At 40.7% G+C, this 115,343-nt stretch carries 84 protein-coding genes, 1 pseudogene and 1 riboswitch (1 of these 86 running past the window's edge); of the genes and pseudogenes, 30 read left to right on the top strand and 55 right to left on the bottom strand.

Annotated elements, in window-relative coordinates:
* From R2Q66_RS21545 to R2Q66_RS21515, 7 genes are all read right to left on the bottom strand, one after another.
* Positions 1-881, bottom strand: the start of a protein-coding gene (locus R2Q66_RS21545) for a hypothetical protein (protein ID WP_316753117.1). 1,477 nt of this gene lie to the left of the window's left edge; the window shows 881 of its 2,358 coding nt (coding positions 1-881); its start codon is at positions 879-881; the stop codon falls past the left edge of the window.
* 22 nt (positions 882-903) lie between these two features.
* On the bottom strand, positions 904-3,351 hold the full coding sequence (gene galB / locus R2Q66_RS21540) for a beta-galactosidase GalB (protein ID WP_316753115.1): 2,448 nt from the start codon (positions 3,349-3,351) through the stop codon (positions 904-906).
* A gap of 189 nt (positions 3,352-3,540) precedes the next feature.
* Positions 3,541-5,865: a hypothetical protein gene (locus R2Q66_RS21535; RefSeq protein WP_316753113.1), complete on the bottom strand. Its 2,325-nt coding sequence runs from the start codon at positions 5,863-5,865 to the stop codon at positions 3,541-3,543.
* Between the two features lie 34 nt (positions 5,866-5,899).
* Positions 5,900-8,875 carry a LamG-like jellyroll fold domain-containing protein gene (locus tag R2Q66_RS21530; protein ID WP_316753111.1) on the bottom strand — a complete coding sequence of 992 codons (2,976 nt, stop codon included), beginning with the start codon at positions 8,873-8,875 and terminating at the stop codon, positions 5,900-5,902.
* A 62-nt stretch (positions 8,876-8,937) separates the two neighbouring features.
* A complete protein-coding gene (locus R2Q66_RS21525) occupies positions 8,938-9,666 on the bottom strand; it encodes a ThuA domain-containing protein (protein ID WP_316753109.1) in 729 nt (242 codons plus the stop codon).
* 107 nt (positions 9,667-9,773) lie between these two features.
* Positions 9,774-10,334, bottom strand: coding sequence for a gluconate 2-dehydrogenase subunit 3 family protein (locus tag R2Q66_RS21520; RefSeq protein WP_316753107.1), 561 nt, complete (start codon positions 10,332-10,334; stop codon positions 9,774-9,776).
* A gap of 4 nt (positions 10,335-10,338) precedes the next feature.
* Positions 10,339-12,018, bottom strand: a complete 1,680-nt coding sequence (locus R2Q66_RS21515) for a GMC family oxidoreductase (RefSeq protein WP_316753105.1) — start codon at positions 12,016-12,018, stop codon at positions 10,339-10,341.
* Positions 12,019-12,241: 223 nt separating this feature from the next.
* On the opposite strand from R2Q66_RS21515, the gene R2Q66_RS21510 reads away from it, so the two are divergent.
* Positions 12,242-13,087 carry an AraC family transcriptional regulator gene (locus R2Q66_RS21510; protein WP_316753104.1) on the top strand — a complete coding sequence of 282 codons (846 nt, stop codon included), beginning with the start codon at positions 12,242-12,244 and terminating at the stop codon, positions 13,085-13,087.
* A gap of 33 nt (positions 13,088-13,120) precedes the next feature.
* Here R2Q66_RS21510 and R2Q66_RS21505 read toward each other — a convergent pair whose 3' ends face one another.
* From R2Q66_RS21505 to R2Q66_RS21460, 10 genes are all read right to left on the bottom strand, one after another.
* Positions 13,121-14,698 carry a glycoside hydrolase 43 family protein gene (locus R2Q66_RS21505; RefSeq protein ID WP_316753102.1) on the bottom strand — a complete coding sequence of 526 codons (1,578 nt, stop codon included), beginning with the start codon at positions 14,696-14,698 and terminating at the stop codon, positions 13,121-13,123.
* Positions 14,699-14,818: 120 nt separating this feature from the next.
* On the bottom strand, positions 14,819-16,711 hold the full coding sequence (locus tag R2Q66_RS21500; protein ID WP_316753100.1) for a glycoside hydrolase family 97 protein: 1,893 nt from the start codon (positions 16,709-16,711) through the stop codon (positions 14,819-14,821).
* 27 nt (positions 16,712-16,738) lie between these two features.
* Positions 16,739-18,901, bottom strand: coding sequence for a c-type cytochrome domain-containing protein (locus R2Q66_RS21495; RefSeq protein WP_316753098.1), 2,163 nt, complete (start codon positions 18,899-18,901; stop codon positions 16,739-16,741).
* Positions 18,902-18,909: 8 nt separating this feature from the next.
* Positions 18,910-19,935: a hypothetical protein gene (locus R2Q66_RS21490; protein WP_316753096.1), complete on the bottom strand. Its 1,026-nt coding sequence runs from the start codon at positions 19,933-19,935 to the stop codon at positions 18,910-18,912.
* A 26-nt stretch (positions 19,936-19,961) separates the two neighbouring features.
* The gene (locus R2Q66_RS21485; protein WP_316753094.1) at positions 19,962-21,413 is read right to left on the bottom strand and encodes a DUF1501 domain-containing protein; all 1,452 of its coding nucleotides are present in this window, start codon (positions 21,411-21,413) and stop codon (positions 19,962-19,964) included.
* 4 nt (positions 21,414-21,417) lie between these two features.
* Positions 21,418-23,736: a PSD1 and planctomycete cytochrome C domain-containing protein gene (locus R2Q66_RS21480; protein ID WP_316753093.1), complete on the bottom strand. Its 2,319-nt coding sequence runs from the start codon at positions 23,734-23,736 to the stop codon at positions 21,418-21,420.
* Positions 23,737-23,969: 233 nt separating this feature from the next.
* Entirely contained in the window at positions 23,970-25,349 is a 1,380-nt protein-coding gene (locus R2Q66_RS21475; protein ID WP_316753091.1) for a trehalase family glycosidase, read from the bottom strand.
* Positions 25,350-25,353: 4 nt separating this feature from the next.
* Positions 25,354-27,342 (bottom strand): hypothetical protein, encoded by a 1,989-nt coding sequence (locus tag R2Q66_RS21470; protein ID WP_316753088.1) that lies wholly within the window; start codon positions 27,340-27,342, stop codon positions 25,354-25,356.
* A 79-nt stretch (positions 27,343-27,421) separates the two neighbouring features.
* On the bottom strand, positions 27,422-29,074 hold the full coding sequence (locus tag R2Q66_RS21465) for a RagB/SusD family nutrient uptake outer membrane protein (RefSeq protein ID WP_316753086.1): 1,653 nt from the start codon (positions 29,072-29,074) through the stop codon (positions 27,422-27,424).
* 18 nt (positions 29,075-29,092) lie between these two features.
* Positions 29,093-32,179, bottom strand: coding sequence for a TonB-dependent receptor (locus tag R2Q66_RS21460; protein ID WP_316753084.1), 3,087 nt, complete (start codon positions 32,177-32,179; stop codon positions 29,093-29,095).
* A gap of 326 nt (positions 32,180-32,505) precedes the next feature.
* Between R2Q66_RS21460 and R2Q66_RS21455 the strand changes: the two genes are divergently transcribed.
* The 3 genes from R2Q66_RS21455 to R2Q66_RS21445 all read left to right on the top strand — a co-directional run bounded on the left by R2Q66_RS21455 (position 32,506) and on the right by R2Q66_RS21445 (position 37,398).
* On the top strand, positions 32,506-33,522 hold the full coding sequence (locus R2Q66_RS21455; RefSeq protein ID WP_316753082.1) for a winged helix-turn-helix domain-containing protein: 1,017 nt from the start codon (positions 32,506-32,508) through the stop codon (positions 33,520-33,522).
* A 10-nt stretch (positions 33,523-33,532) separates the two neighbouring features.
* Positions 33,533-35,131, top strand: coding sequence for a solute:sodium symporter family transporter (locus tag R2Q66_RS21450; protein WP_316753079.1), 1,599 nt, complete (start codon positions 33,533-33,535; stop codon positions 35,129-35,131).
* 80 nt (positions 35,132-35,211) lie between these two features.
* Positions 35,212-37,398 carry an alpha-galactosidase gene (locus R2Q66_RS21445; RefSeq protein WP_316753077.1) on the top strand — a complete coding sequence of 729 codons (2,187 nt, stop codon included), beginning with the start codon at positions 35,212-35,214 and terminating at the stop codon, positions 37,396-37,398.
* A 118-nt stretch (positions 37,399-37,516) separates the two neighbouring features.
* Here the strand turns inward: R2Q66_RS21445 and R2Q66_RS21440 are convergent, their stop codons facing one another.
* Positions 37,517-37,951 (bottom strand): immunity 22 family protein, encoded by a 435-nt coding sequence (locus R2Q66_RS21440; RefSeq protein ID WP_316753074.1) that lies wholly within the window; start codon positions 37,949-37,951, stop codon positions 37,517-37,519.
* 155 nt (positions 37,952-38,106) lie between these two features.
* Here R2Q66_RS21440 and R2Q66_RS21435 point away from each other — a divergent pair, with 155 nt between their 5' ends.
* Together R2Q66_RS21435 and R2Q66_RS21430 are read left to right on the top strand one after the other, a co-directional pair.
* On the top strand, positions 38,107-39,324 hold the full coding sequence (locus R2Q66_RS21435) for an FAD-dependent monooxygenase (RefSeq protein WP_316753072.1): 1,218 nt from the start codon (positions 38,107-38,109) through the stop codon (positions 39,322-39,324).
* An 83-nt stretch (positions 39,325-39,407) separates the two neighbouring features.
* On the top strand, positions 39,408-41,765 hold the full coding sequence (locus R2Q66_RS21430; protein ID WP_316753070.1) for a mechanosensitive ion channel family protein: 2,358 nt from the start codon (positions 39,408-39,410) through the stop codon (positions 41,763-41,765).
* Positions 41,766-41,870: 105 nt separating this feature from the next.
* Here the strand turns inward: R2Q66_RS21430 and R2Q66_RS21425 are convergent, their stop codons facing one another.
* Positions 41,871-42,227: a YybH family protein gene (locus tag R2Q66_RS21425; protein ID WP_316753068.1), complete on the bottom strand. Its 357-nt coding sequence runs from the start codon at positions 42,225-42,227 to the stop codon at positions 41,871-41,873.
* Between the two features lie 100 nt (positions 42,228-42,327).
* Between R2Q66_RS21425 and R2Q66_RS21420 the strand changes: the two genes are divergently transcribed.
* Positions 42,328-42,657, top strand: coding sequence for a helix-turn-helix domain-containing protein (locus tag R2Q66_RS21420; RefSeq protein ID WP_316753066.1), 330 nt, complete (start codon positions 42,328-42,330; stop codon positions 42,655-42,657).
* A 421-nt stretch (positions 42,658-43,078) separates the two neighbouring features.
* Positions 43,079-43,564 (top strand): hypothetical protein, encoded by a 486-nt coding sequence (locus R2Q66_RS21415; protein ID WP_316753064.1) that lies wholly within the window; start codon positions 43,079-43,081, stop codon positions 43,562-43,564.
* 37 nt (positions 43,565-43,601) lie between these two features.
* Here R2Q66_RS21415 and R2Q66_RS21410 read toward each other — a convergent pair whose 3' ends face one another.
* The 7 genes from R2Q66_RS21410 to R2Q66_RS21380 all read right to left on the bottom strand — a co-directional run bounded on the left by R2Q66_RS21410 (position 43,602) and on the right by R2Q66_RS21380 (position 57,975).
* Positions 43,602-45,176, bottom strand: coding sequence for an endonuclease/exonuclease/phosphatase family protein (locus R2Q66_RS21410; protein ID WP_316753062.1), 1,575 nt, complete (start codon positions 45,174-45,176; stop codon positions 43,602-43,604).
* Between the two features lie 150 nt (positions 45,177-45,326).
* Entirely contained in the window at positions 45,327-46,835 is a 1,509-nt protein-coding gene (locus R2Q66_RS21405) for a SusD/RagB family nutrient-binding outer membrane lipoprotein (RefSeq protein WP_316753060.1), read from the bottom strand.
* Positions 46,836-46,845: 10 nt separating this feature from the next.
* Positions 46,846-49,983 (bottom strand): SusC/RagA family TonB-linked outer membrane protein, encoded by a 3,138-nt coding sequence (locus R2Q66_RS21400; protein WP_316753058.1) that lies wholly within the window; start codon positions 49,981-49,983, stop codon positions 46,846-46,848.
* Between the two features lie 237 nt (positions 49,984-50,220).
* Positions 50,221-52,731, bottom strand: a complete 2,511-nt coding sequence (locus R2Q66_RS21395) for a beta-galactosidase (RefSeq protein WP_316753056.1) — start codon at positions 52,729-52,731, stop codon at positions 50,221-50,223.
* A gap of 82 nt (positions 52,732-52,813) precedes the next feature.
* Positions 52,814-54,412 carry a ribosomal protection-like ABC-F family protein gene (abc-f, locus tag R2Q66_RS21390; protein WP_316753055.1) on the bottom strand — a complete coding sequence of 533 codons (1,599 nt, stop codon included), beginning with the start codon at positions 54,410-54,412 and terminating at the stop codon, positions 52,814-52,816.
* Between the two features lie 150 nt (positions 54,413-54,562).
* Entirely contained in the window at positions 54,563-57,148 is a 2,586-nt protein-coding gene (ligD, locus tag R2Q66_RS21385; protein WP_316753052.1) for a DNA ligase D, read from the bottom strand.
* 53 nt (positions 57,149-57,201) lie between these two features.
* The gene (locus R2Q66_RS21380; RefSeq protein WP_316753049.1) at positions 57,202-57,975 is read right to left on the bottom strand and encodes a Ku protein; all 774 of its coding nucleotides are present in this window, start codon (positions 57,973-57,975) and stop codon (positions 57,202-57,204) included.
* 119 nt (positions 57,976-58,094) lie between these two features.
* Between R2Q66_RS21380 and R2Q66_RS23930 the strand changes: the two are divergent.
* Positions 58,095-58,178: pseudogene (locus R2Q66_RS23930) on the top strand (DUF4385 family protein); the annotation flags it as partial.
* Positions 58,179-58,253: 75 nt separating this feature from the next.
* Positions 58,254-59,378, top strand: a complete 1,125-nt coding sequence (locus tag R2Q66_RS21375) for an adenylate/guanylate cyclase domain-containing protein (protein WP_316753047.1) — start codon at positions 58,254-58,256, stop codon at positions 59,376-59,378.
* 74 nt (positions 59,379-59,452) lie between these two features.
* Here the strand turns inward: R2Q66_RS21375 and R2Q66_RS21370 are convergent, their stop codons facing one another.
* From R2Q66_RS21370 to R2Q66_RS21335, 8 genes are all read right to left on the bottom strand, one after another.
* On the bottom strand, positions 59,453-60,364 hold the full coding sequence (locus tag R2Q66_RS21370; protein WP_316753046.1) for a carbohydrate kinase: 912 nt from the start codon (positions 60,362-60,364) through the stop codon (positions 59,453-59,455).
* Positions 60,365-60,528: 164 nt separating this feature from the next.
* The gene (locus tag R2Q66_RS21365; RefSeq protein ID WP_316753044.1) at positions 60,529-61,737 is read right to left on the bottom strand and encodes a hypothetical protein; all 1,209 of its coding nucleotides are present in this window, start codon (positions 61,735-61,737) and stop codon (positions 60,529-60,531) included.
* 7 nt (positions 61,738-61,744) lie between these two features.
* Entirely contained in the window at positions 61,745-62,965 is a 1,221-nt protein-coding gene (locus tag R2Q66_RS21360) for a hypothetical protein (protein WP_316753042.1), read from the bottom strand.
* A 31-nt stretch (positions 62,966-62,996) separates the two neighbouring features.
* Positions 62,997-64,280, bottom strand: a complete 1,284-nt coding sequence (locus R2Q66_RS21355; protein ID WP_316753040.1) for a hypothetical protein — start codon at positions 64,278-64,280, stop codon at positions 62,997-62,999.
* Between the two features lie 12 nt (positions 64,281-64,292).
* Positions 64,293-65,438: a DUF5074 domain-containing protein gene (locus R2Q66_RS21350; RefSeq protein ID WP_316753038.1), complete on the bottom strand. Its 1,146-nt coding sequence runs from the start codon at positions 65,436-65,438 to the stop codon at positions 64,293-64,295.
* The gene (locus R2Q66_RS21345; RefSeq protein WP_316753036.1) at positions 65,435-67,501 is read right to left on the bottom strand and encodes a TonB-dependent receptor; all 2,067 of its coding nucleotides are present in this window, start codon (positions 67,499-67,501) and stop codon (positions 65,435-65,437) included. Before R2Q66_RS21345 ends, R2Q66_RS21350 begins: the two co-directional genes overlap by 4 nt.
* A gap of 112 nt (positions 67,502-67,613) precedes the next feature.
* Positions 67,614-67,815, bottom strand: a riboswitch (cobalamin riboswitch).
* Positions 67,816-67,955: 140 nt separating this feature from the next.
* The gene (locus R2Q66_RS21340; RefSeq protein ID WP_316753034.1) at positions 67,956-68,267 is read right to left on the bottom strand and encodes a hypothetical protein; all 312 of its coding nucleotides are present in this window, start codon (positions 68,265-68,267) and stop codon (positions 67,956-67,958) included.
* A 213-nt stretch (positions 68,268-68,480) separates the two neighbouring features.
* Complete coding sequence (locus R2Q66_RS21335) at positions 68,481-68,753, bottom strand: DUF6799 domain-containing protein (RefSeq protein WP_316753032.1); 273 nt, start codon at positions 68,751-68,753, stop codon at positions 68,481-68,483.
* A gap of 209 nt (positions 68,754-68,962) precedes the next feature.
* Here R2Q66_RS21335 and R2Q66_RS21330 point away from each other — a divergent pair, with 209 nt between their 5' ends.
* Positions 68,963-69,517 (top strand): dihydrofolate reductase family protein, encoded by a 555-nt coding sequence (locus R2Q66_RS21330; RefSeq protein WP_316753030.1) that lies wholly within the window; start codon positions 68,963-68,965, stop codon positions 69,515-69,517.
* 9 nt (positions 69,518-69,526) lie between these two features.
* Here the strand turns inward: R2Q66_RS21330 and R2Q66_RS21325 are convergent, their stop codons facing one another.
* Positions 69,527-71,404, bottom strand: a complete 1,878-nt coding sequence (locus R2Q66_RS21325; RefSeq protein ID WP_316753028.1) for a cytochrome-c peroxidase — start codon at positions 71,402-71,404, stop codon at positions 69,527-69,529.
* A 24-nt stretch (positions 71,405-71,428) separates the two neighbouring features.
* Complete coding sequence (acpA, locus tag R2Q66_RS21320) at positions 71,429-72,781, bottom strand: acid phosphatase (RefSeq protein ID WP_316753027.1); 1,353 nt, start codon at positions 72,779-72,781, stop codon at positions 71,429-71,431.
* A 191-nt stretch (positions 72,782-72,972) separates the two neighbouring features.
* Here acpA and R2Q66_RS21315 point away from each other — a divergent pair, with 191 nt between their 5' ends.
* Complete coding sequence (locus tag R2Q66_RS21315) at positions 72,973-75,333, top strand: TonB-dependent receptor (protein WP_316753025.1); 2,361 nt, start codon at positions 72,973-72,975, stop codon at positions 75,331-75,333.
* A gap of 128 nt (positions 75,334-75,461) precedes the next feature.
* On the opposite strand, the gene R2Q66_RS21310 is transcribed toward R2Q66_RS21315, so the two are convergent.
* The gene (locus R2Q66_RS21310; RefSeq protein ID WP_316753023.1) at positions 75,462-77,195 is read right to left on the bottom strand and encodes a DUF4091 domain-containing protein; all 1,734 of its coding nucleotides are present in this window, start codon (positions 77,193-77,195) and stop codon (positions 75,462-75,464) included.
* Positions 77,196-77,508: 313 nt separating this feature from the next.
* Between R2Q66_RS21310 and R2Q66_RS21305 the strand changes: the two genes are divergently transcribed.
* The 4 genes from R2Q66_RS21305 to R2Q66_RS21290 all read left to right on the top strand — a co-directional run bounded on the left by R2Q66_RS21305 (position 77,509) and on the right by R2Q66_RS21290 (position 81,661).
* The gene (locus R2Q66_RS21305; RefSeq protein ID WP_316753021.1) at positions 77,509-78,555 is read left to right on the top strand and encodes a response regulator; all 1,047 of its coding nucleotides are present in this window, start codon (positions 77,509-77,511) and stop codon (positions 78,553-78,555) included.
* Between the two features lie 160 nt (positions 78,556-78,715).
* Positions 78,716-79,351, top strand: coding sequence for a PIG-L deacetylase family protein (locus R2Q66_RS21300; RefSeq protein ID WP_316753019.1), 636 nt, complete (start codon positions 78,716-78,718; stop codon positions 79,349-79,351).
* Positions 79,348-80,490 (top strand): glycosyltransferase family 4 protein, encoded by a 1,143-nt coding sequence (locus tag R2Q66_RS21295; protein ID WP_316753017.1) that lies wholly within the window; start codon positions 79,348-79,350, stop codon positions 80,488-80,490. Before R2Q66_RS21300 ends, R2Q66_RS21295 begins: the two co-directional genes overlap by 4 nt.
* A gap of 10 nt (positions 80,491-80,500) precedes the next feature.
* Positions 80,501-81,661, top strand: coding sequence for a glycoside hydrolase 100 family protein (locus R2Q66_RS21290; RefSeq protein WP_316753015.1), 1,161 nt, complete (start codon positions 80,501-80,503; stop codon positions 81,659-81,661).
* A gap of 27 nt (positions 81,662-81,688) precedes the next feature.
* Here the strand turns inward: R2Q66_RS21290 and R2Q66_RS21285 are convergent, their stop codons facing one another.
* The gene (locus tag R2Q66_RS21285) at positions 81,689-82,132 is read right to left on the bottom strand and encodes a hypothetical protein (protein ID WP_316753013.1); all 444 of its coding nucleotides are present in this window, start codon (positions 82,130-82,132) and stop codon (positions 81,689-81,691) included.
* A gap of 30 nt (positions 82,133-82,162) precedes the next feature.
* Complete coding sequence (locus tag R2Q66_RS21280) at positions 82,163-82,972, bottom strand: universal stress protein (RefSeq protein ID WP_316753011.1); 810 nt, start codon at positions 82,970-82,972, stop codon at positions 82,163-82,165.
* A 288-nt stretch (positions 82,973-83,260) separates the two neighbouring features.
* Between R2Q66_RS21280 and R2Q66_RS21275 the strand changes: the two genes are divergently transcribed.
* The 7 genes from R2Q66_RS21275 to R2Q66_RS21245 all read left to right on the top strand — a co-directional run bounded on the left by R2Q66_RS21275 (position 83,261) and on the right by R2Q66_RS21245 (position 93,984).
* Positions 83,261-83,896, top strand: a complete 636-nt coding sequence (locus R2Q66_RS21275) for a phosphoribosyltransferase (protein WP_316753009.1) — start codon at positions 83,261-83,263, stop codon at positions 83,894-83,896.
* Positions 83,897-84,210: 314 nt separating this feature from the next.
* Complete coding sequence (locus tag R2Q66_RS21270; protein WP_316753007.1) at positions 84,211-84,798, top strand: RNA polymerase sigma-70 factor; 588 nt, start codon at positions 84,211-84,213, stop codon at positions 84,796-84,798.
* Between the two features lie 104 nt (positions 84,799-84,902).
* Positions 84,903-86,051 carry a FecR family protein gene (locus R2Q66_RS21265; RefSeq protein WP_316753005.1) on the top strand — a complete coding sequence of 383 codons (1,149 nt, stop codon included), beginning with the start codon at positions 84,903-84,905 and terminating at the stop codon, positions 86,049-86,051.
* A gap of 219 nt (positions 86,052-86,270) precedes the next feature.
* The gene (locus R2Q66_RS21260; protein WP_316753003.1) at positions 86,271-89,798 is read left to right on the top strand and encodes a SusC/RagA family TonB-linked outer membrane protein; all 3,528 of its coding nucleotides are present in this window, start codon (positions 86,271-86,273) and stop codon (positions 89,796-89,798) included.
* A gap of 12 nt (positions 89,799-89,810) precedes the next feature.
* Complete coding sequence (locus R2Q66_RS21255; protein WP_316753001.1) at positions 89,811-91,286, top strand: RagB/SusD family nutrient uptake outer membrane protein; 1,476 nt, start codon at positions 89,811-89,813, stop codon at positions 91,284-91,286.
* 44 nt (positions 91,287-91,330) lie between these two features.
* Positions 91,331-92,659: a putative zinc-binding metallopeptidase gene (locus tag R2Q66_RS21250; protein ID WP_316752999.1), complete on the top strand. Its 1,329-nt coding sequence runs from the start codon at positions 91,331-91,333 to the stop codon at positions 92,657-92,659.
* Between the two features lie 5 nt (positions 92,660-92,664).
* Positions 92,665-93,984, top strand: coding sequence for a DUF4302 domain-containing protein (locus R2Q66_RS21245; RefSeq protein WP_316752997.1), 1,320 nt, complete (start codon positions 92,665-92,667; stop codon positions 93,982-93,984).
* A 274-nt stretch (positions 93,985-94,258) separates the two neighbouring features.
* Here the strand turns inward: R2Q66_RS21245 and R2Q66_RS21240 are convergent, their stop codons facing one another.
* From R2Q66_RS21240 to R2Q66_RS21225, 4 genes are all read right to left on the bottom strand, one after another.
* On the bottom strand, positions 94,259-94,543 hold the full coding sequence (locus R2Q66_RS21240; protein ID WP_316752995.1) for a hypothetical protein: 285 nt from the start codon (positions 94,541-94,543) through the stop codon (positions 94,259-94,261).
* 47 nt (positions 94,544-94,590) lie between these two features.
* Complete coding sequence (locus R2Q66_RS21235; RefSeq protein WP_316752993.1) at positions 94,591-94,878, bottom strand: hypothetical protein; 288 nt, start codon at positions 94,876-94,878, stop codon at positions 94,591-94,593.
* Positions 94,879-95,177: 299 nt separating this feature from the next.
* Positions 95,178-98,534 carry a tetratricopeptide repeat protein gene (locus R2Q66_RS21230; RefSeq protein ID WP_316752991.1) on the bottom strand — a complete coding sequence of 1,119 codons (3,357 nt, stop codon included), beginning with the start codon at positions 98,532-98,534 and terminating at the stop codon, positions 95,178-95,180.
* 38 nt (positions 98,535-98,572) lie between these two features.
* The gene (locus R2Q66_RS21225) at positions 98,573-99,901 is read right to left on the bottom strand and encodes a sugar porter family MFS transporter (protein WP_316752988.1); all 1,329 of its coding nucleotides are present in this window, start codon (positions 99,899-99,901) and stop codon (positions 98,573-98,575) included.
* 123 nt (positions 99,902-100,024) lie between these two features.
* Between R2Q66_RS21225 and R2Q66_RS21220 the strand changes: the two genes are divergently transcribed.
* Positions 100,025-100,948 carry an AraC family transcriptional regulator gene (locus R2Q66_RS21220; protein ID WP_316752985.1) on the top strand — a complete coding sequence of 308 codons (924 nt, stop codon included), beginning with the start codon at positions 100,025-100,027 and terminating at the stop codon, positions 100,946-100,948.
* A gap of 11 nt (positions 100,949-100,959) precedes the next feature.
* Here the strand turns inward: R2Q66_RS21220 and R2Q66_RS21215 are convergent, their stop codons facing one another.
* From R2Q66_RS21215 to R2Q66_RS21200, 4 genes are all read right to left on the bottom strand, one after another.
* Positions 100,960-101,415, bottom strand: coding sequence for an antibiotic biosynthesis monooxygenase family protein (locus R2Q66_RS21215; RefSeq protein WP_316752982.1), 456 nt, complete (start codon positions 101,413-101,415; stop codon positions 100,960-100,962).
* Between the two features lie 100 nt (positions 101,416-101,515).
* A complete protein-coding gene (locus tag R2Q66_RS21210) occupies positions 101,516-101,965 on the bottom strand; it encodes a cyclophilin-like fold protein (RefSeq protein WP_316752980.1) in 450 nt (149 codons plus the stop codon).
* A 91-nt stretch (positions 101,966-102,056) separates the two neighbouring features.
* Entirely contained in the window at positions 102,057-103,097 is a 1,041-nt protein-coding gene (locus R2Q66_RS21205; protein WP_316752978.1) for an alpha/beta hydrolase, read from the bottom strand.
* Positions 103,098-103,165: 68 nt separating this feature from the next.
* Positions 103,166-103,729 (bottom strand): DapH/DapD/GlmU-related protein, encoded by a 564-nt coding sequence (locus R2Q66_RS21200; RefSeq protein WP_316752976.1) that lies wholly within the window; start codon positions 103,727-103,729, stop codon positions 103,166-103,168.
* 196 nt (positions 103,730-103,925) lie between these two features.
* On the opposite strand from R2Q66_RS21200, the gene R2Q66_RS21195 reads away from it, so the two are divergent.
* A complete protein-coding gene (locus tag R2Q66_RS21195; RefSeq protein WP_316752974.1) occupies positions 103,926-104,822 on the top strand; it encodes a helix-turn-helix transcriptional regulator in 897 nt (298 codons plus the stop codon).
* A 60-nt stretch (positions 104,823-104,882) separates the two neighbouring features.
* Here the strand turns inward: R2Q66_RS21195 and R2Q66_RS21190 are convergent, their stop codons facing one another.
* From R2Q66_RS21190 to R2Q66_RS21165, 6 genes are all read right to left on the bottom strand, one after another.
* Entirely contained in the window at positions 104,883-105,437 is a 555-nt protein-coding gene (locus tag R2Q66_RS21190; RefSeq protein ID WP_316752973.1) for an MCP four helix bundle domain-containing protein, read from the bottom strand.
* Between the two features lie 173 nt (positions 105,438-105,610).
* The gene (locus tag R2Q66_RS21185; protein ID WP_316752971.1) at positions 105,611-105,841 is read right to left on the bottom strand and encodes a hypothetical protein; all 231 of its coding nucleotides are present in this window, start codon (positions 105,839-105,841) and stop codon (positions 105,611-105,613) included.
* 66 nt (positions 105,842-105,907) lie between these two features.
* Positions 105,908-106,471: a DUF2726 domain-containing protein gene (locus tag R2Q66_RS21180; RefSeq protein ID WP_316752969.1), complete on the bottom strand. Its 564-nt coding sequence runs from the start codon at positions 106,469-106,471 to the stop codon at positions 105,908-105,910.
* A 53-nt stretch (positions 106,472-106,524) separates the two neighbouring features.
* Positions 106,525-106,977, bottom strand: coding sequence for a hypothetical protein (locus R2Q66_RS21175; RefSeq protein ID WP_316752967.1), 453 nt, complete (start codon positions 106,975-106,977; stop codon positions 106,525-106,527).
* 512 nt (positions 106,978-107,489) lie between these two features.
* On the bottom strand, positions 107,490-107,993 hold the full coding sequence (locus tag R2Q66_RS21170; RefSeq protein WP_316752965.1) for a DinB family protein: 504 nt from the start codon (positions 107,991-107,993) through the stop codon (positions 107,490-107,492).
* Between the two features lie 119 nt (positions 107,994-108,112).
* Entirely contained in the window at positions 108,113-108,739 is a 627-nt protein-coding gene (locus tag R2Q66_RS21165; protein ID WP_316752963.1) for a class I SAM-dependent methyltransferase, read from the bottom strand.
* A 290-nt stretch (positions 108,740-109,029) separates the two neighbouring features.
* On the opposite strand from R2Q66_RS21165, the gene R2Q66_RS21160 reads away from it, so the two are divergent.
* Complete coding sequence (locus R2Q66_RS21160) at positions 109,030-109,464, top strand: VOC family protein (protein ID WP_316752961.1); 435 nt, start codon at positions 109,030-109,032, stop codon at positions 109,462-109,464.
* A 229-nt stretch (positions 109,465-109,693) separates the two neighbouring features.
* Here R2Q66_RS21160 and R2Q66_RS21155 read toward each other — a convergent pair whose 3' ends face one another.
* Positions 109,694-110,533, bottom strand: a complete 840-nt coding sequence (locus R2Q66_RS21155) for an MBL fold metallo-hydrolase (RefSeq protein ID WP_316752959.1) — start codon at positions 110,531-110,533, stop codon at positions 109,694-109,696.
* Positions 110,534-110,741: 208 nt separating this feature from the next.
* Between R2Q66_RS21155 and R2Q66_RS21150 the strand changes: the two genes are divergently transcribed.
* Positions 110,742-111,638, top strand: coding sequence for an AraC family transcriptional regulator (locus R2Q66_RS21150; protein ID WP_316752957.1), 897 nt, complete (start codon positions 110,742-110,744; stop codon positions 111,636-111,638).
* A gap of 228 nt (positions 111,639-111,866) precedes the next feature.
* On the opposite strand, the gene R2Q66_RS21145 is transcribed toward R2Q66_RS21150, so the two are convergent.
* Positions 111,867-112,196: a protein tyrosine phosphatase gene (locus R2Q66_RS21145; RefSeq protein ID WP_316752954.1), complete on the bottom strand. Its 330-nt coding sequence runs from the start codon at positions 112,194-112,196 to the stop codon at positions 111,867-111,869.
* Between the two features lie 677 nt (positions 112,197-112,873).
* On the opposite strand from R2Q66_RS21145, the gene R2Q66_RS21140 reads away from it, so the two are divergent.
* The 3 genes from R2Q66_RS21140 to R2Q66_RS21130 all read left to right on the top strand — a co-directional run.
* Positions 112,874-113,641, top strand: a complete 768-nt coding sequence (locus tag R2Q66_RS21140; protein WP_316752951.1) for a hypothetical protein — start codon at positions 112,874-112,876, stop codon at positions 113,639-113,641.
* A 14-nt stretch (positions 113,642-113,655) separates the two neighbouring features.
* Complete coding sequence (locus R2Q66_RS21135; protein WP_316752950.1) at positions 113,656-114,462, top strand: toll/interleukin-1 receptor domain-containing protein; 807 nt, start codon at positions 113,656-113,658, stop codon at positions 114,460-114,462.
* A gap of 33 nt (positions 114,463-114,495) precedes the next feature.
* A partial coding sequence (locus R2Q66_RS21130; RefSeq protein WP_316752948.1) for a hypothetical protein occupies positions 114,496-115,343 on the top strand: 848 nt, incomplete at its 3' end.

Here is a 115,343-nt window from a genome sequence, read left to right as displayed (position 1 = left end):
TACACCGACATCAGTCCTGCTTGTTTGGTATAATCCAGCATGGCATCGATATTGGATTCATCAAAATCACCAATCAGGTAGGCTCTTCCGGTTTCAGGTGATTGCTTATGCCAAACGCCATTAATTAAAGGATGAGGAAGACCTTCTTCAACTTCAATGACCCCAATTCGGGAAAGCACTTGATTTTCAGGACAACCAAAAACAGCAATCTTTGAACCAATGGTGGTTTCACCGGGAATAGCGCTAACCGGCATATCCGGGTACTGCGTCCAGACCGTGGTTTTCCTTGCTTTGGAGCGATCAAGACTGAAGGCCTGCAAACTACTCCCATAAGCCTGAGTTAGCGCCACAGAGCCTCTGGAATCGTCTGCTCCTCCGTCATTTAACAAGAGACCTCCAATAGTTTTTACATTTAAGGATTGGAGTCCGATGGCATATTCGCCATCACGAACTACGCCGATTACTTCCCCAATGGTTTGCCCGATAATGGTGGGATAGGAACCCCAGGATATGGCTTTCACTTTATCTTTTGCGCTCAGGCCGGTTAATTCAAAAACCAAATGGCTTTTTTTCTGCGTCACTTTGATGTCGGCCGAGATTTTGGATTGGGCAAAATCCAGCGTCATGATCCCCGATTTTGGATTGAAAACAGCTTTAGCTGGTTCTTCCCAGTCATTAGCGGTACGAATCTTCAATAAAGGAGCTTTTACTCCCGGAGCCAGGTAATTTTTATTGGTTTTAGGGTTCAACATTGCCGTGATTTGCCCGGTTGGGGAAACTGCAAGGTTTAGATCTGGTGACTTTAAGTTGATTTGTTGCGCGCTCAGGTTAGCGCAGAGCAGTAAAAATAGAATTACAGTAGAAATCTGTTTAACGTACATGTTTTCGTTGGTTATATTTGGTTTATTGTGCTTGTATCTTGCTGATTCCAGTGGTCAGGCCATTACTTTCTGCCTTAACGGTAATCATACCTTTAGCCCCCTTTTTTGCTTTCACGATGACTAATGCCATTCCGTTAAATGCTGGTCGGTCCTGACTTTGAAAAGAGACAAAACTGGTGGCATCCCCATTATCTGTAGCGACGATTTCACCAGGTCCTTCAATGGAAAAGTGGATCGTTGGATTAGACCTTGGTACCATCAATCCTGCTTTATCCATCACTTTTACCGTAATAAAGCAGAGGTCCTCTTTTCCGGATTGAATAGCCGGCCGGTCAGTTGAAAGTGCAAGTTTGCTCATTTCGCCAGTAGTTCGCACTACATCGGTTGCCCAAAGTTTTCCATTCTTATAACTCAGCACTTTAAGCTCACCCGGCTTATAGCTTACTTTATCCCAAACCAGTCGGAAATCTTTTCCCGGCTCTTTAACTTTACGTCCTAAGCTTTTACCGTTTAAGAACAGTTCGGCTTCATCACCAGAGGTGTACACATGTACCGGTGTAATTGAATCAATACGCTCCGGCCAGTTCCAGTGTGGCAGAATATGTGCCATCGGGAAATCGGGGCGCCAATGTGCCTGGTAGCTATAAAAGCGGTCTTTAGGGAAACCCGCTAAATCAATAATCCCAAAATAACTGCTTCTTGATGGCGGGTTATTTTTACGGATGGCCTCGAGTTGTTTCTCCAACTCTTCTTTCTTACCCGCATCAGTCCGGAAATTAAGAAGATTGGTTTCATCGGAATTGTAAGGTGTAGGTTCCCCTAAATAGTCAAAACCTGTCCAGACATATTCACCTAATAAATTAGGGTATTTAGCATTGGTTCTGAACTGCTCATCAGGAGAACAACCCCAGCCCGGACTGGCCACATCATAAGAAGTAATCTGCCAGTTTTTGTATTCCGTACCGCCAAAATAGTATTCACCACGGGAGCTGACGCAGGAAGAAGTTTCGCTGCCTAAGGTCGGTTTATTGGCATATCTCGGATCGGCATCCCATTTCCCTTGCTGACTAAAAAAGTAATTTACACCCATTAAATCCAGGCCTACTACCGCACCCGAATTACGGCCACCATCGGGATCGTTATAGCCATTAGAAACCGGGCGTGTAGGGTCTTCCCTGCGCATGATATCAGCCAGATGCTTAGTCAGTTTAACATCCTGTTGCTCCATCACTTCATTACCTATTGACCAGATAAAAACAGAAGGGTGATTGCGGTCACGATGGATTAATGCGGTTAGATCTTTGTCGTGCCATTCCTCAAATATCTTGTTGTAATCGTTTTTACGTTTTCCTTTTTTCCAGGCATCAAAAGCTTCATCCCAAACCAGGAAGCCCATTTTATCGGCCATTTCCAGTAATTCAGGAGCTGGTGGATTATGTGAAGTACGCAAAGAATTACAGCCCATTTCTTTTAACAATTTCAGCTGGCGTGTTAAAGCGCTGAGGTTAAAAGCAGCACCAAGTGCACCTAAATCATGGTGGTTACAGGTTCCTTGAATCTGAACACGTTTCCCATTCAATAAAAATCCCTTGTTAGCCGTAAACTCGATTGTTCTGACACCAAATGGCGTAAAATAAGTATCCACTACTTTTCCATTGATCAGGATACTGGTTTGCGCAACATAACGATGAGGTTTTTCAATACTCCAGCGTTTAGGTTTCAGGATGCTTGCTTTTGAAGCGGTTACTTTATTTTCTCCGGCATTCATTTCTATCTTAATATCCTGAGCTGTGGCTACCTTACGAGCGGGTTTATCCGAAGCATCGAGTTCAAACAAAGTAGTCCGTACGATCGCTTTTGTGCTTTTTTTGGATTGATTATTTACCGTTGCTTCTATGTTGATTACGGCTTTCTGGTCAGATACTTCAGGGGTTGTAATATACGTCCCCCAATGGCCCACATGGACCGGATCTGTCTTTACGAGCCATACGTGGCGATAAATCCCTGCACCAGGATACCAGCGCGAATCCCAGGTTTCTGTGTCTAAACGAACGGCCAGCACATTCTCCTTTCCGAACTCCAGAAAAGGTGTTAAATCCATACGAAATGAAGTATATCCATAAGGCCAGGTGCCAACGTATTTCCCGTTTAACCAGATTTTAGCATTGGCCATAGCACCATCGAAATCTACGAAAATCTGTTTCCCTGCATCGGCTTTGCTTGGGGTAAAATGTTTTCTATACCAGCCAATTCCTTTCCAGGGCAGTTTACCGGTTGAGCCATCCAGTTCAATCCTAAAAGGACCGGTAATGGCCCAGTCGTGTGGTAAGTTCAATTTTTGCCAGCCATCTTCCTCCAGTGCCGGAGCCTCCAGGCCAGTTGGCTCGGCTCTCCTTGTACCATCCGGTTGTAAACCATATCGGGCAAATGACCAACCCTGGTCGAAGGAAACGGTATTCGAGGCCCCCATTCTTTCAATAGCTTTACTTTGCGCGAAGGTTAGTTGAAAACTTATAGTACCGGGTATCAGTAAGAGGAATAGGATTCTAAAAAAAGATCTTTTGCAATTCATTTATCTTAAATATATTTAATAAAACTAGGTTGTTTCTCTGCGAAGAAAAATAGAATATCCACTGGTTTAGATGGATTAAACAACTATTTACAATCGGGTTACCCCCTTCGAATCAACCAATACTTTAACTGACTCCCCTGCTTTAACCGCTACCTTAGTCCAGTTTAAAAATGCAGTATAGCTCAATGGCTTTAAAGCCTGCCTGTCGTTCTCAGCCATGAGTGAGACACTGGCATCATAAGCTGTAGGGTTGCTCAGTTGAAGGATGATTCCGGATGGACTACCCGGCTGAATCTCTGCTTTAACATGATCAAAAACATAAACCTTTTGCTGATCCATATTCAGGTAAATCCCCGGCAATTCCATGGCCATCAGCATGCCGTTGGTTTCTGTCCAGGAGTTTCTGGTATTGATAAAATTACCGATGCTGCTTTTCCCTTCCGCATCGCTGAGTTGAATCCTTTCCATGGAAGAGCCCGTCTGACCATTCGTAGTGGGGTGTCCCGGCATATTCACCGCTTCCGCATGAGCATGTTGGATATCCCTGATTAAATCTGCATACCTGATATTACCTGTCGCCCGGAATAACTTAAAAAGATAATCACCCGAAGCGGTACAAATACCAGGGGCAGCATGTTTGTTTTGGATACTTGCCCAGATCGCACCAGCCATATTGCTTTTTAGTTTCCCAATCGCACTATTTTCAGGAAATACAGGATCGTAAGAGAATGTCCAGGTAGCGCCTAATGCAGCCTGAACTTCTGCTTTATCTAACCATTCCCGCTGACCGGTATAATAATACAAAGCCATCAATGATTCCAGGAAGCCAAATGCAGATTCCGAATCCGCGTCTTGCGAGATATCGCCACAATGGCCACCTGTTAATCCCTGCTTTTCCACATCCCGTTTATAATAAAACCTGGCCGCATCCTGTGCCACTTTCATCCATTCTTTATTTTTGAAATAATTTGATGCCATGGCCAGACCTCCAGGCACAATTGCCCCTGCCGTAGAATTAAACACAGCAATTTCGCCGGTTTCCGGAGCAATATACTGACCAAACTCTCCGTCTTTTTTCCAGTTGCGGACAAATGCAGCAGCAAGTTTGTTAGCTGCATTTTCCCATTCCGGTTTAACGCTTGCTGAATAGCCCTGGGCTTTAAGTAATTCCATATGTTTGATCAGCCATAATAGCACATCTGCATTTTTCCTCACCATCGCCTGAAGGGGCTTAAAATCCGCGTTCATCTTCTCTGGTCTCAACTCTCCATTGGCTTTAATTCCGCCATAGAAATATCCGCTTTTCCCTTGCAGCTTTTTCACTACAAAATCCAGTTCAGCAATGACCCGATCCCGTTCTTTTTTATCATTAAGGGCTAGCATTGGATAAGTATTCATCATCCCGCTCACCCAACCCAGCTGAAAATCCATGTTGTTTTCAGGCTTATAATAAGCACCAGCGGGAACCTCCACAAAGTTCCCTTTACAGATATCGGTAGCAGCCTCGAATAACTTGCTCATTGGCAATATATTTCTTGGGTTATTTGCTCCGGAAAGTTCCTTACGGACTTCCATAAATTTCTTTAACAAATCAGGAATATTGGAGGCTTGGAAAACGTAAACCCGGAATACCAGTTTCAACTTCTCACCGGCCTTCCAGTCCGGCGCCAGATCATTACTCAAATGAAAATCACCAAAACCCGCAGCCATTTTACGAACTGCCGGTGCAGAGACACTGAAAGCACAACTGTCTTTTTTGTTGTTCTCTGCAATAGTTAATCCATTCCCTCCCAATCGGGTCTGCTGGGTAGTCAAAACGATAAACCCTTTCTTTTCCTTTTCCGAAAAGAAGCACATGGCCGGTGTTGCCGCATTGCCAGTTTCCAGTTCAATCAAAGAAGCGGATCCTGGTTGATCAGAGAGTCTGGGATTGTTAGAAATGGTCAATGGCACATCAGGATTATAATACATATCTTTTGGATAGGCAGGCTCATATCCATTTCCAATGGAGCGGTAACGATTGCCGTTATAAACGGATGCGGGAACCAGCACATAGTTTTTTGGATTCCAGTTCGAAAAATCAAAAGAAACGGAAACTGCGGAGGCTTTAGCGACACCTGTATTCAACTGAAAGGAGGCCGAAAGCTCCATCACTTCGGGACGTCCGGAGACCGGGTTTGCTTTTAGCTGCAATCGCCAATCACCTGTTTTTGTCTTCAGGGAATTACCCTGAAACACCTGTTCATTAAGTAATTCCGTTCCATTAAATTCTTTTACAGCGCAGTTTAATGACCCATTTAATTGTTTTAAGAACTGATTAAACGAGCGCTGGTTTTCCTGCGCTAATGCGCGCATTCCATTGGCAAAGCATAGGAAGCCTATACAAATCAGTGTTAATTTTATCTTGCTCATCTTTGAGTTTTTAGGATAGCATAAAGCCCCTGAATTAGTTTTTCTGTTTGATGGTAAACCAGCTAAATCCTCCGGCAGGAATACTTAAATTAATCACAGTCTCTTGATTTTCATTGAGCGCTAAACTACTAATGACACCATTTTGATCTGTTAAAGCCGCTGCTCCCTTGATTCCGGTATAATATAAAGGCAGCTTCATTTGTTTAGAAATGGCCTTATCGGTTGGATTAAACACCACCAACATCCCTTTTTCCTCCAAATCTGCATTAACATGAAGCATGGCATCCAGATCTCTTCCCGTTGGCCGGGAAACATGAATGATGTCAGAAGTCAGGATTGCCCGATGTTTCTTAAACCAGTTGAGCCATTTGGCAACCATAGCCTTAGTTTCAGGCGTATCGTAAAGTCGGTTCCCCCTCACCGTGAACTGGCAGCCGCTGGCCAGGTGCTGGAATAAAGCAAGTTCATAACGGTCAAGATTATCGGCCAATGGTTCTAAACCTACCCTCGAATCATTGGTATAAAAACCAACCAGTTGTAAGGACATCCAGCCCATGGTTGGTGCTTTATGCCAGGTACCATCATAAATATACTGACGTCCTAATAGCAACTGTTGTTGTGGCGTTAAGTTGGCACTGGCTTCACGATAGCCCATTCCTGTTGCCGATTGCCCATTCAGAAAATACCAATCCGGAATTGGCGCATACATATTTCTACGTTGCAGTTCATGAAGTACACGTACCTGTTGTTTCCATTGTTGCCATTGAGAATCGTAAAGGTTATGGTGATATTTATGGTCGGTAGCGGCACATACATCGCCATGATATGGCCCGTCCATATTGAAAGTCATCAGACCGGTTTTGTCGAAAAACTCCCACATTTTGGTATAATATACATCTTGCCAATCACTGGCAATGCACACACTTTGTCCGAATAAACTACCTGGTTTTTGGGTTACCGGATCGATGCAATCGTATTGTGCGCCTCTGCCTCTGGAGGCCACCTGCAATTCGTATCCACCCATTACAATACCTTTAGCCTTAGCATAAGCGGCAATATCCTTCCATAAAGCCACATAGGCAGTATCCAGGTTATCATGAGCGATACCTGGCCAGGCCATCACATCCAGTCTTTCAAATCCCAGTTCTCCCATTTGGTTGATGAAGTTTTTAAGCGTTGGCTTGTCATGAGAGGTAATTCCTCCGGTGATTAAAGATTCGGTAACCTGTGGCGCTAATTTCCGGTAGAATCTACGGTGTGCCAGACTTTGCCGCTCGCGGTCGTCATTGTCCTGCAACAACTCAAAAGTGGTAAAAGAAGTAAATTCGGCATTGCTATTTACAGTTTCCGATGGCCCCATTGGCACCCGGCTAACCAGTAAATTATGGTGTGGGAAACCCAGAAATTTATCTTCTGCCTGATTGTGGGACGCCCAGGTATGGTATTCCCCATCAATCCTCCAGGAAGTGGTACTTTCACCAGTCTGATAAGCTGGTGGCGCTTCTTTGTAATGCATCAGCGCTCCTCCTTCCCGATCTGCATTGGCCAGTGCAAAGGAATAATCACTTTCCACATGAATGCGTTTTACCTGATCCTGATTGATGGCTAAAACCTCACATTCTGTTTCGCGCACTACAAAAGAGGAATCGGTATTATTCTTAATGGTTAGCCATTTGGCGATGACAGGCATGCCTTCATACAATTCGTAATGGACAGTAACCTGCACCTGATCTTTCCAGTTTTGCTTAGTACGGGGTGCCTGATAGTGCATTAACACATGAAGCCCTTTAGGTGGCCAGTCTGCATGAACAGCGTTGTATTTTTGCTGCCATGGATACCGGGCAACCGGCTTGATCACCTCCATACCAGTAAAACGAAAAGCGGAAGGTTCAGCAATTAAATCCGGATACCAGCTCTCCATGAGATAGGATTTCTCTGGTTGCCCGCTCAATCCACCGATATCATACCATGTGCTGTCGATCATTACCCTTGCTTCGGGTTTGATCGCTCTTAAATACTGGGCATCATTATATTCGTTTTTAAAGCCTACACAGGCAAGGTTTTCTGCAACGTAAAACTCCCTGCTCAGTAGACCATTAGTCAGCAATAGCTTTGCGGATAGCTGATCTGATCCTTTTTTCAGGAACAATTGCACAGGAGTATTTACGGGATGAACCAACCAGTCTGCTGGATTTGGATTGGCCATCGGAAAATCCTTCACCTTCACAATGGCTGGATTTTTCTCCAGTGTTTCCATTAATGCCTTTTGCTCCACGGTTGCTTCTCTTTGCTTCTTTGCCAGCTGTTTGCCGTTATATAACAAATGTTTAGCTGCATCAAATTTCAGTTTATTCAAGGTGCTTAGTCTGATTTCATAGATTAATCCATCAAAATAATACTGTTTAGCCAACGCTCCAATAGAGAAATTAGGCGCTATCGATTTAGCCTGAGGCAATTTATCGAGCACCTTTATACCGTTTGCCAATACAGAAACGGCTTTACCATCATTTACCACTGCGATGTGAATCCATGTTCCCGGATTTACTGTTGCAATGGCAACAGGAACCTCTTTTCCATCGATTAGCAGCAGCCATTGCGCTCCTTTTTGCAGCAGGATATAACCTGATTTATCATCCCCATAAGCCATAGCGGCTCCTTTATTTCCGGTACCTTGCTGCCCTCGCTGGCGGTTATTGGCTTGAAACCATCCTTCTAATACAAATGGCCCGGCCGACTGATCAGGCAGTGCAGCCGTACTATAACTACCCTGGTCTTTGAAAGAGATCGCCCCTTCCCCATTTAGTTTTTTATCTGCCGGCGCATCCGCAAAAAACACCGGTTGTCCATTTCTTTTTAAATCGTGTCCTTTACCGCTCAAATCCTTCAATAGATCAGGTGAGCTGGCATAAGATATCGCACCTGAACGCCCCATATTGTAATGGGCGCTGATCAGTTGCTGTGCATTTGCAGTTACGGCCTGTGTAAAAAGTAAAACAAGAGGCAGCAGCATACATTTGCTTATTTTTTTAAAACAAGGCATCAATAAGGATAAATTAAGAATAGTTAAAAATATTATTTACGACCAATAGCATACTGGATACCACCTAGTAAGTGATTCAGATAAAGCGGGTCAGTATAAGATTCTTCGGTATGTCCGAGTTCGGTATACCAGGAACGGCCGCCATCATAAACATGGTACCATGCCATAGGATGCGGTTCTCCATTGATGCCACCGGTGTAAGATTTCTCATCAATCGTGATCAATACTTTCAGGTCTTTATTAATATCCTTGAAATTGTACCATTCGTCTTTACGCGTCCAAACTGCCGGAAGGTGTTTAGTGGAAATATGGGAACGATCGATCACGTTTAACGTAGCCATCTGTTGTTTAGGGTGACTTACAAAATAAGCACCTACTAATTTGCCATACCATGGCCAACCGTATTCGGTATCTGTGGCCGCATGCACGCCAACAAATCCCCCACCTGCCTGGATGTATTTTTCGAAACTTGCCTTTTGTGCCGGATTAAATATGTCGCCTGTAGTTGATAAAAACACCACCGCAGCATATTTTTTCAATCCGTCATTGTTAAAGTAAGCCGCATTTTCTGTGGTATCCACCAAAAAGCCGTTTTCCTTTCCTAATTTCATGATCGCAGCCTTGCCCACTTCTATGGCTGAATGCCTGAATCCCTGCGTTTTGGAGAACACCAAAATACGTGGTTTTGCAGGATTAATATTGGCGGCTCGTAAAACTAAGGACACCGAAATAAAACATAATAATATAATTAACTTTTTCATTGGAGTATATTTTTGTTAATGGTCAGGTAACGGTCCTCAGCTGCTGTAATTTACAAGACGTCAGCTGAGGATCGTTACTTAGGTTGTTTTTTAAAATAGCGATAATTTTAGGCCCAGGATTTATCCCCTTTTTTATAAGGAACACTGCCTTCAAAACGGCCAGGTGCAGAAACATAGCGCATGGCTTGCGTGGCACCTATTTCAGAAGTAAAATATCCGAAGAAGGCCAGTTGCTTCATCATTGTAAAATAGTGTGTTGGTGATTCCTTATTGGCCTGGTAGTCTTTTGCCTCTTTATCCAGCGCATGGATCAGCGCTAATCTTTGCGGATCGGTGGCTTTGATAAACGCGGTACCATGCATTTTTTCGCTGGCAGCATTCAGTTTAGCCATCCCTTCCAGGAAAACTTTCTGATCCTTTTCGGGATAGCAATCGGCTACGATAACGGTCATAAATGAACCTACTTTTGCGGCCTTAGCCCCCGGACTTTTAGCCGTATCAGGCAACATCGTATCTGCAACCAGGTCTAAAAACTCCTGATCCTGCGAGCTAAACAAGCTGTTAATTTTTTCTTTATCAGCACTACAGCCCGTAAGGAGCATATCTCCACCAATCATGGCACCGCCAGTCAGCAATGCGATCATTTTTAAAAGTTCTCTTCTATCCATAAGATCAGCTGTTATTTTTCTTTAATTCAGAGACCGCATAATCCACTGCTCTGGCGGTTAAAGCCATATAAGTAAGCGAAGGATTCTGGCAGGCGGATGAGGTCATACAGGCACCATCGGTCACATACACATTGGTGCAATCCCAGACCTGGTTCCATTTATTTAAAACCGAGGTTTTAGGATCTCTGCCCATTCTTGCGGTTCCCATTTCATGGATTCCATGTCCTAAAGCATGACCGCCATCGTAAGTACTGACATTTTTAACACCTGTAGCTTCCAACATGGCGCGCATCTCTTCCAACATATCGTTACGCATTTTCAGCTCATTATCTTTCAGTTCCGCATCCATGTTCAAGACAGGAAGTCCCCATTTGTCTTTCACATTTTTATCTAAGGAAACTTTATTCTCATGGTAAGGAAGTATTTCGCCGAAGCCGGTTGCACCAACAGTCCATTGACCCGGCTCGGTTAAAGCGTCTTTCAGATCACCGCCAAGGTTTAATTCGGCAATCTCCCTGCCCCAGCCTTGTCGGCCAGCGCCTCCCTGATACCCAAAACCACGCAGGTAATCTCTTTTATCTCCACCTATATTTACAAACCTTGGAATGTAAAATCCATTGGCTCTTCTGCCGTATACATATTGATCTTCGTATCCTTCAACTGTTCCGGAAGCACCAATATTATAGTGGTGATCCATCACATTATGCCCTAATTCGCCACTGCTACTGCCCATACCACCTGGCCATACACCGGTAGCGGAGTTCATCAATATCCAGGCTGTATTTAAGGTAGAAGCGCAAAGGAAAACGATCTTGCTTTTAAACTCGTAAGTTTGATTTGTTTCCGTATCCAGAACCTCTACGCCAGTGGCTTTCTTTGTATTTTTATCATACAAAACTTCCTTTACCAGGGAATAAGGGCGTACAGTAAGGTTTCCGGTTTTCATTGCTGCAGGTAAAGTAGAAGATTGCGTACTAAAATACCCCCCAAAAGGGCATCCTTCCCAGCATCTGTTTCTAAACTGGCATTTTGTTCTGCCAGGAATTGCAGCAGTAAGATTGGCCACCCGCCCGATAATCAGGTGCCTTTTATCATGGTATTCTTTTTTTATTCTTTCAGCGATGTCTTTTTCTACGCAGTTTAACTCCATCGGCGGTAAAAACTGACCATCAGGTAACTGCGGAAGCTGCTCAATAGAGCCGCTGATTCCTGCAAATTTCTCTACATGGTCATACCATGGTGCCAGATCATCATAGCCGATTGGCCAGGGAACCCCAACATTATCTTTCTCATTGGCCTCAAAATCCATCGGACTCCAACGGTAAGATTGCCTGCCCCATAAGATAGAGCGACCACCCATGCGGTAACTCCTCCACCAGGTGAAAGGCTTGGTTTCCGTGTAAGGACAGTCCTTTTCATTTGCCCAGCCGTCCATAACTTCTTCGGCAGCTGCCCAGCCCCGGTGGATCACCGGATAATTCTTTTTCTGCTCCTGAGTAGTGCGACCACGGTGCTCCAGTTCCCAGGGATTTTTCTGAGCAGTCTTATAATCTTTAACATGATCATAAGGTCCTCCTCTTTCTAACATCAGTACTTTCAGCCCCTTTTCGCAGAGTTCTTTAGCGGCCCAACCACCGCTAATTCCAGACCCAACAACAATTGCATCATAGCTGTTATTTTCCATAATCAGCGCTCCTTAAAATTTCATTCATATAAATAAATTTGTGTGTTATTTATTTTAAAATCTTTTCCGCACTTATCCTTAGCTCTAGCTTTAAATCTACATCATTAGCCCCTGTCCATTCAACTGTTATTTAATTAAAAAAATATGCTATCTGATCAATTATTAGGTTAAATAGCCTTATTTTAGGTGAGAATAGCAGTTGACTAACACACAAATCGCTTAAATGAAAACACTAATACAAAAGATCTATGTTGAAGAGCATCATTCCTTTGCTTGCCGTACCTACAAAACACCTCATTTTGAAACGGCCTGGCATAAACATCTGGAATGTGAATTGATCCTGATCACCGCAGGGAATGGCACTGCCCTGATCGGCGATTATATCGGAGAATATAAACAAGGAGATATCTTTCTGCTCCATACCAATGTGCCCCATTGGTTCAGAAAACTGCATAAAAAAACAATTGGCAGTGCCGTCGTGATTCATTTCCTGAGTGATTTCTGGGGTAAAGAGTTCTTATCCTTACCAGAGATGCAGCCTATAGCGCGGTTATTAGCCGACAAAAACACAGGCATTCAATTGCAAAATGGTTTATCAAATGACATCGCTACATTTATCAAAAAACTGGAATATGCCGAAGGCCTGGACAGGATACAACTGTTGTTAAGTTGCCTGCTAAAAATCAGTCATTCCCCGGAACAAAAAGTCATTACCATGGCCAGTAGTACGGTCAGCAGTTCAGCAGAAAACTCCGTGATTGAAAGTGTGATAGATTATTCCTTTAAGCATTTCCTGAGTCCGATTTCCCTGAATGAGATCGCTGCAACTACCAATATGTCTGTTCCCGCATTCTGCCGCTTCTTTAAACGGAACATCAAAAAAAGCTATATTGATTTTATTAAAGAAATCAGAATTGGACATGCCTGTAAGCTGTTAAGAGATACCGACCGGGCAATTTTAGACATCTGTTACAATAGCGGATATAACAGCTGGGCAAACTTCAGTAAACAGTTTAAAGTGGTCTCAAAAATCACCCCTTCTCAGTATAGAAAACAGCATCAAAAATAAGGGCCGTTTTTTCAAACAGCCCTTATTTTTTGTTTAATTCAAACCAGGAACTTCCCGATCATCAAACTGAAACCAGTTAAAGTCCGCATAACCGGAAACACCACGATCTTTTGTACTATAGTTGAACAGCGCAAATCGATTGGCAGTCCAGTCTAAGCCCAGTCCCATATTCAGGGTGTTGCCAATAGCCTGGTATTTTTTTCCATCCGTACTATAGGCAAAAACAGCCTTGTATCCGATGTGTGTGGTACTCGCCTTAACCCAGATTTTATTCCCTTTAAAAGGAATGGTGGTCACTGTGCTATCCGCATTGACCATCACGATAGACCGATTACCCGCTTTTTGCTGAACAGCCACAAAAGCATAAGGAAACTGGAAAATACCAAAACCGGCAACATTTCCATCCTTCAATGCGGTAACGTCAATTTCGACTGTACCAGTTGAGTTAGGCCCCTGCACTCTTTGCGTCAGCGTATTTCTGGCTTCCGATAATTTTGCCGCTTTTCCTGCTTTTAAGCGTAGATAACCTTTACGCTCTTTAAGAGACCATTTTTGATCATCCGGATTATGATTCCATTGCCATTGTAAACCTAATTTCGCAGTATTAAAATCGTCAGATGTTGCAGGAACTACTATTGGATAAGTTTTGCCAACATCAGGTTTTTTATAAGTATCCACTCCTTTTCCATTAACGCCCAGCATTGGCCAGCCATCTACCCAGGTAACCGGCTCCAGGTTAGGTACACGACCTATCGGACCACGATCCTGCATAATGATGAACCACCAGCTGCCATCTTTCAATTGTACCATGCCACCCTGATGTAAACCATTACCAGGATAAGTATGGTCGTCGTTGATGACTTCCTTCGCCTCATAAGGCCCATAAATATTATCCGATCTCAAACAAATCTGTCTACCCGTTGTCCCTCCGGTAGAACCCAGGAGATAATACCGGCCATTTACTTTATATAAATGAGCTCCTTCCAGGTAAGGGAATTTGCGGTTATTATAAATTTCTTTCTGAGGAGTTTTCACGGATAAGGCATCTTCATTTAATTCGGTGATGAACAATTTCTCTTGCCCATGTGCCACATATACCTTACCATCATCGTCAAAAAACAATCCCGGATCGTACATGTACTCTTTAAAAATAGTTCTTGTCCATGGACCTGCCGCATCTTTGGCAGTACAGATAGAGAAATGTCCAGGTTCCGTTCGGGAGATATTTGGTGTACAGAAACCGACGTAAAATGTACCCTTGTTGTGACGAATCGTATTTGCCCAGGAACCTTTCAGGTAGGCATTGCCCCCTTTCATATCATAACGCGGATCTTCCTCGTATTTTGGCACCGCGTAACTGATCATTTCCCAGTTGACCAAATCTTTAGATCTGGCTACCGGACTACCTGGAACATAATGCATACTGGTGGAGATAAAATAAAAATAGTCCTCTACCCTAATGATGTCCGGATCCGGCCAATCTCCCCACATCAAGGGGTTAGTAAAAGTCCCATTGCCATTGTCGGGGGTATAAACTGTTGTTTTTTTTGTCTGGGCAACCAATAGCTGGCCCCCAATCAGGAATAAAAAAAGTAATAAGTGTTTCTTCATTAAAATTTAATTTCGGTGTAATGGTTTTTTTCATCAGGTTACAATTGGACCTGATGAACTAAGGACAAGGCAAAAGGCCTCATGGGGTACTGACTGTTAAAAAAAAGATGGTCAGGGGATTTATTTAGTTACCGGCCTGATGATGATGGCTTGCCCATTCTTTTCCAACAACTGTATATTTAGAACAGTAGACGCATCTACTTTCATCTGCCAGATAGCCAATTTTGTAGCGGTAGCCAACGAAGCATCATCCGCGTAAACCGTGGCTTCGTATTGTTTATTTTTATCTAAGAAGTTAAGTGCCAAACTAAAATTAACAGGTTGATCCGTCAAAGTCCCTACAAACCAGTTATCGCCACTTTTTCTGGCAATGGTTCCATACTCCCCAATCTTTCCATTGATCACTTTGGTATCCTGCCAAACCGTGGGTAAGGCATCATAAAAACCAAGGTCCGGGATCTCCTCAATAACGGAAGCCGTTGATCCGGCACCGCCCTTTTTTATAGGAGAACCTGCTGGCCTGTCGTACCAATACACAAACTGCCATGGACTATAAATACAGATCGCTTTTGCCATTTGAGAAGCATGAGACCCCATTTCGTTTACACGGGGTACAAAATAACAATTGGTAAAATCGCCGGCACCGGCAATCATCCTGGTAAACATGGTGATCAATACCTGTTGGTTATCCGGACTTTCTTCTTCTCCACGGATACCTTCCTGAGTTAATAAATTCGGATAAGTTCTGGAATAACCTGTCGGACGGTATTCATCATGAATATCAATCATCATTTGATGATCAGCAGCTTTTCTAACGGCTTCATGCAACCAGGAAGTGTTTTTTTGAGAACCCACATTCACAAAACCATATTTCAGCCCTTTTACTCCCCAGGATTGAAACAATGGCAATATGCTATCTATCTCTTTTGACAAAGCCCGCTGATTCACATAAAGTAATATCCCTACCCCTTTACTTTTCCCATAAGCGATCACTTCTTGTAAGGCCAAAGGCCCCGGAGATCTGGAAGGATCCACATTTACCGCTAATGCACTGGCGGCATCATCATATTCATGACCATACCAACCGGCATCAAATTCTACATACTGCAAATGATGTCTGGCGGCAAAATCTATACAGGCTTTACCGCCGGTGGTGGTCAAGGTAACCTCACGAATCACCTTACCCGGCTTAATCCAGGAAACATCTTTTATCGCGTTGGCCTGGTTTAAATTGAGTATAAAATGGTTGTTTGCTAATAATTCCCCTGCAGATTTTGCAATCATAACATAGCGCCAGGGCGTAGAAAAGTCCGACGAATAACTTGCTTTCCCATCGAGGACTGTAAGCAATAACAAACTATCTTTTGCTGCGCGGCTAAATTTCATTCGGGCATGATCCACTAAAGCGGCTTCACCCAGGGCCACAAAACGATTCGCATTCAGCTCAATCACATAAGGACGCTCCGTTCCATTGCCTGTTTTACTTATGCTGGCTTTTCTGTATTTCGACTGTGCGCTACCTGCAACCCAGGATGGATAATCCTTAGTAAATTTAAAGCCGGTCAATTCCCGGGAAATGGTAAGCGCTTTGTCGGTAAGGATATTATATTTGAAGGCTACACCCTCATTGTACAATCTGGAAGTGATAGAAAACAATCGGTATGGCGTTTTACGCTCTTTAAACTGAATGGTGACTTCCTTGTAATGATCCAGGTAATTGTCTTTTTCGCCATATACAGGCTTCCATTTTTCTCTGACGTTTTTTTCCTTAACGGACAGTACCTCCAGGTCTTCCGACAAGGGTTTATCATTTTCAAATTCCAGTCCTAGTGGCGAATTTTCAATAATTAGACTACCTTGATAAGAGATGGAATAACTTAAGCCAGTGGAATGGTTTAGGCTGGTTCTAAGCGTTAATTCTGTTTTTTTATCAGGGCTCAGTATTTTGATTTCTTTTGCCTGGAGGATTATTGCATTGCTGATTAAAAACAGCACTAAAAATATCTTGTTCATTTTTTAAAATAAGCTTATTTACAAAGGTTAATTCAGAAGAATCTCATCGATAAACACCCATGCCGGCTGTCCTTTTCCCTCATGCCAATCCGGAAGTTTTTTCAGGTTCCTGACTACAATTTTCAGGTAAGAAACATTCTGTGCTTTAAACTTCCCCTCCACTTTGATCAAGGCCCGTTCTTCGTTTTTAAGGCTTGGCGCGGGCTTTACGGTACTTAACAGGCGGAGTTTGTTTTTATCTGAGCCGCCCCAGATCTCTACCGATTCCGGAGGAAAAACATAAGATGGAATCAACCGCATCACATTTAAAATCACAGATTGTATCATGGCAGGCTGCTTAAAAGATAATAAAGCCTCTAAATTATTCTGTCTGACACCGATCCATTTACCAGAACCATATTCAAAATTTCCAAACTGCTGATCGGCAAGGATTTTTGCCCCACCGGACTTATATTTATCATCTGGTTGCATCAGGAAGAAAATGCTATCTGGTTGATAACTGCTTTTGTAGAGATTAGCCGTAATGGTTTCACTTCCATACCAGCCGGTTTTATATGCTTTTGCCTTGATGGTGCTGCTTTCTTTCAGGAGAATCTGCTGATCAAACAAACTGGATTTCAAGCTATCTGGCTCCGAGCCATCCATAGTATAGCGGATTTGAACGCCATTAATCGGATGCTTTAGTTTTAAAGCTAAGGAGTTTTTAAAAACAGCTACTTCATTCACTATCCGGGGCTGATTTAAGCGGATCGGATGTGTGCCATCGTCTTTAAAACCTGCAATCACCGTAATATGCTGATTTGCTTTCTGCAATTGCTGTAGCTCCTCCCCACTGAGTCCGGTATTCCATAACGTCAGTTTTTTCAGACTCTTCATGGCCATCATAGGCTTTACCGATTGATAAGTCAGCTTAGTGCCTGATAAGGAAAGGCTGTTTAAATTCTTCATCGATTGTAGTTCTTTCAAACCTGCTCCGGTAACCCTGGTGAAATTAAGGTTTAGGGTATTCAGGTTTTCAAATCCGGCAATGGTTTTCAGTTCGCTATCCGCAACTGGCAGGCCTTTCAAATCCAGAGAAACGATTTGTTTTTTAAGTGGCTCCAGTTCTTTCAATGCCTCGGGCTTATACACGCTTTTATTATAAATATTGACGGCCAATGCCGGAGATTCCTTTGCGAGTGTGTATACAATCCGGTAATTATTATTCAGATTTTTAATTGTTTTTTCATCCGCAGCAGCAAAATCATACTTTGGTTCCGTACTTTCAGCAGGAGCCAGAAAGCTAGTCGCCAGAATCCTTAAAGAATCCTGAGCAGGCAAATCAAGCACCTTTTTATTCCTTAAGGCATTGCCTTTAATCCACAACCTGATCACCGCAACCTCCGCCTCATTCAACTGCTCTTTCCCTTTTGGAGGCATGTGTTTTTTATCATCCATTGGCAGGTGGATTCTTTCGAGTAGCAAGCTGATTTCCGGCTTACCCGGTACTAATAACTTCCCGCTTTTACCTCCTTTAAATATCGAGGCGGCATTTTCCATGATCAAACTTCCTTTTGCCTTTTCCAGATTATGACAGCTCAGACATTTCTGAGAAAAAACAGGCAGGATCACATCTTCAAATATTTTAGCTTGCGCCAAAGGCACTTTAGGCAATTCTTTTTTAACCGTTACCGGTTCCATCACAAAGTTATCACCATGTGTTAATGAAGCGCCATAATGACCGGCAAAAATCAGGCAAAACACGGTAACAACTGCCCCTATTCTAGCTGTACTTAGTTTATACCAGGCCGCATTTCTGGACCAATAGATGATAGAAGCCATAAAAACGACACCTACACCGGTCCATTTATGCCAATCCAGCAAGGTTCCGGAGTAGCTGGCTTCTTTAGACAACAGCAAACCCATGATTACCGTTATTGCAGAAAAAAGCGCGCCGGAAAGCAGTAAACCCGTTGTAAAACTCTGGTATAATGGCTCTTTAACATACGCCTCTTTAAAGCGAAAAAACTCCATTAACATGGCCAGCATCAGGAGTACAATTGGGAAATGCAGGATCATCGGATGCATCCTGCCCAAGGGCTGTAGCCATAGCGGAATAGTCAATTGATCGCTGAAAGCGAGTAAAAAGAGAATAAAAACATTAGCTGCAAACAACGCATTCGCTGCAAACCCTTTAAAAGTTATGCTCATAAATCAAACTATATCCTGGTAAATTTATAGGGATAGACTTTCCCGGAAGCCCATTGGGCGACATACAAATTCTCATCATCATCTACACATACATCATGAGGATTCAATAAAATCTTTTCCCCCTGACTCATGGGCTGTAATACGCCATCTTTATACACCGGCGCCTTGCCTCCGATATTGGAAACGACCTGATTGTCTTTGTTTAGAATAGTGGTAAAGCCACTGCCCTCATGATTCAAATCCGGAGATCGCAACACTGCGGCATAGAGGTAATCATTCTTGATCACCGGCCTGCAAACACAAGCCCCTGGAAGCGGGATGATTTCTTTTAGATTACCCTGCATGTCAAAACGTTTAAAACAATTCCGCGTCCGGTCGGTCACCAGCAAAGAAGGTGTACCATAACGATGGTCAATACAAACGCCATGGGCATTATCCAGGTGTTTACTTTCCGGCCCTCTTCCACCAAAATAACTCAGCAGTTTACCATCCGCACTGTAATGAAAAACATACTGTAAACCATAACCATCGGCGATAAAGAAATCACCGTTATCAGCTACTGCCGTTTCGGTAGGCACAAACTCCTCTTTCTTTTTATACAGACCGGTTTCCATCGGACAATCGATCGTCATCAGGATCTTTCCGTCCATGGTTGTTTTATACACCTGGTGTCTGTCGGTATCTGTGATAAAAAGATATTCTTTACCATTTTCTTTGGCCAGGGTAAGTCCGTGTGCCCCCGGAAATTCATGCCCCCAGGAATCCAGTAACTTCCCGGATTTATTATAGACTAAGATGTTGTTTTTAGTTTCATTAGTCAGGAGAATAATCCTTCCTTTTCCATCCTGAACCATTTCATGGCAATCATTTACCGGATTTTTCAAAGGGTTTAATTGTCCCCATTTGGCATCCAGGCGATAACGCATTTCGTTATGTCCATAAACAGCTCCTGTTGGCTTTGCATACAAATCTTTTGCAATGAAGAAGCTCGCTGAAATTATCGTCGTATGTTTTAAGAATGTTCTTCTTTCCATCAATATTATAAATTTCGTATGAATTTTTAGATTAAGATGTCATTGATCACCTTCCCCGCAACATCCGTTAGCCTGTAGCGGCGACCGAGGTGTTTAAAGGTTAATTTTTCATGATTGAGTCCGAGTTGATGGAGCACCGTAGCCTGAAAATCATGGACATGTACCGGGTTCTCAATTACGTTATAGCCAAACTCATCCGATTCTCCATAAACAATTCCAGGTTTTACGCCACCTCCGGCCATCCAGATGCTGAAGCAACGCGGATGATGGTCGCGGCCATAATTGTCTTTCGTCATGGCTCCCTGACTATAATTAGTCCGCCCGAATTCACCGCCCCAGATCACCAGTGTTTCATCCAGTAATCCTCTTTGTTTCAAATCCGTGATCAAAGCCGCAGAAGCCTGATCCACATCCTTCGCTTGTCCGGCCATTTCCGTAGGCAGGTTTCCATGTTGGTCCCAACCCTGATGATACAGTTGCACAAAACGCACCCCATCTTCACTTAATTTTCTGGCCAGCAAACAGTTTGCAGCGAAGGTTCCGGGCACCAGGCAATCCGGGCCATAAAGCTTAATAATATCATCTGGCTCTTTGCTAAGGTCTGTCGTTTCCGGCACCGCAGTTTGCATTCTGTAGGCCATTTCATATTGCTGTACTTTTGCACTGATCTCCGGATCGCCAAATTCCTGATAAGAAATCTCGTTTAGTTCGGCCAGATGATCCAGCATTTTTCTTCTTTCAAATCTGTTCAGTCCTGCCGGATCTTTGAGGTATAACACCGGATCTTCTCCGCTGCTAAATTGTACACCCTGGTGGGTAGAATCCAGGAAGCCATTGGTCCATAATTTAGAATACACACCTTGTCCATTTCCTTTCCCTCTGGAAAGTAAAACGGTAAAAGCAGGAAGGTTTTTATTTTCGCTCCCCAATCCATAACTCAGCCATGCGCCCATACTAGGCCTGTTGCCCTGTTGCGCACCGGTTTGGAAAAAGGTTAATGCCGGATCATGGTTAATCGCCTCGGTATGCATCGATTTAATGATACAAATATCATCTACCACCTTTGCGGTATACGGAAAGAGGTCACTGATCCATGCTCTGGAATCGCCATACTGTTTAAAGTCAAAATAAGAACCCACCAAAGGAAAGGAAGCCTGATTGGCAGTCATCCCCGTTAGGCGTTGCCCTGAGCGAATAGAAGCAGGCAATTCCTGCCCCATCATTTCCCTGAGTTTTGGCTTGTAATCAAAAGATTCCAATTGTGAAGGTGCACCATTCTGGAAAAGGTAAATCACTCTTTTCGCTTTTGGTGCGAAATCAGGAATTCCGGGAGGAAGACCTCCTTCATTCATCTCCCCGGTAAACAGATCAGGGATCAGTAATGAACCTAAAGCGACACTACCAAGTCCTAAACTTAGTCTGGATAAAAAACGGCGCCTGTTGAAATTAAGCCCATGTTCTAAAAAGTTCTTTTCCATATCTCTAGGTTTTTGTAATGGTTTCTTCTAAATTATAAATGGTGGTCATCACCTGCATCATTGCGGCAAGGTTGGTTTTATTGATTTGCGCAGGAATTGGATACTCCCCAACGGCCAGCACCTTTTCTGCATGTGATTTTTGCTGAAATATCTTTTGCTGATCCGCATAATAAGCGGTCAAGACTTTAATTTCCTTTTCATTGGGATTCCGGCAGACAATCAGACGGAAAGCCTTCACCAGTTTAGCGGGCACATCGGTTTTCTCCTGAATTAACTTTGCGGCCAATACCCTTGAGGCTTCTAAAACGGTAGGGTCATTCATCATCACCAATGCCTGTAAAGGCGTATTGGTATTTAAGCGTAATACTTCACATTGATCTCTGTTGCTCGCATCAAAAATGCTCATGGTAGGCGGTGGTACGGTACGTTTGATGAACGTATACATGCCCCTGCGGTATAAACTATTGCCATGATCCTGGATGTATCTGGCCAGAATTCCGCGACCGGAGGTTGCGGCTTCCCAAAGTCCGTCCGGTTGATAAGGTTTTACACTCGGTCCGCCAATGGTTTTCACCAGGAGTCCACTACTGGCCAATACTACATCTCTAACCGATTCCGCAGGAATCCGGTGTCGGGAACTTCTGGAGAGTAAAATATTATCAGGATCAGTCTTTAATTTCTCTGCGGAAAGCACTGCCGACTGCCGGTAGGTAGCCGAGCTGACAATTTGTTGTACCAGGCGTTTGATGTTCCAGCCATGGTTTACGAAATCTACGGCCAGCCAGTCCAGCAATTCAGGATGAGAAGGAAGTTCCCCCTGCATCCCGAAATCCCCTGAAGTTTTAACCAGCCCCCGGCCAAAAAACTCCTGCCATACCTGGTTTACAAAAACCCTCGCGGTTAATGGATTTTGTTTATCAAATAGCCATTTAGAAAGGCCCAACCGGTTTTTAGCATATTGCTTGCCGAATGGCAATATCGATTGAGGCGTTCCTGCGGCTACTTCTGTACCATGTGAATCATAAACTCCCCTGTTCAGGATATAGGTTTTACGAAGCGTGTCCATATCCCCCATCACCGAAACAATCAGTTTATTGGTATCTTGTTTATTGACAAAAGAAAGAATCTTTTTCACATCCGCATTGCTGATTTCCATCAGCGGTTTTTTCGCATAGGTTTCCGGACCGCCAACACTGGATTCCAGGCCAACTTCTTTTACATTATTAAAGAAAGCAAATACCTCATAATATTCTTTTTGCGAAAAGGGATCGTATTTATGGTCATGGCAATGGGCACATTCTAAAGTGACGCCCAACAAAGCTTTGCCAAAGGCATTGGTCCGGTCGGTTACGTATTCTACGCGATATTCTTCATCAATTACCCCGCCTTCTTCGGTGATTTTATGGTTGCGGTTAAAACCAGTTGCCAACAGTTGTTCTTTAGTGGCATTGGGCATCAGGTCTCCTGCCAATTGCCAGGTAATAAACTGATCATAAGGCATATTCTTATTAAAAGCATGAATCACCCAATCTCTCCAAGGCCATTGAGAACGGTAGTTATCATCCTGGTAACCATGAGAATCTGCATAACGCGCAACATCCATCCAGTGTAAGGCCATTTTCTCCCCATATGCAGATGTATTTAACAAGGATGCTACGGCTTTTTCATAGGCATTACTACTACCATCGGCGAGGAATTTATCCATCAGCTCAATGCCAGGTGGCAAGCCCGTCAGATCAAGGCTTAACCTTTTCAAAATTCTTTCTTTATCTGCTGCCGGATTAGGTTTTACGCCGTTCTGTTCCAGCTTTTCCAGCACAAAATAATCCAGCTCATTCTTTGCCCAGTCTTCGGTTTTAACTTTAGGAATTTTTGGTGATTTTGGCGGATTAAAAGCCCAGTGTCGTTCGTACTTTGCCCCTTGTTTAATCCATTTTTCGATCACTGCAATTTCATGAGCAGTTAGTTTTAGATTAGAAGATTTAGGCGGCATGATCAAGGCGGAATCTGTAGTAGAAACCCGGAGAAAAACTTCTGATGCATTCGGTTTAAAAGGGACTAACGCATGTGCGGAAGGGTTGTCTTTTAAGGCCTGATAAGCGGCTTCGGCAATATCTAGTCTTAGGCCCGCTTCCCTTTTATTCGCATCAGGCCCATGACAGGCAAAGCACTTATCTGATAAGATGGGGCGGACATGAAAATTATAGCTGATGGTATCGGGCATCTGCGCTTCAACACCTGGTGTACCCGGCGAATTGCAGGCTTGTATCGCATATACGATACCCACAAACGCGAGCATTACATAAAATAGCCTGCGATACATATAAGGAATATATTTGGTTTCAGTTGTTTGGCTGAAGTTGTGCGCTTCAGCTAACGTAATATTATATTAAAGATTCAATGTATACAATGGATTATCAGCCAAATATGATGGACTATCCAATGAATTTCATGAGCATATTGAATCAAAAAAAATGCCACAGGCAGATTAAAAATCTACTTGTGGCATTTTTGTTCAGGACCTGTACACAGGCCACCAGCATCCTGGAATCCGGATTAAATCCGGTTAACTTCTCTGGAAGCTTTTGGTAGTACCCAAACTGCTTTTTTAACCATCAATTCCCCTTCGTCATTTAAAAACTCAGCTTGCCATAGAATTTTCTTTGCTCCATGATTAGTTAGTGTTGATTTACGATTTCCATCATGTTTGATGGTTACTAATGTATTCAGCACCGGCACATCTTTCAACGTTGCACTACTTCCTTTTTTACCGCGGTACAAAGTACTGATGCGACCGATCCTTGCATCGGCTTCCATCCCCATTAATCCTTCTGTAAAGCCTTTAACTACCCCAAAAGATACCTCAGGATATTCCCTTCTTTTGGTACCCGGATCTGTTAAATGCAACATGTATTCATAAGCCTTCTCTGCTTGTCCGTTTTGATACATAATCAAAGGGAAATAGGAAAGATTTTCAACATTCCATTTGTTGTTTAGTAAATGTTGTATTGTTTTCTCTTTTCTTTCTCCTTCTTTCAAGGCATCGAACCACAATAAAAAGGTTTCTCCTTCATCCAGGCCAAATTTATGGCTATCAGAATAGAAAGTATTGTAACGGGAACCGGCCTCATTCCACCAATAAGTATCAATGTTTTTTTGGTAAGCCGCAGCTTTTTCCCTGTATAATTTTGCTTTTTTAGTCTGTCCTTTTACATCCAGAATATTCGCATAAGAATTCAGTCCGCTATAGAGTGCAGCCACTAAATCCACCCCCATCTTAATATTGGGAACGCCTTCTGAATAAGAAGGTAAACCGCGACACCTATGGAAATTATCTTTCACATTAAATGGTACCGGTGCATTTGGATGAGTTGGTCTGCTTAACAGCGAATCTGCCTGCAATACCCAGCTGTCAATAAATTCATTAACCGATTTCTCCTGGAAATTCACAAAATCAGCACCTTTAATATATTCCTCATCACCAGTCCACAAATACAGTTTCCAACTTGCTGTGATCACATCAAAGTTTGCATTCAGGTTATACCAAAAAGCTTCGTCATTTCTGTAATCTTCTACAGCTGGTTTCCCCAAATGATTCATTTCCCAAAAAGAACACCAATCTTTGGAAGCAGAGATCCCTTTGACAAAAATTCTAAGCATATTTTTGTTCTCTTTATGCAATCCTAAAACCTCGCCTCCGATCGTTTGATGGGCCACATCACGCATACAAAATGCGGAGCGTGGCGGCAATGCAGATTCATACCATGGGCCTACCGGATCACTGGTTTTACCTTTATAGCTTAAAGCCATTTCTTTTGCCCTGACAAAGGCTGTTTCCAATGCCGGATCTGATGATTTGAAAGTTACCCCGGGATCCTGGGCAAAGGCACCAAAACAGGCGCAAATCAATAAGTATAGAAAAAATGTTCTTTTCATGTGTTTAATTTAGGGTTATTTTTATAGCCTTTTGGCCATTCCAGTTAATTTCTTGTTTTTTAGCACCAGCTTGCGTGATGATGATTTTCAGGTTTTTGCCGGCTCTGACTACCATAATATCAAAATCCTGATTAAAAGCACCAATGTGTTGAAGCGACATTTCCTTCCAATCTGCTGGTAAATTTGGTTGTAATAAAAAGGAGTTAAAGCTTTTAGGTTGGATGCCAAACAGACCTTCTGTGATCGCCCTGCAATACAAGCCACTTTCTGCCGATAGATGGCGTTGATTTCCTTCCGGCCAGGCTTCTACCGCATAAGGAACATGCTCACCAAGCAAGCGTTTATCCGTATAATATTTCAGGTATTTTAGGGTCGTATCGGTAATTCCTGCATTAAATAATCCACGAACCGCGTATAAAAGCGAGCGATCCCAGAATACCTTTGAACCAGACTCCGTAAGCATGCCGTCCTTAGTCCACAAATGACCAGACATTAATGCTTTTGCAGTTTGTTCCTTTCTTTCGTACATGCCCATTACTAAAGGCATGCCAATCCATGACCTCAATTTATCATTGCCATCGTAATAGCGATAGGTATCAAAGCCCTGTACCTTAGCTCCGAAATACTTTTCAATGGCTATTCTTAGGTCTGCAGCTTCTGCGGCCAGCTTTTCAGCAGTCGCTTTATCCCCTAATGAAGCGGCAAGATCAGCAGAACTAATCAATGCACCATAGGCAAGCGTATTGGTGGAAAGGTTGATTTTTCCGGCAGGGAATCGTCCTTCCAGCTCATCTGAATCTGAAGCAACGACCCCATCTTTACTTTTCTTTCTTCTGGAAAACTCCAGACACCATTCGATTAAAGGCCATAACTTACGGGCTTCCACGGTATCTCCATAAGCCAATGCAAATCTAGATGCGCCATAAGCAATCATGGCCATATCGCCACGGTCGCCGGCTCCATTCCACATTCCTGCGCCCTCTGCAATGATCGAACTTGGAATGGGCTTATAAGCTGCATTCATATATTTCGCAAACATGCGAAAGCTATTGATTGCACTTTGATTTCCTTCGGGATTGCCTAGAAAAGGGAATAGTGGATTCATATATTCTGCCTGATCATTTGCCCAGATTCCGGCATAATAATCCCCCCCTCCCGGACTATGTAACAAGCCGCCTTTGGTATCAAAAATACTTTCCGAAGCCCTTATTTTTGCAAAGGAGAACATTTGGTTGAGGTTAGCATCCGGAGTTTTTAACACCAGTTTACTGGTAATATCTTCGATGAGGTTTTCACGTTTAATCAGTTCATATTCTGAAGAAAACTCATAAGGCTGATCGGCCAGTTTTCTTGCGCTGTAAACCACAGCATACACCAGGGTTTCACCTGGTTTTAAGCTGAATTTACCTGCGCCATAAACCCTGGTATTTAACACATAAACCCCGTAAACCCCTTTATTTAGTTTGGTACTGTCTGTATGTTCAAATTCAGGAATGGTAATTTCCACGGCCTTCGAATTCGTATTTTTAAAAGTACCCTGTTCAATAAATGCAGGTTTATTTACCGATGGAAAAAGCTCACGAAGGATGCTTACTCCTCCGAAAACCGACCTCACCTGAATTGATCCGTTGAAAGCAAAAGCAGCAGGCTGCTCATTTAAAGCCTGCCCATCAATAGAAATTGCCGGAATGGGCTGGTCAAAATCTCTGATCAGACTTCCCCTTGTATCATTAGGGATGGTCCTTAGCATCGGAAAAACAAGCTTCCTTTTTAAGATTAAACTACCTTTGTCATTTACCCCATAAGTAAGAATTGCAGAGATCTGTTTTCCGCTCATTTCTATCTGATCGGTATGTGCAGCTCCTTTTTTCACGATCCATTCTATACCTCCATTTTTCACTAAATTCCAGCGTAGATCCTGGGCATTTACATCAACAAAACTGTACAGTAGGGGCAGCAAAAACAATAGTCGCTTAATTGGGTTAAATTTCATAAAAATAAGATATTAAAACGGATAATTAATAAAAGGGAAATCAGCCAGCCCTCCTTTTAGCAGGAGGGCTGGCTGGTATTTAATTGTAATTCGGGTTTTGGATCAGGGAAGGATTTTTCTGTATTTCCGTCCTTGGAATTGGGTAATAATAAAACGAAGGAACCCAGGTACGCTCCTGAACGGTCATCAACTCATAAGTAAATGCACCGTTGCTTTGTTTTTTAATGACAACCCCTTTGGCATCTTCAGAACCGATTTCGGCAATGCCCCATCTTCTGATGTCAAAATAACGGTGTCCTTCAAAGCAAAGCTCAATCCTACGCTCATGTCTGATTTTTTCGATCAGTCCGGTTGCATTCACCTCAGCCAAACCTGCTTTTTCAGTTCTGATTTTGTTCAGGTAAATAAGTGCTTCTCCATCCTCACCTAATTCAGCACAAGCTTCGGCATAGTTCAGGTAAATTTCTGACAACCTGAAAACTGCCCATTGGGTAGCATCATATTCCTGAACGTTCCAATCGTGTGCTTCATTCACCATTTTCTTCACGCAGTATCTGGTTTTAGAGGCATTCCATGGCGAAAAAGGGCTTTGTGGAGAATCGTCTCCACCTTCGTAAAAACCAGTTAATCTGTTTTTAAACATTTGATTATTGGCCAATATGCTCGCATAAAATCTAGGCTCTCTGTTTAAGTAAGGATTTTTAGCCTGATCCGGATTACTCCAGCTGAATTTGGTCCCATCAGCCATTTCAAAATCATCCACCATTTGCTGTAGCACATTATAAGAGCTGTAGCCATTATAGCCATTCGGACTTAAATCTCTGCTCACCGTATTGTATTGATCAGCCATTACTAAGCCGCTATACACTCTCGAAAAAATGATTTCTGAATTAAAGAAATCCAGGAAGGTTTTATTGTAAGTACCATTTGCGGCATTACCATACAAAGTATATTTAGTTCCAGTGAAATCAATCAGGGCTTTAGCCGCCAGTTTCGCTTCTTCCCACAATTTCCGGTCGTTGGTTTTATTGAAATAAGGACTTGCAGCATACAGCAACAGTCTTGATTTTAAAGCCATTGCCGCTCCTGTTGTTGCACGACCTTTATCATTATTACTGGTATACACTGCTGGCAATAGTTTTATCGCTGCTGCGATATCGCTCAATATAAAGTCTTTAGTTTCTGTCCAGCTGGCTCTTTTCTCACTGAACGTCCGGTCATTCACATCATAAACTTTGGTGATTAAGGGTACACCGCCAAATCTTTTCAGGAGTTCGAAATAAGCCAGTGCTCTTAAAAAATGTGTCTCGCCTTTCATGGTACTTACCACTTTATCTGCACCGCTAATGTTCTCAATTTTGTCAAAGAAAATATTACTGTAACGGATAGAACCGTACATTTTATTCCAATGGTTTAAGGAACCTGAGGTCTGGTTATCCGGGGTAGCCTCTCCACGAACGTAAATATTTTCATTTTTCCAGTTAAAGTTCCCATACAATTCATCTGTTTGCGCTCCCCAACCAAAACCACCATCAGGATAAGCCAGCACGGTCTGGTCGTAAATACTGTTTACAAAAACCTGAGCCAGTTTAGGATCTGTCCATACATCCTTTTCCGTATAAGCGTTTAGGGGTTGCAGGTCTAATGCCTTTTTACAACCTCCAAATAACAATGCTGTACAAACGAGCAAAGCAGCGCCATTCATTTTAAAATTATTTATGTTCAATTTCATGATATGCTTGATAAATGATTAAAAGGTGATGTTTGCGCCAATATTGATCACGCGTTGTTGCGGATAGTACTGTCCTGAGCCATTGGATATTTCCGGATCGAAAGAAGGGCCGAATTTATCAATTGAAAACAGGTTGGATCCACTCACATAGAACCTTGCATTTTGAATCTTTATTTTCTCTGTTATTGATTTTGAGAGGCTATAGCCAAACTCCACATTTTTCAATCTTACAAAAGAGGCATCTCTCAACCATAAGTCAGATTCCAGGGTATTTACACCGAATGTTCTGCCTGTTGGTCCGTTAAAATTCCTTGGGTATGTATTGTCTCCAGGATTCTGCCATCTTTTTTCAAAAAACTCTGTCACCATATTTAAGCCTGCAGGAGCCAGATAAGATTGTGCTCTTGCCTGTCCCTGAAAGAAAACGGAGCAATCAATGTTTTTCCATGAAGCACCTAAAGCCAATCCGAACATCAGTTCCGGCGTACGTACCAAGGGCATTCTTACCTTATCAAGGTCAGTGATAAAGCCATCCTGATTTACATCCACATACCTGATATCGCCGGGAGCTGTATTTGCCGGATGCGGACTATTGTCGATTTCCTGTTGATTTTGATAAATACCATTTGATTTATACAGGAACCAGGAATCCACAGGGATATTTGTTTTACGCTGATAAGAAGGAATATTTGGTGCCTCATCCATAAAAATCACTTTATTTCTGGCAAAAGTCATATTACCTCTAACATTATAAGAGAAAGAATCACCGATGGTATTGCGGTGGGTAACTTCCATTTCAATCCCCCTGTTTAACACTTTCCCTAAGTTTTCATTTGGCAGCGTCAGACCAGTATACCCCGGAACAGATTCGCTTCTGGTGATCAGAATATTAGAACGCATAGACCTGAAAAGATCAATATTAACACCCAGTTTCCCTTTAAAGAATTGAGATTCCAGTCCAATATCGGTAGTGGTGGCCAATTCCCAGGTGATATTAGGATTAGGAGTTGGACCTAATATTAAGGAAGGTAGTTGCGAGGCATCCGGACCTAAAGAATAGCCATAACCCGTGCCCAATAGATAAGTTTGCAGGTAATTAAATGCGTTGACAATATCATTACCTGTTCTACCCCATGAAGCTCTTAACTTCAATTCATTTACGACCTCTGATTTAAAGAAATCCTCCTGTGAGATACGCCATCCGGCAGAAACGCCTGGAAAGAAACCATAACGTTTTCCTTCAGGAAAGTTTTGTGAACCATCATAACGCATGGTATAATCTACCAGGTATTTACTTTTATAATTGTAAGATAAACGACTGATGTAATTGATACGGGCAGCTTTTGCAGCACTGGAATTATTTTGCTGTCCGACAGGGCTTCCTGCAAACAGCTGATCCAGACTATTGCTCAGAAAATTTGATCTCGAAGCATTGATAATATCAGTGCTTCCATTGAATTTTTCGAAGGCCACGAAAGCATCAAAAGCATGGTCGCCAATCGCTTTTGAGTAGCCCAGTTTTAGGTTGAGTAATCCCTCATTAATTCCTCCTCTTTGTTCAAATAAGGAAGGCGCAATAGCGGAAGTAACCGCCACATAATCTTTGCTAACCGGATCATACCTATAAGCTGGTGGTGGTGTTTTTGTAAAAGACTTAGTTTTAGTATTCGTTTTATCGAACGCATAATAACCGTCAACAAACAATCCTTTGGCCAGTTTATCCAGTTTCCAGCTAAAAGAAGCCTTAGTTTGCAGGTAATCTGTTGTAAAACGCTGATATCCTGCCTCACCTGAAGTGATGTACACCATGCTGTTATCCGGATTACCACCAATCCCTACACCCACCAATCCATTAGGATAAGTTGGGGTCAAAAAAGGATAGGCCAGCCATAGTTCTCTGAAAATACCCGGAGCATCATAACCACGTTTTGCAGCATTACGCAATTCATTACGGTAAGCCACATCCACACCGATCTTAAAATTATCTGTCACGTTCACATCGATATTTGCTCTTGCCTGATCTTGTTGGTAATAAGCGGCATTACCCTTATAAATTCCATCTTGTTTCTGATGTTGACCCGATAGGAAATAACTCACTTTATCGGTCCCACCACTTAGCGACATGATATGATTTTGCTGTAAGGCGCGTTTTTTCATAATTGCATCCCACCAGTTGCTGTTCGGATGACCTAAAGGATCTGATCCATCGCGGAATTTCTCCAGGTCTTCTGCTTTCCAGGTCAGCTGTTGGCCAACCAGAGCATCATATTCATTAGTTGCCTGTGCAAATTGATAAGAGTTTAACATTTTAGGAACACGGGTAGGCTCAGTTGTTGCCCAGTTTGTACCAAAAGACAATACCGGTTGCCCTGTCTTGCCTCTTTTTGTGGTAATTAAAATCACACCATTGGCAGATCTTGCGCCATAAATCGCCGCACTTGCATCTTTAATTACGGTGAAGGATTCAATGTCGGCCGGGTTTAATCTGGCAAAGCCACCTGCACGATCAGGAATCCCATCAATCACGACTAAAGCACCTGAATTACCCAGTGTGCTTTTTCCGCGGACAAATACATCGGCATTGTCATTCCCAGGCTCCCCACTTCTTGTATTTACAATTAGTCCGGGAACCTGACCTGCGATAGAATTGGTCAGGTTGGTTGATGGAGATTTTGCCAGTTCAGTACCACTAATGGTAGAAACCGCACCGGTTAGGTTTGCTTTCTTTTTCGTCCCATAGCCCACTACCACAATCTCATTTAAACCAGATCCAGCATCTTCAACCATTTGCACTTCTATATGCTTCCTGCCATTTACCGGCACTTGCTGATCCGCATATCCGATATAGCTAAAAAGCAATGTGGCATTTTCAGGGACACTAATTTTGAATTTCCCGTCAGGGTCTGTTTTGGCTCCTATCTGTGTTCCTTTTACGCGAACACTTGCATTTGGTAATCCCTGCCCATTTTCCGTTACCCTTCCGGTAACCAGTTGTTGCCGGGCAAATACCGATGAGTAAAAAACAAAACAGAGGAGTAACAGGAGGAGCTTTTTCCCGAAAAAATCGGGATAGCCCAAAGTAGAAATGGTAAGTTTCAAGTTCATATTTGGTTAGGTTAGGTTGATAACAGGACAGCGAAGTAACTAGTCTAGTCTACACTGTTCTATTATCACCTAAATATAAACGAAGTTTATTTGTAATTGCAAAATTAATTTGCCGATCACAGAAAATCCAGGGGATTTTCAGCGGGCACTAATTAAATATTATTGGCCAAATAACCTTTTAAAGGCCAATTAATCAGGCATACCCCATATTAGTTTTATTTGAAATTATTTTTCAATTTCATGATTAGCTGAATTTTATTACCTTGTAAAAAAGCTGTATGGCAGAATCTATGTTTATAGACTAGTGCAGACCAACCCTACCAAGTATGATCACCATTTTTGAAAAGATACAGGAACTAGAATCCATCCCTTCCTACTCCAAACACGAGCAGTTTGTTCAGGGCATCATGAATGCGATCGATGAAAGAATCATCGCTCAGGGCGAAGCTTTACCTTCCATTAATGTGCTAATCAAGGAACTCGGCTTTGCCAGAGAAACGATTATGAAAGGATACAGGGAGCTCATCAGCCGTGGTATTGTGGAATCAAAAAACAGGCAGGGCTATTTTGTAGCAAATGACGATACAGAGCAAACTTTAAAAGTGGCTTTACTGATGTACCTCATCGATTCCTTTCAGGAGCAGTTTTATAGAAACCTGCGCAATGAACTGGGACCAAACGTACACATCGACGTATTTTTCCATCATGGTAATATTACCATGTTTGAAACCATGCTCCACATGATTAAAGGCAAATATGGGGTTTACGTCGTTTCTCCAATCCCACATCCTAAAACAAAACACCTTTTAGAACTCTTACCCATCAATAAATTCATCATGTTTGACCGATACGAACCGATGAAAGGCGACTTTAATTATGTGAGTCAGGAATTTGAGCAATCCACTTACCAGGTACTTTCTGAACTTGCAGAAACCATAAAAACATTTGATGAACTGATCTTTTTCCATGTTCCGGGTTCCCTTGACCCGGTAGAAATCATTAAATCTTTTAAAAGATTCACTAAAGACTTCCAGATTAACACCCGGATATTGAATGAATATGAGCCGGGTAGTGTAGAAAAAGGAAAGGTTTATTTTACCCTGGACAATTCTGAAATCTGGAAAATCATGAAAGATTGTGAGCTCAAAAAATTAGAACCAGGGATCGATATCGGCATACTTTCCCATAACGACGAAATAGTTAAAGAGATTATCGGCGGTGGGATCACTACTTATTCTGCCGATTTCTCCTTAATGGGCAGAAGAGTAGCACAGGCAATCCTGAAAAAGGAAAAAGTGCAGGAGATCATCCCAACGGTACTTATCAGAAGAAAATCGCTTTAATTCTCCAACGATGAATGTGATTGCCTTTTCTACCTTTATCCTTGTCACTTTTTTTGTTGGCTTAATTTCATGGTATAAAACCAGAAGGCAAAAAATTACGACAGCGGCAGGGCTTTTTCTGGCCAACCGTAGCTTAACTTTTACAGCAGTAGGTACCGCGTTATTCTTTACAAATATTAGTGCCGCAGAATTTGTAGGTACTGCGGAATCCGTTTATGTAAATAATATGTCGATCATGGCCTGGGGAATCAGCTCGGTATTTGCCATGGTTATCGTTTCCGAATTCATTATCCCCATCTATTTAAAGGGAGCCATGTCGACCACACCAGACTTTCTGGAAAACAGATATGACCCCCAAACCAAGAAACTGGTCTCCTTTCTGTTTTTGGTGAGCTATGTCGTTAACCTACTCCCAATCGTGCTTTATAGTGGTGCTGTGGCCCTCAATGGCTTGTTTCATTTTTCAGATATATGGAACATCAGCTATGGCAGCAGCATCTGGATACTGGTCTGGTGCATTGGTCTGGTGGGCAGTTTATATTCTATTTTGGGCGGACTAAAAGCCATCGTGATCTCGGATCTGGTATTGGGTATTTTCATGTTTACAGGAGCACTTTTACTGGCATACTTCGGATTAAAACATGTGGGAAATGGCGATTCCCTGCAAGGCATACATACGGTTCTATCCTCAAAAAAGGAACATTTTAACTCCATAGGAAGTGCTAAAGATGCCGTCCCCTTTTCCACCATATTTACCGGTATGATTCTGATGAACCTGTTTTACTGGGGGACCGAGCAGGTGATTGTTCAGCAAGCCCTTGCTTCCTCAAATCTGAAAACCAGTCAGAAGGGAATTGCCCTGGCCTGCCTTGGAAAACTACTAGGCCCCTTACTTTTCATTTTACCGGGGATTATTGCTGTGCATTTATATGGCAATTTGCACAATACAACGGAGGCCTTCTCCAGAGTTGTCAGCGACGTTTCCCCTCCTATACTGAGTGGTTTCATTGCCGCGGTGATCTTTGGCGCAGCTATTACTTCCTTTTCACCTGCACTCAACAGCGCCAGCACCCTGTTTATCTTAAACCTTTACAAACCTTATAAAGAAAGAAAAGGTCAAAGTGTTACGGAGCCTGAGTTATTGAAAAACTCCAGAAGATTTGAATTGTATGCTTCCCTGCTGGCGATGTTTATCGCACCCCTCATCATCTTTTCCAATGGTAATTTTTACACCTTTATGCAAAAGATGAATGCAGCTTTCAGCATTCCTATTTTCAGCATTATGTTTGTGGGTTTTGTGACGAAAAAAGTTCCGCCCATTGCCGCCAAAATAGGATTAGCATTTTGTTTCAGCGGCTATATCCTTACACAAATTGTCTTTGATACCGGAATTCATTTCCTCCATATTCTGGCTATTCTCTTTCTATTGACCACGGCTATTATGCTCCTTATTGGAAAAATAGTCCCAATGAAAAGCCCTTATGTCGCACAAAACAAACAAGTGGTGGATTTAAAACCCTGGAAAAACCGACACTGGGTTAATGGCTTGCTCCTCCTCCTGATGGTCTTGCTGTTCCTGGTATTTTCTAAAATCGGAATTGCCAGCTAATCAAAATCCCTAATATTGCTTAATTTATATGAACACTCCGAACTTAAATTGCGAAACTAATACCGACCAAAAAACCAATTATGATCAAAAAATACCTTTATCCTACCATTTTAATACTCATGACTTACCAAACCAGCATGGCACAAAAGCAAATTTCAATTGAAACGAAGAACAATGCGCTTGTACTCTCTACAGATGCAGGCAATGCTTTAATTTCAAGTTACCTCGGCAAAAAAATTGCCCACAAAGAAGAATACGAGATCATCCCTACGCTGGATAAATATACACCCGGCTCGGATGATTTATACAATAAACGCGAAGCATATATCGCCTCTGGTTCTATAAATTTATTAGAACCAGCCTTAACGGTTACCCATGCAGACGGTAATAAATCGACTGTTCTGGCCTTCCAAAGTATTAAAGAAACACAAATTGACCCCAACCGGAAATTAACGGCTGTTGTTTTAAAAGATCCAAAATATAAATTTGAGGTTACGTTAAACTACCTGGCTTATTTTGAGGAAGATGTAATCGAACAATGGGCCGAAATCCGCCACCAGGAAAAAGGTGATGTGGTATTGAACAAATACGCCTCGGCAAACCTGACTTTAACCGGGAAAAAGTTCTATTTAAAAAATCAATATAGTAGTGCCATGCGGGAAATGAGGTCTGAGGAGCAGCAGTTATTGCATGGCCTGAGAACCTTGGACTCGAAATTAGGCACCCGTACCAACCTGTTACATTCCTCTTCTTTCCTGCTTTCGATTGATGGCCCTTCCGCAGAAGACACCGGAAATATTATAGCAGGATCTTTGGAGTGGACCGGAAATTTCAAGTTAGATTTCGAGACTTTTGATGATTATTACCTGAGAGTTACTGCCGGAATTAACAACTTCTCTTCCGATTATACCCTTAAATCAGGGGAGAATTTTATTACACCACGCTTTGTGTATACTTATTCCAGCAAAGGAACAGGACTGGCGAGTAGAAATCTTCAGAACTGGGCCAGAAAGTATCAGCTAAGTGATGGACAAGGAGAAAGGTCTACCCTGTTGAACAACTGGGAAACCACTTATTTTGACTTTAATGAGGAGAAGCTGAACAGCCTGGTACAAGACACAAAAAATCTTGGCGTAGATGTCTTTTTACTGGATGATGGTTGGTTTGGAAACAAATATCCTAGAAATGGTGCGGCAGCTGGCCTGGGCGATTGGGCCTTTAACAAACAAAAACTAAAGAATGGCATTAGCGCCATAGGTAAAGAGGCCACCAAAAACGGGGTAAAGTTTGGTATCTGGCTGGAGCCTGAAATGGTGAATCCAAAAAGTGAGCTGTATGAGCAACATCCGGATTGGATCATCAGACAGCCGGAAAGAAAGGAATATTACATGCGAAATCAATTGGTATTAGACCTGACAAATAAAAAAGTGCAGGACTTTATCTTTAACGTAGTGGAGGAAACTTTTGCTCAGGTTCCAGATCTTGCCTTTATTAAATGGGATTGCAATTCATTGATTTATAATGCCAACTCCCCTACTCTAAAAAACCAGGATCATTTTTACATTGAATATGTGAGGGGCTTAAACAGCGTTCTGGAAAGGATTAGAAAAAAACATCCAAAAGTTCCCATGATGTTATGTGCTGGCGGTGGCTCCAGAGTAGATTATTCCGCCCTTAAATACTTCACGGAGTTTTGGCCGAGTGACAATACCAATCCCTTCGACAGGATATTTATTCAGTGGGAATATTCCTATTATTTCCCATCTATTGCAGTAGATAATCATGTGACGGATATGGGCACGCAATCCATTAAATTTAAGACGGATGTGGCCATGATGGGTAAATTAGGTTATGATGTAAAAGTTCATGAACTATCCGAAAAAGATCTTTTGTTTAGTCAGAACGCCATAAAAACATACAATAGTTTTAAAGACATTGTTTGGCATGGGCAGCAATACAGATTACAGGACCCCTACTCAAATGATGTAGCCTCCATCTCTTATGTTAACGATGCAAAAGATAGTGCCCTGGTATTCAACTATTATATGGCAACAAGAAATGCAACCAAACAAGCACTTCCCATCCCATTAAAAGGTTTGGATGGTAATAAACGTTATAAAATTGAGGAAATAAATCTTTATCCGGACAGCAAATCACCGATAGATTCTACTCAGGTTTATTCGGGTGATTTCCTGATGAACATCGGCCTGAATCCACAAGTTAGCGACCGGAGAACAAGCGTTGTACTCAGAATCACCGCTATTTAAGGAGCAATACCATTTAATGAATTACCTTTTTCACCAAAATTCCGGTCCTCTTTTAAACATTAAGGTTTAAAAGAGGACCGGAATTTTAATTTCAAACCTTATAGATTTGTGCTGTTATTTAGCCCTGGATGCTAAAACAACCTACATAACTCATGTCGTTGTAATTGTCCAGTGGCTTATCTATCTTAAGGTCGTTATCGGCATAACAAAGGATCACATTTACTGCTGAAATTCCTTTATTCACACAAGCCTGGTAGATTTCAACTTCTGTTTTATCGTTCCATATTGGTAATTCTTCGATCGCAGCCTGAATGCTGATTCTTTTGCGACTGAAAAAGATGGTAATCCATTTAGCATCATAATCGTACTGCTTGTCTATGGCCTTGCTAAACTGAGAGCGCATGTTAAAGTCCGGACTGCTTCTCGGATAGTTTTCATCCGTATTAAACAGGTGGTTATCTTTTAGGAACTTAGTTTGGTCAAAATATTTGTAAAATTGCTCTTCTGTTTTATTTGTTGTTCCTGCCCAGATGTGGACGCGTTGCTCTGCCATTTTATTTTTTATCACGATTAGAAAGGTATAAAGATAGTAACTTATTATTTAGCGGCTAAACAACCTGGAAAGTTGATATAAAATCAGGTATGGGCTGGATTTTTGCTACAACGTGAAACCGCAGGAAAAAAGATATAAAATGACATTTAGGGAATATGAATCGTATTGATAAAAAAGTCTTAATCTCCGGAGCCAGTATCGCTGGCCCGACATTGGCTTACTGGCTGGCTAAATATGGGTTTGAAGTTACTGTGGTAGAACGCTCTGCGTCATTGAGGCTTGGTGGACAAAACCTGGATGTCAGAGGCGCCGGAAGGGCTATTGCCAGGATGATGGATATTGAGAAAGATATTCTCGCTGCAAATACGGGGGAAATTGGTCTTCAGTTTGTTAATAAGGACAATAAGGTGGAAGCTGCTTTCCCCGCAGATGGTGCCGGAGGCTTCACGGCTGAGGCCGAAATCCTGAGGGGCGACCTGGTCAACATACTCTATAACAAGACAAAAGACGACGTTTGCTATGTTTTCGGCAAATACATTACCGGGATAGCTCAGAACGACAGCCATGTTAACGTCACTTACAGCGACGGCTCAGAGGCTGTCTTTAACCTGCTGATCGCGGCTGATGGTGTCCGCTCTACGACAAGGCATCTCCTTTTTGGCGATGAACCAAAGATCAAATTTATTGGGCTTTATAATGCCTGGTATACCATCCCTAAAGCGGAAACTGACACCAAATGGGCGCGCTGGTACACCGCGCCAGAGTCAAGAGTAATGCTGATCCGCCCGGATAATCACGGCACTACAAGGGCATCCTTTAGTTTTCTTTCTGAAGACAAAGGCTATCAAAAACTCCCCGCTAAAGAACAAAAACAGCTCTTAAAAGAAAAGCTTTCCGGGGCAGGCTGGGAAGCCGAACGCTTAATTGAAGAGATAGACAAAAACGATGATGTGTACTTTGACGGGATCAGCCAGGTACAAGCGGCAAGGTGGTTCAATGGCCGGGCTGGAATGATCGGTGATGCCGCCTATTGCCCAACTCCGGTTACCGGCATGGGTACTACGTTGGCTATGGTAGGCGCCTATCTTCTTGCGGGAGAACTTGCACAGCAGGACAACCATCAGGATGCATTTATGGCCTATGAAAAACGTATGCGCCCTTTTGTTGAAGAAGTACAGCAGTTGCCACCAGGTGTACCCTGGCTTGCGCACCCAAAATCTAAATTTGGTGTAGCCCTGCTGAATACAGTAGCCAGCATCCTGGCCAGCGGTTTTGTCAAAAAGATCAGCAAGCTATTTGGCAGCAAAGAAAAGGACCCTACTAAAGATAAAATAGAGTTACCTGATTTCAAGCCCCGAAAATTACCGGCCTAAAGCGAAATTAATGCTTATTTTTGTGGGCTTCAAAAGCATATTCCTGCTTTTCGGATACCTGTTCCATACTTCTTATAGATCAAATGATAATAAAAAATTCTTTTTCAATATCAATTCGCAATACGATCATCCTATTCATCGCCTTGTGTTTTTCCATTCCTACTTTTGCACAGAAAACTAAGACCATGGATAAAGGTCAGGATCTTTCCATCCTTTCCGACTCTGCAACCCTGACCAAGGGCGATTATCTGGTTCATCTGGAAAAAGTATTTGAAACGATCAATAAAGTTCCGGTTACCGTGAGTTCTTTTAAGAACCTGACGCCAATAGCCGCTCATTTAACACAAGACGAGGCTGCCCTGGCTTTACTTAAAAGCAGGCTTACCCAAACAGACCGGACGCCAAACCTGCAAAACCTGCAAATGGACCAGACTTTACTGGAAGAACTGCAGACGAATAACACCGATTGTCTGGCAGACCTCGACGAGTATGAAAAAGAATTAAGAGCGCTAAAAACGGAAATCCTGAACCTGCGCAAAGATACTGTGCTGGTTAAGGTCTTCACACTGCCTGCGATGCGCATTATGTTTAAAGAGCAGTTTGCAGAGCTGAAGAAAAAGCACCAGGTCATGGATAGTCTACTCAAAACGACCACCTTATCCATCAATAACCTACAGGCCAGAACTTCAGCCAACCTGATCAACATTAAAGAGTTAATGTACCTGACAGACAGACAACTGGAAACCGTAAGTATCAAAGCTTTTGGAAAAGAACGACGTTACCTTTGGGAAACCGCAAATAACAAAAACAAGGGTGTTGGATTCCGTAAGTTTATCAATGGCGAACAGGAAATTTCCGGTTACTATTTTGTTTATACCCGTAGCAGTCGCCTTTTACTGCTCATTACCTGTGCTACTTTCTTCTTCTGGGTGTTTTTCAATTTCAGGAGTATGAAACAACGCGACCGCCTGGAAGCGCTGGATGATTTTTCTTTACTTAGTCCGCAGCCCTATCTGATTACTTTTATCATGCTATTTACCCTGGCGCCGATCTTCGATCTCAAGGCACCGGCACTTTATATCGAGTCCGTACAGATTATACTGGCCATTTTACTGACTCTATTTTTCCGTAAAAGACTCCCAAAAAAGCTATTTTATTATTGGTGTACTTTTGCCCTACTCCTACTGGCACCGGTTTTCCTGCGTCTTTTGGGAATGCCTCCAAGATTTCAACGCTGGTTATTACTTTTCCTGAGCTTAAGTTCTACAATCTTTGCGGGCATCGTTTTGAGAAAGCTAGATGAAAAGGCAAAAAGGTATAGAATGATCCTGATTACGGGATTTATTTACGCCATCTTCGCCGTTATCGCTACGCTATGCAACCTGTTTGGTCGCTTCACACTTACCCAGATTTTTTACTCTACGGGCGTAAATTCCTTGTTAAATGCAGTATCCCTAACCATTTTGGCAAAAGTACTGGTAGAGGCCTTCTTACTTCAAATGAAAAGTAGCAGAATCCGTAAAGGCTATCCTGAGTATTTCGACTGGCGTCAGGTGACCTCAGGTCTTAAAAGGCTTACGGGTATTGGGGCTACCATTATATGGTTTGTGATCTTCACCACCAATCTTAACATTTTTAACGGTCTGTATGAGTCTTTACTGGAGATCCTGATTGAAAAAAGAACGATCGGAAACTTCTCCTTTACTTTTGGTGGCATCGTCCTCTTTTTAGGCATCATCTGGACAGCCAACTTTTTACAGAAATATATCGCTTACTTCTTTGGTGATACCGGAGACGATGATATTGAAGACAATAAAGGCCAGCGCTCGAAATTATTGATTACCAGATTGGTATTGCTTATTGGCGGATTCCTTATCGCTGTAGCAGCATCCGGACTACCAATTGATAAAATCACGGTGGTTCTTGGTGCCCTTGGTGTAGGTATCGGTCTGGGTTTACAGAATATTGTAAGCAACTTTGTGTCAGGGATCATCCTTATTTTTGATAAGACAATACGTATCGGTGATGTGGTGGAGTTGAGCAATAAAAAAGGAAGAGTGAAAGAGATTGGTGTCCGCGCCAGTACTTTGCTTAGTGAAGAAGGCGCTGAGATTATCATCCCTAACGGTTCCATTTTGTCGAATAACATTATCAACTGGACCCTGAGTAACAACCAAATGCGGGTAGATATCTCTTTAAATATCGCTAAACCTTTCAATTCAACAGAGGTAGTCAGTCAGATCCGGGATATTATTATCAATAACAACAACGTGTTTGTCAACAAAGAACCCGTGATCATGATCATTCCGGTAAGTAAGCTAAAGAGCAATATAAAAATCTACTTCTGGTGTAAGGATATCTCCAATGCAGACCTGACCAGGAACATCATCATTGCACAGATATTTGAAGCTCATGAAGAGAAAGAAATAGAAATTTTGTAGATTTCAGGCCAGAAAAAGGCTGACCTTCCCGTTATCATTCCAGCCCTTTCCAGGGGAGAATTACAACTTAGCGGAAGAGTCAGCCTTTGTGTGTACTAATAACGACTAGTCATTCCAGATATCGCTGATGATGTACCACTCACCCTCAATAAATTGCCATACATAAATATAAAATCCTTTTGCAACCAGCTGATTTCCAGCAACCCACAATCCATATTCACCGGACTCAAATGCATAATCCGCTGTGACTACCATTTCTATGGTCTTAAAACTTCCTTTGGACACGCCCATTTTAAAAACCTCGTTAAAGAATAGGCCTATAGCCTCCCGACCATGAATAACATCCTGTTTTGGTGGATAAAGTACGGCATCAGCAGTGTACAATTGCGATAACAAAACGCCATCCTGTTTATTAATGGCATGGTTGAATTGATCATTTCTCAGATTTATTTGTTCCTTCATTTGACAGATATAATTTTGATTGCTAATTTCGGGAGCTCAATCCTACAAAACAATAATGGACAAATTTGTCCTCGCCATTTCCTTAAATCCAGCCCTTTAAATGAAAACCAAAATCCGTGTATCTGAGAATAAAATTTGTCCATTAGAACATGCGGTTAACACCATTAGCGGCAAATGGAAAATCCCAATCGTATGGCAGCTCAACGAAGGTGTAAAAAGACCTGTTGATTTTTATCAGCACATTGCGGGTATGAACAGACGGGTTCTGACCAGACAATTGAAAGAACTGGAAGAAAGCGGTATTATTTTCAAAACCATTATCAAAGAGAAACCACTTGAAGTGGAATACCAGTTAACGGCATCAGGTGATCAGCTGGTAGCAGCGCTTTGGAATTTGAACAACTGGGGTGTCAGTTTACTGGAAGCCTGATCTCTTCTCTTCAGGAAGTTTGACAGACCTAATATTGAAGCTATAAATATTAAGCAAATATGAGTAACCTAAAGGGGGGATCATGCAGGATTTTTAGGCAATTTTGCCCAGTAAGGCCCTAGAAGATGCGCAAAAAGTCCCCAATGGGACTCACAATATTAAATCCTCATTATAGCTTGTGTATTCCGTCTGCCCGCCCTAATCAGATATGCTGGAAGGGCTGTCCTGTAAAGATTCTCATCTTAATTATTTGTTGACCTATTCTGATAAACTGGAATGAAAATTGCTCTTGTAAGGCATACCACATTATAGCTCCATGTCATTTAATCATCCTTCCAAACGCGTTTCTATTCCTGTCTTTTTTGCACTAACGGTATTATTCGGTTTTTTAAGCCAGCCTACCAGGGCTCAGGTCAAAAAAATGAATATGTTTTTAGTTGATGAACCACAAAATCCTGCAGCAGAAAAACAAAAGCAGTTAGCTGCGATCTCTCCTATTCTAAAGCTCATTAAACAAGCAGGAGAGCCTTTAGCTTTCGCCTGGCAGCTCAATGCAGATACTGTCCTTAAAGCGAAGGATGTTTTCCGCGAAGTGATTGAATTTACGAATGGCGCAGAGATCCGGAAAGCTATGGCGATTGATACGGTCAGTCTTCAGAAGAGTTCCTCAGCAGAATATGATGTCCGCCGAAAATTTCTCAGACATTATGGAAATGTAACTGCTTATGAGATTACGCAGCAAAAAGGGAAACCTATCCTGGTATTAGAAAAAGCCGACCTGGAAGATAAGCTGTATTTTAAGGTTTTCCTGGATAAAACAGGGAAAAAGATACTTAAAATTCAGCGTTTAAGTAATGGACGTTTTTACTTACCTACACCTTTCGAAGGCCCAACGATTTCGTTTTAACTTAAGTGGAACTCTAAGCGGAATAAGTTGACTTTTATTAATTAGTAGACATAAATTTAAAGGTAGTCATCACAGCGGCATGATCTGAAGGATATTTAACTGGATGCTGATCAATCGTGACAGCAGCGATAGCCTTGATTTTACTGCCTTTATAATAGATATAATCAATTCTGTCCTTAAATACCTGATCAGACATCGGACTCCAGGTAATGCCTCTTACTTTTAGCGGATCAGGATTTATTTCCCTGAATGAGTCTTTAAATCCATTTTTGACCAGCAAAATACCTGAAGGAAAAGGAACCACCAAACCATGATTAAACTGCCTGGTTTCTTCGGTCCAGTCCAGGTGGGATCCAGAGTTAAAATCACCACAAAAGATTACAGGAGTTTCTGCCGATTGCGCGATATATGGCTTAATAATTTCGAGGATATTTCTCAGATCTCCCGTATTTCCCTTATCCATTTGTTGAACCAGGGTATCCGCATTTATCACACGGTTATTCTCCAGATCTCCCCAATAGTCTACAGGGAAATTCAGCCAATTTGCAAAAAATGCAATCTTTTGATTTTTACCAATCCTGATATAGGCGCCCCCATTATAAAAGGCTTTATAACCCGCTAAGGTTTCTTCTATAGGATATCGGCTCATTATAGAAATATTAGTACTTCTTAAATAGAGATAATATCCCAGTTTGTCTGCGATCCGGGCACCGGAACCATAGGTTTCCTGCATAGAAATAAGGTCTGCACCAGCATTTTTAATCACCTCAACAATACGCTGTTCACCAACTTCTTTTCCGGTTTCATTTCCACCATGAAAGATATTAAAATTCATCACTTTCAGGATTCCATTATTAGCATAGGAACTATTTTTTCCAGTTGCCGGAAAGCGATGCTGATATTGCTGTTTGATGAAGTCGGCGTTAAGGCTTTCAGTATATAGGCTCACCTGATCTAAAAAGCCATTAAATGCATTCCATTGATCCTTATATTCCGCATTTAATGAATTGTTAGCATCAGCAATTCTTCCTCCAATGAAGAGTTCTTCGGTATTTAGGGAATCTAAGCCCGGGGTATGATAAATGGCTGTATTTACACCATCGTAATATAAGCGAACTTCTTCTTTCTGCTTTGAATAACTGAAAGACAATAAATGCCATTGGTTATCCTTTACCGTTTGCCTTTCTGGCGTAGGACTATACGCATAACTACTTTTAGCCCTCGCTTCCCAATGCCAGGCTCCATTGGCCTGAACACCCAATCTCCAGCCCTGGAACTGCTTATCTACGACCTTTACAGAACTCAATACATCGTAATCAGTAGCCATAGTACCCGCCGCTTTTACCCATACCATGACCGAAAAATCGCCCTGTGTTTTATGGAGCGCATTTTTTACCGTTTGAATTTTACGGATTGGTGCAGCAGCAGACAGATCAAGAGCAGTACCGATGACTCCTTTTACAGTGGTATACTGCTTATTTGGTTCGAAAGAATTTACATATATCGGTTTTTGTGCAAAAAGGCTGATACTGATCAGCACAAACAGCATGGTCAGTTTCATTTTCGTGACGATCATTTCAATTAAAATATCAGTAACAAGGTTCTTCGTCAAACTTAGAAAAACATTTTAATTACCAGGCATATACCTATATCATATTTAAATTCTTTTTTTTATGATTCCTTGAAAAAGGATGGGTATGGCGTACAAAAACCGCTGTAAATCAATGATTCCAGCGGTTTTATTTTTCGATATCTGTTGCGGTTATTTTATTACCCAGGTTACACCATTTTGATTATCCGCACCGGCAAACTGGCGTTGAAGTGCGGCTTTTAAATTAGCGGCATTCACGGTATATTCGCCCGTTGGATAAGCCCATCGTGTTGGGATCAGGTTATTGTTGCCATTGGCAGGGCCGATATCAAATTTAGGAATACCTGTTCTCAGGTAATTGTAATAAGCCTGGCGACCGGAATTCTGAAAGAAAGCTACATATTTTTGCTCCAGAATCTGATCTAAACCTGCAGGGTTATTTCCGGCGTATACATTCTTTGTCAGGAACGATGAAATCGTGGAAGCATTGGTTAGGCCATAGAATTTTATCGACTCCGTAATGCCCTGCTCGTAATAGCTTGCTGCATCTCCAGTTGCCCAACCTCTGTTTATACCTTCTGCGATATTAAAATTGGTTTCAGAAGCACCAAGTTGAACTGCAGGAATACCGGAAGGTGAAGAAAGCCAGTAATCAAAATTGATCATACTTAGTTTCCCGGCAATGGCCTGATCCTTTAAGGTCGTCTGTAACTCCCCTGTCCGTCCTCCTTTAAAAGAGCTGAATTTAGTCGCATAAGCAGCATCCCCACTTAGTTTTGCAGAATCGGTTGGCAATGCCACAACAAATACCCTTGGGTCATTGGTTTTGGTCAGGATACTCATATAGGTGGAACCCAGATTATTGCGGAGATCTTTTTTAAGGACTACGCCATTAGAAGGCCATAATGGATAGTTATTCGAGACATTAGAGGTGTTATAAACCAGCTGAAAATTATCTGCATTGCTCAGTATTAAAGGGTATTTAGCAGGATTGCTAACGATAGCAGAAAATTGTGATTTGATGTTCAGGTCAGGAGTATCACCGGCACGTTTGCTTAAAGAAATCAACACCCTCAAACGAAAGGAGTTCACCAATTTTTGCCATTTGGCAAGATCACCATTATAAAAGAAATCACCATCCACCTTAGTTTGTGCAGCCACAAATGGCGTTAAATCAGTATTTGCGGCTTCCAGCAATTGAAGGCATTGTTGGTAAACCTCCTTCTGCGTATCATATTTAGGCTGGAAATTACCTTCCGATGCACCTTTTAAAGCTTCGCTCATCGGAATATCTCCAAACATCGATGTGGCGGAGATGAAAAAATAAGCCTTGAAAAACTTCGCCAGGGCCAGGTAGGCCAAGGCGGGTTCTCCGACTTTTGTGGCTTCGATTTCCATGCGTTGCACATTTCTCAGCTGGGTATAGGCCGAGAAATCTGCGGTCGTCCAGTTGTAAGACTGATTTCCATAATAAGCTTCGTTCATGACCATAAACTGGTTGTGTCGCTGATCTGTTGTCCAGGGTGCATCCGAGCTATTGAGTAATAAACCGGTAAAAATCAGTTTCGGCGAGGCGTTTAAGATTGCTGCAGGATCTTTTTGCAGCATTTCTGTTTTCTTGCAGGAAGAAAATCCAAGGATCAACATGCAGGTTAGTATGGAATATATTTTAGTTTTCATGACCGTTATTTTAGAAAGTAATATTTAAGTTGACGCCAAAGCTTTTTACTGACGGGGTTTGTAATCCTGCACCAGCAATGAACTGATCCAGGTCCATATTTCTGGTTCCTTTACCTGTGAAATAAAGCAGATTCCGACCAACCAGGGATACACTTGCGGCGTTTATAAGCTTTGATTTTTGAAGCACCGCAGCTGGAATCGTATAAGTCAGCACCACTTCTCTTAGCTTGACGAAAGTTCTGCTACGCATCAACTCATAGTTAGAGCGGTTAAAGTTTCTTGCCCAGGTTTGGTACAAGACCTTCACATCATTGTCGGCGAAAACCCTGGTGTCTGAAATCATATGACCATCCTGATCCGTATTTAAAGCACCGCTAAGGATTTTTAAACCCTCAGTCATGACGCTTCCCTTCCAACTGGGATTCAACCTGTTTTCCCAGTCCAGCAAGCGGTAAGCATTGTCGGATCCTGGTGCCGTTCCGGAATTCCACTGTGAATCATCCACCGCATTGGCGATTTTCCCTCCAAAACGACCATCAATCTGAAAGCTAAGGCCGATATTTTTATACTTGAAGGAGTTGTTAATACCTGCAACAAAATCATTGTCGCTATAACCCGCCAGACTTCTATAAGGGTTTAAAGCAGGTAATCCATTTGTTCCTACAATCATTTTGCCCTTTGGATCACGTTGGAAATCGGTAATAAAGTACGCATCGGCCCGATCTCCTACCTTGATTAATCCATCTCTTTCCAGGATGCCATCAATTTTATTTAACCAACGGTGATTTGTTGACCAGTTCAGCACAACATTCCATAAAAAATTTGCGGTCTTAACCGGAGTTCCATCTACCGTTAATTCTAAACCTTTTCTTACATAAGTGAAGGCATTCTTTTGAGTAGAAGTTACGCCAGATGTTGGACTAACCACGAGATTTACGATCTGCGGGCCTTCTATATTATAAAAAGCGGCGAGATCAAATCCTACCCTGTTGTTCAAAAACCTCGCTTCCAGCCCTAGTTCCGTTGTTTTCACCCTTGCGGCCGCAATGTTAGGATTTGTGAGCACACCACTATAGCCAACTCCGGTATTGTTGTTCCAACGGGTTGCATAAGGCGAATAAGTAGCGTTCAGTTTATAGATATCATATTGCGAATCCTCATTGACCAGGTCGGAAGCGACATTGGCATAGGAACCTCTCATTTTCAGGAAAGAAATTGCTTTTGGCAGATCAATCATCTGAGAAATTACTGCACTTAAAGAGGCTGAGGGATAGAAATAAGCATTGTGTTTAACAGGTAAGGTGGTAGATTTATCATATCTTCCGGTGATATTCAGGTACAAATAGTTCCTATAATCCAGATCGATGAGGCCGTAGGCACTGGCAACTTGTCTATGTCCATAATCATTTGCCGGAACAGAAGGTAAAACCGTGTTGGAAAGGTCATACACCCCCGGGACAATCAGTCCGCCATTGGTGGCTGCACTTAATGAACTCACTTTTACTGTTCTTAAATTTGCGAAAACTGAAGACTTGAAGCCGAAATCCTTAAACTGGTCTGCATAACTCAATGATCCTTCCGTATTGTTTTCCCAAAATTTATCATACACTTCCTGATAGCCACCCACCTGGTTTACGCCATCATTGTAAAAATTACCCGACAATGGAATCCGTTTCGTACGGGTTCTATTCCAGGCACTCACATTCGTCCGAAGGTTAAAATTAAGCTTATCGGTCAGGCTATATTTCATGGAAATATGTCCGTAAATATCATCTTTAGCATAACTATGCAGGTTTTCATAAGCAGTAAAATACGGGTTGTTATAAATCGTATATTCTCTGTTATACTGCTGAATATGCTCCTGACCAGGCTTCCAGTAATTCTGAAGATCTTTGACATCGTAATCGGCACCACCCCAAATATTCATGAGATATACATAGCTGTTAGGCCCGTAACCAGCATCCGGATAATTTGGCGTAATCTGTTTGTTGTAATTAATATTCGCTTCAAATCTTAATTTCTTTCCCGCATTTAATCCACCGGAAAAATTAAAGTTTGTACTACCTAGTTTTGTGTTTGGCACCGTACCTCGTTGCAGCATTTGCGATAGAGAAACACGCATTTCGCCAACTTCGCTTTTGGTTGAAATGGCAATGTTATTTGTGCTCAATAGTCCATCGCGCAAGAAGTTTTTAAGGTTATCTGTTCCCCTGGCCAACCATGGGATAGGCACTAGTGCTTTGGTAACCGGATCAACCGGGCTATTGTATTGATTAATGAGCTGACCTTCGAATCTTGGGCCCCACACAAAATAATCGCTATCATTTATTCCACCACCTTTTCCATCTTTAAATTCGTACTTAAAATTATCACCCGCACCGTAAGAAGTCTGGTAATCAGGGACCGCATTATAGCCGGTTTGTAATTGCGTACTGGAGTTAAAATCGACAGTAAAACCTTTGTTTATGCCACCTCCTTTTTTTGTCGTAATCAAAATCGCACCTTTTTGCCCTCTGCTTCCATATAATGCAGCGGCATTTGCGCCTTTCAGTACCGAATACGTTTCAATATCATCAGGGCTTAGATTCCAGGAATCTGAACTGATGGGAACGCCATCTACCACAATTAGTACGCCCGACTGCCCTCTCAGGTAAATCCCAGGATCTCCAAACAGGTTAGCACTTGGTGTAATGGTTAAACCTGCAACTTTTCCTGTCAGGGAGCTGATCCCATTTGGCTCCCTTGCTTTTACTAAGTCATTTCCTTTAATTTCCTGAACGGAATAGCCGACTGCTTTTTTCTCTTTTTTGATTCCGAGTGCGGTCACTACCACGTCATCCAGAGATTTACTGTCACTTTCTAACGCAATGTGATTGGCGGCTGTACTTCCAATTTTCACTTGTTTGGGCTTATAGCCCATCGACCTGACTTCCAGAAGATCATCAACGACTCCTGGAATGCTAAAACCACCTTTCAGGTCTGTAGAAGTACTTTTTCCATTATTTTTATTCGTAACAGTTGCACCAGGTATAGGTCCTGATTCATCTGAAACAGTGCCGGTTAACCTGGACTGCCCATACATGTTTATACTGCATAGCAAGAGAATTACTGTAAATAGTAATTTTCCTTTTGAGTAGAGTTGCTTCATAATTTAGCTAAAGATTTGTTTAGCAAAACTAAACTTAGTTCATAAAGACAACACTAAACATCTGTTAAGTATTTATAAACCCTAAACCAGAAAGGAGTAGCCTCATATATGGAAAAAAGGGTAAAAAAAAATGGCAATTAATACGCTAATGTGCTTTTAGACGTATTAATTGCCATCATCCATATTCATTAGATACAGAATTGTTTACAGCTGATCACATGATCCGCACTGTAAAATTTAATAGCTGGCTACTTCCAGACCTTTAATTACTGCTCCATTCATGGTTTGACGTAATCCAAAGGTGATCACATTCTTCTTGTTTTTTCCAAAGTTCAACCAGCATTCGGGTAAATAAAACTCGCGTTGCGGCCCTACTTCCCAATGTCTGCCTATATTGTGTCCGTTGATATACATATAGCCATTCCCTGAAGCATTAATTAACAGTTTCCAGGTACTTGTCGGATCTGCATTTTCGGGTATTTCAAATTCTGCGCTATACCAGGTAAATAAAGCAGTTTGCTTTCCTTTTGGCTGTATTCCATTTCCTTTTCGTGGAATGGTAAAACTGGTATCTAACTGGATTTCTTCCCATTTTTTAGCGACAAAACCAGGTTTGGTAAAGCCATGAGCTATACCTGCCAGATTGGTTGCAACCTCCCAGGTTAGCACTTTTTGAATGTTGGATACGGTATCGGAAAATCCAGCGGTTTTAATGCCGCATAATTCTTCCATTGGATAGTAACCATGTTCATGGCCCATGTTTTCATAAACTACAATAATTTCATTCTCACCGGTCTGTAATAACCCTGCAACATCAAAAATATTATCATATTCATTGTCCTTGATTCTCGCAAAAGACTTATCTACATTTCTGGTCACTGCCGCAGCGTATTTCTCTGTGGGGTACAGACGAGTTGCTAATTTTCCATTGACCTGTACATTGAGGATATCTCTGGAGAAGGTATTGAACAGTAATTTCCCAAACTGATTTGCTTCCTTTGCTGTTAGTGAATTCTTAGCACGGTAAAGGGCATACCTGGCATCATTTACCTCCAGCTCAGGCAGGGAAACGCCTGGTGTTAACTTTGTCCAATTCGCCTCAAAATCTTCATCATAAGTCCTTACTTTATGGATAGGAATCACTGTTTTGGCTTGATTTAAACTTTTTTTCTGCGTTAAATCTCCCCTTCTACTCCACCAGAACCCCTTAGTTGCATTAGCTCCCGGAGGGATAACCAGGACTTTCGTTTCCATGGAATCCAGTTCGTATTTTATTTCAAATGAAGGTATAGCAACCAGGCCATTTCCTCCCTTGTTGTCTACTGAGATCAACACTTTTTCTTCATGTTGATTGACGTTGTAAATCGGCTTTGCCATTCCCACATTTTCAGTAGGCTTAACCAAGGCGGTACCTACTATTTTCTTTTTCGCTGAATTGTTGTGAATAAAAACAAACTTCGTCCCATCTGCTGCAATCCGGATACCTCCGGCTAATTCTGTTGCTCCATTTTCAAAAGCGCAAATTCCACCTTTAGAATTAATCAGCTGATGCTCATATTTCTTAATAAAGGCACCAATGTTTTGGGCAGCAAAATATTTTGCTGATAGTGCACCATTTTCCCTGATGGCCGCATTATAGTCGTAAGAGGTAGTTTGGCCTCTTGCGCCCCAACCGTCAAAATGAGTACCCCCATGAAACATATAATAATTAATCCCTGTGGCACCACCCAGGATAGACATCATGCCAACAGCATAGAAATGTTTATCATTGGATTCATGCTCTTCACTTAAACGTCCCTGCACTGTAGAAAACCAGCCTCCCTGCAACTCGGTCACAAAACCAGGTGCATTGGGTTGCTTACGTTTCAAATCGCTCATGCGTTGCGCACAACTAACCGCATCATTCAATCCCACATAATAATTATCACAGTCAAAAACCTCCGACAATAAACTATCCTGACTGCCTCTACATTGTTCCGTAAGGCAGGTAAACACTGGCACATCTATACCTGATTTTTTTACCGAACGCAGTAAAGATTGTAAAAACTGTGTTTTGTCTTTACTCCCGTCTGCATCATATTCATTTTCTATCTGAACCAGGATAACTCCTTTTTTTCCCTTACGTTTTTGGGTAATTTGTTCCTTTTCTATAAATTTACCTACGGCATTAAACCAATGTAAACTCCATTTCACATGTTCCGGATCATTACTTCTAAGCCAGAAATCGGTTAGGTTATCGGGTCTGAATTTTGCCAGCCAACGGGGATATCCTCCCCCTGCCCATTCGGCACAGATAAATGGCCCCGGACGAAGGATCGTATAAAAACCAAATTCATTTTGGGCCATATCCAACCATTCCTGCAAGTCAGAAAAATCTATTTTCGAATAATCATTGATATCTTTTGGCATATCACGCTCATGCCAATTCCATGGTATATAAGTTTCTACGGTATTAAAACCAGCAGCTTTAATTTTCTGAAACCTGTCTCTCCACAATTCTTTAGGAACGCGAAAATAATGGAGTGCAGCACTATAGACAAAGGTTTCTTTCCCATCAACTTTAAGGGAATTCCCGTTGTAAGTAACCGATCTGGGCTTTGCCGGAACTGCAGGGCGTATTTTTTTTCCAAGGGTACTTTTAGTCTCAGTTTTAGTAGATACACTAGATAGAAATTGGGTTTGTGCCCTAAGCAGGCTGGTTTGCGTACAAAAAGCGAATAGCAATAAGAAGGTTGTTTTTTTTACCATGTATCTTTTAAATAATCTTTTTGCGCTAAAAATAACCACAAGATTTTAGCCGGACAATAGCATATCCGACTAAAAACATGGATTATTCTATCTGGTTTAAAGTAATGGCTTTCGATATATTGATCTGTTCCAGGAAATATTCATCATGAGAAACCACAATCAATGTACCCTGGTATTCATTAATTGCCGCTGTTAAAATTTTTATATTCTGAATATCCAGGTTATTGGTCGGTTCATCTAAAACGATAAGATCAGGTGCCTGACTGCTGATCGTGAGACAGCAAAGGATCAACCGCATTCTTTCTCCGCCACTCAATGCAGTACAGGGCTTATTCCAATCTTCTTTGGTAAACAGAAAGCGATTAAGTCTGATCTTAATCTCATGCTCCTGTAAATCAGCAGCATTAAAAAGTTGGGCCTGCTCGTAAACATTGAGTTGATGAGCGATCAAAGAATAGTCCTGATCAATGTAAACCGATTTGATTTCCGCTCTGTAAATCGTTCCGGTTGTTGGCGCGATCTTTCCAAGGATAAGGTTGATCAACGTTGTTTTACCCGAACCATTCCCTCCTTTCAATACTATCCGCTCGCCGGTGGTGATTTGAAAGCTGAGGGGCGCTTTCCAAAGTAATTGATTTTGGTAACCAAAGTTGATACCGGTAGCTGTAAATAAGATTTTGCCTTGATGCAGTGTCGAATTGTCGAAGCCGAATTTCATGCGATCCACATCAGGCAAGGCCGATCGTAATTCCTGCAGATCCTGTACCAGACCACCAATCTTCTCCGCATGAACACCTTTCATTTTTGAAGTACTGTTCTCCGCGCTGTTCCGTAGCGTATTCATCATGATTCTGGAAAGACCCGATTTTTCCTGTTTCTTTTTTCCACGGGAATCTAAGCGCTGTTGTTGCTCCAGGGTTTCGCGCTCTTTTTCTTTAGCTTTCCGCAAAGCTTTTTCTTTGCTGTGCAGATCCTGATTTAAAGCATTACGCTCCAACTGCTTTTGTTCGACATAAAAATCATAATTGCCACCATAAGTCCTGATGCCGTGTTTGCTCAATTCGCAAATCGTATTCAGCAGGTTCAATAATTTCCGGTCATGGCTGATCACTACCAATGTAATGGAAGTATCCTGAATGAATTTGTACAAAAGTTCCCTACCCGAAATATCTAAATGGTTGCTGGGTTCGTCCAGCAACACCAGTTCGGGTTTATGAATGCCAATGCGGGCCAGAAATACTTTTGTTTTTTGGCCCCCGCTTAAGGTTTCCATTTTTTGAGTTAAATCCAGACCATCCAGTTGCCAATAGTTCAGCACATGCTGGCAGCGTTCTTCAATGCTCCAGTCATCATTGAGCAGGGCATAATTTTCTTCCGTTAAATTGCCCTTCAATATTTCATTCAAGGCATTGAACTTGTCTGCCACACCGAGCACTTCCGCAATGGTTTGCTGATGGTATGGTCCGAAAAGCTGAGGCATGGCGTAAAAGCCGGGATCAACGTCTAATTGTCCGCCAGCTGGCTGAAGTTCAGCAGTAATGATTTTAAGGAGCGTAGATTTTCCTGCGCCATTATTACCGATTAAACCGATTTTCTCCTGACGTCGGAGGCTAAGATTGAGGTTCTCAAACAACAGTTCCTTATTGGGATGTATATATGAAATGTTTCGTAAAATAAGCATGGTTTCTTTCTTTAAAGATATGGGGATACCAGCTGACCAATTATTGGTCTGCCGTCTTTATTTTCTGGAAAGAAATTATATTTTACATTTTGATAGTTTGGTTTACAGCTGCAAATATAGAAAATATTTTTTCAGCTAGTTTAGCGTTCTTTAACTATTTAATGAATCAGTTGGGCCAAAATTATCCCTGGCCTTGCCGACTACCTTAATCAGATCTATACCTTTACCAAGGACTCCTTTAAAAAGATCGCCGGTTTCTTTCAGGCGATCCAGGGCATTAAAAATTGTAAAATCGTTCATTTTCATTCCTGGTTTAACTTCCTGCCATTCCAAAGGCATAGACACCGTAGCTCCAGGTTTGGGACGTAAAGAATAAGGACAGGCAATCGTAGCACCAGGCCTGTTTTGCAAAAAGTCCAGGTACATTTTGCCCTTGCGATCGGCAATCATTCTTTCCAGCGTGGTAAACTCCGGCAACTGTTGATGAATCAGGGTGACAATGATTTTGGCAAACATCTGAGACTGATCATAAGTGTATTTTGCCCCCAATGGAATATAAATATGCATGCCGGTTGATCCTGATGTCTTAGGATAACACGGCACTTCTATCTGGTCGAGTACTTCCTTTACCTTCTGAGCAACCTGAATCACCTGATCAAAAGTGTTTTTATCCGGATCCAGGTCAATCACACAATAATCCGGATTATCCGGTGATTGACTCCTGGAGAACCAGGGATTCATTTCTATGCAACCCAGTGAGGCCATCCAAAGCAAAGCTGCTATATCGTTTCCCAGGAGGTATGCTCTGGTCTCCCCCTCATTGGTGGTATAAGGAAACGTTTCTGCCCAGTCGGGCGCTTTACCCTTTACATCTTTCTGATAAAAACTTTTACTGTGAATACCCCCGGGGAAACGGTTCAAAGACATCGGCCGATCCTTGAGGTATGGTAAAATATAATCGGCCACCTGGTAGTAATAATTGAACATATCTCGTTTGCTCACCTGATCTTCCGGCCAGTAGAGTTTAGTCAGATGGGTAAATTTAAGTTCATGGCCATTCAGCTTTCGGACCTGAGTTTCATCTGTAGGGTTCAGGAAAGTCTTCGCTGTTTTAACCTTCGCTGGTTTATTGGCTATAGCAGGCTGAATCTCCTTTGCTGCCACCGGCAGCTCTCTGACCACTTCTTCTGCTTTTTTATCCATCCGCATACCCTGAAAAGCCGGATGACGAAAAACCCCATCCGCTGTCAGCTCAGTAAAAGCCACCTCACAAACGAGTTCCGGTTTTAACCAGGTGACTTTAGCCCCTGGTGGATCAGGACGAAAACGGGAGGATCTATTCAAATCAGGGATTTCAGAAAAAGGACTTTCTGAGGTAATTAAAGGGAGAAACTGCTCCATCATATCTTTTTGATCCTTAACACTAAATCCGGTCCCAACCTTACCTACATATTGCAGCCGGCCATTTTCGTAAAGCCCCAGCACCAGGGAACTGAATATTTTAGAAGTTCCCTCATTTTTTGTAAATCCTGCAATCAACACTTCCTGACGCATGTTCAACTTAATCTTCAGCCAATCGGATGAACGGTTATCTTTTAAATAAACACTATCTTCCTTTTTGGCCATGATGCCTTCCAACCCCATTTTTTTAGCCGCCTGTAAAAAATCTGTCCCATTAGCCTTAAAGACCTTACTCAATCGTATCCGGTCGTCATCCTGAGGGAGAACCTGTGCCAATAACTCCTGTCGTTCCACAAGTGGGAGACCGGTTAAATCTCTACCCTGGTACCAGATCAAATCAAATACATAATAAACCAGCGCTCCATCGTCCTCGCTACGCCAATTTTGTAATTTCCCGAAATTAGCCATCCCTTGATCATTGATCACTACAATTTCCCCATCTACCACAATATCCAGTTTCCAGCTTTGCAACAGCTTATAAATAGGATAGAATTTTTCATTAAATGGCTTATTGTTCCTGGATAACAATTGAACATCCCCATTTTTCAAGCAAAAGCCCAAAGCCCTGTACCCATCCCATTTCAATTCATATAGCCAATGGGGATCATCAAAAGGTCCATCAACCAAAGTCGCGAGCATTGGTTTCATGCCTATAGGTATTTTTGACATTTTTCCTTTCGTTAAGAGAGGGTTTCCATCGCTGCTTTCTATTTGAGCGATCGTTTTGCCAGAAAGGACAGATTTGTCTTTTTTAGTAACATCAGTTGCAGTTGCATACTCATCGCCATGTTTGATGAGTAACCAGGCATTTTCCGCCATTCCATGCGTTTTAACCAGCGCAAATTCTCCATTGAGCTTTTCCCCATGCAGAACAATTTTTAATGATCCCGCCTTGAGTTGTTTCAGTAAAAGCTTTCCCTGGTTTTTTTTACCCTTAACTTTCTCTATCGGCTCATAGGTTCCCTGATCCCAAACGATCACCGTGCCCCCGCCATATTGCCCTTTAGGAATGATACCTTCAAAGCTTTTATACTCAAAAGGGTGATCCTCCACCATCATAGCCAAGCGCTTGTTTCCGGGATCGAGAGAAGGCCCTTTCGGTACTGCCCAACTTTTCAATACTCCTTCCATTTCCAAACGAAAATCATAATGTAAATGAGAAGCATCGTGCTTTTGAACTACAAACTGCAAATGACTTAAGCTCTTTAATTTTCCTGACTTAGGTTCAGAAGTTTTCTTAAAGTCACGTTTTTCACGATATGTTTTTAAGCTCATGATTAGAAAATAATATGTTAAACAGGGAATTTGGCAAAAAACCAGCTATTCCCTTAGGCTCCCTTTTTAGCATTCAAACTACCCATCAGCTGACTATACAAGTCTTCTTCTATTTCTTTACGCGGTTTCAGCTTTTTAATCGTTGGTCGTTTACCTTTTGCCTTCGCCTCAATCAACTTCAACAATTTCTTCTGATAAGTATCCTCGTATTTCGATACATCAAAATCCTCCGCATACTGGTTTACCAAAGCCAATCCCATATCCAGTTCCTTTTTATTGATGGTGATGTTATCCTCAATTTTGAGGCCTCCTGTATCCACAATCTGCTGTTGGAAACGAATGCGGGTGACCACCAGCACCTTACCGACCGGATGTACGATACACAGACTTTCGGTATTGCGCAATACAAATCTTGCAAGTCCTGCCTTCTTTGATTTCTTCAGGACCTGTACCAGTAAGGAATAAGCCTTGTTGCTTTTCGCCTCAGGCTCTACATAATAGGAATTCTCATAAAACATGGGGTTGACTGAAGCAATATCTACGAAACTTTCAATCTCAATGGTCTTGGTCTTCTCCGGCGCTGCCGCCTCAAAATCACTTTCCTCTATGATGACATAATTGTCATCTTTGTATTTGTATCCTTTAACGATCTGATCAAAGGGCACTTCCTTCCGCGTATGCTCATTAATACGCAGAAACTTGATATGCGCATGATCGCGCCCATCCAGCATGTCCAGATCCAGTGAGGAAGTCTGAACAGCAGCATACAATTTCATTGGAATATTGACTAGTCCAAAGCCAATGGTTCCTTTCCATATTGATCTCATGATTCCTGGTCTAAATCATTATTAAATGCTCCAATATCTGTAGTTGGTATAGAAAATAAACAATTTCAACACCAAGTGGTTTTCAGCTTCTCAGTAATCAAGCGTAACTATTTAACAGCTACTTAAAAGCAAGCGACTTTGTCGCTGCTGATATGTCCAGGAAGTTCTTGCAAATGGGCTATACCCCTGCGGGGAACAGGTGAAATTGTATTATCTTGCCTTCGTTTTCATCTATCCCGATGACTTCTAACAACATTCACAAAAAAACGCTGAATAAAATGTCCAAAAAATGGGATTACACGAGTTCCGCACGAAAATTTACAGCTAAGTTCCCAGTCTTAAGTTACCTGGGCATACAAATCAATTTCTGGATTATTGCCAATGTTTTTCTGTGTGTGCTCATGCATTTACAGTCGTTATCCATCAGTGAGAGTTATCCAATCCATCCTCGTGGTGGATTGGGCACCACCTTAATACTGGCGGTATTTTTCGGATTTCTTTATGGGGTGATCCTTGGCTTAACAGATTACTATCTGGATAAAAATCTCCAGAAAAGGCAATCCATGGGCAGAATAATTCTGATCAAATCCATCCTCTCCCTTGTACTGATTGTATCGATGCTGGTTTCCATCAAGCGTGTTTTCTTTAGTTTATTTGTAGATCCAGCCCTATATACGCCCAACTTTATGGTCAACGATAAATCATGGGAGTACATCTTTTTTATTCTGGTGATCTACTATTTCATCATGACCATCATCATCGGTTTTATCAACCAGGTGAACAGAAAGTACGGCCCTGGTGTATTGGTGCCGCTGTTACTTGGCAAGTATAAAACTCCACAAGAAGAAGAACGGATTTTCATGTTCATGGATTTAAAATCCTCCACCGCTATCGCAGAAAAACTGGGACACCTCAAATACAGCTCATTTATCAGAGATAGTTTTTTAGACATCAACAAGATTCTTTTATCGTTCAATGCAGACGTTTACCAATATGTAGGAGATGAAATTGTAGTCACCTGGAGGGTAGCCGATGGCGAGAGAGACCTCTCTTGTATTCGATTCTTTTTCGGCTGTGAAAAGCAGTTTCAGGACAACGCCAATTATTACCTTTCCAACTATGGGGTTTTACCGCATTTTAAAGCAGGCTTGCACATGGGGAAAGTAACTGCGGTAGAAATTGGCGACATCAAAAGAGACATCGCTTATCACGGTGACACCTTAAATACCGCGGCAAGAATTCAAAGCGTCTGTAATGACTACCATAAAAACTTTCTGATTTCGGAATATGCCTTGACCTCCCTAGACCTGCAGCATCAGCTCAAAACAGAAGCTATAGGCGATATTCTGCTAAGAGGAAAGTCAATAAAAGTGGGAATTCACAGTGTGGAGGGAATGCTATAGGACAGGCTCAATCCTGGCATTTGAAACCAAGGTGCAGCAGCTATGAAATACCTTCTGCACCTTGGCCATGAAACTTAAATCGCAGCCTGGCGATCTCTGAATGCGATAAAATCTGCCAAGGAATAATCCGGACAAGCCCCTTCACGTGCTGTAATAAAAGCACCTAAGGAAACAGCCTGCTGCATAATCTCCCCTGCTGCAGCTCCCTTTTCAAATCTTTTCGATAGAAAACCTGCTAAAAAGGAATCGCCGCTGCCTACCGTATCCTTGACTTCAATGGATACCGCCGGACATAAACAGAACTCATCCCCATGGGCATAAACTGCCCCTTTACTGCCTTTAGAAATGATGATCTCCGGCAAATCAAAGGTATCCTGCAAATACTTCACACTGTCTTTTTCTGTGCTATACGTCTTGCCAAGGAAATCTAGTACCATCCGCAATTCTGCTTTATTAAACTTCGCCAATTGTGTTTTATGCAGTAAATCTTTGATCACCTTCACATCGTAATGCGGTGGTCGCAGATTAATATCAAATACATTGTAAGCGCTGGCTTCCATTAACTCAAACAAGGTGTTCCTCGACTTTTCATTGCGGGTCACCAGACTTCCGAAAACCAGGGCATCTGTAGTCTCCAGCATTCGCTGATCTTCCGGCCTGACCGCAATGAAATCCCAGGCTACATTTTCTACGATCTCATAATGCGCATCATTATTTTCATCCAAAGCAGCAACAACCGTACTCGTAGGATGCACATCATTGACCTGAATACCCGCTGTTGGAATGTCCCAGTTTTTGATTTTCTGTAATAACTCCTCTCCCAATTCGTCCTGCCCAACACTGCTGATCATATGGGCATCAACGCCCATTTTGAAAAGGTGATAAGCAACGTTAAATGGTGCTCCTCCTGCCCTTCGCTGTCCCCCGGGGAAAATATCCCAGAGCACCTCTCCAAAACAAGCTATTTTTATTTTCTTTATTTCCATGAGATGATAAATTAATTGATCAGGTCTTTGGCTCTGATCAGAGACCCAAACTAAGCATAAGGTAGCATTAACAACTCACAAATTACAGTGACATCTCCAGGAGACTAAAACATCCGCCAGGCCTCCCTGAACAAGTGTAAACACTGCACCGCCAAACGCAGCACCTATAAATTTAAATCTCTTACTTCCTCAAAGATCCCTATCAGTAAATCTGAAGCACCTGCCGCTCCAAATGAAGAAACGTATACTTTGACAAAGTCGACACCCGGCAAATGTACTTTTTTACCATTCGCATCCACTGCCCAGCTAATGTCTATGGAAGGATCCTTGATCCCGCCATAACCCCAGTCGAAAGTACCCACATTAAAAGAGGTACCTGCACCATCACTTACGTCTTTAACAGGCAGATACACTTTCGTTCCTTTCAACGTATAAGTAGCTCCAAGCCATGAAGGGTAATAGTCAGCTCGTCTGAATTTTGTGGTCTTCGTGATGGCACCTGATCCGTTTTTATTATCTGTGTATTTAAGATAAGTAGTATCAAACTCCCATGCGGCCTTCCCTGGTGCTGCAGGTTTAGCTGGATCTGGCTTGTAATAAGTTATCTCATAATTTTTAACGGTCGCGGATTTATGATGCTCACTGCCGGCTATTTCATACCATTCATTCTCGTCGGCAATGCCATTTTTATTCGCATCGTAAGCCACATATACGCTCACCGGAGGATATTTAATAAAACTGCTATTCTCAGACATTTGAACTATAAAATCACGTTTACCATAAGCATTGATCACGGTATGATCAAATTTAGTCACCACATAACCTCCAAAAGTTCCGAGCGGAATCTCATCTCCATTGGTTAGTGCCAACTGCATTTCTGCTAAAGCTTCAGCTTTGGTGGTAAATGAATAAATATCATTATTAATACCTGGAGCAGGGACAAAATCCACCAATGACCATGCCTTTGAATTGTACGTTTTATTGGTTTCTGAAACCTTAACTTTTGCAGCAGCCTGCTTCGTTACTTTACCTGAGGTTACCGTAAAATCCAAGGCATAATCATTCGCCTTTGGCGCGATAAACTGTAAAGTCTTCGTATCGCAGATGACAGAATCCTTCACTACACCATCCTTACCAGTCACCTTGATGCTCCATTTATATTGCGGAACTATGCCATTACTGTTTTCAATGGTCACTTCAGGATCAATCAGCACCACATTATACCTGGCTACCGCAAAATCAGCGGCTAATTTAATCGCGATCGAAGGCGCTGGTACAGGAACAGGTTCCGGGGTCACGCTATCTTTACTGCAGGAATAAAAAACGCTGATCGCCGGAATACACAGGAGGTATATTATATATTTTTTCATCATCTTAAACTTATCTTAAATTGTATCTTTTTAATAGGTGAAGGTCTCCGGCTCCGGAAAATTTAGTTGCCATAGAAGATTGCTGCTGACAAAGGCCCATAGGCTCAGACACACAGTTGACCACTTTTATAAAATCTACGCCAGGGAGATTGGCCTTTTTCCCGTTTTTGTCCACTGCCCAATCGATGTCAATGTCAGGATCCACCGCATTTACATAACCCCATTGCGGCGCGGTAAAGTTCCAAAGCGTACTCTGCCCTGCACGTGCAGGTCCAAAATTCACGTTTAACTTCATTCCTTCAAAAACAGCTGTATTTTGACTAGCCCATAATGGGTAATACTCTTTTCTGGTTTTGGCCCTCGACAAGTAATAGGTTTCCGCCTGATTGTTTTCGCAAAGGATATGCTCCCGGTCGGTAAAAGGATCGTTCGGCCCGGCCACTACCACAGGCAATCCTACTGCTTTTTTATGATAGGTAATCTTAAAATTCTTAATGGTGTTTTCCTTTGTATGCTGACTTCCGATAATCTCATACCATTCGTCCTCATCAGGCTGACCATTTTTATTTTTGTCATAAGCCACATAGATCAATCCAGGGGCTGTCGGATCCGCTTTATCCGTTAAATCACCTCCATAAACCCTGAAATCTTTTTGTCCCGGAACATTCGCCACCGTATGGTCAAACCCAACCACAATAGCGCCTCCAAATCCACCTAAATCCAGGTGATAGCCCACACTGGTTTCATTGATCCGGCCTAAAGCCCTGCGCATCACCTCTGCTTTTGAGTTTCCTGCCACATACAAATCATTGGCAAACAGCCCTGGTGCGGGGTTGAAATCATAAATACTGGTGATATAAGGATTGTAGTTTTTAGCCTCAGTCATCACGTTAATCGTCGTTTTTTTAACGCCTTTTTTACCGGCAGACATGACGTTTAAGCTCAATTCATAAATACCAGGATATACCGCAATAAACCGGTAGTCTTTATTATTACCAACCACAGAATCTGTGACCTGGTTCATCGGATTCTTTGTCAGCACCCACTCGTAAGTCGGATCAGCAGTATTGGCCCCGGCGGGGATGTTCAAGACAGTAAACGTGTTTACCTCGTATTTTTCCTGAAGGGTAATGTCTTTTGGATCTAAACCTTGTTCAGGTTTAACATCATTTTTACTGCATCCTGCAAATACACAGGCGAGTAACAACAAATGAGTAAAGTTTTTTTTCATAATTTATGGCTCACAATTTTAATTTAACGTACTATTTTCTGGTAGGGATATTTTCTCCGGAGAGGTGTAAATCTGTGGCACCCATCACTTCTGTAGAAGTCTCGCCCAGCCATCCTGCCTGTTGATTCAGCCCATTGTAAACCTTTACGAAGTTTATTCCCGGAAGCTTCACTTTGTTTCCGTTTTTATCGATTGCCCAGTCAATATCGATCGCAGAATCATCGTCATTGTTAGGCGCATTATCCGCGTATCCATATAAAAATGCATACTGCACGAAGTAACTGCCTGTACCGCTTTCATCCACTGCATTATCAGGCAGCCTGGTGCCTTTAAAAGTAATAGAGGCCTGGTCTTTCAGCCATTTTGGCCAGTAGTCTAAAGAGTGGTTATAGGCATTGTTCTGCACCAGATAACCATTCTTACCCTGATTGTCTTTCCAGTAGATATATTCCATATCAGTAAAGAGGACGCTTCCTGTACCACCGCCTGGAACAGGCTTTTTATTTGGATCTGGCCTGTAATAGGTAATTTCATAGTTGTGAATGGTTTTTTCCATCTGATGACCTGCTCCTTCTATTTCATACCATTCATCATCAGGAAGCCCGTTTTTATTTTTATCATAAGAGACCATAATCACCCCGGCTTCACTGCTGCCACCACGCATGGTCGAATTTGGGTTGGGATTGGCTTCTGCCCAGAACGCATTCCCTAAAACCCTGAAATCTCTTTTTCCTTTTACATTTAAAATGGTGTGGTCAAAGCCGAAAACGATATATCCGCCAAATGCGCCAAGCGACACCAGATCTCCGTTTTTCTTAGCCAGATAGGTCTGGGCTCTGCTCAGGATCCGATCCGTCGTTTCGCCCTCATTCGCCACTGGCAAATCATTGATAAACTGTCCGGGAGCAGGTTTGAATTCGAGTACTTTATCTATAAAAGGTTTGTATTCTTTCGCCTCTTTGCTGACGTATACTTTCACTTTTTGAGTTTGCACCTTCCCTTGATCATTTATAATGACTTCCAGTTCATAAGTTCCAATATCTGTAGCTGCAAATAAGGCTTCTTTTGCGCTGGCATCGGTTAAAGAATAATTTTCTGACGGGGCATTCGTGATACTCCAGGTATATGTTGCAGCTGTACTTCCGGCAACACCAGGACTGATGGCGATGATGGCCGATCTGCTTGCTTTAAACTCATTATTCTCCATCCTCTCCCCCTCTGGTTCTGTGTTGTTTTTCTTAGCACATTGAACAAGTACCAGCGCCGAAAGCAAGAGTAGGATCGAGCGGAAATACTTTAAAGATTTGTCATACATAGTTGTGATAATTTAGTTTTTATAGATAAAGGCGAAATGCGCAGGAATATTCCCCGCAGTGGTTTTCCATTTTAATTTACCTTCCGGTGTGAAGCAGTAGATATAACCGGTCACCACATAATTTTGCGCATCGGTGATGTAGATCTCTTTTGTTTCGGGATTTACCTGTAGTCCATAAGGAATCATGATGTGTTTATCGGTACCGTCGGTAATGATCTTATCGCTGACAATCTTTTTGGTTCTGGTGTCCAAAATTCCATAGGTTATTTTATTGCTGTTGGTCAGATAACTCCAGGCCACACTGTAGAAATAAAGCGCATCATCCACCAGACACATGCCTAAAACCGGAATATTTAACTGCATTTTTTTCTCATCGGTCTGGGTATCGATCACAAAAAGGTTGGAGGACGTATTATAATAATCCCCTCTGGAGCTCACATAAATATCTCCCCTGGTATCGATCTGCATACCATACAGGTTGATGCCTACATCTATCTTTTTAATCTCTTTAAAAGTTTTCAGGTCGATTACAGATACTGTCCGATCGTAATTAGGCACACGATATCCACCGGAATTCGCGACATATAATTTTCCATTGTGTACCACCATTTGCTCCGGCTGATACCCCACAGTTACCTTTCTCTTCAATTCTAAAGTGGTCGTATCAATCTCTGCGACGAAGCCCAACTCTGCATTAGGATCAATGGCTACAGGCCCTGAATAAGAGCTGACATAGGCCTTACCTTTATAAAACGTCACATATCTGCAATTGGGGATGTCTATTTTCTTGATCCTTTTCGCGGTCCATTTGTCGATGACTTCTACTTTATTGGAGCAGTTGATCACCGCATATACTTTGTTGCCATATATCTTGATGTCGTTGCCCACATCACCCAGCTCCTTCACCACGGTAGGGTTGCGCTCTGAATAAATATCGGTTGTATAGTTCCCCGTCCGGTAATTAAACAGGTCTATACTTGACCTGTTCATCCCCATATTGCCCTCATTGAGCAGGTAAAAACCTTCTATATTGCCATCAAATTTTGGCTGGGCCACGTTTTTGTCGGAGGAGAGGAAAATGACTTCGTCTTTCCTGCAGGAAATAAAAGCAATCGCTATCGATAAGCTCAGTACTAAGTTTGCCGTTATTTTTCTCATAGCTCAATGCTGATTATAAATTTCATGGTACGTCCGGGCATGGGATAATTGTAGATTACCTCATAGTGCTGGTTGAGCAGATTGTTTAATTCTACTGTTGCTTTTATTTTATTATGATCCAGTGTAAAGCGCTTCTGAAGAGATAAATCCTGGGTATACCAGGGCTGCACTTCATTAACCTTAATGTTGTTTACATTGCCATTGTATCGCTTTCCTACGTAGATAAAGCTGTAGTTGAAATTCCAGGATTCATAACCAGCGTTGAGGATCGTGGAGCCGCTATGCCAGGGTGTATAAGGGATCTGGTCTCCATAAGAAGACAATTCCAGACCTGCAAATTTCGTGTAATCCCTGCTTTCAGCATAGGTATAGGCCAGGTTTGCCGACAGGTTTAGCCGGTTCAAATGTCCGGCTATATTGATGACTGCATCTATCCCTTTTCCCCTCACCTGCCCCATATTGGTCATCATCCAGCGGAATAAATTCCCTGTAGGTGCCGCCACAATTTTATCTTTGGTATGGGTATAATAAGCGTCTGCCTGAAGTGAAAATTTCTCTAAAAACCCTTTACCTATTGGAAAATTATACGTAAAACCAAGATCATACTGGTTCATATATTCAGGTTTCAAAGTACTCGAACCCACCATCGTATAATACAAATCATTAAAGGTGGGCATCCTGAAAATACGTTTCGCAAATGCTCTTAAATTAAAATCATAGGCTTTGAATGGCTTATACCCTAAGAATAATGCAGGTGTAAATTCAGTCTTATCCGGTGCTTTTGCATTATAGCGCACCTCCTCTTTTACATAAGTACCCAGTACATTCCCCAGCACTTTAAATTCTCCAAGCTTGAGGGAACTGGCCAGCGAAACCAATGCGGTATAACGCTGAGGATAGGAAAACTGGGTTTGTATGCCTCTTCTGGTGGCGTCCAGTCTGTTGTACTGTAAATCTGTGGACAGCGAAACATCCCAGACTGGTAATATGCTGTACATATTTACTGCCGATAAATAGAATTCCTGTTGGTGATAGCTGTCGTCTGATTGTGCCCCCTCGGTTACCGTTTCCCCTAATATACTGGTCGTATCTCTTGCCAGATAGTGGGTATGATCATCCGCATATTTCAGCCTTACCTGGAACTTATATTTTGCACTAAAGTCCTTCACCAAAAAAGCCTGTGCGAAAAAGTTCTGATCTTTCTGCCGGAATCCATCTGCAAATTTATTCTCTACAATAGCCCCCGGTGCCCCCCTTTTGGAATCGTAATAATAAAGGTTCGCATTCCAGGAACCATTATTTATCTTTCCATAAAGGCCGGATTCGATCCTGAAGGCGCTGATGTCACTGTTCATCCTGGTGGCTGTAGTATCATAGGCCAACGTACCATCCTGGTTGTTTCTTTTATACCGGAATTGATATTTGCCATTAGATTTGATGTATTCAGAACTGACACTCATGCTGAGCCGATCATTTAATTTCTGCTCCCATCTGAAAGAGGGATCGTGATAATTGATCGACATGGTTTTATACCGCAGCAATAGATTTGAGTTTTTATTTTGCTCAAAAACCGGCCGTTTGGTTCTCATGTAAATGGTAGAAGCCGAGGCGAAGTCCTTTGCCGACTGGAAGATTTCACTCTTTTGTCCATTATACAGGGTCAGCGCTTCCATATCATCCAGGGAGTATTTACCTAAATCGGTCACGCCATTCTGCGCATTGCCCAACTGTATGCCATCATAGAAAACACCCACATGATGCGTTCCCATATTGCGGACGTCTACGGTTTTCAATCCACCAAGGCCACCATAATCTTTAATTTGGGTTCCGGCAAAATACCGAAGCGCATCTGCTACATTATGGCTCGATAGGTTTTCTAGTTGTTTTCCGGAAAGACTTTGGACAGGAATGACTTCCTGGAAGGGCTTTGCGTTGATAATGACGCCTTTTAATACTTTTGCCGTATCAGCAACAGCTGTAGTATCGGTTACTTTCTGAGCAAAGAGCCAAAATGGGACAAAGGTTAGGAAGAGCGGAAAAAGCGTTTTTTTCTTATTATACATCACAAAATTAATTGCAAAGACGATGAGAGATGTAGTAATAAAAAACGCAAAGACACCCAATTATAAAATAACCGGGCAATTTTCTTGTTGTTCAACTTCTTTCCTCGAAAGTCTTTAACTATTTAATTTTGGCAGGTATCCTGACTTGTTCCATCTTTAAACAACCTTCCCATTTCTTATCGAAACAGTGGTATAATACCGTTTAAAGACTTAATAGAACTTACAGTAGCGGGCCTGTTCAGGATTTACACCTGATTCCCTTTTAACTATTTTCCTAAAATTTAGAAGAATAGACCAAAATTTTTCATAAATATATAATCTATTTTTATAAAACCTGATAATGACCAGATTTATTTAGCGCAAGAATCATCCGCACATCAAAAAAGCCGGAAGATTTCTCTTCCGGCTAAGACTAACTTAAAAGCTTTTAAAAAGCTGGTAATAGATCTTTAAATTATTGAACTACTTTACCATCTTCAGCGATCTTGATAGAAGCAGTTTCTGCGTCTTTTTTCACGTCGATCTGGTAAAATTTAGTTTTATCTGCATTGGTTACCAGGAAAGCGGCTACCGGAGTCCATGCTTTAACTGGTTCACTTTGCAAGGTAGTTTTTACTGCTTCCGGAAGATCTTTCAATTCTACCGGAACTTTAGTAGTACTATCTTGTTTTACGGTAATAGCTACCGGACTTTTTACTTCTGATGCGTTTACTGCAGTGATTGATGCGAATGCTAAAAATGCTGCTGATAAAATGAACTTTTTCATATGCTATGTTTTTCAGTTATTATTCTTGTTAATTATGTTTAGAGAAGGTTCATAATTGTGCCATGAATAACTGAATCTGGCATGCCACTGTAAAAGAACTGGTTACGGAATTTTGTCGGATTTTAACTGTAGAGATGTGCCACACTCTGTGGTTTAAGGAAGCAAAATCAGGCAGTAAACTGAATCCGGATCTTAAAATCTACTAAAACACAGCTATTTTATGCTGTCCTTTTTCATCGTATGGCCTTTTGAGTTTTTCATCTTCATAGGCATCATTTTACCCATCATGTTTATTGAATTGCCATTTTTCATCATCATGGTAGTTCCATCCTTCATTTTCACCGTCCCATCAGTCATGACCATTGTCCCATTTTCCAGGGTCATTGGTTGCTTCATTTCCTTATGCACTCCATTTTTCATGACCCACATCTTTCCGTCTTTCATCATGATGTGGTCTTTAGCTTTACTCATTTTATGAGTCTTCATTTCTTTGTGCATTGTGCTGTCCTGAGCCACAACAGCACTGCATGTTAACATGGCCAACGCTGTAATCATTAAAAATAACTTTTTCATAATATTAGATTTGATATGTTTTTTTTTTAAAGCAATCAACATTCTAAATTCCAGTAGATTACTCCAGAAATAAAAACACATCACAATCAGTATTGTTCTACTACAAACACTAAAAATACACCATGAGAAATGTTATTTATGGTATTAATCTGACTGCAGATGGTTGCTGCGACCATACCAAATTTAATGGCAGCGAAGAGATCCAGGAGTATTTTACGGCTCTGATGAAAGATGTTGACCTGATCGTGTACGGACGTAAGACCTATCAGCTGATGGTCCCATACTGGCCTGAGGTGGCAAAAAGTCAGTCCGCCACGAAATCAGAATATAATTTTGCGCAAACATTTAACGCCATTGACAAAGTGGTTTTTTCTCGATCATTAGACAATCTGGAAGGAAATACGAGGCTTATTCGCTCGAACCTGGCGGAAGAATTCTTAAAACTGAAACAAGCAGCGGGAAAAAGTATATCAATTGGTGGGGTAAGTCTGCCTGCTCAACTGATCGCTGCTGGCCTGGTGGATGAATTTTACTTTGTTGTTCATCCAATCATTGTGGGACAAGGTAGACGGTTATTTGATGAGCCAGACTTGCAGCATTCCCTAAACTTAAAACTAATGGAACCGAAGGTACTTAAATCTGGATGTGTAGCGCTTCATTACCTGAAACAATGTTAAATAAAATTATTATTTACTTTCTAAACTCTCCATAAAAGCAATGATATCCTTTTTTTCCTGATCGCTAAGCTGAAGGTTTTCTTCAGGAAGCGTTTGGTTAGCCAATTTAATTCCTAATCCCGCAGCTCCCCCATTGTTATAAAATTCCATGACCTCGTCTAAGGTCAGGTATATTCCATTGTGCATGTATGGTGCTGTTTTTTTGATATTCCGAACAGTGGGGATCTTAAAAGCATGTTTATAAGAATCAATCCTAATCACACCATAATAACCTACATCCGCATCCAGCGTGGAATCCGCCAGGGACACAGGCACACCCAAAACTTCCGTTTCACTCGTGATATATTTCGGGGGAGTAACGCCATTAAACAAAGGAGCAAAATGACAGGTGGCACATTTTGCTTTCCCCATAAACAGATTAAAGCCTTTCAATTCCTGCTGCGATAAGGAGTTTTCATTGCCGCGCATGTATTCATCAAACCGGCTATTGAGCTTAACCATGCTGCGAATATAGGCCGCAAGGGCATTGGTCACCTGATCTGAATTGATTCCTTTCTCCGTCTTTGCTGAAAAAGCCTTTGCAAATAAGGACTGGTATGATTTGTTGGCAGAGACATATTTTATGATCGCCTCTATCGAACCATCCATCTCCTGTTTGCTACTGATTACATCAAGCACCTGGTCTTCCAGGGTTAAGGCTCTCATGTCATAGAAATAATTTGATTGTAAAGCAGCATTGATTAAGGTAGGAGCATTTCTTGTCAGCAGTTTTGAGGGATCATGAATAGTTGTATTCTTAGCGAGTCCGTCGGAAAAGGCTAAATTAGGGTTGTGGCAGGAAGCACAGCTTCTTGTGCCATTACCGGATAATGCTGCATCAAAAAAGAGCTTCTCACCCAGGTCTACTTTTGCAGTGGTGGAATGAAATTCAGGGCCTGGAGAAAATGCATCGGCATTAAAGACATCGGCATCAAACAGTGTTTTTGCCTCCTGTATCAGCATTCTGTTATATTTAATTTTACGGCCTGGTAAGTCCTGTTCCAATGCCGCTATCCCGGCACTGATCTTATTCCCAAAGCGCGTAATAAATAGCGCTCTGTCGAAAGCGTTGAAATCAGGATGGCGATCAAGGTAGGTAATGGAGGCATTGAGATCCTGTAATAAAACCTTTTTCTCCTTTTTACTTACATACAAAGAAAGAATATTTTTTAAGCTCCTTAAGGATTCAGCAGCCTCTGGCATGCTGTTCAAAGCTTGCGCATTATCAAATCCAGTAATCCCCAGCGTAACGATCCTAAATACTTCTAATTTGCTCGCATCCAATATCCGCCAATCGGCAAACTGCTGACCATGAAAATAAGAAACCAGGTAGTCTGTATTTGAGATTAAATGCCTGACTTCCCTGATGAGTTCTTCTTTATTTGCTGCATTGTAGGCTGGGTAAATCAACTCCTCAATCACCTGTAGCCCCATTGGATCAATAGAACGGGCTAAAGAAGGGTCTAATAAATCCGCATTCTCGATCTCCTCCACTGGAGGCCCATTTAACCTCCTGCTCAGGTCGGCAGTAAAATATTCTGAAGCCCATTCAAACTTTTTGAACAGCAATCTTGATTTTAAAAAAGCCTGACGAACAAAGTGTTCGTCAGGCTGATCTTTACTTACCTCAAAAAGGAGGCTATCTTTTACATAGTTCTGGAAGGATACGACCTGATTGAAAACTTCTTTTTGAATTTTCAATTCCCTTGAACTGGCTGGCCTTTCTGCTGTATGAGCTGCAGAAATTGTCTGAGCTGTATCAGCTGTACGATTCGAATCAGCAGCGGTAAAGCTTAACACAAATAGCCCTATACACAGCAGTGCTATTATTCCGATCCTCTTACTCATACCCCGCTCCTCTTCCTTAGCAATCTATTTAAATGTCAAAGCATTCCTGAACGGATTTGCATTTTTATCTCGTTCAGCCAGTGGTTTGATTCCCCATCTGTGTTCTATAAAAGAAAGAATGCTGACCGTCTCATATTGCGTATGGTCTACAAAGCCTTTTTTCGCAAATGGCCCGATCAAAATTGCAGGAATACGGCTGCCTGGTCCCCATCTGTCAATAACTGGTGGGGCTACATGGTCAAAAAAGCCACCGAACTCATCATAGGTTAAGATCACTAATGCATCCTTTGCATTTGGTCCTTCTAATACGGCATTGATCAGGTTTACGGCAAGCTGTTCAGAAGAATACACCGCAGAACCACCTGGATGTTCGTCATTTCCTCCACCTGGTTTCACAAAAGAAACACTGGGAAGGCTACCTTCTTTCGCTGCTTTAATAAAATCATTTTGATCCTTCATGTGTGTACGACCTTCTGTTCCAGCTTCATATTTTGAAAAATAAAGGAAAGGTTCATGATTGTAAGCAAAGTTGTTTTTTTTGCCTGCCACTGCATCATCCCATCCCTCCGAGTACCAGGCCCAGGATATATCTTTTTCAGTCAGCTTATCGCCAATAGTCGGCATCGTCTGAGAAGGCAATAATTTGGAAGTATCCGATTTTGCAGGATAAGGTGAATTTCTTGAATACACATGATTAACAACATAACCATCCGGGGTAACGATCCCATCCTTTATCATTTTACCATCGGCATCCAATTTCGCGATCAAGGATTCCGGAGCATTCGGCCAAACCGGCGCAGCAGCAGAAATCAAATAAACGTGGTTAAAATAAGAGCCGCCAAATACGCTCTGAAAAAAATTATCACACAGTGTATATTTTTGGGCCATTGGGAACAATGGTATTTTTTCAGTGTTATAATAACCCATCGCTAGTCCTTTTGAATCATTATATGCCGCAAATTTATCCATCTTTCCGCCGTTAATCTGCAGCTGGTTATGAAAAAAACGGTGTGTCACATCAGGCGTTGCCTTATCGGACGGAACATATTGATCTATGTTAAAAAGTGCATTTGGCAGGTTGGTAGGAAAAGCATTATTTCGGGGAATCTCAGGTAGGTATTGATAAGGCTTTCCATTTTCGTCAACTTGTAAAAAATTGCCCTTTTTAGCATTTTTAATACCGTTTGCGCCTTTGAACTCTCCATATAAATTATCAAAACTGCGATTTTCCATATAGATCACGACCAGGTGTTTAATCTGCCCGATACCTTCATCAAATGAGGTTTGCTGCTGCTCCTGCTGTACTTTTTTGTTAACACCGCAACTGCTGATCAACAAAATGGCAGGGAACAAATAAAAAAATCTTTGTAAATACATTCCGTTTTCCTTTAAGATTCAAATAAATAACTACGATTGTCAATCGTATTAAAAATTTCGATTTAGGTCACAAACATAAGATATTATATCACAATGTCTTTGTCAAAATTCTGTTAGCAACCCCCTATTGTTTTTATTTAGATTCATTATAATCAAGATGCTTTTGCTTACTTTCGGCAAAAAAATATAATATGATTAAAAACTTACTTTTGCTATGCTCATTGCTGTTTCTGTCCTTTTTTCAAACCTATGGGCAGAACATTAAAATTCATGGAGTCGTTACAGATAAAAACTCCGGCCTTCCATTTGTAACCATCGAAGCGAATAAATCGACAAAAACACAAACCAATACTAAAGGATATTTCAGCCTATTTGTAGAAGCCGGGAAACCTGTAATACTAAAAACAAAAGCTGTAGGCTATAAAAACATGAATATAGCATTAGGGTCTTTACACCGTGATACCACCTTAAATATTGTCCTGGAACAAGAAAACAACACGCTCGAAAATGTAATCGTCTCTGCAACACGCAAACCTGAAAACATACGTAACATCGCTGCATCAGTAAGTGTAATCTCCAAAAAGAAGCTCGAAACAGAAATGATCATTAACCCTGATCTAAGTACAATTTTAGCCAATCAGGTGCCGGGATTTGCCCCAACCGCACAAACAGGAAATAACGTGGGACAAAATCTTCGCGGACGCCCAATGTTGGTGATGATTGATGGAGTAAGTCAGTCTTCGCCCTTAAGAAATGCAGAGGTAGACCTACGTTCTATAGATCCGGCAGTTTTACAGCGGATAGAAGTTGTAAAAGGTGCAACTGCAATTTATGGAAATGGTGCAGCCGGCGGATTGGTCAACTACATCACGCTTGTTCCTGATACCGCTGCAAAGTTTGCAGGAAAAACAACGATGAACTTAAACGGATCTTTAATCAACCCAAAAAACTCCGCTGGGGGACGCATCAATCAAATGTTTTACGGCAAGGTTGGAAAAATTGATTACGTAGCTAGTGGAACTTATGAACAAACCGGTGAATATAAAGATGCTAAAGGTGATGTAGTTGGCCCAAACTATAGTTTAGGCGAAACTGACAGTTACAATACCTTCCTAAAGGTTGGCTACCAGCCTGATAAAAACCAACGTTTGCAGCTGATGTACAATTCTTACAGCAGTTTACAGAACAGTAATTTCACCTTAGTGAATGGTAATCTTGCCACCGGCCAAAAGGCTACAGGTGTTTTAGGAAAACCGCTTGGTATCCCTACCGGGGTTGATTACAACCACAATATTCACCTGTCCTATAAAATAGATAGCCTGTTATTGAACACTAGCTTGACGGTTGATGCTTACTTTGAAAAACGTAAAGATGTGTTTTACGTCTCTGTAGGTCGTTTTGATGGTGGTGATGGACAATCCTTAGCTACAAATGAGAAAAAAGGTGCCCGTTTATTCTTAGAAACACCAGTTTTACAAAATTCAATGCTAAAAGCAACACTAGCTTATGGTGCAGATTTCTTAAAGGATAAAACGGCACAACCTTTAGTGGATGGCAGAACCTGGGTGCCTTCAATGAATATGGCCAGTCTGGCCCCATTTGCACAAGCAAATGTAACCGTATTAAACGACCTGATATTTACCACAGGAATCCGTCTGGAACATTTAAATATTAATGTTGATGACTACCAGACACTACGTACTACAAACGCAACAGGAGGAACATTAACGCCTTCTTTTGATGTGACAGGTGGCAAATTAAAGTACAATACTTACCTGTATAATGCCGCATTAAAGTATAATCGCTTTGCATTGTTCAGCCCTTTTATCAGCTTTTCCCAGGGCTTTTCGGTGATGGACATCGGTCTTGCACTACGTGAAGCTAAAGTAAACAGCATTGATAAGATCAATACAGACGCGGTAAAAGTGAATAATTATGAGGCTGGTTTTCAAAGCAATTATGAAAACCTGACTTTCCTTGCTTCGGTGTACAAAAGCACCTCGAAACTTGGTATTGAAGTGGTATACGATCCAGCTACAGGGCTATTTAACACCGCAAGAAGTCCGGAAAAAATCTATGGATTTGAGCTCGCTGCCAGTTATAAATCGATACCTTCCTTAGAATTTGGCGCAAGTTATAGTTATACAGAAGGTAAACGTGACATTGACAACAATGGCAAATTTGATGATGATGCGGACAAGTATATGAATGGTCGCCGGATTTCGGCACCTAAAATTACCGGAACAGTTACTTATAGCCCATTGACCGTATTAGATCTGACATTGAACTATACCGGAATAGCCTCACGTAGCCGCTTCGAGAAAAATGCAACAGGCGTTTACAATGGTAATGAAGGAGCTGTTAAAGCTTATAACCTGTTCAGTTTTGCAGGTAGTTACAGGGCTAATAAAAACACAAGGATTACTTTAGGTGTCGAAAACCTGTTTAATGAAGACTATTTTCCTGCCAGATCACAATGGTTTATGCAACCCGGATTTTATTCTAAAGGAAGGGGAACATCAGTTAACCTGGGTATATCTGTGAATTACTAGTCCTCTAACTAGTCTTTACATCCATTTTTATTGGATTACCTATAACGCACAAAGCCCAACATTTCTGTTGGGCTTTGTGCGTTAATTAAAGACTCAGGCCTCTCATTGGACCGGAAAACCTGATTGAATTATTGATTTAGCAATGGTTTTACTTTTCTTAACGTTTCATCGGCTGTGGTTTTTGCCAGCGATTTTATCTCGAAAGTCTCCAAAGCCTTATTTAGCTCATTTAACTGCTGAGTCTGCTTGTTTTTAGTATACAATGACTTTAAATACCTGATTTTCTCAAAATCCTGTGCGCCTTCAATTAGCTTTTCAAACCTCATAGAACTCAGCGGCCCCGGGTAAACCATGTAGGTGTCGCCAGCTGGCCATGTCGTAAAACGGCTATCTGCAATAGGATTTTTTGTCCAGCTATTATAAGCCCATCGTAAATATCCATCCAGGTTTTTATTGGCCGTATACCAACCCATCCAAACGCCTTCTGCCGGAGAAGAGAAGGTAAAGCCATTTGGATAAGGCTCAGTACAACAGGTATACCAGGTACTGGTTTGACCTTTTTGCTTACGCTTTTCCAGAATATCTGATGGAAAATCCAATCTTGAAGCAATGCTATACACATCAATATCTTGTTCTATTTCAGGATGATAATCTCCGGCTAGAGCAATTTTCCAGTCTTTATCAGTCTCTTTCAATAATTTTATAACTGCTTGCATCGCAGCCATTGGCCTTTCGTCCATGGCGATATAAGTTTTGCTAAACCAGCCTTTTTGTTTTAAATGTTGTGCAAAATCTACCAGCATGGTTTTCCAGAAAGCATTATAAGCCGGTGTTCCAATCGCATCTTTAAAAACGATTTCTTTTTGCGAAGCTTCATCATAATAGGTAAAAGCGATTTTCCAGGGCACCATACTGTAACAGCTAATCCGTTCAGTAATGCCACAATCCATCACAAAGGCTATATATTTATCAAATAAACTGTAATCATATTTCCAACTTCCATCCTTCTTTTTAGTCCATTTAATCAGAGTCGGATAATCATCATAAGTCTGATGGCCCCAGGGCTCCTCTACTATACTCGCCGTTATTGTTTTTTGGCCGGCATTGGCTAGCATTTCGTAGTATTCTTTCATCCTTGAATAATGTGCATCACTCCAAAGCGGCACATTGTGTACGCGGGCGATTGCTGCCGGATGTTGCCATAAATCTAAATCATACTGCCATTTTTTAGGATCAGGTAGTGTTCTGTCCAATACCTGAACGGTGATAGGCAAAGTATATTCCTTATCCCCTTTTATCTTAATTATGCCTTTATAACTCCCTGGAATGGTGTTAGCTGGCACCTTGATACTAAGCCAAACTGGTTTGGTATTGTTTTTCTCTATTGAGACAGATGGAGTTTTTGTATCAATCATATCAGCTACATACGAAGAATCGAAGTCCGCTGCTTTTCGATGACCACAGCCATCTTTAAATTCATCGGTCATGACATATTCAATAAAACCAACAGTCATATTTTCCTTTTTAAGGAGGTTACCCTGCTTATCTTTCAAATCGGAAAGGGTTAAACTGATATCTTTAGAACCTTTATTTGTCCATATCAGGAGTTGTGTATGAATTTTCTCCCCTTTCCAGGCTTTTGCTGTCCAGCTCTTTTCTAAATCCAATTTAGGTGGTAATTCTCTTGCAAAATGCGTGTTGGAGGAAGCAAAGCTTACATTTAATCCATTGGGCACTTTAGCCCATTCGCTATCGATAATTTGCTTATTTAATAAGGGCTTTTTTTGCAGCGCTAAACTTGCGTCTTGTGCCCCAACATTTAAATAGAAAAGGGATAGACAAATAAAAAAGAGATGTTTCATAGCTCTAAGTTAGCCATTTAGGGAAGAAGGAAAAATGGTTGTCGTATCAGGCTTGTTACGCAAGCGTTTGTTCTTGTGTAACAATATGAATAGATTTCATTTTGTAAACGCAAAAAAAACTTAGTATAAATTCTTAAATTAATTGCTCACTTATTGCACACCTATTACACGATTTTCACCATCAACACCCTTAATATCAAATACTGAGAATATTATACCTAGATTCACTAATAAAAACCACTAAATACTTTTCAATACAAGTAAAAAATCAATAAAGAAGAAAACAACTTTTGATCACTTATTACTAATCAAAATGAAAAAGTATAAAATATTGATCATAGCAGACGAAAGTGACTCTAGAACCAGCACAATATTGCTGTTAAAAATGGCAAATTATGATGTAATAGAGGCTTATAATGGAAAACAGGGCGTTAATCAGGCCTTAACAATCCAGCCCGACCTGATTTTATGTAACACCATGTTACCGGATATTGATGGATATATGATCTTATCATTAATTAAGAAACTCCCACAGGCCCAAAACATTCCATTTATCATATTAGCCTCGAAAAATGACCAAAACGAAGTCAGGAAGAGTATGATCATGGGGGCTGATGATTACCTGATTAAGCCCTTCAGAAATATCGAAATATTGGAAACAATTGAAATGAGGTTAAAAAAAAGAGCTGAACAAAAAAAAAGACCAGATTCAGTAGTCAATGGAGGAAATATCAAAAATGGAATAGAATCCTTTGAAAAAATAATCACTGAATCCAGACTTCGGCATTTCAAGAGGAAACAGGTAATATATTATCAGGAAGATAGCGCAGATGCAATACATCTCATTGCCAGCGGATCTGTAAAAACCCTAAAAACTACTCCAGATGGACGCGATTTGGTGACCGGTATTTATAAGGAAAATGAATATTTTGGAATCAATGCCTACTTTTCGGCAGAAGTGCATCATGAAACTGCTGAAACCATAGAAGAGACTTTATTATATACTTTTCCCCGGGCCGTTCTTGATCCCTTAATTGATAAATTTTCCGATTTATCAAAAAAATTCATAGGGATCATTGCGGCAAACAACCTAAAAAAAGAGCATCAGCTACTAGAATTTGCCTATTTTTCAGTTAGAAAACGGATGTCTCAATTGCTCCTTAGATTATATCCTAAAAATAACGCAGGGGTTGTCCAATGGATCGATATCTCGCGGGAAAACCTGGCTGCAATGTCTGGAATGGCATCTGAAACGGTTAGCCGTGTGTTGAGTGATTTCAAAAAAGACGGTTTAATCATGCGGGATTCAAATAAAATTATGATCATTGATCCGCTCCGACTGGCACATTTAAAGAATTAATATAAAAGCGCTACCCAAATCTTTTGCTATAGTTCAGAATTGCCCATCCATTAAAAAAACAGAAGACACGCAAATAGATGACATTCACCATCTTAACTCATAAAACCTAGCAATAAGATCTTTGTTATATAAGCTATCGGACCGTTTTTGTTTTTAAATTATGAAGCATAGAAAAAAGGTAGCAATCGTTGTTGCGCATCCGGATGATGAAACCCTTTGGGCCGGAGGAACTTTACTAAGTCACCCGGAATGGGAATTATTGATCTTATGTTTATGTAGGAAAAATGACCCTGACCGCGCAGCAAAATTTAAAAAAACAGCTGAAATTTTCAATGGGGAAGGTATAATGGATGACCTTGATGATGGACCACTACAAACGCCACAGTCTAAAAACCATATATCCGAACTGATACTTAAGAACCTGCCAGAAAGGACTTATGACCTGATCATAACACATAACCCACTAGGAGAATATACCCGGCATCGGCGACATGAAGAAATAGGGAAAGCAGTACTGAGTTTATGGATGGAAGATAAATTATGCTGTAATGAGCTTTTAATTTTTGCTTATGAGGACGGTAACAGCAGCTATTTCCCTAAAGCACTAAGCAATGCAGACCTATATTATGAGATACCGGATAAGTTCTGGCAACAAAAATATCACATCATGACAAACATTTATGGTTTTAATCCCGACAGCTGGGAAGCAAAAACTGTCCCAACATCAGAAGCATTCTGGAGATTTACAACAAAAGAGTCAGCCAATGCCTGGCTTAAAAAAAATTCCATATCATGAAAGTACTGGTCCTATATGATTATCCGCCATCCCCCGGAGGATTAGCTACACAAGGAGATTTACTATATAAAGGTTTACTTGCAAATGGTGTTGATGCCCATGCGGTACACCTGGAATCAACCCTGGAAAAAGAATGGTACTACAAGTGGTTTAAACCAGATATAGTGGTTGGAACGGGATATTGGGGCCATACCCCCCAGTTGGTGCTACACCCTCAAAAATCCGGTTTAAAAGCAATACCCTGGCTGGTAGCTGATGGCTATATCGGCAACTATCAGGAGGTGCTGAACAAACTTCCGCTTATCCTCGTTACCTCAAACTGGGTTAAGGAAATGTATGTCCGTGATGGCATTAAAGGAGATAACATCGAAGTTCTCCCGGTCGGTTGTGATACAGATACATTTAGACCATACCAAAAAAACGATCCCAAAATACTTGCAGTCAGGGCTGCTTTAAACGTTAGTCCGGAACAACTCATGATCCTGACCATAGGTGGAGATGCAGCTTCGAAAGGTGGAAGGGAAGTCATGCAGGCATTAGCAGCTGCCGGACAGGAATTGCCACCCTGGAAATACGTTTGCAAAGTATGGCCACAGCCCCGGACCGCTGTTCAGACTAACGCTGATAAAGAATTATCCGAACAATTAGGTATTAGCCAAAATGTATCGTTTCATACCTGTATAATTTCCAGACAATTCATCCCCTATCTTATTGGCGCCTGTGATATTTATGCCGCCCCATCACGTCTCGAAGGATTTGGCATGCCACAGGTGGAAGCTGGATCATGTGGAAAACCGGTAATTGGGATCAACGCTATGGGTATGCTGGATACACTAATACATGGACAGACCGCATTCCTGGCCAACATTGGTCAAAAAATTGTTGTCAATGAAGTTAATCTGGGACATGAATCCGGATATGAGAATAATCACAGGATAATTTTTGATGAACCCAGAACCGTTGATTACCGCGCAAATATTGATGACATTAAAGACGGTCTGATTCGTTTGATGACTACCCCTGAACTGCGAAAACAGATGGGAGATGCAGGACGTAAAAGAGTCATATCACACTTTGACTATCGCGCAGTTGCAGCAAAGTTTATACAAATTGTAGCTGAAAGGCTTAATATATTCTAACATAGATCTCATGAAAACCAAAAGCTGGCAAGACATCGAAAATGCAAGACAGGGAGCACTTGAAGTACTCCTTCATAATGTACACGGCCCTTTTCAAGGACTTCCACGTACCGCAGCATGGGGATATCCGGAGCCCTATACCAGAGATTTAATGTTATCAGTACCAGGTATACTGGTTTCAGGCAATACTCAATTGATTGCTTCGGTTAGAAAAACACTTGAAGTGTTATCCATAAACCAGTCAGGCAGAGGGCATATCCCCTCAATGGTACATGATCCGGAGAATCGTGGTGCAAGTGACACTACACCATTGTTTTTATTAGCAGTGGGAATGTTCAGGAAATTTAATGGAGATCCAACCTTTCTGGAAACTGCCGTTCAAAAAGCACTAACCTGGATGGAGTACCAAAGCCCTTCTGATGATTACCTCGTCGCACAACAACCAACCAGTGATTGGCGGGATGAACAATGGGTCCTTGGTTTTGGGCTATATGTTAATGCAGTAGTATACAGCTATCTGAAAATTTTAAATGATCATAACCGCGCAGAAGGCCTGAAGAAAGCAATGCAGCATTTTACAATTACTAAAAATGCTAATCCACATCATCTTCATGAGGGAATGGTGGTAAAAACCAAACCTTACTACGCAGTCTGGTCCTACAAAATTTATAGCAGCGAAAGATTTGATCTCCTGGGAAATAGTATTGCCATTTTATCGGGACTAGCCTCAGCGACCAGGGCCAAAAACATGGTAGACTGGATAGAAGCTGCATGCGAACAAATGAAAACAAAAGAGGAATTGGCAATTGATCTTGCCCCTAACTTCTTTCCTTTTATAAGACCTGGTGATCCGGATTGGAAAACAAGATATGCTGATTTCAACATGCCCGGAGATTACCACAATGGCGGAATCTGGCCTTTTATTTCTGCGCTTCATATTGCGGCACTCGTAACAACGGGGAAATATAAGTTAGCTAAAGAGAAGCTTTACACACTCACAGATTTAATCTCAATTGCAAGTAATAAAGAACTTAAATATGGATTCAACGAATGGTATAAAGCTCAAACCGGACAACCAATGGGACAAGATTGGCAAACATGGTCAGCATCACTTTACCTGTATGCTGTTGATTGTGTAGAAAAAAACTCGACCCCATTTTTTTCAGCCTGATCATCGTTCCCAGTGCTTATCGGCGCTTCAAACCAATAACTTCCGCTCATTTAATACAACTTCCACAATAGCATACAATTCCCGCTTTACTTCGCGGTATTCATGAATCAGATCTATAATATGGCATTCTAAATGAGCCTGCTTTCCTGCCAGTTCATCCGGACTTTCCTTCGGTAAACCTTCTGCAAGCAGTTCCAGTTTTTTTAGTTGCTGTTCCAATAATCCATCTACATGGTATTTTTCATTCATTAGTACTAACAACTTACTACCCAGTGAGGTCATTTTTTTTTTATAGTTATCACCTGCCAGCTGTAAAAAATGCTCTTCCATAATGCGGTTCAGAAAAACGACTTCGATATTAAAAAAATCCAGGTGAGTTTTCCATCGCCTTGCATTTATATAATATTCTAAAGCCTTTGCAGGTAGTTTAGTTAATGATTTCATCAGTTTATCTTTTACTATTATTGTCATAGTACTTCGGGTTGAAATGATATATTGAAGTTAAAAATCAGGATGTAAATTTTCAGGAATTATCAGTAGTGGGATTTTAATGTGTTTTGCCAAAGACCGGGTATGACTGCCTACCAATAAACGGTCAAGCATAGACATTTTTTCATGGACCATCACCACCATATCTATCTTATACTCATAACTTAGAAGCTGAAGCCCTTCATCAATATCTACATCCGTAATATGTCTCATATAGAACTTTGGATAATTAATTTCAGCAATCAATTTATCCAGAAATAAATGTTCTTTTTGATGGTGTTCCTCCTCATTTACCCATTCATCTTTGACGTTCGTGATCACTAAGTCTGCATCGTATCTAAATGCTAAACCGGTAAGCGCCCTGATCACCTCTATATGTTTATTATTAAAATCTGTCGCAAATGCAATCCTTTTTATAGAACTGAATTTTGTTTCCGCAGGGATAAGCAGAATTGGCACTTGCATATCATTGATCAGATGATGGCTGACAATCATGTTTTCCGCATGATCCCGGATTAATTTAGGGATCAAATCCGAAACCGTACCCACCTCATTTACACATGATATAACAGGTGGAGGCGCGGACTTTGTATCAGGGTCGTTTAGAAAATGTGTTTTAAGCTGATCAGCAAATAAAACCAATTGCTTAATAGTCGACTCTTTCATGGTAGAATACTCATACAAAGGCCAGCCAAGTTGTGTAATTGTAAACGCATGACATAGTATTAAATTAGCTTCTAAAGCCTTAGCAAGGTGCAAAGCATAGTAAGCTGCATTTTGTGCGGGTCCCGAGAAGTCTGTAGGAATCAGAATAGTTTTCATTTTTTTAATTGATTTACACCTTAAAATTTCTGATACCAATACCTTAATCATAGATACAAATTGGCTTTATTAAACACTAATTTAGGTAGCTTAAAAGAGTATTGGCTTGACAATGATCAAACTAGTGCATGATGCTCATCACTGCTTTCACAGCATACAATCTTATTCGACATCACTCAAAACGATGACAATCAACACCATAAAATCTATCTATTATTATTATTTTTAAGTTCCGAAAGTACCAAACATGAAAATCCCGGATCAACGCTGAAGGTTAAAATCATAGGCATGATGTTTCAAGATAGAACTGAGGCTGGCAGACTACTAGCTGGCAAACTCAAAAAATACCGGAGCGATCGCGGTGTTGTCCTGGCTGTACCAAGGGGTGGCATTCCCCTAGCCTATTTCGTTGCTTTAGAACTTGGCTTTCCAATAGAGGTGATCCTAACTAAAAAGATTGGACATCCCATGTACAAAGAATATGCTATTGGTGCCGCAAACCTTTCGGATTATTTTGTTGTACCCCACAAGGATGTTTCAGAAGCGTATATTGAAGGAGAACTGCTTGCTATCCGTACCCGGCTTAAAGAAATGTATAAAAAATTCATGGGAAATAAGACTCCTGAAAATATAGAAGGTAAAACAGTTATTATTATTGATGATGGAATGGCAACTGGCAATACAATATTGGGAACGTTACAACTGTTACGTAATGGACGCCCCGATAAAATTATTATTGGTGTTCCGGTATCATCCAGGGAGGCTGTCCAAAAATTATCGAAAGCGGTAGATGAAGTCGTAACGATATTGATCCCGGAAGCATTTTCCACTGTGGGCGCTTTTTACGAAAACTTCAATGAGGTCAGTGATCAAGAAGTGATATTTTACTTGGAAAAACTACGAAAAGCACGCCATAATAAATAGTTCATCCATGTACTGCTTCAAATACAGAACAACTCCTCCGATCTATTTAAACCTGATTCCCATCCCCTTTTACCTATACCCTCATTTTGTTTATTACAATTTTTTCACTTCTTTATCAGCAAAATATTTTACCTGTTGATAAAAATAAAGACAGCCTGAGTCTTGAATAATTTTTAACAACAATTGTATACTTTATATTACTGGTTGACAGATTGATAATTATCTTTAACATTTTTCAATGTGTTTTGGAAGATTAAACCTTCATTTTAAAAAACTATTAAATTTCTGTAAACTTGCAGCTTTAGGGATAAAAAATGGCAAGCTATGCTACACTTTCTGATCAGGAACTGGCAGACCTTTTAAGGCATGGCAATGAAACCGTTTTTAAAATTATCTACGACCGTTTCTGGAGTAAACTTTACTTCGTTGCCTCGAAACGATTAAATGATCCTGCTGAAGCAGAAGAAGCCGTTCAGGATATCTTTTTGAACCTCTGGAAAAATAGAGAAACCTTTCAGCTTAAAGTTAACTTTGAAAACTATCTGGCTGTAGCTATAAAATTTCAAGTGATTAAAAGAAGATCTAAACGTTTTAAGAGATCTATTATTGAGCAACAACTTGGAACTGAAGCTGAGTTGGAGAATTTTCAAAACCAAAATTACGACTGGAACCAATATGACTTAGAAGAGCTTCAAAACCGCTTAAGTAAAATCATAGACACTTTACCGCCAAAATGTAAATTGGTTTTTAACATGAGTAGAGATGAGAATTACACCAATAAAAAGATTGCTGCTGAACTAGGTATCTCTGAAAAAGCAGTAGAAAAACATGTAACACAAGCCCTAAAAGTGTTAAAAACCAAACTGGGTCTATCCCTGATATTTATCCTATTCCTCCATTAAAACAGATCCGCTCCGGAACACGAATTCAGAATAATCAAAAATAAATAAAATAAAAGGTAGGGTATAGTCCTACTCATGGGACTATGTTCCAAACTGCCCTAGAAATGGACGAACATAAAATAAATATGCTTTCCGATAAAATCGTTAAAGGAACCATCTCCGAACAGGAAATGGAAGAATTTAATGAATGGTATTCGACTTACGAAAATTTAGAACAAAACGTAACTACTGATAAAAACCAGGAAGCCTTAGCGGAACGCCTGTTTAAAAATATAATAACTGAAGCGAACCTCCCTGTTTCAAAACCGCGCAGCATTAAAATCTGGCCACGTATTGCCGTTGCGGCTTCATTTGCTCTGGTTTTTGGAATGAGTATATTTTATTACACAGCCAAACAAGCAGACCAAACGAGACAAATTGCTGATCTGAATAACATAAAACCAGGCGGAAACGGAGCGTTATTAACCTTAGCAAATGGCCGTACCATCAGACTGGATGCCGCTACAAAGGGAGAATTGGCCAATGAAGCAGGCGTTCGGATCACCAAAACTAAGGATGGTCAGATTCTATATGAAGTCGGAGAAATAACTTCCGCAAAAGATAAAATAAACACACTCTCTACTGCTAAAGGTGAAACCTATACCATTACCCTACCCGATCATACCAAAGTATACCTTAACTCAGCTTCCTCCCTTAGCTATCCGGCTTCATTTGCCACACTTAAGGAACGAAAAGTTGAACTTACCGGAGAAGCCTACTTTGAGGTATTCAAAGATAGTGCGCACCCTTTTATAGTGCGTACAGCGGATCAGGAAATCAAAGTATTGGGTACCCACTTCAATGTCAATTCTTATAAAGAAGATGGAAATACCAAAACTACTTTAATAGAAGGATCCGTTAAGATTGGTTTTTCATCCCGCACCAATGAAACAGAGGCAATTATTAAGCCTGGTGAACAAGCCTACATCAAAGCAAATAAAATCTATGTTGATCAGGTAAATGCTGAAGATGCCATAGCCTGGAAAAATGGCTACTTCAGATTCAACAATGAGACACTTGAGCAGGCCATGAATAAAATTGCCCGTTGGTATAATGTAACTATCGAATATAAAGATCCGACCATTAAAAACAGGAACGTTTATGGTTCATTGAGCCGATTTAGCAACATAGGCGTTGTATTAAACCTTCTCGAACTTACAGAAGCCCTAAAGTTTGAAATAGAAGGGAATAAAATCATCGTATTGAAAAAATAAAACAAATAACACCCCTCATAAAAACCAAATAACCAACCAACCCACCCACAAAATTTATTACGAATTAACAGATTAGAAATGTATAAAATTTATACCAAAATTTTGTGCAGGCAATTGCGCTGCATACACAAATCGCTATTAATAACGAGGTTAACCGCCTTTCTATTAATTGCTAGCCTACTCCAGGTTAGCGCGGCCTCCTTCGCTCAAAAGCTCACCATGAACCAAACTAAAGCATCTTTTGACGAGGTCTTTAGAGAAATCCGAAAACAAACCGGCTATGATGTGCTCTTGATTTCAAAAAAGATTAAAAGCACAGAACGTATAGACGTAAAATTCAACAACACCCCGCTTGAGCAAGTCATGGATGAATTGCTGAAAGGAAAAAACCTAAACTATACGATAGATAAAAAAACAGTGGTCATCAAAGAGAAAGAGAGCTCTTTTATTGATCGTGTAATTGATCGTTTCGCTACAATTGATGTAAAAGGAAAAGTAGTAAATGAAAACAATGAAGGTTTAGCCGGTGCTACAATTGCCGTAAAAGGCACATCACAGCTCACAAAAACGAATGCCAATGGTGATTTTCTACTGGCTGGTGTAGATGAGAATGTTACTTTGATTGTTTCCTATATCGGTTTTGAAAACAAGGAAATCAAAGCAGCCAGGGATTTGAAGGTCATTCGATTGACTTTACAGACCAGCAGTCTGAACGAAGTCAGCATTGTAACAACCGGATATCAGGACCTGAACAGAAAACTTTTTACAGGAGCAGCTACAAAACTTAAGGCCACAGACGCTGAACGTGCAGGTGTTCCCGACGTCAGCAGGATGTTAGAAGGTCGTGTGGCCGGTGTTTCCGTACAAAATGTTTCGGGCACTTTCGGAGCCGCCCCTAAAATCAGGGTAAGAGGTGCAACCTCCATCAATGGCGAAAATAAACCATTATGGGTAGTAGACGGGATCATATTGGAAGATGTAGTGAACATTTCCAATGAACAGCTCTCTACTGGTGATCCAAGTACTTTAATCGGCTCTTCTGTGGCCGGACTAAATCCTGATGATATCGAAAGCTTCGAGATATTAAAGGATGCCTCCGCAACAGCAATGTACGGTGCCCGTGCAATGAATGGGGTAATTGTGGTAACCACTAAAAAAGGTAAGAAAACAGATGGTAAACCCGTACTTTCCTACACAGGAAACTTCAGCACCTACTTAAAACCTTCTTATAATGAGTATGACATCATGAACTCAGCTGATCAGATGTCGGTATTTGCAGAAATGATGAACAAAGGTTGGTTAAATCATTCTGAGGTTTCCAGAGGTGCAAGTGGTGGTGTATTTTACAAGATGTACAATGAAATGTACCAATATGATGGCGCAACCGATCAGTTCAATTTAAGAAATGATGCACCAAACAGAAAGGAATTTTTAACACGATATGCCAACGGTAATACCGACTGGTTTGACCTCTTGTTTAAAAATTCGTTTATGCAGGAACACGCCCTAAGTGTAACCAGCGGAACGGACAAATCTAAATACTATATATCTACCAGTTACTTAGGTGATAATGGCTGGACCGTTGGAAACAGCGTAAAAAGATTTACAGGAAATGTGAGAGGTAACTTTGACTTATCTGATAAACTAAGCATTGAATTAATTACCCAGGGCTCGATCCGTAATCAATTTACACCAGGTTCCCTTGGAAGAAGAAGTAGTGCTGTTAGTGGTCAGTTTACCAGAGAATTTGACATCAACCCATTCACTTATGCCCTTAACACCAGTCGCACGCTTGCTGCTTTCGACGAACAGGGAAATAAAGAATTCTTTGTACAAAACTTTGCCCCTTTTAATATTCTCCACGAACTTGAAAATAATACCATGCAGCTTAAAATGCTGGATTTTAAACTTCAGGGTGGTTTAAAATATAAAATCATCAATGGCTTAAAATATTCCTTTGATGTTGCTTACCGCTATGTAAAAAGCGATAATGAGCACCGGATTAATGACAATTCCAATATGCCAATGGCCTATAGAGCGGCTGGTGATTCTTATGTGATCAATAACAATAAATTCCTGTATAAGGATCCGGATAACCCAAATGCTTTGCCAAGAGTAATATTACCTGCAGGTGGCTTTTACAATGTAAACAGCGACAATATGGAAAACTATTACATGAGGAACTCTTTGGAATGGAACAAAGAATACAATGGGGATCATTTGCTAAACGCATTCTTATCTACCGAAATGCGCTTTATTGACAGACAGCGCCGCGCTTTTGACGGCGTAGGTTATCAATATGACCGTGGTGGTGTGCCTTTTATCGACCCCGACTATTTTAAGAAAAGTGTAGAAAGTAACTTCTTCTATTACAACATGAATACCCAGAAAGAAAGATACCTTTCTTATTTAGGAAGAGTCGCCTATTCTTATAAAGGCAAGTATAGTATCAATGGTACCATGAGGTACGACGGATCCAACCTGCTTGGAGGTACAAGTACTGCCAGATGGTTACCAACCTGGAATATCAGTGGTGCCTGGAATATGGACAGGGAAGATTTCTTTGAAAAGCAAAATGTATTCAGCAGAGCTACTATTAGAGGTACTTACGGATTAACCGCCAGCATGGGCCCTGCAACCAATGCCAGTTTGATCCTAAACAATCAAAGTACAAAAAGACCATTTTTAAGTGATATTGAAACTGCATTGGTCATTGGTGGACTTAAAAACGCGGAACTGACCTGGGAAAAACAATTAGAAACCAATATTGGATTCGACCTGGGCTTTTTAAAGGACCGTTTAAGCCTGACAGTAGATTTGTATAAAAGAAATGGTTACGACCTGATTGGTGCAGTAAGAACATCAGGTATCGGTGGTCAGTTTATAAAATATGCCAACTATGCCGACATGAAATCTAAAGGTATTGAGGTCACAACAGGGGCTCAGATTTTGACAGGAACCGGTCTGAAATGGCGTTCTCAGCTGAATTTCGGCTATCATAAAGGTAAAATCACCAAACTGGAAAGTGTTCCCCTGATCTGGAACCTGATCGCGGCTGGTGGTGATGCCCTGGAAGGTTATCCGCAAAGAGGTTTGTTCTCTGTTCAATTTGATGGCTTAAATCCACAAACAGGTACTCCTACATTTGTTGGTGTAAATGGCGAACGTCATGTTAACAATGTTTATTTACAGGATGATAATATTTCTCATCTGAAATATGAAGGTCCTACAGATCCTTTGATGAATGGTGGTTTTTTCAACACTTTCTCTTACAAAAACTTCACTTTAAGCACCTTGCTGACCTTTAGTGCAGGAAACAAGATTAGGTTAAACCCTGCCTTCTCTGCAAGCTACAACGACCTTTCTTCTATGTCTAACGACTTTGTTGGCCGATGGATGCAAACTGGCGATGAACTTAAAACCAACATCCCCGGTATTGCGGATAAATTTGTAAACAGTAACCTGGGCTCTGATTATCCATATAATGTTTACAATTATACGGATGTAAGAGTTGCCGATGGAGGTTTTATCCGCCTGAAGCAAATCATGGTCAGCTATAATCTGCCAAAGCTTGTTGCTGGTAAAATTGGCGCAAACAACGCTACAGTTAGTATTGTAGGAAACAACCTCGCCTTATTATATGCTGATAAACGCTTAAATGGACAAGATCCTGAATTCTATACTTCGGGTGGAGTATCGCTTCCGGTTCCACGTCAATTTACGCTATCCTTAAAACTAGGTTTCTAAACACAGATCAACATGAATTTAAATAAAAACTTAAAATATATACTGGTTTTCACACTTGCGCTTTCTACTACAAGTTGCGAGAAATACCTGGACACGGTTCCTGATATGCGTTCGGAACTAAACTCTGTAGAAAAAGTAGCAGAACTCTTAACTTCTGCCTACCCAAAAGCTGAATACATCAGTTTTACTGAACCTGCCTCTGATAGTGCGGAAGACAAAGGTCCGAATGAAGGTACTGAAGATCCTACCAATACAGATCCGTATATGTGGCAGGAAGTAAGAGACAGAGCACAGGGTTCTACCGATTTTTACTGGAACGCCTGCTATACCGCAATTGCAGCAGCAAACGAGGCACTTAGTTATGTCGACAAAAATATGAACGACCCTAAAATCCGCCCTTATAGAGGCGAAGCTTTAGTTGCCCGTGCTTATGCGCATTTTATGTTAGTTACCCTATATGCGACAGCTTACGATATCAATGGCGCAAATAATGCACCTGGTGTACCTTATGTTACCGCTCCGGAAACTGTAGTTTTTCAGAAATACGACAGAGGAACTGTAAAATCTGTTTATGAACAAATACAACGTGACCTGGAAGAAGGTTTACCATTGATCAAAAACACGGCTTACAAAGTACAGAAATACCATTTTAACATTGCCGCAGCAAATGCTTTTGCTACCCGCTTCTATCTTTTCAAAGGCGATTACAATAAAGTGGTAGACCATGCGGATCATGTCTTTACTGGTGAAGTTGTAGAAACAAGCTTACGTCCATGGAGTACGGAGTATTTTGCGTTGACCCCACAGGATTTGCGCGCCAGATTTTCGCAAACAACTGAAAAATCGAACCTGCTGCTCATAGAAACCGTTTCATGGTGGTCTAGAAGAGGCTCCCAAAGATTTGGTTTCGGTCAGAAACTGGCCGACGAAATCTTTAACCGCAGTAACGCGACCGGCAGAACCTGGGCACATAAGCTATACACTTTTGGTGGTGCGCCACAATATACTATGGCTAAGTGGAAAGAACATTTCTCCCTGACCAGTGTAAATTCAAGTTCAGGTATTGGTTATACTATTTTACCTGCCTTTACTACGGATGAAACCCTATTAAACAGAGCTGAAGCCTATGTAAATCTGGGAAGTACAGATCTGGCGTTAAAAGACCTTAACAGCTTTATCAGTACCAGAATTGTGAATTTTAACCCTGTAACAGATGCCTTAACCTTAGATAAACTAAAAGGTTTTTACCGGAATACCAATGAAAAAGAGGTATTGATAAAAGGCATTCTTGATTTTAAGAAAATGGAATTTATTACCGAGGGCATGCGTTGGTTTGATATTTTAAGACATAAACTGACGGTAAAACACAACTTACTGGATATTAACGGGAAAGAAAAAACGGTTGAACTGTCTCCTACCGATCCGCGCAGATTGTTTCAGTTGCCAAAAGAAGTTATCCTTTCGGGAGTAGCACAAAATCCACGTTAAACCAGGCAGACCTAAAATAAACATTACTAAAAATATATTTTCTAATGAAAACATTGATAAACTATATAGCTATTCTGTGTCTGGCACTGGCTTCTTGTAAAAAAGAAGGCCCACTTAACGCCAATATGGACAACTTTAACATAGACTCCTTTAAACCCGGACCAACAGATGAATGGTTGACAAAGGAATACCTTGATCCATTCAACATTGAGGTGTTATATCGTTGGGACCGCTACCAGCTGTCTCTGGCTAAAGACTTAGTACCACCGCTGGAGAGCAAAGTTATTCCTGCTATGGAAACCGTAAAATCCATCTGGCTTAGCCCCTATTTAACCGTTGCCGGCAAAGAATTTATTAAACCTTATGCACCTAAACAAATTGTTCTAATTGGCAGTGCCGAATACAATAATGATGGGACCATCACCCTTGGAACTGCTGATGCAGGTAGAAGAATTAACCTGTTTATCATTAACAGTTTTCAGAAATCAAACACAGCCAATGTAGAACAAATGATGCATACCATTCACCATGAGTTTGGTCATATACTTCACCAGAACTCGCCAATCCCTGAAGATTTCCCAAGAATATCTCCGGAGTATGCAGCAAACTGGACCGCTAACGTAAATACAGCGAATGAGGCAAAAAGGCTCGGTTTTGTTTCCAGATATTCAAGAAGCAACGACAATGAGGATTTTGTGGAAATGATTGCTTTTCTGCTGGTAGAAGGTCAGGATTGGTTTGATGCCTATGTGAATACTGCCGGCGACCTCGGTAAGTCGAGATTAAGACAAAAAGAACAAATGATTGTAAACTACTTTAAAATGGCTTACAACATCAATTTCAGAAAGCTACAGACCGAGGTTAAAGCTTCTTTTGATAAAGAAACTGGCCGTATCACCTCCTTTGCCACCAACCTGTCCAGAAATACTTATAGTAAGATGACCGTGGCAAAAAGTGACGAAAATCAATCTACTGCCTTTACTAGTGCCTATACTGCTGCAGCGGCAGCTGTAAAAACAGCAAGTGCTTCGCTTACTGTAGCTGATCAGTTTGAGCTGAGGTTTGGCACATTGGTAGGAAAACCAATTGCAACCCTGGTGATGACTGTTAAAAATGGCAGTACAAATGAAGAGTGGTTTTACAACTACAAAGTAACAGTGGTTGGAGATAAGGTGACTTTCGTACCGGACAATACAATTACCGGAGTAGAAACGGACAAAGGGACAAAATACAGACTTCAAATGAAACCACTTTTGGATATCATTGAGCAAGCTTCAACAGCGTCATTCTTATCCCCTGAGCATTTAACAAAGGGCGGCTTTAAAGGCTCGGTTAATACTTCAAGCTATTTCTACGGATCACTAATCAGATAATTATTATGAAAATCAAAATATTAACCATACTCTGTTTAGCACTGGCATTAAGCAGTTGTAAAAAAGGATCCGAAGATTTATTGATCGACGGAAAAATGCCGGAATTAAGAGCACAAGAAAGTTTAAAAACCTACAGCGAAGCACTTACATCTACTAAGAATGGCTGGGCAGCCTACCTCTTTACTGAAGGTGGCGGTGGCTACGGTTTTTATATGGACTTTAATGACCAGGATCGCGTTAAAATGCTTGCTGAAATTGACGCTGGCACAGCTACGGAGTTAATGGAAAGCACTTATAGATTGAAAGCTGTAATGGGCCCCTCTTTATTATTCGACACCTATAACTACCTGCACTTACTGGCGGACCCAAATGGTGATGTGATCGGCGGAACCGCGGGTGTAGGTTTTAAATCTGATTTTGAATTCGAGTTTTCTGCGATAAAAGGAGATACAATTAAGCTTGTTGGAAAAAAGAGAAGAAGCGATCTGTTTTTAGTGAAACTAAATGCAGAACAACAAGATTTCTACTTAAAAGGAGGACTTAAACCTTTAACAGCAGAGTTAACAAACTATTTCAATGTCAATAAAAACCTTTACATCACAGGCAACAACGAGATCAGCAAAGTTCAATTCTCCGTAAATATGGCCCTGAATGTGAAGAAAGCATTTTTTACCTGGGTAGAAAATGGCCTGGTAAAAACAGCAGAAGCCCCTTTTGCCTATACCACAACTGGTATGTTCTTTAATAAACCGCTTGTTTTTAATGACATTGCATTCAAAACAATAACATGGGATAAAACAAAAAAACCGCTGATAGCAACAACCACAAACGGTAAGCAAATGGAGATTTTAAGAGGTGATCTTCCAATCATTCCATTGCATATTTTAATGGGTACTGATCGCTTTAAGTCCATTACCGTATTCTCTACACCATATCAGACCTGGTCGCCAGGCTTTGTAGACATGCGTGCTGCAATGGTTAGAACATTAGCACTTAACACGAGAAAACTCGGAAATATTAATTTCGTTTTCAATGCTGAAACAAACGAGATGAAGATTATGGTGACCACCATCAGAAGTATTCTTCCAACAGTTTCGGAATTTGTTTATAGCTATACTAAAACCGCTGATGGAACTTATGATTTTGAATTTGTGAATACAGAGGAAAGAACAGCTGTAATATTGAATGCAGTTTTACCATTAACAAAGATTTTTGCTGATCATAAGTTTAAATTGGACTACAAATTAGATCCGGTTCAAGGTCAGGTTGGTAGTATTACCAGTCTGGATGATCCGAATTTTTATACCTCAGGAGAATTGAAATAATCCGGAGGCCACTTAAAATTCCTTTAGCATCTGAGGGTAGAAAAATATATATTTTTCTACCCTTTTTACGTTATTGAAAACAACAGGCATTAGCAATAAGTCCCATTTCCCCCCTTAATTTGTCGTTTCGGCACATCCTCATGCATTTGGTATTACTGTACATTTCAACAAACTGATCTGAAAAACGTATGGCAACGCAAAAAGCACACACTTCAGAATTCAATAAATTTTTCATCGCTTTATTTCTTATCCGATTAGATGGCATATACATCATTCACCTGTTGGTTGTTTTTTTGATTTCTCCTCCTATTCTTTGCACTAATTCCTGTTCAAGGAGCATATCTGCGTGTCCTGAAGTTTCATCATATTCATAAACCGGGTAAGTAACGATATCCAAATCATTTGCAGAAATTGCCTCCCAACTTCCCCCCTGCCCCATAAAGATCTGCCCTACAAGAGCACCATGGTAAATAATCTTATATCCTCCAGCTTCCTGGGGGTGGATGTTTAAATCTAATTGTTCATTACCGTTTTTGATGACTATGTTAAATGGATCCATAATATTTTCTCTATAAATGTTATATTTTACCCGCTTTATTTCTACAATTAAACATGCTCACCGTTTATACGTTTAAACCGTTCTTCAAGAGCAGAACGCCAATCTTGAATCGCCCCCTCGAGGGTATCTCCACGTCCGAAAATACCAGTTTCGCGATCTGGTCCCGATAAGCAAAAGAAAGTTGTACCATCTAAATATACCCTGGGTTTTAACTTTTGTACTGCCTGATCATACCTGTTATAATCAATTTCGATTTTAGTATTGGGATTTATTGAATAATCTATTCCAGAAGGTAAGTCATCCGGATCCTTTGGATTTTGATTTTGCGTTTCCATGATCTTAGTTATTTAATGAAATTAAAGCTTAAGAAAGGGACGTATTATAAAGGATACTGAACAATTAACAGTTATATAAACACATTGTTTTTTGATGGCTTCTAAATTTAACTTTGCCTTTTATAGACCACTTATTTCTCCATAGCAAAATCCCGATTGTTTTTAACAACCGGGATTCCTTTTAATATTTTAACTTTTATTTACGACAACCTACTGTTTAAATTTCGGCTTCTTTTCTAACTTTTGGAAACTGCTGGAAAAGGCATGTAAATAACAGTTTACTCATTTTAAAATATCTTTTAGCTAGCCTCTTCATCGACCATACCGAACTGGATTAAGAGTGGAAACAGACCAAGGTGAGTAGTGGCACCCTGGTGGTTAACATCCCTGTCAAGTACCTCTATAAACATTTCTCTGGCTGCTTCAGTACGACCTAGACCTAGATAACCAAGACCAATCAAATAGCAACAATGAATGTAATTTTTTAAATTAAGGTCCTGATCAAAGACCAGTAAATCAGGAAGGGAAACCGCAAAATAATCAATCTCAATCTCATCATTCAGGTGTAGTTTACCAAACTGGATAAACCTTTCAAAAATCTCCTTTGCCTTATCACGCTCCTCCAGCTTTAACCAGGCTAATCCCTGATAGAAAATTTTATCCGGCTGAGGATCATTGTAAAATATCGCTTGTACCGGTTCTGTAGTTCCGGATGTGGCCTGTAAAAACTTTTGATCCGCCTGGTCCTTCAATCCCATTTTCTCGTACACACAACCTTCCAGATAATGAATATCATTTTCCTGTGCGCCATACAACTTTCCCTCTCCAAGATTGTGGGGATAATGCTTTGCCTCTGAAAGCAGCACTAATGCAGTTTGATACTCTCCCTCCATGAGTGCGGTTTTGGCGAGTTGGGTATGGCAAAGGAGGTACTGTCCGACTACCTTTCCTTCCCCTCCTTCCCAGGGATGAAACTGCCGGCTGGCAAGCAGCGCTTTAGCTTCCCGATAACCACTCAGGTGATTACATAACGTAATTTGTTCCAGGTATAAATCATCACGGTAACTAACCAGGTCAGGATACTTTTCCAACATAGCCAGGCGTCGCTCCGGAGCATACCCCATTTTCTTATACAGCTGATCCAGCTCCATGAACACCCGGGCATCTGCTATATCCAGGCTAAACGCTTTTTCTAGCGACTTAAGTGCAAGACCTGAGTCATCCAAATGATTGTGATAGGCCAGCGACAGGTTTCTATGTGCTGTAGGGAAAGTAGGATCTTCCTTCACCGAATTCTCCCAACACGTTACTGCTTCTTTAAATTGCTGTTTACCATACCAGAAATTACCCAAATAGTAATACGCCTTAGCATCTTTAGGATTGTGTTCGATAGCAGATAACAAGACATTGACATCTTCTATCCGGTGTGGAAAACAGAAGTCCGGGTCTGCATACTGTCCTTTCAAAAGGTACGCCTGCGCCGATTGTGGATCTCCACTCTTCAGTGCAAACGAGCCCAGGTAATAATAAACCATCGGATACATCGCTGCCTGTTGCTCATGGATATAGACAGACAAAAGCCCGGACGCCTCTTTATACAATCCCGCTTGCGCATATTCCAGCGCACAGGCTATATAGTTATGAACATCTTGTCGCATCAACTGTACAAGTTCGCTTAAAGATACTTCTGATGCACTTAAATCACCTGTTTCCAATTGTATAGTATACCTTTCATACAGACAGCCGAAATTGAAGGGATCAATTAACAGAGACTCTTCAAGAAAAGTCATCGCCTCTTTAAACCTGGCCATTTTATGTAGGATAGCCGTTTTAAGATGGCGTGCAGCAGGTGAATGGTAATTACGCAATAAAGATTTGTTGATCAGGTATAAGGCATCTTCGTAATCTCCCTTTTCTGAGGCAATCCCCGACAGCGCAAAAAAACCAGCATCCTGCCAGGCAGCATTCCAGGTTGATTTATAAATCGCTTCATAAGCTTCCTCTGCTTTTCCCTGCATTTTTAAAGACAGCCCCAAATTATAATAAGGTTCTCCATCATAGGGATTAGGATTGCGTAATGTTAACGTTTTTATGGCCGTACGAAAGAATTGTTCAGCTACCGCAAACTGTCCGCGTCTCATATTCCATAGTCCCATCGCATTGTTGCAACGGACATCTCCCGGCTCCATTTTCAGGGCTTCCGTATAATAATCTGTCGCCAGATAAGTGGCGTGACGGTATTGCTCGATATGCAAGCCATTGAGGAATAACTCTTCTACAGAGTCTATGTTTCCAGGTGCTTTCGCTGCTGTTGCAGCTGCTGGAATTTCCTTAGGATCCACCTTTTCATGTTCATAACTCACCAATAGTTTATGGTCGCAGGTTGCCACAAGAACACGAACACTTTCCAGAGAAACTTCGGTCTTCAAGGGTATGGTTTTCTCAAAAACCGAAGCGGGAGAAAGATCAAAGTAAGTAGTATCTTCCAGCACTTCATTGATAAACAAACTAACCACAGCCGAAGGAAAAGAAGCCGTAGCATAAACTTTTATGTCCAGTGTATTCCCGTCCAGTTCTACATTTAACATCGCTTCTTTAGTGGCATTTTTAACTGCACCTATCTTAGCATAAGGCATAAAATACTGCTCAAATGTTTTTTCCTCATTAGGCTGTAACCAGGAAAAATCAGGCTGATTGTCTGTGTAGACACCTGTCATCAGCTCAATATAAGGTCCATCTTCATCAGTCAGATTTCTATCCCAGGCTAGTCCAAACTCACCATTCCCCCAGGTCCATTGCTTTTTACCTGGTGCAATATGGTGATTGGCCACATGCAACATTCCAGCTTGTGTATCATGCTCATACCCTCCAATAAAATTATAGCTGGATCTGATAGCCATGTAAGAAGTGGGCACAGGAATATTTTTATAGCAGGAAATATCTGTTCCCGGTGAATAATCCTTTTTATAATAAGTACCGGTAGCAATTGGAAAATCAGAAACATCCCGCTTACCATGGTCAAAAACCGCATATACATCAGGTGGAAAAATCGACTGATAGTGATCATTTACCTTTACTGCAGGATTCGCCCACCACAAAAATGTTTCTGGGAATGGTGTCGGGTTATAAACCTTTCCTTTAACTTCCAGATAAGCTTTATCGGGATACAGGGTAAAACCTGCCATTCCTTTAGTTCGGAACATCAATTCCAACTCATTTACCCAAATGGTTTTACTACCGTCATCATATGATTCTATGGTGAAATCTATAGGATCAAATGTACTTGGACGATGGTGTTGTGGCCAGTTAAACTCTATTCCTCCTGAAATCCATGGGCCTGTTAAGCCTACCAAAGCTGGTTTTATCACTTGGTTGTAGTAGATAAAATCACGGTCACGCACTTTATCATAGGCTCTTTGGATTCTTCCACCAAGTTCGGGAAGCACCATTATTTTCAAATATTCATTTTCAATAAATACTGCGGTATACTCCTTATCGATCTTTTCATCAGAGATTTTTTCGATCACAGGGTTCGGGTATACTGCTCCTGTACTTCCCTGGTATACTCTTTTTTCTAAAAAAAGGGGATTCTTCTCTGGCTTACCTGTTTCGTAAGTAGGAATGATGACTTTCTCCACCCATGCGGTTACTTCCATAATATAATTCGTGCTTCTTTATTAGATAATAATATTAATTAATGAGGGCTGAAAACAGATTCCAGTTCTTCCAAAGTTTTCCCTTTGGTTTCTTTAACTCTTGCCCTGATAAAAAGGAAACCCATAATACAGATCCCCGAATAGAGGTAAAAAGTATTGTGCATTCCAATCGATTTGGCAAGGACAGGAAAAGTAAAAGTGAGTATAAAGTAAGCTGCCCATAAGCAGAGTATAGCAATGGATGATGCTGCCCCTCTCACATGATTCGGGAAAATTTCTGAAATCAGTACCCAGGTAACTGGTCCAAGGGAAATGGCGTATGTTCCTATGGCAGCCAGCAAAAACACACCTACCAAAGCAGAATGTACGGCTAGTAATTGTGCAATCACCACATATAAAATGGCCAGTGCCGCTGCACCGAACAACATGAGTGGCCTGCGGCCAATTTTATCCACCAGAAACATGGCCAGGATGGTGAAAAACAGATTTACACCTCCTATAAATACCGTTTGTAGCAACTGGTCATCTTTCGATGCACCAATACTGGCAAATATATTCGAAGGATAATTAAAGACTACATTGATCCCGCAAAGCTGCTGAAATACCGCGAGTACAATCCCGATGGTTACCGCTGGCAAAACGGCTTTCCCGAAAACGGCTGTATAACTGACCTTTTGATTTCCTTTTGCAGCAGATTTCATCATTTCCATCGCAGTAACGGAAAAATCGGCACCGCCTATTTTCTCCAGGACTTTCAGTCCTTTACTTTCTTTTCCGGTCTGAAGTAACCACCTTGGACTTTCCGGTAGCCAGATCACCCCGATAATAAACAGTGCAGAAGGTACAGCGCCAAGACCAAACATCCACCTCCAGGCATCAGGCCCACTATTACGGAGAGAATAATTGATCAGGTTGGTGATCAGAATCCCAAGTACAATGGTTAGTTGATTGATGCTCACCATTCTTCCTCGGTATTTTGCCGGAGAAACCTCGGCAATATACATAGGTGACAACAGGGAGGCCATACCTACTCCTATTCCCGCCACAAATCTGGAGAAAATAAAAACCCCCAGATCGGAAGCAAATGCCATTGCGAGAGAAGAAAGACCAAAAATAAGGGCCGCTAAAAATAGTCCTGGTCTGCGACCGTATTTATCGGCCACGCGGCCGGCTGTTAAGCAGCCGATGATAGCGCCAAGGGCCAATGACCCGGTTGCAAAGCCTTCCCAGTATTCATTTAATCCAAACTGATCCCGTAAAAAAGGTAATGCACCTGAAATTACGGCAAAGTCAAAACCAAACAGATATCCCCCTAATGCGGAGATAAAAGAGATAGACAAAAGGTACGAAGTTTTAAATTGTTGCATTGTAGGTTTAGGTTAACAAAACCAAATTTGAACTAATAAAAGCAACTATACAATAGAAATAATTATGAAAGGAATGGACAATATTACGGAATTATACATAAATTCAGCCCTAACAAAAGCCAGATGGAAAACGAAACAACTGAAATTAAAAAGAAAGAAGGTTTTAATGGTCAAAAAGCAATTGTCTTGCCCCGGTCTATCCTTGTCAAAACCTGTATTCCTAATCCCCTCCTGGCGGGAATCTACATTACAGATATCGGATTTTACCCTAAAGCAAAATTTCATTACAGAGAACGTAACTATGGGATAGATCAATACATCCTTATTTACTGTACTGATGGAAAGGGTGAAGTAAAAATTGAAGACACTTCTTATACCCTTAAAGCGGGAAATTTCATTGTCATACCTGCCGACAAATCACATGCCTATGGTTCCGATCAGAACACCCCCTGGACCATTTACTGGGCGCACTTCAAAGGCCACCTTGTTAAATCACTAATCAGATTGCTTCTTAAAAGACAGAAGAGTTATAAAGGACTTGTACAGTTCAATGAATCAAGGATAAAACTATTTGACGAAATCTACTTAAATCTGGAAAGAGGTTACAGTACCGATAACCTCTGCTATGTCAATATCAGTTTCTCTCATTTCCTTTCTTCCTTTATTTTTGATGAGAAATTCAATTATTCGGCTAAACAAAGTATAGTTAATCCCATTGATGTTTCCATTGAGTTTATGCAGAAAAACCTCCATACCACCTTTACACTGGAAGATATCGCAAAATCAGTTAATTTATCATCCTCCCATTTCTCGGCACTTTTCAAAGATCAAACAGGTTTTGCTCCGATTAAATATTTCAATCACATTAAAATACAGAAAGCCTGCCAATATCTTCAGTTCACAGACCTCCGGATCAAAGAGATTGCCTTAACGCTCGGTATAGATGACCAGTACTACTTTTCAAGAATGTTTTCTAAAATCATGGGCGTTTCTCCACAAGACTATAAATTAAAGAGAGAAACACTCCGGGAAACCAAGTTTTTATAAAAGCATAGTGGTTACTCTTCTATTTTTCTAAAAATCAATTTCATAGTTTCAGCATCAATGGAATTCATATCTATCAATTTTAATGACTTAACCATCTTCAACGTTCCTGTTTTGTAAAACTTGAAGTGAGCTGTTTCCAGATGTGATAGATAAGCCTGTTTATTGGCGTAGATTTCAATGATCCTGATCTGATTTGGATTTTCTTTAACAGACATCGGAAAAATTGCAATAACCCCGGGTTCAATTTTCATAGAAATCGCAGCTTCTTCTTTCAAAATGGTAGTGTAGGCTTCTAAATATTCGGGAATAATCTCGATTTCAGAAATACGCACCAACATATCTGGCGCAACGACAGTATTCTCCATTAGATTAGCCACATCAACCGATTCCCGTTGATCCCGGGCATTCATTGTAGTAGCATTTAAGGTTAAACAAAAAAGGAGGAAGTACTTTGTAAACTTATTCATCAGCTTTATTTTTATTCTATAATTCAAATTTCACTAGTATTGTTTGGATAGCCTGTAGATAGGATACAAATTTATTTAATAGTGTCCAATTTTTCGAAAATTATTGCAACTCGAACGTAACAGTTACAGCTCCAGAGGCTAATGCTGCAGCGTAACCTGACGTATCATCAACTTTCCCAATTCTCGAATAGCTGTAAGAGGTTGAAAATGATTTATAAAACAGCACCAAGGTCCCTGGACCATAAAGCATGATATCTCCGTTCTGTATCGAGCCGGGATTAGAAGCGTTTGACGGCAGATTATTCGGAAAACCGTAAAGTTTCTCATTCCCATTCAATTCGCTCATATTGATAGTAAGCGGCATCATAGCCTTAAAAGCATTTGCCGTTGCATTATCGTAAAGCGAGGCTGTAAAAACAGAAGAACCAACCGTAATTTTGACTTTATTCCTGGAAATCTGGTCGTTTATAATCGGGTCATTATCCTTACTACATCCTGCAAAGGAGTGTGTAAATGTTAGTGCGAATATTGCTGTTAAGAATTTTCTCATATTTTTATTCTATTTCAAAGATTGATGTCGCACTCCATTTCGTATAGAGGGTAACATTACTGTTTATGATATGGAGCGACGATAACGAGCTTTATTTGAGATTTTCTGTAAAAAACTTTTGCAGCTTGTCAAATGGGATTACATCAGGTTTATCATATAAATCAACGTGTACAGCATTGGGGATAATGATTAATTCTTTCGGTTCTAAAGCCGCTTTGTAGGCATCTTCGCTGAAATAACGGGAATGTGCTTTTTCGCCGGCGATTAAAAGTATTGGTCTCGGCGAAATCTCCTTGATGTAGGTCAGAATCGGCATGTTCATAAACGACACAGGATTGGTAATCGTCCAGGAACTGTTTGAGTTTAAGGAGCGTGGATGAAAGCCACGCTCTGTTTTGTAATAAGCAGCATATTCTTTTACAAATTGAGGAGCATCATCAGGTAAATTTTCCAATCCTTTTGGAGCTAATTCAGGAGCTCCATTTTTCGCATCTTTCCAACGTTGCTCGCCTATTTGTACTAATTGTTGTGTACGCTCTTCAGGTGTAGTGGCATCAAAATATCCTCTTGCGTTCACTCTCGACATATCATACATACTGGTAACAGCAACAGCTTTCACACGTTTATCAACAGCAGTAGCGTTTAATGCAAACCCTCCAAATCCACAAATACCGATGATACCTATTTTATTACGGTCGATATTCTTCTGTATACCCAAAAAATCTACTGCGGCACTGAAATCTTCGGTGTTTATATCAGGTGATGCTACATTGCGAGGTTCACCACTGCTCTCGCCTGTATAAGAGGGGTCAAAGGCAAGGGCAATAAAGCCCCGTTCTGCCATTTGGTTAGCATACAATCCTGAAGATTGTTCTTTTACCGCACCAAATGGACCGCTAATTGCAATAGCAGGCTGAGCCTCGTTACCTTGTTTTTTCGGAAGGTACAAATCGCCTGTAAGCATAATTCCGTAACGGTTTTTGAATCTTACTTTCTCACGGATAACGTTCTCGCTCAATTTAAAAGTATAGTGGTCTACTTGCGCTGTATTGTTTATCTTATGCGGTTTTTGTTTGCAGGCTTGCCCTAACATCATCAGGGATGCAACTACAATTATGGCTGTTCTTTTCATATTTTATATTTTCTTCTTTATTATTTTACCAACGTGAATGTTACTCTACTGAGAGCTATACCCTGGGGTTAAATACTTTTTATGACTTTTGCTGGAATGCCACCTACTATTGTATTATCGGGAACATCTTTTGAAACAACCGCTCCTGCGGCTACCACGGCATTTTCCCCAATGGTTACTCCGGGCAGTATGGTCGCATTTGCGCCAATCCACGCATTCTTTTTGATGTGGACATGCCCGACCACCAAAGAACTCCGGTCTTCAGGATTGATAGGATGTCCCTCTGACAACAAACTAACTTTGGGAGCTATCAGTACGCCGTCATCTATGGTAATACCTCCCAGATCCAAAAACACACAATCAAAATTGATAAATACATTTTTCCCTATTTTAGTGTGCTTTCCGTAGTTGATGTACAAGGGTGTAAAAACGGTTACAGTTTCGTCAATTTCATTTCCTGTAATCTGACTCAACAAACCTCTGATTTCTGAAGGCTCTGTAGAGTTGTTCATCGCTACGAGTAGTTTTTTCGTAGCATACGAAGCAGCTATCATTTTATAAGCTTCAGGATCATTGCCAGAAACAGTTTCACCATTTCTCAATCTGTTGAAAATATCTACTTTGTCTGTCATAATTCTTTATTTGACTTTGCTTTTTTTTAATAGTACAATACTACTCTCCTAATTAATGTGCACTACAAATCTCGTAATCATCTGTGTTTTATATTTATACAGAATACTGATTAATTTACCACTTTTACTGATTTTGACTAAAATGTATGGTACACAGGTTTAGCTTTGCTAAATTTGTATGGTATAACATTCAGTTATGGAACAGGTAGATAGAATAGATACAATAGGACAATACCACCAACTTGCAGGAATAGACACCCTGCATCCCTTAGTGAGTGTTGTGAACTTCAATGAAATACCCACAATACAACAGTTCAGGCGGTATATAGGGCTGTATGCAGTATTCTTGAAAAATATTAAGTGCGGAGATATGACGTATGGCTGCCAGCCTTATGATTATGAAGACGGCACATTGGTATTTGTATCCCCTGGACAGGTTTACGGTATAGACAGCAAGGGGGTAACGATAAAACCCTCGGGTTATGGATTACTTTTTCATCCCGCTTTGATTGCAGGGACTTCCTTGGGTAAGAACATTAAGGACTATAATTTCTTTTCCTATGAAGTGAATGAAGCACTTCACCTATCCAAAAAAGAAAGGAAGACAATTATTGATTGTTTGGAAAAGATTGCTGACGAAATTGACCAGAAAATAGACAAGCACAGTAAAGCGCTCATTGTTTCCAACATCGAGGTCTTGCTGAATTACTGTATGCGGTATTATGACCGCCAGTTCATCACAAGAAGCAACGTCAATAAAGATATTTTAGTAAGGTTTGAAAACCTGATGAATGATTATTTCCAATCCAACAAGGCGCAGGATCTGGGCTTTCCAAGCGTAGCCTGGTGTGCAGAACAACTGCACCTTTCTCCAAATTATTTCGGCGACCTTATCAAAAAGGAAACCGGAAATACAGCATTAGATTATATCCAATCAAGGCTGATTGAAGAAGGCAAAATCAGAATGTTTGATGCCACTAAATCAATTAATGATATATCGTTTCAATTGGGCTTTAAATACCAGCAGCATTTCACACGTTTATTCAAGCAAAAAACAGGTTTGACACCTAATGAATACCGTAGTTTGAATTAAGAATATTATGACATTATTCCTTGTTCACTGCTGCATACTCCTCACCGGTAACAGGTGTCATCATGGCTCCCGTAAATTCTCCTGAGATTTAGCAATCAGCTCAGGCAGGTTTACTACAAGTGAAAATAATAGTAAAAAGCAAATGGAAGCGGCCAGCACCAGGTAATTTGCCGCTTTCTGCACACCTTCCTGGGCTAAAGTATTTTTCCTGACCACAGCATTCATGTTCAGCTCTTCAATAACTCTTATTTGCAAACGAGCCTTATTAAGCGCTTCATGTTTAGCCGCAATATTTGTCACTGGGTCTATTATAGTCTTATAGGCTTGTGAGAGTGCTAACACAGCCTCCCGCTCCCCTTCTTCAGTAATATTGTTTCTTTCTTTCTCCAGTTCAACACTAAATTGATTTGCCGATATCTTAGATAGTGGTAATGCATTATCGTCAAGAATCTTTCTCATCACTCTCAGGTAGCTCAAACTTTCGTAATTATCCTTAATAATGCTTTTTGAACTTGAGGCTATCCTATTCATAATGTATAGGGAAACTCCACCGAAAGAAAGGACTACCAGGAACAACAATGCGAATGCAAGCCACAATTTTGTTTTCACTTTCATGTCTTTATCAATTAATGTGAACAGCTATATCATATTACCCACAAAAACTATGCTGACCTTTTAAGTTTAGACACTATCTTGAATAAATGGATCATATTACCGCTAACAATCGAAATATAGCACATCGAGGCCCCGACAAGAATGAGTTTTTAACACGAGATTATATTTCGGTTTTATAACCGATACCGAAGTTTGATGTTTCTTCCTATAGCTTTAAGTAATCCAGGATGGTCGTTTACAGTCGCATCAACCACATCCCAATCCCCCTTTGAGTTGCAAGCAAGCTGATACTCTATCTCATTCAGGTTAATTTGGATTTCATTGGTATCTTTTGTTATCCCCTTGGTTAAAACAAGGTAGGTATAGTCTTTTTCATCAAAAGTGATGCGCAAGGGTAAATTCATAATGCAAATATAGCATCAGTAATTTGCTTTTATTATGCTCACAGTGATATACCTATAAATAGTCAATCAAACTAACCCCATTGCAACGCTTAAACTTTCAATAATTCTTGTTTCCTCATTGTGTCCATCGGTTGATAATCTAAGCAATGGTAGTCCGATAGTTTCCAAAATATGATTCTTCTTCCTGTCCCTCTCCTTTTGCAATTCATTGTCATGGAATGAAACCCCATCCACCTCGATAGCCAATACAGGGGTTTTGTCAATTTTGTTGTACAGCAGAAAATCAATCCTTGAATTATTCCTGATGAACCTGATCTCATCATCGGAAAATGGTTGAAAATCCCGAATAAGGTCTCTAAGCCTATATTCTCTGACGATATCAATAGATGAAAATTGCGTGTTTTTTAACAATACACTCTCGTTCAACAGCTTATTAATAATAAGCTCCGCAGCAGATCCACTTACGTTCTTATTCGATAAAAGAAACTGTATAAAGACCTTATTGTACTCTTTATACAGAAGATCAAAAACAGAACAGATTCTACCTTTGACAATCGTTTCAGCCGGGTTTGTGGTATAACAGATATAGCGTATCAGGTCACCGATATTAGTTCCATGAGGAAGATCCATCAATGCCGGTTTTACTACAATAAATTCTTTAACAGCTCTTGATACAGCAACATTTACCAGGTTGGGTGATTCGGATTTTCACTATCGATCTCTTCTGATTGAATATCAAATGATACCCCACCACTTTTTTTCAATATTTCTTTAAAATAATTGATTACTGACTCCGTCTGACCATTATTCCTTTTTATATCACAGATTTCAATATTGGCATTGTTTTCAATCGGATAAGAACAACTGTCTCCATCTCGAAAAATCAAATAACGACCATAATTATCAATAGTATTATATCTCTTATCTAATTTTCCATTCTCATATATGCACACACCTTCTCGTCTCGATACAAGAGAATGGTATTGTACTTTGTCAGCTCCATAATTATAGCTCACCCCATTATTAAATGTGATACGATAACCATTGTCTGTACGAACAACCGTTGAAATATCTCTTTTGTATTCAAATTTTGCGGATGTTTTGTTTTTTAAGTATACTATGAACGGATCATCCATCAACCTCTTTTATTAAAGATATATAACTCAAAATTACTAATTTAATCCTTAAGAAAAGTAACCGCCACGCAAGTAATTGCTAAGAAAAACAGTTAAATTATTACACAATATATTTTAACTGAAAGCACGATCGTCACTTTGGATTTTTGAGTTTTATTATTCCATATACGCTCTGGCATTATATTTTTTGTAATTGGCAAAAAGCATGTAGCCACTAAATATTCCTTATTGTCGTCTTTAGGTAATTTACCGGTAGTGTATATGACTACTTTTAATGGATGGACACATGATAAATTTGGCAGCCGGTATATGCTTACTGTAGAGGCAATAGCGGGGCTGGTATTTGTAATTATTTTCTTCCTTATTCTAAAAGTTATGAGGAAAAAAAATCTAATTCCGGTAATTATTGAATCCTATGATGCAGTAAAGCAAACTTAAATAAAGAGCCGTTCTTCTTATTGAAAAACAGCTCTTAAACCTGGACCCTTTGTATCAGCTTTGTTTAACAAAGTTTAGGAACGTTGAGATTCCTCATAATTAGGGCCGTACATAGATGGCACTTTATTTCCTGTTACCCTAAGGTGCGAGATAAGCTCTCCGCGATGATGATACAAATGATTATAAAGAAATCCCCTGATCACCTGAATCTTCGGCATTGATGGCATAATTGGGTTGCCTCCTGCAGACATTGTCCAGTCATTCATATACTGTGATTCATCAGAGTTTTCTATTTCAGTCTTTGCCTTCGAAACATTTTCTTCAAACTTTTCCAGGATGTTAGCGGCTTTGCTAATATCTCCTTTGTCATATTTATAAGAACCCATATCAAATTCATCCTGGTTAAATGTAGGCCCATACCAGTTGTATACTTCGGCAATATGCGAAGCTAGCTGACCTACCGACCAAAGATGTGGCTGCGGACGGTATTCTAATGCACTGTCCGGAATCATGGTTAATAACTTTCTTGTGTTTTCTGCTTCATGCAGGAATTCACCAATTAATGCTTGTTTCATCATTTTTCTAGTAATTAATTCAACATAAAAATAAGGAATATTTCACTATGTTCATCCTGGAATCAATTAAAAAATAAGGTTTAACCCGCTTTACTTTTCATTCCGATGCAGTCATTTTAGAATTAAATATCATTAGTTTGTTTCCTTACGCACCAGGTGGTCATGCTTCTCATGTTCTGGACATTGGTAGTCTTAATGGGTTCATGCAGTTCGCCACCAAGTTTCTTGGTGAGGCGAAGCAGCATTTCCTGGTTGACCAAAAAACGCTCTGATCCATCAGGAAGGATATATCTGCCATTCCCAATAAATCTAACCAATGATTCAATTCCAATTTCTGAGGCAAGCCGGCAGAAAAAATATCCTCCGGGCCGCAGTACTTCCCACATGGAATTGAGCATAGCTTCGAAATGACTGAGGTTCTCCGCGAAATGAAGTACAGCACTGCTGATCACTAAATCAAAGCGCTCAGGCTTGAAGGATAGTTGCTCTACGGTGGAAACCATAAAGTTCTCATCTGGGATTACTTGTGGAAATGGACTTGCCAGGTTTTTAACAAAAGCAATAGCTTCCTGGCTACTATCTACGCCAAACACCTCAAAGCCGTTTCTTAAAAAATATAATAGATTTCTACCAGTGCCGCATCCTGCATCTAACACGGAACTGCAGTCATCATACGTGCCTTTAACCAGCTGATCGAACAAATAAATATCAATATTTCCAAGTGTTTCCTTTAAATTCTCCCTTTTCATCTGAGACCAAAGATAAAGACAAGGACTGATGGAAAGAAATTACATACTAAAATCATTCCATCTGAACAATAAAAAACAGACCTCAGTTCTCCCTGAATATTTTACACAACCATTAGTGATTGATTCGAATCCTTTGTAATATTATATTACTATTTTTAATAAATCAATTGAACGTATGTAAAACTTAGTGGAAGGCTTCAGGATCGGATTTTCAGTGATGTTGAAAAATCTGGACCATCTGTTCGCCGCTTCATCGCAGAATTAATAGAAATAAACTAAAAACAAAAAACATGAGAGCAATTAATCCATGGATCAACTTCAACGGCAATGCTGAGGAAGCATTCACTTTTTACAAATCAGTTTTTGGCGGCGAGTTTACAAAAATCATCCGTTTTAAAGACTTATCAGGCCCCGGGTTTCAGGTAGCTGAAGATGAGGCAAATAAAATAATGTACATCGGCTTGCCCCTAGGCAAAAACAATGTGTTAGTAGCCAACGATGTTCCCGATTTTTTGGGACGGATAAGCGAAAAGGAAAACCGGTCTAAAATATATGTGAATGCCGAAAGCCGTGAAGAAGCAGATAAAATATTTAGCGGACTATCAGCTGGCGCAGAAGTTGAAGGGCCCATTGACGACAGTCCATGGGGCACCTATGCCGGAATGTTCAGGGATAAATATGGTATTGAATGGATTGTAGAGTTTGACCCTGCTTATAACGGGTAAGGTTAACAGTGGACTTTCGTCAGCGCAGGCGTGCTACAGATATAGAAACTGTAGCACCCAATCAACTTGTGGGACAAAAAAACAACAAATACCAACAAGAAAAAAGGCTGAAAATCTGATTATTAAATCAGATTTTCAGCCTTTTACAATATCTTACTTATATCTATTTATCGATTCTTAGGAGCCTTATTTACGATACATAAAACACAATCAACTTAAAATAAGTTAATTAAAGAGAAAGGGCGATTACTTCTCCATCCTGAGGTATTATCAATTTATCTTTACATATATTGAATTCGACAGCTTCCTTACTTAAAGAGCTCCTGGTTGTACGACAATGATCCAGGGCATCCATATGTACAGCTATCACTTTCGCCTTACCACTTTCACCTATTAAAGCCATTGTCTGCGCTTCGTCCATGATGATTGCCGTATTTTCATACCCTTGGATACGCGCTCCTCCGGAATTAACAACAATATAGTCAGGATCAAACTTTTTGATATTTTTCTTAATATCTTCTGTCCAGATAGCGTCTCCAACAATATACACAGTGGGTTGGTTCTTTGCTTTTAATACAAAGCCGGACGTCTTGCCCATCATCTTCAATACCTCGCCGCTACCATGCTGCCCCTCTACCCGATGAATGCTTATATCGTTCCATAGCGTATTGTCCTCTAAAACGGCTGCATTATTAAAACCTTCCTTTTCGAAGAATTCCTTATCTGCAGGTTGGTGTAACAGTTCAATGGATTTATCCAGGATTTGACTAGCGGCCTTGTCAAAATGGTCATCATGTGTATGTGTCACTAATACCAAATCAACATTTTTAACGATTTCATTTATTGGCAGTTTCAGATCAACTGTTGGGTTTTTCTGGATGCCAGCCCAAGACTCTATTGCTCCTTTTGGAGATAGCATAGGATCTACTAAGATCTTTTTTCCGCCATACTCAATGATTAATGTTGCGTTTCTAACTAACTGGAGAATCGGTTTCGTACCCGAATTGCTCTGACCAAATGATATGGCAGCTGACAACGTTAGTGCTACTGCTAAAATTACTTTTTTCATGAATTTCTATTTTTGATTAATAATATCCCACCTCTAATAAGAATTTTGGAGTGATGAATGCATTACAAAGGTCGGAACAGTAAATTGTCTTTAACGTATCAAACACCTGCTAATAACTACCATTTTGATAACAGCATACTATCTTAGTAGTATCAGTAAAAGGCTATTAATGATAATATTCACTACCTTTGTGTACTAATAATAAAACATGAAAACGATCAAATTTCATAAAACTGAATGCGGAGTCGACTTCCTGCTAAATGTGTTAACAGAAAAAGATATTGACTACACTGATACAGGTACTTTTGATACTGACTATTTCGAGATTTTATTTTTTAAAGAAGCAAAGGGTGTACTAATTCTAAACCAGCAAGAAATCGAGTTGAAAGCAGGTTCGATTATCTTTATCTCACCGTTTCAAAAACGAAACTGGAGATTGGATCCCAACAATCTTCAGGTTACTACTTTGATTTTTCAAGAAGCCTTTTTAAATGACTTTTTTGCCGATAAGCTATTCACTTACCGATTATTGTACTTTTACCAGCTGGTACATCCTTTAAAAATGAATATTGATCAGGATGAAATGCTAAAATACTGCAACCTGTTGACAGAGATCAAAATGGAGCTATTGACTAGTGAGACCGATAGTGTCCATATTATTCGCTCCTTACTATACTATCTCCTACAGACTCTGAACCGCCGATATGCAAAGCAACATACACTTTCTTTGAAAAAAACAGGGAATAATCTGGCTTTTCAACTTAAGAATTTAGTAGAGATCCACATCAAGGAGGTGCAACGAATCAATGATTATGCTGAAATGTTGGGCATCAGCAGAATTTCACTGAACAAAGCGGTCAAAGCCCAATTCAACACTACAGCTACCCAATTGATAAAACAGCGACTTCTTTTTGAAATACAAAACTCGCTTCTTCATTCAAACAAAACTATTAATGAGATAGCTTACGAACTTAATTTTTCTGAACCGAACCATCTGATGAGATTCTTTAAAACTCAAACGGGTCAAACCACAACTGAGTTCATCAATAGCATGACTAGCATTCCTGGAAAACTAGAAATAAATCCTGCAAAAAATATCAATTAAGGACATAGTCTATTCTGTACTTTTCTATTTCTTTGCTTTGAAAATCTTCACTAACGTTGGCTTTATAAAAAGTATTATTCCGAACACGTAAGAAACAACAGCAATGGCCAGTCAAAATCTGACATATTTCTAAGTCTAATTGTTAAATAACAATTAAACGTTTATAACATAATTTAAAATCGTCCTGATCGAATTTGTTTGTAGTGCTGAAAGATGAGGATAAATAAACTATAGCTCTAAATAAGGCGCTAACCCTATTTCAAGAATACTAATTAATTCGGCATCCATATATTGATATTCATCAGGGATCTCCAATATAATGACCTGTTTGCTATTCAACAAAGAAGGATACTTCTGGTTTAACAATTGTTTATGATGCTTTTCCATTACGAAGATCAGATCAGCCCATTCAAGCAGCTTCTCATTTACTTTAATACGAGCTGAACTAGAGGTACCAGCAGAACGAATATTAAATCCACTAAGATTTTTAAAAATGTCTTCTGCTGTTCTACTACGCCATTGGTTGCGACTACAAATGAAAAGAAAATTGTTCGACATCTTAAGTAATTTATCAGGATCATCCCTTACCTTTTATGGAAACTCCATTAATTCCTTTGAGAAAGGAATTAATGGAGTTTTTTAAACAAAAGAAATTTACAAGACATGGCCAGAATTTATATTTAAAATAATAACCATATAAAACTTAAAGGAATTATTTCCCGATACACATAATGTAATTACATGTAAATCAATTAATTACAAATATAAAGCGACAAAAGAATAACTGATTTATCATCCGTGGTAATCTACCCCGTAATGTTGACAACTACTGTAAATATACTGTAATCAAATTAGTTATCTATATAAAATAGCCTAATATTTAAGAAAAGTGATCACCATACTTATAAAGCTCACAAACTACTCCAAATAACAACATTTCCCAGAGAAATACATACCACCCTGATTACATGCCATTTAGTCTAATTAAGTTCAAGAAAGATTTTACAGTTGGAATATCCATATGATGAAATTTCCTTTTCATAATTTTTACAGTAAAAGATATAAGCAATACTGTAAAATTGATAATTCAACACATCATTACGGTAAAACAGATAAAATTATAGATCTTTTTATACACCTCTTCCATGGTACTACCAAAATACAAACTTCATGATCCCCAAAAGCTTTTAGAAAAAATCCGTAAGAAAACCGATATTGCTGAGAAACAATAAATAATGGAAGAACCGGAAAAGAAAAACAGCACCCTGATAACCGGTGCGGCGATTGCATTGGTTGCCTCGCTGATAACAGGAACTTTCACCATTGCAGCCCAGCACTACTTCAACAATGAAGAGAAAAGAGTCCAGTTGTATCTTGATGAGAAGAAAGATTTTGTAGATGCATGTGATGAGTATATGAAACAGTACCGCCAATGGCGTGAACTGATGATATATGCTATTCAGAAGGATTCTGTTTCCAGCAAGCCCACAATGGAATTTGAAAACACACTTGAGTTCACACAAGCTTATCAGAAATGGCGTTCAGATTTTGATCTTGCGTATGGACGGATTTTCTTATTATCAAACAATGAATTTGGATTCAATACCATAAAAGTGTCCACTGTACTGCATAATTCGCTTAATGACTTCCTCCTCAATAAAAATCTTAGCCTGAGAGAAAAGCAAGATAAATTCTCCGTGCTTGAAAACTACTATTTTGCTTACTGGCTACAACCCGCCCAAGAAGAAATATTCAAATACAACTCGGGAGAAAGAGTTCAGAAAACGCTTCGCGAGTTTCAACAGGAACAACAGCAATTTCAGGTTGATGCGCAGAAAAACGACAGCATTAATCAGCAAATGCACAAAGGCCTTTCTCAGGCATTTGAATACCTTGAAAAACAAGATTCAATCAAAGGAAATACATCAAAAAGGAGAATGCCATCAAAAGCTGAACTGGATAGCCTGGTCAATTCATTTTCCCCCAATAACGCTAATCATTGACACCAACAAATAACATGAAAACACTTTGGATAACCTATGCCTGGGAAGACAATAAAGGAGGTGATGTCGAATTTATAGCGCAGGAACTGGAGCGCGCCGGAATCAGCATTAAACTTGATCGCTGGAATATAAAAGCGGGAAAAAGACTTTGGGAACAGATCGACTCATTTATCACTAAGGAAAGCCAGTGCGATGGATGGATGATTGTAGCAACGCAAAACAGTCTTGGCAGTGAGCCATGCAAAGAGGAAATAGCTTATGCCCTATCACGCGCCTTAGAAAACAGAGGTGAAATTTTTCCTATAATCGGTTTGTTCCCATCCTCAGTGGACACCAATTTAATTCCAGCGGCCATCAAAACCAGGCTTTATGTTAGTACTCAGGACGAGCACTGGAAGGAGCGCATTGTATCAGCGCTGGAAGATAGAAATCCCAATATTGCCAGAAAGCCACTGGAACCGTACTCCTTTGAATACCGAGGACCAATGTTCAATAAGCAGGTTATAGAAATCAGGCCAAGGGTCGGAACATGGGGACCATTTTATTGCGGCGTTCCCGTTGGTGAAAAAAATATAGTCAGACCTATAGTTAGAAAGGGCCCGAAAGGCCATGTCCCACCAATCGCTGGAATCGTAATTGGAGGTTTTGAGAAAGAAAGCATTGACAAGGAATGGTGGATGATCGGGCAAACAGGCGAAGTCACCCCAACAATGAGTTGTTTTTTCTATTTTGATGAGCTCCCGTCTGAATTAATATTTGGCTCGCTAGACATTGAATACAAAGTTGCGCTGAGTGTAGACCAACTTTTAAGCAATAAGTAATCAGCAGCATAACCCAAATCCCATAAATAAGCCATGTACCGTTTCAGAAACATAAATGCCCTGTTGGACGGCTTCCACGAACTGGAAAATCAGGAGATATACTTCGCAACTCCCGGGGAATTGAATGATCCGATGGAGGGCTATAGGGATATTATATGGAGCGGTGATCATATTGTTTGGGAAAACATGCTAAACCACTACCTCAGAACAGTGGAAAGAATCTATTTTTTGCTGATTTTGCTCGGAGAAAGCAAACCCATTGTCATGGATGATCTCCCTGAATATCCTCTTTCACCCACAGATTTACATAAAAGACTATTTGAAGACATCAGAAAACTATTTTTTCAGAATAATTTCATTAGCAGTCTGCCTGGTACCCTTAGTAAAAGGAGCAATCCGTTAAGAAGGGATGAACTGACCACCTATATCAGGCTAATTCATCCTTACGCCATAAATGCAGTGTCTCAGGTTTATTATAAAGAAGGACTGGCTGCTAAACCATTTTTTCAGGTAGATATGAAGACTTTAGAAGATTCATTTCTTAAACGAAATGTGTTCAAGCTAATCAATATGCTGGAAAAGAAAAAAAGTTCAAAAGTTAAAAATCTTGCTCAAACATTGTTTTCAGTCGGAAATCATATCCTGGAAGATACCTATCTCGCTAAACTCTATCAAACATCTGATTTCGAGATCCATTCCAACAAATTTTTCTTTCTGACAGAACTTCCACAAAACTTTGTTGCCCGGCTTGAAGTCTTAATGTTCCCTGACTGGTATTCCGCATCGTTCCTAAAGAACTGTAGTAACTCTGCAGTATGGGCACACTATGGAGACAACCATAAGGGTGCTTGCCTAATTTTTAAAGAAAAGATGGAGGATAA

Source organism: Pedobacter gandavensis, assembly GCF_032677645.1.
In the GTDB taxonomy this organism is placed as follows: domain Bacteria; phylum Bacteroidota; class Bacteroidia; order Sphingobacteriales; family Sphingobacteriaceae; genus Pedobacter; species Pedobacter gandavensis_A.
Note: the sequence above shows the minus strand (reverse complement) of the source record. Positions and strands in the feature narration are given on the sequence as shown.

Coding starts and splice junctions, on each gene's coding strand:
- galB (WP_316753115.1), bottom strand. CDS start 3,351: ATGGGGGCCTCGAATACCGTTTCCTTCGACCAGGGTTGGTCATTTGCC.
- R2Q66_RS21535 (WP_316753113.1), bottom strand. CDS start 5,865: ATGAGCAAGATAAAATTAACACTGATTTGTATAGGCTTCCTATGCTTT.
- R2Q66_RS21530 (WP_316753111.1), bottom strand. CDS start 8,875: ATGCTGCTGCCTCTTGTTTTACTTTTTACACAGGCCGTAACTGCAAAT.
- R2Q66_RS21525 (WP_316753109.1), bottom strand. CDS start 9,666: ATGAAAAAGTTAATTATATTATTATGTTTTATTTCGGTGTCCTTAGTT.
- R2Q66_RS21520 (WP_316753107.1), bottom strand. CDS start 10,334: ATGGATAGAAGAGAACTTTTAAAAATGATCGCATTGCTGACTGGCGGT.
- R2Q66_RS21515 (WP_316753105.1), bottom strand. CDS start 12,018: ATGGAAAATAACAGCTATGATGCAATTGTTGTTGGGTCTGGAATTAGC.
- R2Q66_RS21510 (WP_316753104.1), top strand. CDS start 12,242: ATGAAAACACTAATACAAAAGATCTATGTTGAAGAGCATCATTCCTTT.
- R2Q66_RS21505 (WP_316753102.1), bottom strand. CDS start 14,698: ATGAAGAAACACTTATTACTTTTTTTATTCCTGATTGGGGGCCAGCTA.
- R2Q66_RS21500 (WP_316753100.1), bottom strand. CDS start 16,711: ATGAACAAGATATTTTTAGTGCTGTTTTTAATCAGCAATGCAATAATC.
- R2Q66_RS21495 (WP_316753098.1), bottom strand. CDS start 18,901: ATGAGCATAACTTTTAAAGGGTTTGCAGCGAATGCGTTGTTTGCAGCT.
- R2Q66_RS21490 (WP_316753096.1), bottom strand. CDS start 19,935: ATGGAAAGAAGAACATTCTTAAAACATACGACGATAATTTCAGCGAGC.
- R2Q66_RS21485 (WP_316753094.1), bottom strand. CDS start 21,413: ATGGAAAAGAACTTTTTAGAACATGGGCTTAATTTCAACAGGCGCCGT.
- R2Q66_RS21480 (WP_316753093.1), bottom strand. CDS start 23,736: ATGTATCGCAGGCTATTTTATGTAATGCTCGCGTTTGTGGGTATCGTA.
- R2Q66_RS21475 (WP_316753091.1), bottom strand. CDS start 25,349: ATGAAAAGAACATTTTTTCTATACTTATTGATTTGCGCCTGTTTTGGT.
- R2Q66_RS21470 (WP_316753088.1), bottom strand. CDS start 27,342: ATGAAATTTAACCCAATTAAGCGACTATTGTTTTTGCTGCCCCTACTG.
- R2Q66_RS21465 (WP_316753086.1), bottom strand. CDS start 29,074: ATGAAATTGAACATAAATAATTTTAAAATGAATGGCGCTGCTTTGCTC.
- R2Q66_RS21460 (WP_316753084.1), bottom strand. CDS start 32,179: ATGAACTTGAAACTTACCATTTCTACTTTGGGCTATCCCGATTTTTTC.
- R2Q66_RS21455 (WP_316753082.1), top strand. CDS start 32,506: ATGATCACCATTTTTGAAAAGATACAGGAACTAGAATCCATCCCTTCC.
- R2Q66_RS21450 (WP_316753079.1), top strand. CDS start 33,533: ATGAATGTGATTGCCTTTTCTACCTTTATCCTTGTCACTTTTTTTGTT.
- R2Q66_RS21445 (WP_316753077.1), top strand. CDS start 35,212: ATGATCAAAAAATACCTTTATCCTACCATTTTAATACTCATGACTTAC.
- R2Q66_RS21440 (WP_316753074.1), bottom strand. CDS start 37,951: ATGGCAGAGCAACGCGTCCACATCTGGGCAGGAACAACAAATAAAACA.
- R2Q66_RS21435 (WP_316753072.1), top strand. CDS start 38,107: ATGAATCGTATTGATAAAAAAGTCTTAATCTCCGGAGCCAGTATCGCT.
- R2Q66_RS21430 (WP_316753070.1), top strand. CDS start 39,408: ATGATAATAAAAAATTCTTTTTCAATATCAATTCGCAATACGATCATC.
- R2Q66_RS21425 (WP_316753068.1), bottom strand. CDS start 42,227: ATGAAGGAACAAATAAATCTGAGAAATGATCAATTCAACCATGCCATT.
- R2Q66_RS21420 (WP_316753066.1), top strand. CDS start 42,328: ATGAAAACCAAAATCCGTGTATCTGAGAATAAAATTTGTCCATTAGAA.
- R2Q66_RS21415 (WP_316753064.1), top strand. CDS start 43,079: ATGAATATGTTTTTAGTTGATGAACCACAAAATCCTGCAGCAGAAAAA.
- R2Q66_RS21405 (WP_316753060.1), bottom strand. CDS start 46,835: ATGAAAACTAAAATATATTCCATACTAACCTGCATGTTGATCCTTGGA.
- R2Q66_RS21400 (WP_316753058.1), bottom strand. CDS start 49,983: ATGAAGCAACTCTACTCAAAAGGAAAATTACTATTTACAGTAATTCTC.
- R2Q66_RS21395 (WP_316753056.1), bottom strand. CDS start 52,731: ATGGTAAAAAAAACAACCTTCTTATTGCTATTCGCTTTTTGTACGCAA.
- abc-f (WP_316753055.1), bottom strand. CDS start 54,412: ATGCTTATTTTACGAAACATTTCATATATACATCCCAATAAGGAACTG.
- ligD (WP_316753052.1), bottom strand. CDS start 57,148: ATGAGCTTAAAAACATATCGTGAAAAACGTGACTTTAAGAAAACTTCT.
- R2Q66_RS21380 (WP_316753049.1), bottom strand. CDS start 57,975: ATGAGATCAATATGGAAAGGAACCATTGGCTTTGGACTAGTCAATATT.
- R2Q66_RS21375 (WP_316753047.1), top strand. CDS start 58,254: ATGTCCAAAAAATGGGATTACACGAGTTCCGCACGAAAATTTACAGCT.
- R2Q66_RS21370 (WP_316753046.1), bottom strand. CDS start 60,364: ATGGAAATAAAGAAAATAAAAATAGCTTGTTTTGGAGAGGTGCTCTGG.
- R2Q66_RS21365 (WP_316753044.1), bottom strand. CDS start 61,737: ATGATGAAAAAATATATAATATACCTCCTGTGTATTCCGGCGATCAGC.
- R2Q66_RS21360 (WP_316753042.1), bottom strand. CDS start 62,965: ATGAAAAAAAACTTTACTCATTTGTTGTTACTCGCCTGTGTATTTGCA.
- R2Q66_RS21355 (WP_316753040.1), bottom strand. CDS start 64,280: ATGTATGACAAATCTTTAAAGTATTTCCGCTCGATCCTACTCTTGCTT.
- R2Q66_RS21350 (WP_316753038.1), bottom strand. CDS start 65,438: ATGAGAAAAATAACGGCAAACTTAGTACTGAGCTTATCGATAGCGATT.
- R2Q66_RS21345 (WP_316753036.1), bottom strand. CDS start 67,501: ATGTATAATAAGAAAAAAACGCTTTTTCCGCTCTTCCTAACCTTTGTC.
- R2Q66_RS21340 (WP_316753034.1), bottom strand. CDS start 68,267: ATGAAAAAGTTCATTTTATCAGCAGCATTTTTAGCATTCGCATCAATC.
- R2Q66_RS21335 (WP_316753032.1), bottom strand. CDS start 68,753: ATGAAGACTCATAAAATGAGTAAAGCTAAAGACCACATCATGATGAAA.
- R2Q66_RS21330 (WP_316753030.1), top strand. CDS start 68,963: ATGAGAAATGTTATTTATGGTATTAATCTGACTGCAGATGGTTGCTGC.
- R2Q66_RS21325 (WP_316753028.1), bottom strand. CDS start 71,404: ATGAGTAAGAGGATCGGAATAATAGCACTGCTGTGTATAGGGCTATTT.
- acpA (WP_316753027.1), bottom strand. CDS start 72,781: ATGTATTTACAAAGATTTTTTTATTTGTTCCCTGCCATTTTGTTGATC.
- R2Q66_RS21315 (WP_316753025.1), top strand. CDS start 72,973: ATGATTAAAAACTTACTTTTGCTATGCTCATTGCTGTTTCTGTCCTTT.
- R2Q66_RS21310 (WP_316753023.1), bottom strand. CDS start 77,195: ATGAAACATCTCTTTTTTATTTGTCTATCCCTTTTCTATTTAAATGTT.
- R2Q66_RS21305 (WP_316753021.1), top strand. CDS start 77,509: ATGAAAAAGTATAAAATATTGATCATAGCAGACGAAAGTGACTCTAGA.
- R2Q66_RS21300 (WP_316753019.1), top strand. CDS start 78,716: ATGAAGCATAGAAAAAAGGTAGCAATCGTTGTTGCGCATCCGGATGAT.
- R2Q66_RS21295 (WP_316753017.1), top strand. CDS start 79,348: ATGAAAGTACTGGTCCTATATGATTATCCGCCATCCCCCGGAGGATTA.
- R2Q66_RS21290 (WP_316753015.1), top strand. CDS start 80,501: ATGAAAACCAAAAGCTGGCAAGACATCGAAAATGCAAGACAGGGAGCA.
- R2Q66_RS21285 (WP_316753013.1), bottom strand. CDS start 82,132: ATGACAATAATAGTAAAAGATAAACTGATGAAATCATTAACTAAACTA.
- R2Q66_RS21280 (WP_316753011.1), bottom strand. CDS start 82,972: ATGAAAACTATTCTGATTCCTACAGACTTCTCGGGACCCGCACAAAAT.
- R2Q66_RS21275 (WP_316753009.1), top strand. CDS start 83,261: ATGATGTTTCAAGATAGAACTGAGGCTGGCAGACTACTAGCTGGCAAA.
- R2Q66_RS21270 (WP_316753007.1), top strand. CDS start 84,211: ATGGCAAGCTATGCTACACTTTCTGATCAGGAACTGGCAGACCTTTTA.
- R2Q66_RS21265 (WP_316753005.1), top strand. CDS start 84,903: ATGGACGAACATAAAATAAATATGCTTTCCGATAAAATCGTTAAAGGA.
- R2Q66_RS21260 (WP_316753003.1), top strand. CDS start 86,271: ATGAACCAAACTAAAGCATCTTTTGACGAGGTCTTTAGAGAAATCCGA.
- R2Q66_RS21255 (WP_316753001.1), top strand. CDS start 89,811: ATGAATTTAAATAAAAACTTAAAATATATACTGGTTTTCACACTTGCG.
- R2Q66_RS21250 (WP_316752999.1), top strand. CDS start 91,331: ATGAAAACATTGATAAACTATATAGCTATTCTGTGTCTGGCACTGGCT.
- R2Q66_RS21245 (WP_316752997.1), top strand. CDS start 92,665: ATGAAAATCAAAATATTAACCATACTCTGTTTAGCACTGGCATTAAGC.
- R2Q66_RS21240 (WP_316752995.1), bottom strand. CDS start 94,543: ATGGATCCATTTAACATAGTCATCAAAAACGGTAATGAACAATTAGAT.
- R2Q66_RS21235 (WP_316752993.1), bottom strand. CDS start 94,878: ATGGAAACGCAAAATCAAAATCCAAAGGATCCGGATGACTTACCTTCT.
- R2Q66_RS21230 (WP_316752991.1), bottom strand. CDS start 98,534: ATGGAAGTAACCGCATGGGTGGAGAAAGTCATCATTCCTACTTACGAA.
- R2Q66_RS21225 (WP_316752988.1), bottom strand. CDS start 99,901: ATGCAACAATTTAAAACTTCGTACCTTTTGTCTATCTCTTTTATCTCC.
- R2Q66_RS21220 (WP_316752985.1), top strand. CDS start 100,025: ATGGAAAACGAAACAACTGAAATTAAAAAGAAAGAAGGTTTTAATGGT.
- R2Q66_RS21215 (WP_316752982.1), bottom strand. CDS start 101,415: ATGAATAAGTTTACAAAGTACTTCCTCCTTTTTTGTTTAACCTTAAAT.
- R2Q66_RS21210 (WP_316752980.1), bottom strand. CDS start 101,965: ATGAGAAAATTCTTAACAGCAATATTCGCACTAACATTTACACACTCC.
- R2Q66_RS21205 (WP_316752978.1), bottom strand. CDS start 103,097: ATGAAAAGAACAGCCATAATTGTAGTTGCATCCCTGATGATGTTAGGG.
- R2Q66_RS21200 (WP_316752976.1), bottom strand. CDS start 103,729: ATGACAGACAAAGTAGATATTTTCAACAGATTGAGAAATGGTGAAACT.
- R2Q66_RS21195 (WP_316752974.1), top strand. CDS start 103,926: ATGGAACAGGTAGATAGAATAGATACAATAGGACAATACCACCAACTT.
- R2Q66_RS21190 (WP_316752973.1), bottom strand. CDS start 105,437: ATGAAAGTGAAAACAAAATTGTGGCTTGCATTCGCATTGTTGTTCCTG.
- R2Q66_RS21185 (WP_316752971.1), bottom strand. CDS start 105,841: ATGAATTTACCCTTGCGCATCACTTTTGATGAAAAAGACTATACCTAC.
- R2Q66_RS21180 (WP_316752969.1), bottom strand. CDS start 106,471: ATGGATCTTCCTCATGGAACTAATATCGGTGACCTGATACGCTATATC.
- R2Q66_RS21175 (WP_316752967.1), bottom strand. CDS start 106,977: ATGGATGATCCGTTCATAGTATACTTAAAAAACAAAACATCCGCAAAA.
- R2Q66_RS21170 (WP_316752965.1), bottom strand. CDS start 107,993: ATGATGAAACAAGCATTAATTGGTGAATTCCTGCATGAAGCAGAAAAC.
- R2Q66_RS21165 (WP_316752963.1), bottom strand. CDS start 108,739: ATGAAAAGGGAGAATTTAAAGGAAACACTTGGAAATATTGATATTTAT.
- R2Q66_RS21160 (WP_316752961.1), top strand. CDS start 109,030: ATGAGAGCAATTAATCCATGGATCAACTTCAACGGCAATGCTGAGGAA.
- R2Q66_RS21155 (WP_316752959.1), bottom strand. CDS start 110,533: ATGAAAAAAGTAATTTTAGCAGTAGCACTAACGTTGTCAGCTGCCATA.
- R2Q66_RS21150 (WP_316752957.1), top strand. CDS start 110,742: ATGAAAACGATCAAATTTCATAAAACTGAATGCGGAGTCGACTTCCTG.
- R2Q66_RS21145 (WP_316752954.1), bottom strand. CDS start 112,196: ATGTCGAACAATTTTCTTTTCATTTGTAGTCGCAACCAATGGCGTAGT.
- R2Q66_RS21140 (WP_316752951.1), top strand. CDS start 112,874: ATGGAAGAACCGGAAAAGAAAAACAGCACCCTGATAACCGGTGCGGCG.
- R2Q66_RS21135 (WP_316752950.1), top strand. CDS start 113,656: ATGAAAACACTTTGGATAACCTATGCCTGGGAAGACAATAAAGGAGGT.